Here is a 115,343-nt window from a genome sequence, read left to right as displayed (position 1 = left end):
AGTGTTAGCACGCCCGGTGGTATTCGAGTGTTCGAAGCCGTAGTTGGCGGAGCTTTGTCTACCGATCCTGAGTGTACCGATAAGCTTAGCGTTAGCGCTTGTAAAATCGGTGCCGAGTTGCAGTTTGGAGTGGACTTTGCCGCGCAAGCTATCAGTGATAACCAAATTGCGATCATCCCGCTTAAAGCCTACAAAGAAGGCAGCTCCTACGTAGTCGCAGTGACTACCGGCGTTCAAGATAGTGAAGGCCGCGGTATTGCGGGTTCTTCAACCTACGAGCTGCTTAAACTAGATATCGAAACCCAGCCTCTAGAAACTGACGATCAGTTGTTCTTGCAAGGTCTGGTCAACTCCTACGAGAAAGGCATTGCTGCCGCTCACGGTGTTGATACCAGTACTGTGGTGTATTCAGGCTTGTTCACCACTCAATCGGCGCACATCCAAATTGAGACCCTCAAAGGTCTGATGGCGATGCCGATCACCGATGAGAACAAGCAGTTTGCGGTGTATAAGCCGTCGTTGACTGCGCCAGTGCCAGTATTCGTAGGGCCAGACACGCAGCTTACTGCAGCAATGGTGCTAGGTCTGGATCCTGCTATGCAGATGGACCCAGCGCTTGCACCGATATATTTGGCCGCTGATGCCAGCCATGTATATTCTGCGACACTAACTGTTCCTTACTTCTTGCAACTACCATCGCCTGAAAACTGCGTGCCAGCCGAATGTACTGGCGCCAACTCGCGTTGGATGGCCGCAGGTCACAGCCCAATTGCCGTGCTAGGTGCTTTGCAAGCGGGTGTATTGTCGCAAGAGAGCTATGGTGCCCAAGCCGTGGCGCAAGGCATTGACCCAGCGGCGGCATTGGAAGACCCAAGTAAGCTAGTGGGTGCTAAGTTCTTCATTGACTACCCAGACAGCATGAACATTCCGGTTGATGCCCAAAGTCATGTCACCAAGTTCAACCCGGTACCAGCGCCGCAAGGCTTTAATGCCATGAACGGTGAGCTGCCTGCGTACCAGATGGACGTGTTCATCACTATGCCAAACACCACCAAGCTTGAGGCCTTTATGGAGCCTTTGGGACTTGAAGCCCCAGTAAAACCGGCCGAGGGTTGGCCGACCACTATGGTGCTTCACGGCATTACTGGCTTTAAAGAAGGTGCAGCGGCCTTGGCCGGTGCTTACTCTGTGGCAGGTCAGGCAGTTATCGCCATTGATATGCCATTGCACGGCTCTCGTTCAATCGACTTAAATGGCGATATTAACGAGGAGGGTGGTAAGTACGAGATTTCAGCTTCTGAAGCGCTCATCGGTGTAGACCCGCGCTTCGATAACGCTGACACCACGGTTTATATGAACCTAGCAAACCTACTAACCGGCCGTGACAACCTGCGTCAGAGCGTCGTAGACCACTTAGGTCTGCGCTTTGCGATTACTCAGTTGTCTGGCATGCAAGCCGCCCTTGGTCAAAGCCCTGACTTCAACGCAGGTGCGGTAGCACTGCAAGGTCTGTCACTAGGTGGCATTGTAGGCTCGGGTGTGAGCGCCTATGCCGCGACTGGTATTCCAGGTGCTGATTTCAACCCTTACGGTTTGACCGCCAGCTCACTGGTGGCGCCTGGTCAAGGTATTGGTTACTTCTTGGTTGAGTCGCCAAGCTTTGGTCCTCGTATTCAAGCCATTTTGCTGTCTGACCCAAGTGTGCAAGCCATCATCGAAGGGATTAATCCTGCCTGTGTTGGTCTAGCCCCTGGAGATGACCCTGTGTGTGACGTGGTACTTGGCCAAGTGTATGCGGGTATTACCCCAAGCTTTAGCCTCGCGGCGCAAACCGTGATCGACAGTGGTGACCCTGTGATGTACTCACCGCTACTGGCGGCAACCAAAGCGCCAGTACAGCTGATCGAAGTAGTTGGCGATGGTGCGAATAACCCAGGCGACTTGGTGATTCCAAACAGCATCATGGCATCACCTATGGGCGGTACTGAGCCAATGATTGCCGCGCTCGGTCTGCCAGCGGTAAGCGAAACGGTTATGGGAGATGGTGGTCCGGTAAGCGGCGCGATTCGCTTCTTGAAAGGCCATCACTCGAGCTTGCTAGATCCAAATCCGGTTGGTGAGCCTCCAGCAACTATTCCTGAGACGCCAGAGTTGGCTTCTCGTGTAACCGCTGAGATGCAAACTCAGGTTGCTACCTATGCCGCAAGCAAAGGTCAGGTACTGCAAGTTACTGACGCTGAGTTAGTTAAAGCTAACTAGTTCGAAGCTTTTTGATACAAGACCCGCCAGTTGGCGGGTCTTTTTTTGGGCTAAAGCTTGCTAGAATGGCGACTGGCCAAAAATAACACTAGACGGAGTCATTCAGTTGGAGTTTTTATACGAGTTGGGCTTATTTTCAGCCAAAGCCCTAGTTCTTGTCGTAGCGATTTTAGTGGTGGTGATTGGTGCAATCGCCGCAAGCCAGCGTCACAAGGGTGACAAAGGCGAGTTGAGCGTGGTGGATATGAGCCAAGGCTTGAAAGAGTTGAGTAACCACATCAACGAGCAAATCCTGCCGAAAAAGGCCTTTAAGGCGCTGCAGAAAAAGCAAAAAGCCGAAGCTAAAGCCAAAGACGATAGCGAAGAGGGCGAGTCGCGCTGCTTTGTGATTGATTTTAAAGCCGGCATCGATGCCGCTGAGGTGGCCAATTTACGCCAAGAAGTCACCGCGATTCTTGCGGTTGCCAAAGCTGGAGACCAAGTGTTGGTAAAAGTCGAGAGCGGCGGCGGCGTGGTGCACGGCTATGGTCTTGCCGCCAGCCAGCTGGCACGTATTCGCGATGCCGAGTTAGAGCTTACTGTGGCGATTGACAAGGTGGCCGCCAGTGGTGGTTACATGATGGCTTGTGTAGCCAATCGAATTATCGCAGCGCCGTTTGCGATTGTGGGTTCAATTGGGGTTGTAGCTCAGTTGCCTAACTTCAATCGTTTGCTGAAAAAGCACGACATTGATTTCGAGCAGCACACCGCCGGTGATTACAAGCGAACTCTGACCTTGTTTGGCGAGAATACCGACGAAGGGCGCGCCAAGTTCCAGCAAGAAATCGAGCAAACTCACGAGTTGTTCAAAGGTTTTGTGAATCAATACCGTCCTCAGCTTGTGCTAGACAAAGTGGCCACTGGCGAACATTGGTTTGGTCAGCAAGCACTTGAGCTTGAGTTGGTGGACGAGCTAACGACGTCAGACAATTGGCTGATGCAAAAGGCCAAAGAGCTGCCAGTATTTCGAGTTGAATACAAACAAAAGAAAAGTCTCAGCGAGCGCTTTGCGTTGGCGGCGAGCAAGGGTGTAACTCAGGTTTGGAGTGAAATTAGCACTCGCTGGCCTGGCAAGTCCTAGCCAATACTTACTAGCTGTTCGAAGCGAGCTAATAAAAAAGCCCCTCAGAGCAAATCTGAGGGGCTTTTTTGATGTTTAGCTGTTGTCAGCCGGCTCGAGTGAGGTCGTTGCCTCCAAGGCTCTCTAGCTTGGTTTCAGCTTTGGCGGCGTTAGGGTCGTTGAAGATGTCTTCGTTGAACTCGCCTTCGCTCTTGGCGACGATCACAGTAGCAACAGAGTCACCAGTCACGTTAACAGCGGTACGCACCATGTCTAGCAGACGGTCCACACCAATAATTAGCGCGATACCTTCAACCGGCAGGCCGACTTGGTTTAGAACCATGGCCAGCATGATAAGACCAACACCCGGTACACCAGCGGTACCCACAGAAGCAAGAGTGGCAGTCAGAATCACCATCAAGTAATCGGTAATGCTTAAGTCTATCGCGAATACTTGTGCGATAAATACAGTAGCCACACCTTGCATGATGGCGGTACCGTCCATGTTTACCGTGGCACCCAGTGGCAAAGTAAAGGAGGCAATTTTGTTATCGGCACCTAGGCGATGCTCGGCGGTCTGCATGGTCACTGGCAGGGTCGCGCTCGAGCTGGCGGTAGTGAATGCAAACAGCTGTACGTCGCGCAGTTTGCGCACGAACATCAGAGGGTTCAGACCGGTGAAGACTTTTAGCAAGATTGGGTAAGTGATCAAGCCGTGCAGCAGCAGTACGACAAGTACAACGAAGAAGTACATGGCCACACTGGCAAAGGTGTCAGTTCCCAAGGTCAGCGACAGCTTGGCCATTAGCGCGAATACGCCGATAGGAGCGATCATCATGATAAGGGTCACGACGCGCATGATGACTTCGTTTAAGTCGTTAAAGAAGGCAGCTACTTTGCGGCCGCGCTCGCCAATGTGCGAAATAGCCACACCGAAGATGATGGCAAATACGATGATCTGCAGCATATTTCCTTCGGTCAGAGATTGAATTGGGTTGCTTGGGAAGATGTTAATAATCACTTCCGCCAAGCTTGGCGCTTCCTTGACCGTGTAGGTCATGCCTTCAGCCGCTAAGCTGGCATTGCCTGGATGGAACACAAGTGCCGCAGTAATTGCGAAAGTGATGGCTACAGCCGTGGTGAACATGTAGAACAGCAAAGTCTTGCCGCCCAATCGTCCAAGTTTTGATGGCTCACTAAGGGATGCGGTACCGCACACCAAAGAGATGAAGACCAAAGGCACTACCAGCATCTTCAAAAGAGACAAGAAGATAGAGCCTAGAACGTTGAACAATCCTTCCGTTAGATACGTTTCAACAAACTCGCTTCCAGGGAATAGGGTGCGCAGCAGTAAACCTATGACCACGCCTAACAGCATGCCCACTAGAATTTGGGTGGTAAGACCCCACCTTTTGTTCGTTGTTTCAGTCATAAAATTATTCGTTTAGCTAAGTTGTAATTGTTGATTGCGTGCTCAAGCCTATCAGGAATGACAGTGCTGCGAAATGGTGAAATAGTTAAATTTTGACAGTGATTTTAAGGTTTTGGTGGTTGTTGTTAATGGCCTGAATCGGTACATTGGGGTGAGTTAAATAAAAAATAACACCAAAGCGCGAACAGCTTGTCGTATTTGTTACAGGGAGTGAATTATGAAATCAGTCGTTCGACTGTTTTCTGTTATGTGCCTGAGCCTTTTTTTGGCAGCATGTGGCGGTAGCGGAAACGAGCTCAACAAAAGTGGCGATGGCGATGGCAATGTGCCAGGTCCTTCCACTCCAGAAGCTAGCCTGACCTTGACTTTAGTCGATTCCGAAGGCAATTCCATCAATGAAGTATCATCGGCAGCACCAGGCACCCTGGAAGCGCGTTTAAGCGTGGACAGTGGCTCGGTCGCCAGCCAGTTGATTAGTTTCAGCACAGAAACCGTCGGCTCCTTGTTTCCAGGAGTTGGCACGGCACTAACCGACGAGCAAGGGGTGGCACGTATCACTCTTCGCGCCGGCACCGTTGCCGGTGCTGGCAAAGTCAGCGCCAGTTACTCCAGTGGTGAAATGAGCGCTAGCGCCGAAATGGCGTTTAACTCAGCTGGTGACGATGCTGGTGGTGGCGAAGTGCAAATTGCGTTGTCGCTTACCGATGGCGCGGGCAATCCGATTGAAGCCATTACCGCCAATTCGCCCGGTCGTCTGGTGGCGACGGTGACCGGTATCGCCAAGCCAACCATTGTGACGTTCAAAACTACCAAAGGTAATTTGCCAATCGATACCGCAGTTACCAATGACGAAGGGCTGGCGTGGGTAGATATTTACGCCGGTTCGGATCTGGGCGCTGGTGTCGTTACTGCGACCTTGGCGAGTGGAGAGTCTGGTGATTCTGTGGTGGTTATCGGTGCAACAGACGTGCAAATGGGCTCGGGCAATCCGTTTGCCTCGGGTCAAGCCGAGGTTAGCATCGCTCAGCTATCTGCCGGTGGTACAGCAACCGTTACGGTTAGCATTGTAGACGAAGCGGGTAATCCGTTTAGTCAGCCAGTGGACGTCAACTTTAGTTCGGGATGTTCCAGTGCTTCGAGTCCTAAAGCCAGCTTAAGCTCACCTGTAACTACGGTTGCCGGTGTTGCCACTTCGACCTATTTGGCTCAAGGCTGTGTTGGCGAAGACCCGATTAACGTTACCGCGAATGCTGGTGGTATCAACTTGTCTGCTAGTGCGGTCATCGAGGTGTTGGCCTCAGATGTTGGCAGTATCTCGTTTGTATCCGCGGAGCCTGAGAATATCAGCATTTTAGGTACTGGCGGTGTTGAAGCGTCAACCGTTAAGTTCAAGGTGCTGGACCAGAATGGCAATCCCGTTAGTAACCAATCGGTTTCGTTTAGTCTAAACACAGAAGTGGGTGGCATTGCGCTTCAACCTACTCAGGCCACCACCAACGATCAGGGTGTGGTGCAGACTGTGATTAACTCGGGCACAGTGGCGACTTCGGTTCGTGTCACCGCCTCGGTGGACGGCAGCACTCCGGAAATCTCCACTCAGTCCAACTTGTTGGTGGTTTCTACCGGTATTCCAGACCAAGACAGCTTTAGCTTGTCAGCCGAAGTGCTGAACGCCGAGGGTTGGGACTACGACGGCACGCAAGTGGTGATTACCGCACGTTTGGCCGATGCCTATAACAACCCAGTGAATGATGGCACCGCGGTGAGTTTCACCACTGAAGGCGGCTCGATTGAACCAAGCTGTCAGACAGTTAAGGGCACCTGTTCGGTGACCTGGACCAGCCAGAACCCTCGTCCTGATGGCAACTCACTGTTCGACAACGTCGCTCATGAGCCAAATATCTTGCCATTTATGGGTCAAAGCTATGGTGGTCGAGCGACCATTACCGCTACTGCGATTGGCGAAGAAGCCTTCCCAGACTTAAACGGTAACGGCCGATTTGATGCGTCTGAGATGACTGCCTTCTTGGGCAATGACGTCGGTGGCCAGCCCTACGACTTAGACGAAGCCTTTGTGGATCACAACGAAGACGGCGTGTTCAACCCACAAATGGCGGGTGGTGAGACTGGAGGCGAGAACGAAACCCTAATCGACTTCAATTCAAACGGCGTGTTTGATACCAAAGACGGCAAGTACAACGGGGTGTTGTGCTCGATTCCAGCACACGATGGGTGTTCAAGCACTCAAACTTCAACCAATGTGCGCGCCAGTATTGTCATGGTAATGTCTGGCTCTACCGCAATCGGCAGTGCGCCGCAGATATGGGATGATGGTGGTGCGGCTGACGAGATTGATATCATCAGTGAAGGCACAGCTACAGTTTCATTGGTTATCTCCGATTTGCACAATCAGCAATTGCCCGCAGGTACCAAGATTAGCTTTAGCGCAACTGCAGGCTCTGTGGTGTCAAAGAGCAGCTTTGACTGGCCAAGTACTAACTACAATGGTGGCCGTGAGTTTGCGGTATTGGTGAAAGGCGAGAAGGACCCGAATTCTGGGGTACTGATTGTCGAGGCTGAGACGCCAAAAGGTTTGGTGACTGTGGTTGCTAGTATTCCAATTAATATTGTTAATAACTAATCGTCAAAGTCGAAAAAGGAAGCCAACTGGCTTCCTTTTTTCATCGGCGCTTTTTGGCGGTTAGCGCTGGAACGGGTAAACGCTGCCCAAGTGCATGATTTGAGTGAGCTCATCTAAGGCAGTGCGGCTTTCAATCAATAGTTGTGGATCGGCCAGATCCGCTTCACTTAAGCGGTCGCGATAGTGTTTATCGACCCAGGCGTTAAGACGGGTAAACAGGTTGTCGTTCATTAACGTGTGCGGATTAACTGCATCGAGCTCGGCCTGGTTCATGGCGACTCGCAAACGCAAACAAGCAGGACCACCGCCGTTTTGCATGCTCTGTTTCACATCGAAGAAGTGTACCTTGTTAATCGGGGTCCCCATTTGTACCAGCTCGTTTAAGTAGCGCTCGACGGCCGGATTTTCCTGACAATCGGTTGGAGCGATGATGGCCATGCTGTCATCATCAAAGCTGACCAACTGAGTATTGAACAGGTAACTTGAAACGGCGTCTTTAATCGAAACCGCTGCAGTAGGTACTTTAATAAAGTGCAGTTCGCCATCGCCGTATTTATCGCGGATCTCGGCAAACTTTTGCTCTGTGTGTAGAAAGGCTTGCTCGTGGTAGAAAAGCACGTTGCGATTGCCGACACTGATGACGTCATTGTGGAATACACCTTGGTCGATGACATCAGGGTTTTGCTGCATGAATACTGTGTTGTCCGAGTCCAGCCCGTGCAAGCGAGCCACAGCTTGGCTGGCTTCCAAGGTCTGACGCGCAGGAAATTTTTGCGGACGCGGGCTGCCGATAAGCGAAGATTGGCCGTAGGCGAACAGCTCGACACCCGCGCTGCCGTACTGGCGGCACAGACGTGTGTGGTTGGCCGCGCCTTCATCACCTAATAAAGGATGATGAGGAAGCGCATCGTGGTGAGCAAAAAAGGCGTCATTCGCGAAGGTGGCTTTTAGAATACGGCCAGTCACTGGGGCCTCGATGGAGCGGTGCAGTTTGTCTACTAGGTTGGCCGGTGTGAAATGAATACGACCGTCGCTGGTATCCGCGCTTGGTGATACGGTAGCAGCGTTGGCGGTCCACATGCTGGATGCTGAAGCCACTGAGCGCAAAATCTGTGGTGCCTGTTTGGCCGCTTGAGATAAAACTTCGGCATCGGTGCCGCTAAAGCCTAGTTGACGCAAACAAGCCATGTCCGGGCGCTCTTGTGGTGCGAGCATGCCTTGAACGAGTCCCATGTCGGCGAGCGCTTTGGCTTTTGCCAGACCTTGTTTGGCGGCTTGTTTTGGGTTTGAAACAGCGTCGGCATTAGAAAAAGAGGCGACATTGCCAAAGGACAAACCTGCGTAGTTGTGAGTGGGGCCCACTAGGCCATCGAAGTTTGCTTCAAAGTGCTTCATTGCTTATCCAGGGAGTGTTTTCCATGCTGGCAGTATACGGGTTAACTTGCGCTTAACAAGGGCGTAAATGGTATAGCCAATTAACCAATTTTTGTTAAATTGCATAACTATCGCTTGCCACATCGGTCAAATTGCAATATTAATTCTTTTAGAAAGCAAAATTATTGAATTATTTTTTTTACGAAACTCACGTAAAGCTGGCCTAATTTGCTGCGATATGGCGCGCGTCTCTTGAAACCTGTGGCGCAAGCCTCTATATATAGTGCCACTTTTACAATGTCGTAATCTTACCGGCGAAATCGAATATATGGGTAAATCCTTAGTAATTGTGGAGTCACCAGCCAAGGCAAAAACGATCAACAAGTACCTTGGCAAGGAATTCGTGGTCAAATCTAGCGTAGGCCACATCCGCGACCTCCCAACATCTTCAACGGCCAAGCCAGCCGCGAAATCTAGCGTCAATACGCGCACTATGACGCCAGAAGAAAAGGCAAAATATAAGGCGGAAAAAGACCGCAAGGCCTTAGTTGCGCGTATGGGAATCGACCCCGACAACGACTGGGCAGCTAACTACCAAGTGCTGCCGGGCAAAGAAAAAGTCGTAAAAGAACTACAGACGCTGGCCGAAAAAGCTGACCACATCTATCTCGCAACCGATTTGGATAGAGAAGGGGAAGCCATTGCCTGGCACTTGCAACAGGTCATTGGTGGCGATGAATCTCGCTATCAGCGCGTGGTGTTTAATGAGATCACTAAATCGGCGATTCAAGACGCCTTTTCTGAGCCGGCAACTCTAGATACCAATAAAGTAGACGCGCAACAGGCGCGTCGTTTCTTAGACCGTGTGGTTGGCTTTATGGTGTCGCCACTGCTGTGGAAGAAAGTCGCTCGCGGCTTATCTGCAGGTCGAGTTCAATCCGTTGCTGTGCGTTTGGTCGTAGAGCGCGAACGCGAGATCAAAGCCTTTAACCCAGAAGAGTACTGGGACATTCACGCCGACACCCACAGTTTAGGCGGTGACGCGATTCGTCTGATGGTGGCCAAGCAAAACGGCAAAGCCTTCCGTCCTGGCTCTAAAGCTGAGACCGACGAGGCCCTGGCAGCGCTGCGAAACGCCGATTATCGCATTGCCAAGCGCGAAGACCGTCCAACTCAATCTAAGCCTCAAGCCCCATTTATTACCTCGACCCTGCAGCAAGCGGCGTCGACCCGCTTGGGCTTTGGTGTGAAAAAGACCATGATGCTGGCACAGCGCTTGTACGAAGCGGGCCACATCACCTATATGCGTACCGACTCGACTAACCTGTCGAAAGAAGCGGTAGAAACGGTTCGCGGACTGATTTCAGACAGCTATGGTCCTGAGTATTTGCCGGAGAAGGCAAATCTATACGGCAGCAAGCAAGGCGCACAAGAGGCTCACGAAGCGATTCGTCCTTCTGACGTCACTACCAAGGCGACAGACCTGTCGTCCATGGAGCGTGACGCTCAGCGCTTATATGAGCTGATTTGGCGCCAGTTTGTGGCGTGTCAGATGGTGCCTGCGCGTTTTGATGCGACTCAGATTAGCGTCGCCGCTGGTGAATTTGAATTGCGTGCCAAAGGTCGATTATTGCGTTTTGACGGTTGGACTCGCGTTCAGCCGGCAGCCAAGAAGAAATCTGAAGAAGATACCCAGCTGCCTGATGTGAAGCAGGGCGAGACGCTTGACCTGAAAGCCTTGGAGCCCAAGCAGCACTTCACGAAACCAACTCCGCGTTTCAGTGAAGCGTCATTGGTGAAAGAACTGGAGAAACGCGGTATTGGCCGTCCGTCTACCTACGCTTCTATTATTTCGACCATTCAAGATCGCGGCTATGTGCGTGTTGAAAACCGCCGTTTCTACGCGGAAAAGATGGGCGAAATTGTCAACGACCGTTTGGTGGAAAACTTCCAAGAGCTATTGAGCTATGAGTTTACTTCTGACATGGAAGGCACTCTCGATGAAATTGGCGACGGTAAACTCAAGTGGAAAGACGTTCTTAACGACTTCTTTAGCGACTTTAGCGACCAACTAGGCCAAGCGGATAAAGACCCTGAAGAGGGCGGTATGCGCCCGAATTCCATGGTGATGACCGACATCGACTGTCCGACTTGCTCGCGTAAGATGGGTATTCGTACCGCCACCACCGGCGTATTCTTGGGCTGTAGTGGCTATGCCTTACCGCCAAAAGAACGCTGTAAGACCACCATTAACCTGACCTCAGGTGATGAAGCGGTTGCCGATACCTCAGAAGACGCTGAGAACGACGCTCTGCGCGCCAAATGGCGTTGTAAAGTGTGTGACACCGCGATGGACAGCTATCTCATCGATGAGACCCGTAAGCTGCACGTGTGTGGTAACAACCCGCAGTGTGACGGTTACGCGATTGAGAAGGGCAGCTTTAAGATTAAGGGCTACGACGGTCCTATCATCGAATGTGACAAGTGCGGCAGCGACATGGAGCTTAAGAACGGTCGCTTCGGTAAGTATTTCGGCTGTACCTCAGAGACTTGTAAGAATACTCGCAAGCTGCTGAAAAACGGCGAGCCTGCGCCACCGAAGGAAGATCCAATCCAGTTGCCAGAACTGCCTTGTGCTAAGTCGGATGCGCACTTTGTTCTTCGCGACGGAGCGGCCGGTATCTTTTTGGCGGCAAGTACCTTCCCTAAATCTCGTGAAACTCGCGCGCCGCTGGTGGAAGAGCTGGTTCGCTTTAAAGACCGAGTCTGGCCTAAGTATCAATTCTTGACCGAGGCACCGGTGAAAGATGACGAAGGTAACAAGACGCTGGTGAAATTTAGCCGCAAGACCAAGAGCCAGTACGTGGCCTCTGAGGTTGATGGCAAGGCGACCGGTTGGACGGCCCATTACATCGATGGACGTTGGGTGGCTGAGAGTAAGAAATCTAAGGCGAAGGCCAAAGCTAAGGCTAAGAAGTAGCTTGAGCTGATAGGTTGTTGGGAAAGGCGCTACTGGAGTAGCGCCTTTTTTATTGGGCGTTTTTTGAGGATTGGACTAGGGTTAGCTTTATATATCAATAAGCTACACTGAAATGTAAATAGACGAGACTCTCTTGTACCGTCTTTTACCTTCCCAAGGTTAGAGGGTAATAACTGAGCATGAATGGAATCGCAGCAGTGAATGACATCATAAGAAGTCGAATGGTTTTAGGGCTCATTCTTCTGCTTGTTGTCGTTTCGACACACTTGTGGCACTGGTTTTATTTGGATCCCTACGATCTCAAAAGATGGTTGATGTTACTAACCGTATTCCCTGTTTTTGTTCTATCTCCATGGGTTGGTTCTCCCTCCAAGACAACAATTAATCTAGCAGTTCTAGGTATAGCGCTGTTCTTTTTTAGTTCGATTTTCACTTTGCTGCTCCATGAAAGGTGGCAAGATTACAACGTTTATGTGGTGAACCACCTAATTTTAGCTTTATATGTTTGGAGCTTTTCTAGAGTTGGGCTAGTGCTCTCAAAAAGAGAGTTGCAATCATGGTTGTTTGCTATTGCAGCTGTTTTTATCGTTTTAGCTTCACTGCGAGCAGGCATAAGACTGACTTATTTAGATGAAAACTGGTCAAATTTCTATTCATTGAGGGTCGGTTTCAATAATCCGAGGTTCCTTAATCAAGTCCAAGTCTGGCTCACTCCTTTTCTTTGTTTTTGGTTGCTCGATAGCGCGAGAAATATGGCCGACAAGTTTGTTTCCATACTGATATTGTCCCTGAGCTTTTCTTTGTTGCTATTAACTGAAGCGAGAGGGGCTATCGTTGCTTCTGTCTGCTCCTTTTTAACGCTAATGTTTTTCTTGAGGGGAAACAATCGTCGAGTGCTGGCGTTAGGATTGATAGCAAGTGTGCTGTGTGCGTTACTCATATTTTGGTTGGTAACCATGTTTTCAGGCATCCTAGAGGCGGACGAATTAGTAGTCGGAAGTATAGAAAGAGCTTCCAATGGAAGGTTACTAATGTGGTCGGAAACTTGGCCTAGAGTCTTTGACAACCCCCTATTTGGTCACGGTTTTGGTTATTGGTCGACCTATCCATTTATTACTCACACTAACGCTCACGTGCACAATTTCCCATTAGAATTGCTTTATGGTGTGGGCTTTGTCGGTACCCTGGGGCTAGCGATTGCTCTAGGTTGCGTAGCTCTTAGCTCAATCAAGCGGGCGCACCATGCTCAGAATATAGAAAATGTATTGAACCTAGCTCTTTTATCCAGTTTGGTTGGCGGATTGGTTTTATCGCTAGTCAGCGGTGTTTATATGACTCCGCTTAGTCAACTGTTTGGAACATTAACTGTCGGATTGCTCGTTTCTGAAACAGCGAAAAGCAAAAGAAATGTACCGATCGCAATACCTATTCCGTTCAAAGTAGTAATGTTCGCAGTGATAATACTACTTTCAAATCATATGAGTGGAAATCGAGTGAACCCAAATACTGGTAAGCAGTATATAGGACTGTGGGTAGGAACCGAGCCGAAGGAATATTGGCCCGGTAGATTGTTTTAAATGCTTACCATTTACGCTTGTTGAATAGTTGCTCGAGCTCTCCATCTCTTTCGTCAATCTCTATCTCAATGTCAGGCATGCTTTGTTCGAGTTGGGCTCTAAGTTGGTTATAGCGTTGGTCAATGTGTGCCGCGTATTCTTTGTCTTCGCCTGAATAGAGCACCGGTATTTGTACGCTAACGTTGTTTAACAAGTGACGTGCACTGCCCCATTGCTGGATTACCATAGAGCTAGCTGCACGAGTCAAACTAGACTCAATGTTAATTCTGCGTTGCTTCTGGTCAATGCTTTGAGCAATTAACCCGAAGACTTCCTGGCTCAAGTTGCTTTTATTGTGCTCAAAATTAACAACGGCTTTCAGTCGCTTAAGCGCTTGTACCATTTTCACAATCTGTTTGTCGTCATCAGACAAGCGCATTTGAGTTGGAAGGGTGACTTTGCGTTGCTCCAACTGAATCAAAGTCTCTTTGGCCTGAGCGAATTTGTTCGCTACGGATTTTTCGTCCTGATGTTTCTGAAGCAGTGATAGTGCATCGACGTATCGTTTGTTAAGAAGCACCATAGTGGGAAAGTCCAAAGCTAGTTCTGCTGCGCATTCTAAAATCCGCTCGCTCTCATCAACTATCGCTTTGGATTTCGCAATTGCTTGGCGTTTTTCTGCCAGCGCTTGTTTTTTCTTTTGCTGAACGACACTTAAGACTGCCAAAACGGCAACTAAGGCTACAACCAGCAACACGGCCCAACTCAAAAACATAGAAGTATAAATCGATATTATAGTTTTGTTTAATCCTACCCTAACTGAGCATCCCTCACTAGCGCTTACGCGGTCTTTTTGAGGCTTCAAGCACATGTGAAGAGCATTTGTTATATACAAGTTTATTTATATAACTAATTTGAATATGATGGGTTCTGTAATCTTCCTGTCGAATGTAGGGCATCATGAAGCTACAGCAGCTCAAATACATAGTCGAAGTACTAAATAACAATCTAAATGTTTCAGCCACAGCTGAGAGCCTATATACCTCTCAACCAGGCATTAGCAAACAGGTTCGAATGCTAGAAGATGAGCTTGGCATTCAAATTTTTGGCCGGTCGGGTAAACATCTTACTCATGTGACTCCAGCTGGACAGCAGGTTATAGATATTGCTGAGGATATCCTAGGAAAGGTCGAAAGCATTAAGCGCGTTGCAGAAGAATATACCAAACCTGATCAGGGGGTGCTTAACATTGCGACGACTCATACTCAGGCGAGGTATGCTCTGCCGACGGTCATCAAAGGGTTTATGGAGCGTTACCCAAATGTCAGCTTACATATGCACCAAGGGACACCCGCCCAAATTTGTGAAGCGGCTGTGCGTGGAGATGCTGACTTTGCGATTTCGACCGAGGGTATGCACTTGTATAGCGACCTGATCATGCTGCCTTGTTATCATTGGAATCGCTCAATTGTGGTTCGTAGAGACCATCCATTGGCCCAGCAAAGGCAAATCACACTCGAAGAGCTGGCATCGCATCCATTGATAACCTACGTCTTCGGATTTAATCGCTCGTCACAACTTGATAAAGCGTTTGGCAAAGCGGGTCTTGAGCCAAAAGTTGTTTTTAGCGCTACTAGTGCTGATGTCTTAAAAACTTACGTTCGATTAGGTCTTGGAGTTGGCGTGATTGCGACTATGGCAATATCCGAAGATACCGACTCTGATTTGGTTGCAATCGATGCGAGCCACATTATTGGTCACTCCACCACTAAAATTGGATTTAGAAAAGGTAGTTTCTTACGTACGTTCATGTACGATTTTATGGAAGGTTTCGCACCTCACTTGACTAGAAACCTAGTCGAACAGGCGGTAGCAATGCGTGAGCAAAGCCAAATAGACGAGATGTTCGAGAGTATTGCGCTACCGGTTCGCTAGATCTGCTTGCTCTAACTTTAGTTTTTCTAAGTTAGCGTGAGCTTTTGCAAAGTATTTTGGAGAAAGCTTTATCGCCATATTCAGCATTTCTTCGGCTTCTTCGAATTTTCCATCTAGCATAAGTATATATCCGAGGTCATTGTAAGCATCTGCTTCAGAGACAACTTGCTTAAGCGCTTGTATTGCCCTTGGATACTGACCTTTGCGAGCATAAATTAAGCCTAAGTTTGTCCAGGCTCTAGCGAAGTGATTGTCATACCTCAACGCTTGTCTAAAGTAACGCTCAGCGGGACCAAGCTTACCACTTAGATAAAACGAGTATCCCAGATTGGTAAGAAGGAGAGGATCATCTGGCTGCTGTTGCAAGCTGGCAAAAAAATACTCTCTAGCTACTAGGTGTTCACCTTTTGAGTCTTTCAAAATAGCGTATGCATTGTATGCCGCCACTGGTGACTCGGCGTCCAAAGGTTGGAGCATATTAGAGCGTGACTGAGCGTAACCCTTGATTCTAGCTTGGTCTAGGGCAATCGCTTTGTTCAAATGCTCTTTGGCTAAATTGATGTTTGGTTTTTGAGCATACAGCACTCCCAGCGCCGCGGTTATTTCAATGGAATCTGGTTTGAGTAAGAGGGCATCTTGATAAGCTTTGGTAGCAATGTCGAGATTGCCGAGTTCTCTGTGGATTTCGGCAATTCGGGTGAGAATAGCTGGGTTTTCTGGATCCAACTCTAAGGCTTTTACGTAAAAGTAAATCGCTTTATTGGCATCTCCTGCATGCCAACGGGTTTCCGCCATGCCAATAGCCTCTTCCACGCTACCCACTAGCTTTATTTGAGCAGGGGGAGTAATTGATGCTTCGTCGACGGGCTCTGAAGGCGAGCTCGTACATCCAAACATTGACGCACTCACAAAAGTCAGAAGTAAATACCGGATGTTAGTTGAACGCAAATTCCTCTCCTTTGAAAAAGTAGTCGTAAATCTTCAACCGAAGGCTAAACCCCATACCTTAAGTATTTTCAAAACCGCCGGGCCTACAGCCACGATGAAAAATGAAGGCCAAATAAACAACAGCATGGGAAATAGTAGCTTCACCCCAATTTTGGCTGCTTTCTCTTCTGCTTCCTGCAAGCGTTTGTCTTTATACTCCTCGCTGTAGACCCGAATCGTGTTAGCCACACCGGTACCTAGTTTGAGGCTTTGAACAATAACTGCGTTGAGCCCTTTGATATCTTCTAATCCGGTTCTCTCTCCGAACTCATTGAGTGCTTCTTGCATCGAAAAGCCAACTTTCACCTTCTGACACACAAGTTTTAGCTCGTGAGATAGCTCAGGGTGTGCGATTTCCAGCTCTTGGCTAACTCTTTGAAAAGCTTCTAGTAAGCCTAGACCAGATTCTGTACAAACGACGAGCAAGTCCAATGCATCTGGAAAAAACTTTCTCATCTCTCGCATTCGTTGCTTCGCGAAATGCTCCAGCACTAAGCTTGGAATGAGGTATCCAACACCCAATATCAGAGCGACGAAGTAAAAAGTCGCCAACTGACTCATATTAGGAAAGTATTTTATCAATAGTAGAGTTAACGATGCGGCAATCAGCAAACTCAGCAGTTTTAAGGATTTGAATACCAGAAGAGCGTTTTCATTATGAAATCCAGCATGTATTAGCAGTTTTTTTGTCTCTGAATCGCCGTCGCTCCCCCCTTTGAAAACAGATATTTTCTCGAGTTTTTCAAGTCGCTTATCAAAAGCTGAGCGGCCCTGCATCGAAGAAGGCGTGTCGACGTGTGCAAGTTCTTGAACTTTAACTTTCATGGGTGAATATATACCCGCAATCAGCGTTGCGGTGGCAAATGCGAGTAAGACTGCACCCGCGACCGCCACCAAGTAGACCAAGATGGTGACTTGTTGGGGATCTGAAATAAAGCTAGCGATAAGAGAGCGTAAATAGTCCATAGTTAGACGTCCAATCTTATGAGTTTGGCTATCCAAATGATTCCAAGTAGCATGCCGACGAGCCCGATTTGTACGAGCTGTATTCCTTCAGGTTTTACTAACTCCGAAATGTATGTCGGCGCCACAATATACAGAAGAGCGAATAATGCGAATGGCATCAATACCAATATCCAGCCTGACAACCGTCCTTCAGCCGACAAGGTACGGACTCGGCGTTTAAACTTAAATCGCTGCCTAATTACCCGACTTAGATTCTCTATATTCTCGGCAAGGTTGCCACCAGTTTCCTTTTGGATAGTTACTGCACTGGCGAAAGCCATGGCAGAAGTAGATGGCACACGTTTCACAAATCCGAGAAGAGCTGTTCTTAAATCACTGCCGTAGTTGATTCGTGCGAAAACTAATTGAAACTCGTCAGCTAAATGCCCCTCCATTTCCTGGTAGACGAGGCGTAGCGCATCTGAAAACGCGTATCCAGCTTGTAAACCGCGTTTTAATACATCAAGAGCTTCGGGGAATTGCTCCTCAATTTGTTCCATGCGCTTGTTGATATCCCTACTAATTTTTATGTGGCAGAGAAGCAAAGTGACTACGCAACCTAGGCCGACAAAGACTGCACTCTTTGTCCAAAACCACATTAGTAATCCCGCCAACATACTCAGTGCTGCTGCAATCAACACGTATTGATGCCCTAGTAGTTTAGAGCCGGCTAGTTCAAGTCGATAAGTAAGATTTTCGACAAATGGAAAACTCTCTATCCATCGCCCAAAAACTGACAGTTTCTCTACGCGCTTATTTACCAGCAGACTAGCTTCAATATCTGGGTTATCTCTCGCTAAGTTACGAAGATGTCGTTTTAGCGCTTTAGTATTGGCATTCTGAGGATTGAATACTGAGACAAAAAAGGCTTGGGACATCAAAACTACGGCCAAGAAAACCAAAATGAAAAACACGAATTTAGTGCCCATAATCATCGCTCCTAAAAAGCCGCCAGATTGTCATCTAGTCCGAATATAGTATGTGGAAGAGATATACCTTTGGCTTTTAAGTCGTTATTGAAGTTTGGCACTACACCCGTGGCTTTAAATTCGCCTACAATCTCACCGTCACTGTCTTTTCCGCGTCTTTGAAACTTAAAAATTTCAGACATAGTAATAACATCGCCTTCCATTCCGTTGATTTCTTGAATGCTCGTTATCCTTCTGCGGCCATCTTCTTGACGTTCGAGTTGTACAACTAAATCAATGGCTGAGGAAATTTGCTCTCTAATGTTTTTCACAGGCATATCGAAGCCGCCCATGCAAACCATATTTTCTAAACGAGCTAGTGCATCTCGTGGACTGTTAGCATGTAAAGTTGTCAGAGATCCTTCATGACCCGTATTCATTGCTGACAACATATCAATGGCTTCGGCACCACGGCATTCGCCAATGACGATTCGATCGGGGCGCATGCGCAAGCAGTTCTTAACGAGATCTCGTTGGCTTACTTCTCCAGTTCCCTCGATATTGGCCGGTCTAGTCTCTAGTCTGACGGTATGGGGCTGTTGCAGTTGTAGCTCAGCCGAGTCTTCGATAGTAATAATCCGCTCGTTGCTGGGAATGTATCCGCTGAGGATATTCAATAAGGTGGTTTTTCCGCTACCTGTACCTCCGGAAATTAACACATTGAGTTTTCCCTGTACTGACGCTTGAATGAGCTTGCCCATGTCGTCAGTCATGCTCTTGAACTCTACCAACTGATCAGCTGTTAGCTTATCCACATTAAATCGTCGAATTGATAGTGATGGGCCGTCCAGAGCCAAAGGGGGAATTATCGCATTGATACGAGATCCATCTTTGAGTCTGGCATCAACCATCGGAGAGGATTCGTCAATACGTCTAGAAACTCCAGATACTATTCGATCGATAATATTCATCAAATGTTGGTCATCAAAAAATTGAATTCCAACCTTTTCTAACTTGCCATGACGTTCGACATAAATGCTATCGTGTCGATTGACCAGTATGTCGGATATGCTCGGGTCATCGAGTAATATCTCAAGTGGTCCCAAACCGAGAACTTCATCGATAATCAATTTTATTATTAACTGGCGCGTGGCTAAGTTAATTGGCCGAGGAACAGCGTCCAACAGTTGGTCGCAAATTTCACTAATCTGGTGTTCTGCGACACGGCGTTCGAGCGTTTCCAATATCGATAGGTCGAGCATATTCAGGAGGTTTGAAAATACCTGCTGTTTGATTGCAATATCCTGGGGAGTAAGTTGCTCGAACGTGTGAATTGTGTATTTGTTCCTTGCTTCCATCAGGATCTCCTAAACAGCTTGGACAGTAGGCCGCTATGCTCTTGTTTTTTCAGTTCTAAGGGGAGAGATTGCTCTAGGTACCGATACAAATCGCTCTCTAGCAATTGGCTGCCGGAACCTTCGTTTAAAGGTTTTCCTAAGTCGGTACTTGAGGAGGCAAGCTGATAGTCGTTTTGAACTTTGAAGACTCCTCCTACTCCAGTACTTTCGCCAATTTCGCGCAAGGAAATATTGTTAACCTTATCGGAATAGCGGTTGACTATAATGTGAAGCTGTTCTTTAGGAATGCCGTAATTTTGTTCCAGCTGATTTATTAGCGCGCGAGTTTCTTTCAAGCTGACTATGTTTTGCTGACAGACCAAGCTCAATTGACTGCAATGCTGAAGCAGGCCTCCAACGTGTCCCTCCAGCCCTCTCGAAATATCGAGCATTACTAGGTCGAAGTGCAGTCGAAATTGAGTAGTAAGAGCCTGGAGGCTTTGAGCGCTATGAGTGTGTAACAACTCGTCCAAGCTGTAGGGCTTAGAAGCGAGAAGGTGAACGCCAAGTTTCTTGTACGTGATTGCTCCGATAGCGGTTTTGTCCAGAGCTGCTAGGTTGCTCAAAGCATCCGTAATGTAAAACTCGGGTGTTACATCCAAAAGATCCGACTGGGTTCCAAAATGCAGATCTAAATCGATTACTGCTACTCTAGCATCACTATGGGCCGCGGCTACTTGAGACAAAGTGCTGCAAAGAAAACTGGCGCCAGAACCTCCTTTTCCATTTACTATTCCGACCAATGGCGCCAGCGGGGTTGTGTTTGCAAGAGTTTCAGATAGTTTTAGAAGGCTTGGATACAACTCGTCTTCTAAGTTATCCACGCTTAATATGTCGTGAAGGTTTAACGTCATAGCTTCACGAATCAAACTCTGAGGGATATCTTTGCCAATGAGTAGTAGAGGCGACTCATTTCCTATTAGTTTGGCTAACGCTTTTTGAGCCTCCAGTAAGTCGCTATGTACTTCGATCACAGATACGGTATTGGGCGTTTGCTGAGAATCTTTTGCAGGCAGCAGGGTCATATTTCCGAAAGTAGCGCATGATTTTTCGAATAGAGCATGTGTGGAGCCTGATAAGTTGAGGCATCGCGCTTGAATTGGAAAAGCGAGATACTTCATAGGCCTTGAAGTTCCAGAGCTACTTTGATTTGGAACGACTTGCAGTGTTTGGTTAGAAGTTTGAGTCATTTCTACTTTTCCTTTGAGATTGGCTCAAGTGCAAGTGGTAAATGTAAATCGAGTGACGCCAAGGCTTTCTCTAGGCAAAGTAGTCGATAGGTTGTTGGAATTTATGCTAAAGCTAAGGCCCGGAATCAAAAACTGATGGGTGTAGTTGATTATTTCAGCCCGAACCAACCGAATTTGCTCGAAAGAAGTCGCGGGGGCACCCGTCAAAGTGAGATAGCTAATTTGCAAATTGGCATCTGAAAAGTTGGGAAGTAATCCAGCACTACTGAGCGAGGCGCTCGACACCATGCCGGTGAGTGGCTGTACATTAGCCTGATCAATGTGACAGACACTAGCTAACCTTGCGCCTCGACGAGAGATTTCTGTCAGTAAATTCCAAGTGTACAAAGCTCTGGCTATTTCGATACATGCAAATAGTATTAAAAAAAATACTGAGCCAACGATAGCGAACTCGACGGCATACAACCCCGATTGATGCTTCATCGTGCCCTCATGGTATAAGAGACTCTAAGAGGAAAACCAAGCCCTGAGTCTGAGCTAACTCCAAGTGCTACAACAGTACTCGCAAATAGAGGTCGCCAAGGATAGCTAATGGAAACTGTGACCAGCTGACCGCTAACGCTGTAATTAATAGTAGAGTTATCCAGATTGGGAAGAATTAGATCGTCGATGGAAGTATCGCCGTAGCGCAGCAGATTATTGCCTTCTATTTGCGTGTCACTATTCAAAGTCACTACGCTTCCTTGAGAGCCCAGTTTAGCTAAGCTACTAACGTGTCTGGCAGTATTGCGTACTGCTTTGTTCAAAGCGTTGTATTGATACAAGAGCCTGCCGAACTCGGCTACCACAAATATGATTAGCAGCAGAAATGGCAATATGATCGTCACCTCTATCGCAGCTAGACCTGTTTGTTTTTGTCGTGTTTTCATCATGAGTCTCCCGAGCCGGGAACGTGATACAGAACAATTCGATACGGTCCGTTACGGTCTTCCGCATCTCCCGAGGCTACGCCCTCGGCCGAGCAGTTCTCTACAAACTCTCCAACGATGAAACTGTTTTTTCCGCCCTTATCAATGCTTTGGGTCAGGAAAAAACAACCAACGCCTAAATAGGGTACGTCGTTCTGACCATTCAGCCTGTCAGTGCAATCTCCAACCACCACTTGCAGTATTCTTCGTTGACTGGAACCGTTGACTGGATCCAATGAACCCGAGAAGTTGGTTGGGCAAGCGTCAGGAACACTTTCATCATCGTCAGCCAACGCTCCGTAGTACGAGAGGTAATCTGAATGTCTGTAAGCCAGATCTATTGCTCCGTTATCAATCAAATCTCCTTTATTATCTAGCGCTATCGGAGTAGTGGACTCACAGGTGTTGTAGTCTGCAGGAAAATCTTCTTGGTTATCTTTCAGATTGCCTTCCCATTGACCCATTCTGGTGTTTAAACCCTGAAACGATGGCCCAACTGTATTACCAGGCTCTGTTGGAACGGTATCGCCATCAACACCGGAGGTGAGACAAATTTGTCCATCTTCGAATGGCTGACCTGCAAGCGTATCTCGTATATCGTCAGCACCTTTATTGTCTCCAAGCCGTATCAGCTGAAAGTTCCCGGGGCCTATTTCAGGCTCTGTATTTGAGGGGATTTTTAGTACTTGTAACGTGTTGGTATGAATACCATAGAAAATGGATTGATCGAATACCTCTTCGCCATCCACGGTGGAGGAAGGGTGCTCAGTAGTTGGGTCGTTTGCGCAAACCATAAGTGGTACTAGATTACTGTAGCAATCGACTAAGGCTGTAGAGGGCCCTGCCATTGCCGTTGCAGACACTTGTTTATTGAAATCGAATACACCGGCTAGAAAGTTATTCAGCGGTACATCTTCGATATAAACTAAAACGTACCTTGCTTCCGCTACATTCGTAGCTTCAAAAGGATCAGGTCTTAGTGAGAACTGTACTCTTAAGCTCGTAGTGACTTGTTCTATGGCACTGTTGAGGTTGGACATATCTACATTTGCATCTAGTTCAAAATTGTCTTGATGATCCAAATTCGCATTAATAATCGCCGCCGCGGCGGCTCTCGCTTGTTGATGAGTTCCGCCTTCGTCCAGTGTAATGGCCGCATTTAATGCAGCCGCATCAGCAATGTTTTGTAAACGACTTTTGTTTAATAGCAGGTGGCCGCCATCGAGGGCTAGCGCGGCCATTATCAATATGGCAGCTAAGCCTATGACGAACATGACTAAAACGTTGCCCTGCTGTCTTGGCTTCAGTACGTACTTACTTTGCGTAAAGTGTTTCAAGGTAAACATACTCTGTTACCCCCATACTCAGATAATCCTAGTTTGACCCGCTTCCAGATGAGCTTGAACTGGAAATGCTCCGCCCAGATTCTGGTGGCATGGAACTAGCTTGGTAATTGGTCATTACTTGCTTGCCATAATTCCCTTCAATCTCTCGAGTAATTCCGTCGTTGACTTCTGGGGCTTGTGGATCAAGGGTTTGAAGCGCTCTAACCGTGACTACAGAGTCTGTGAATTCATAGTCAGGAATCGAAGAGCAGCCCGACAAAATTGCAATAGATACCAAGATGAAACTAGATTTCATTTTCTGCTCCTAACGAGTCTGAATTTCGTGACCATAAACTGCCGTCATACCGCCATTGTCCGGGAGGCTAACTGATGCATTTGGTGAGGGATTTGGCGAATGTGTCGCGGGTTCACCGCTCTCTCGTCGAGATAATCGACCTAGTAAATAAAACTCAGCATCGCTTGGAGATATAAACCCATCGGTGGGGAGAGGGATGCCTTGTTTATTAAACGGGCGAACAAGTCTCGGGGTAACCATGATGACAAGCTCAGTTTGGCCTTTAATATATTCTTGGCTTCGGAAAAGTTGCCCCAGAACCGGAATATCTCCCAACCCTGGAATTCTGCTGACATTCTCTCTAAGGGTGTCGCTTAGTAGCCCACCAATAGCTATCGTTTGGCCATCACCAAGTTCGACTGTAGTTTCTGAAGTTCGCTTCACTACAGAGGGCACTACCAGTGCAGCCGTCGAGCCAGTCGGTTGAATTCCAACAGAGTTTGCGTTGCTTAATTCACTCACCAACACTTTCAAATTGAGGTTGATTTTTCCACTATCTAGGATTGTGGGTACGAAACTTACTCCAACACCGAAGTCTTTGAATTGGATACTAGTTCCATCTCGGTTTGGAATCGGAACGGGAAACTCGCCGCCGCTCAAGAACTCCGCGCTTTGGCCACTAAGCGCGGTAATGTTGGGCTCTGCTAGAATTTTGGCTAGGCCGTTGGTCTTTGCAACGTCCAAAGCAAAGTTGAACAACATATCTCCACGAGCATAACTACCGAAAAAGCCTCTTGTTACGTTATCTATACCTGTTTGAACGGATTCAAAAAGCAAATCGCCGTTTACAATGCCACCTGTGCCGTCGGTGCCATCAAATGCCAAAAGCAGGTTAGACTCCAATTGTCTTGCGATTTCCGTGCTAACTTCGGCTACGACAACTTCTAGCATCACTTGCTGGCCACCACCAATAGTCACCATATTGATAACTTTGGAAGTACCATTGAGCGCCGTAGCGGCCTCGGCATAGGCCGACGCTAACTCGATCGCGGTATTCATTTTTTCTAAACTAGAAGCCTGACCGGAAACAATTAATTGGCCTTGGGAACTGTGAACGCCGATATCTTGGTCAGGAAGGTAGCTGTGGAGGCGATATCTTAGACTCTCTAGATCATGAATAACTTCGAGATTTAGAATATCTACTAGATTGTCCTCTTCATCCCAGACCAAAACATTTGTCGTACCGAGTTTCTTACCTAGAATGTAAAGCTCTCGGCTTCTAAGGATTAGAATATCCGCAATCCCTGGATTACCTACTGAAACTCGATGAACATCTTGTTCCATATTTAGGTTTTTGGATTTGTGTATCGGAATGGTGACTACATCAGGTTCAGTTTGGCTTGGTCCTCCAGCCAGACTAGCGTTGGTGACAAACATCGAAACAGAAACCAACATGATCAGACTGATCAATCTGTATACCGTGTGATAGATTTTTTTCATCGTTGATTCCTTTTAACTACCCACTTGGACTGACTCTTGGGCTACACCTCTGATGATTTCTACCTTTTGGCGAGGCGAAATACTCTGAGGTTGGGCATTGCCTGGCTCTACTTCGCTGGCATCCTCAACAGTCGCTGTTGCGGTTTGTGCTTCGACCAATTCATAATCGGTAGCTATGCTAACCGGGTTGTCATCTGTAGGGTTTCTCAGGGCGAGTTGAAGACCACCTTTACTACGTGCATTTAGCAGTATTTCAGCTTGAGAAAGGTCAACTTCGACTGTTACGGCTCGAACCAGAACTGGCTTATTTTCATCACTTGATGAGCGCTGATCCACGGCGAGAATCTTTATATTAGATAGAACAACTTCAGTGTTAACCTTGCTGTGTTGTCTTTGAAAAGTATTCAAAATATCAACCCGATCACCGGGTAAAAGGAAGCCTGCGACTCCGACTATGTCGTTGACTCGAATGGTAATAGCTCGCATGTTTTCGCTAATCAAACTGGCTAGCGCTGAGCCCTCTCCCAAGGCCACTATTCGTTGTTGACGGACTATATCGCCAGCATACATTGGATGCTTAACAACTTTATTCAGCACCTCATCTATATTGGTGACAGCGCCCTCGGGTACGAGAGATTTAGGGACTGATTTTGTACTCAGGTGTTTGGCGTCCAGTAGTGTTCCTGTAGGTACATTTACTGTTACCGAGACAACTTGCTCCTCTTCGCCATTTTGTTGGATACCCGCATCATTGAGTAGCCAGTTATCTGCGATAAAGATTGCGCCAAGTCCAAAAACGACTGATAGCAAAAACACAAAAAATAAGAAATTCCTGCTCATAGTATTAACTCTCTAGTTGGAGTCCTGACTCACAAAGTTCATATTCCAAGCTTTCTGCAACAAGTTGGGAGTAACTTCTCGAGGTAGGTCGTGATAGCTAATTTGATCCACCACAATCCCGAGTAAGTCTCTCGGGTAACAGGGGAGCAAGGGGCGTTTTGATTGGTCGTGTAAAGTGCCGACTAAATAGTCGTAAGTAGTCGTTGCACAACTCAGTTGTAACGACTCGCAGTTCTTGTGCCAGATTTGTTGATACTCGGCATTTGACACCGGTTGAAACTCAATCTTGTAGCCTATTCGTCTCAAGAAGGCTTCGTCCACAAGATCAGAGGGCTGCAAGTTTGTCGAAAATAAAAGGGTTAGTTCAAATGGCACTTCAAAGTGCGCGCCGTTAGGCATGCTTAAGAAGTCTCTTCGTTCTTCTAAGGGAATAATCCAGCGGTTAAACAAAGCCTTTGGTTGTATTTTTTGACGACCCAGATCATCAATCAATAGAATTCCGTTGTTAGCTTTTAGTTGAATTGGTGCTCTGAATACGCGGCTTATAGGGTCGCTGCTAACTTCAAGCATTGATTCGGTTAGCTCGCCTCCAGTAACCATAAGCGGCCTTTTACAGCGAATCCAGCGGGGGTCATAACCGTGGCTTAGCTTAAGTAAGCTTTGACCTTCGGAAGAAGATTGCTCAGCGCTCTGGTGAATTTCGGGATCATAGACATGAATGATTTCGCCGTTAAACTCTATTGCGTTGGGGATAAGCACATCATCGTTATGAATTAAGTTAAGATGCCGGCAAAGATAGCTTTTTCCAATGCCGGGTAAACCGTACAGTAGGATAGGTTTATTGGAATTAAGCGCAGGCCCGATTTGTTCTAATAAGTCTTCGCTAAATATTTCTCCTTTAAATGCTTGATGGAGTAATTTAGATGTGACCTTAAGTTCCCGGCAAGACTGCTGCTTGCAAATCTCGGTGTACTGTTGAAGAGGTACTGGCGCGCGGCCTATGTAGCCATTTCTTCGTATCAGTTTTTCGGCTTGCTCAAACCCTTTTTGCGATAGCGCAAATCGAAACTTTCCATCCGATGCATTTGCTCGATTGATGACTAAAGTAGCGTGCTTTGCCGCATCGATTAGTTCGGTAACAATCCCACCAGCTAAGGCTAGCTGTTGAGCAAGCTCTCTTATCGTCATGACCGAATGAACGGTCAGCTGTTTCAAAAGTAGTTCTTGTAGCAGGGATTCGCTTAGCCCTGTATCCGATATCGACACAGGCCGTGGGGCAATCGCTTGAAAATTATATTCATCTTCACTAGTGCCGGAATCTATGAGGCTTACTGTGGTCATAATTTGTTCTCAACCTAGCGAAAATGTTAGTTGGGTATGTACAAATGCGGTTTGCCAAACCGCTATAACCGTTCCTAAGGCCAACGCTGGAGCGTAGGGAGCCTTAATTGAAGCCGCTTCATTGGCTTGGGCAGGAATTAGTTTTTTGGTCGCAAACTGCAATTGATAGCGATATAGAGTTGCTTTAAATCCAGGCCAACCCGTCCGATACCAAGCAAACAAAAGGCTTGAAAAGCCTCCAAAGATGACTCCCCAAACGAGACTGCTTAGCAAAAGCTCAACTCCGACTAGTGAGCCTACCGCCATCATTAGTTTGGCATCGCCAGCGCCCAATGCTTTGATAGCGACCACAGGTGCGAGTATTAGGAAAGCCAATCCTGTTGCGGATACGGAAAACCATAGTCCCTCGAAACCATTCGCTATACCGTGAACGAGAATACCTATCGCAATAAACGAGAATGTAAGCAGGTTGGGAATGGTATGCCTGCGCAAGTCATTGATAACTGCGATAGCTAATAATGTAATCAATAGCGGAAAAACTATATCCATTGAATAGGATTACCTAGTTAATGATGCGATACCTGCTTCAAAGTACTCAAAGTAGGTATCGCGAACGGTACGAGATCATTACTCGTTACGAATCACAGGCAGCGTCGCCGTCGCCTGAGTTACCATTAACAGCATCGCAAAGGTCGGCAATGCCTATGGTGGCACTATCCCCAAGACTGATAAATGCGCTGACCATACCGCCAACCACAAGGGAGCCTGCAATAGCGTACTCAACCGCCGACAAGCCACTTTCATCTTCGATGAACTGGGTTAAAAATTGCTGGATTTTTGTCATGTGTCTCTCTCCGAACAGACAGTTTTTTTACGGGTGAGGAGCGCCAATACCGCTAGCAAAACTCCTGAGGAATAAACCTAAAAACCTTATGCTTTAGAGGCTTATTACTTCAGTTTAGCCTTGAGGTTAATTTGCGCGTTTCACAAAACTGCTATCTGTTGCACCGATTTGCGGAGAGTCGAGATGATAGATGTCGTCGCGGATTTGGACTTGACCGAATTCGTCAATCCAGCCGGTTTGGTACGTTAAATGTATATTGATTGGGTCAGTTAGCTTTACGCTGGTTAGAGCATCTGAGCGCCAAAGTTGTCGCCAATCCCTCGAACGATCGAGTTTTCCGATACGTTCAATGGCGGCAACTAGTTCTTGAGTATCCTGAACTCGAACACAACCGTGGGATAGGGCTCTTTCATTCTTATTGAACAAGTGTTTTTGTGGTGTGTCGTGTAAATAAACCGAATGCGTATTGTGGAAGTTAAACCGAACTTTCCCGAGGGCATTCTGCTTACCAGGCAACTGCACTAAACGCATTCCTTGCTTGAGCTGAGCAAAGCTCGGATCAGATTTGTCGATGGCGATAGGGTTCGTACTAGTCGAAGAAAGTAATGCAAATCCTTGCTGGGTCAAAGCAGAACTATTTTTGCGATGACTGGGAACAAGCTCTTCCCAAATGATCCTATTTGTCGGTCGCCACATTGGGTTGATAGTTACGCTGCGCACTTGGCTGGAGAATATTGGAGTCTGACGATTTGGCGTCCCGACAATCGCTCGATTGCGCAAAATGGTTTTGCCGTTATGAACCAAACGCACGTCAAAATTGGCAATATTGACTTCCAAATAGGTACTCGAAGGCTGGTGAGGCAAACGCATCCAACGTCGTAAGTTTGCTTGCAGCGTGAGTCTTTCTTGTAAATTACTGCGGTTTAGCAACTTAATGGTCTTTGCACCAACAACGCCGTCGGCCTCGAGCCCGTGATGAGCCTGAAAAGCTTTAAGCGCGCGAATAAAAACAGGATCATAGCTATCCAACCGATTAGTTGGTCGATAGCGGCTGTCCATAAAACCAGTATCCAGTAAGCGCTGGCTGATCTTGGCGATGTTTGGGTGGCGGCCTCCCAATCTTGGTGTTTGAAAAGGTGAGATCCCTAATCCAGGTTTGTAGTTCGCTTTTAGTTGGCGTATGGCAATTCGCAACCGTGAGACCTGAGGAAAAGCTGGTGGTAGGTCAGCAATAAACTCGGCTCTCGTATTATCTGACTGCGGCTGTATCGTGTGCCATTGAGCCATTAGTGCAGAGCTTGATGGTGACTGTGAAACTAAGGCTTCAAAAGCACGCTGATAACTTGATTCGTTTGCTTCTAAAAAATCATACCCACCAAGGTCATCTAATAATTGGCGAAACTCCAGAGCGGCAGTGGTAGGGACGTTTTGTTCAAACCAAACGGGCACCTTGCCTGAGTTCGTTTGTTCAGCCTGCAAATGGGATGACGCAAATAGGAATACTAAAAAGGCCAAGTATTTTCGCATTAGCTTGAGCTAGCCCGCCTTTTCCGAAGAATTCGACAAGGTATCGTTTGCACTCCAGGGCAGTAGCTCCAGCCTTAATCGAGAATAACGTTGAAATGTTTCACTGGGGTTATCACTACGCTCGCCATTTAAAAAGGCCGTCGGTGTAATTCCAAAGTGACGCTTAAAACTGCGGCAAAAGTGAGAAACATTGGCAAACCCAAGTTGGTAAGCAACCTGTGTGACGTTTGTCAGGCCCTCATTAAGCAATTGTTCGCTCTGCTCAAGACGTCGGCACATGATGTACTGGCTAAAACCGATTCCGCAAAGGTCCTTGAACATATGGCTAAGACGGCTAGGGCTTAGATGAATTTTAGGCGCAAGTTGTTTTAGCGAGGTATTACATTGGTAGCTGTCTTCTATAAGACCAAGTAGTCGATTGAAAGGACCGTTGTTAATCTCATTAGCGGTAATTTCAGAAAACAAAGCTAGCTTGTCTTCTTCGACGCAATTCACCTTAGTTAGGCGCAATTGCTCGATTAAGTCTTGTTTCGTTGCCGCCGAAAATGGCCATACATAACACTCGCTTACTTTCTGACGAAGGCATTGATGCATCAATGGAATCGTAACCACTGCGCTAACCAAAAATATCGGTAGCTTAGGATTGAGCTCGCGAAGCTTAGCGAGATTGTAATTCAGTCTATGGTCCGCTTTGGTTTGAATCAGTAGTGAGGCAGCGGCTGAGGCGGGAAGGGCACGTGTTAACCCACGCTCAATTTCAATTGAGCTTACTTCGCAGAAATCTTCCAGCTCATGACACCCTTGCAATGCGAGCTGCTTGTGATTCGAAATGACAGCCAATGCCCTTGGCTCGTTTGACATATCCATACGCGATCCCTGTCAATCTTTTGATTGTTCTTGAGTCACACGGTCGGTGAACCACTAGAAAAATTAGTCAGGGAATGGCGATGTGTCAATTTGCTAGATGCCGAATTTGCAACAAAAAAGCGGCCAAAAGGCCGCCTTGTTGAACGAATGCGCCGCTAAGCTAGCACTCGACGATATTTACCGCTAGCCCGCCTTTGGCGGTTTCTTTGTACTTGGAGCGCATATCCACGCCAGTATCCCACATGGTTTTGATGACCTTGTCCAAGGATACTTTGTGTTGACCATCGCCGCGTAATGCTAATCTTGATGCATTAATGGCTTTCACCGCACCCATGGCGTTGCGCTCAATACAAGGCACCTGCACCAAGCCTCCGACCGGATCGCAGGTCAGGCCAAGGTTGTGTTCCATGCCAATTTCAGCGGCATTTTCTACATTCTCGGCAGTCCCGCCCATGATTTCGGTGAGCGCGCCAGCGGCCATCGAACAGGCCACTCCCACTTCGCCTTGGCAGCCCACTTCGGCGCCAGAAATCGAGGCGTTTTTCTTATACAAAATGCCAATCGCGCCGGCGGTTAACAGGTAGCGAACGCAAAGCTCTTCATCCACTGGATGAACGAACTTATCGTAGTAGCAAAGTACCGCAGGGATGATACCCGCAGCCCCATTGGTTGGGGCAGTAACCACACGACCGCCCGCGGCGTTTTCTTCGTTTACCGCAATCGCGAACAAGTCGACCCAATCCATGGCGGTCAGTGGGTCGCTATTGGTTTTGCCTTCGGCGGTAAGACGACGATAAAGGGCAGGGGCGCGACGGCGCAGTTTCAGACCACCAGGCAGGTTGCCTTCTTTGATGCAGCCACGTTCGACGCTGGCCTTCATGGTCTTCCAGATATGCCACAGACGCTCGCGAATTTCTGCTTCGCTGTGCAGCACTTTTTCGTTGGCCATCATCAACGCCGACACGCTCAAACCGTGCTCACAACACAGGCTTAAAAGCTGCGAGGCGGTGCTGAAGTGATAGGGCATGGTGATAGCGTTAGTATTTATCGGGGTTTGCGGGCTATCAATTTGGTCTTCGTCCAAAATGAAGCCACCGCCGACAGAGTAGTAGGTGCGCTGATAGAAGACGTCGCCGTTTTTCAGAGCATACAAGGTCATGGCATTGGCATGGGCCGGCAACGATTTACGTCTGTGGTAGGTAATGGAGTTCGCGCGAGTAAAGCGCACGCTTTTTAGACCCAGCATATTCAGGGTTTGCGATTGCGCCACATCCGCTAAATAGCCGTCGACTTTGTCGGTATCCACAGTGTCCGGTTCGTGACCCATTAGACCCAAGGTAACAGCAGTACCTGTACCGTGGCCTTTACCGGTTTGTCCTAAGGAACCGAATAATTCCGCGCGCAATTCGTCGACACCGTCGCAGTCTTTTTGCTGAACGGTCTCGGCAAATAGCTTGGCGGCGCGCATCGGGCCTACGGTGTGTGAGCTCGATGGGCCTAAACCGATGGAAAACATGTCAAAAACGCTAATCATGTGGCAGTCCTGAGGGCTGGTGTCTGGTTCTAATTGACGCTGATGTTACACTAAGCCCATTGGAATCCCAATTGGCCTCGCATCACAAAATCTAATGTGTTGATAAGTAAAAATAGGCCAGCCCAGTAGGAGTATAGCGTGAGTTATTTGATGATGGACTTGCGGTCCACAGAGGTCGCTGCCGATGAGGCCGAGTGGTTGCGGGCGAGTTGCGTTGGCGGACTGATTTTGTTTAGCCGTAATTATGAAGACAAAGCTCAATTAGCTCGACTCATCCGAGCAGTGCGTGAACTGCGCCCAGACATTCTTATTGCAGTGGATCACGAAGGCGGACGGGTACAACGTTTTCGCGATGAGTTCGCCCAAATACCTTCGATGCGCAGTCTGTTGCAAAAAGCCGGTGGTGATATTGAACAAGCCAAAGCCTGGGCCACCGAGCTTGGCTGGTTAATGGCGGCTGAATTGTTATCGCTTGGCATTGATCTCAGCTTTGCGCCTGTGCTGGATAAAGACGCTGGCTCTGATGTTATCGGCTCCCGCGCTTTCAGCGATAAAGTGGAAGATATTATTCCGCTGGCTCAGGCATGGATTGAGGGAATGAACCAGGCTGGTATGAAGGCGGTGGGTAAGCACTTCCCAGGCCATGGTTCGGTGAAAGCGGATAGCCATGTGGCGATCCCCGTAGACGAGCGTGATTTCGATACTTTGTGGAATGACGACGCTCGCCCCTTTGAACGCTTAGCTAAATCAGGTCATTTAGCAGGACTGATGCCGGCCCATGTCATTTATCCCAAGGTAGACCAACATCCTGCAGGCTTTAGCAAGGTTTGGCTGCAAAACATTGTTCGTCAAAAGATGAGCTTTCAAGGCACCTTATTTTCTGACGACTTAAGCATGCAAGGAGCATCGGTGGCTGGTGGCTACGCCGAGCGACTGTCTAGCGCGATTAATGCTGGCTGCGATGTGCTGCTTTTGTGCAACTGTGCGGAGGCGTTGGCCGAGGTTATCCCTAACTACCCATGGCCAAAGCATCCGCCCACCGCGCCTGCAAGTTTGCTGAAAGGCGAGAATTTATGGCAAGACTTTGCGCAAACTCACAGTGCTCGCTGGCAAGCAGCACGGGATTTGTGCCACACTTTTGAAGCACACGCATAGTCTAGGAAGCACCATGATCCTCTACCTTCACGGATTCGATGCCACCAGTGCTGGCAATCACCAAAAAATACTGCAACTTCAGTTCATCGACGACGATGTGCGTTACCTGAATTACTCTACTTTGCATCCAAAGCACGACTTCCAGTTTTTGCTCAAAGAAGTGGACCGAGAGTTGAAGCGTTGTGATGACCCAAATCCAATTATTCTGGGTGTGGGTTTAGGCGGTTTTTGGGCTGAGCGGGTAGGCTTTCTCAACGGCATTCGCTCGGTGATGATAAACCCTAACTTAAAGCCTCAGGGTAATATGGAAGGCAAGATTGACCGCCCGGAAGAGTACGCCGACATTGCTGCAAAATGCGTTGATAGATTTCGAGAGAAGAATCAGGAGCAAGCCTTGGTAATTCTCTCCAGACATGACGAAGACTTGGATAATAAAGCGACGGAACAAGAGCTTAAGTCCTACTACCAAATCATTTGGGATGAGCGCGAAACTCATAAATTCGCTAATCTTGCCGAGCATCTTCCGACTATACTGGCATTTAAACAACACAGTTAACGGCCTTAGCAAATGCAGCGATGCTTCGTTCGAGTCTCAGGAAAGGTACAAGGCGTCTGGTATCGAGCCAGCGCCAAAGCCCGCGCTCAAGAGTTGGGCCTCACCGGCTATGTGAAAAATCTAGAAGATGGCCAGGTGGCGCTAGTGTTACAGGGCGCTGAGCCTGCGGTAGCGCAGATGCTAGACTGGTGTGCTCAGGGACCTGAGCAAGCAAAAGTAGATCGAGTATTTGTCGATGATGATTGGGGAGATGAGATATTTCTCGACTTTAGCGTCGAAGACTAATCCTCTCCCGTTCATCTTTTGTCGGCTAGACGTTAGCCGCTAGCCCTCTGGAGACTCCTCACCCGGCTGCTGCATTCGGCGGATCTGCAGAATTACACCCATTTTCGGGTGGTCAAAGTAGTGCATTTCACGACTTTTCACGCGCTTATTTTGTACAAAGGGGATATGGTACAAAAAGCTCTGTTCTTCTTGAACCTCAGACACTTCGACGTTACTTGCAGTGACCTGCTCGCTATCCTCTAGTGTCTTTTCCGCTTTGATTTTGCGAAGCCCTGGCTCGCGCAGCACAAAGTCGGTTTCTACAAAAAGATAGTGGTCCAAATAGATCTTCAAGCTACCTTCGAGCTGCCATAAAGGCTGCGTCTCTGTGGTTTGACTTTGTAGGAAAGAAAACTGCGGGATTAGCGAGTCCAGCTCGCTGGTTTGTACCGGCAGACCCTGCCGGTCAAATTGCTCGCTTAGGTCCTCACCACCGAACAAATGAAAAGCTTTGGCCTTAAATCTAGGCTGAACCCCTTGGCGCCATCCCATATGCAGCATGGGTTTGAGCCTTAATTGACGCTGCAGATTGGCAATCATCTCCCCAAATTGCAGCTCGTCATCGCGCAGCAAGAGTGGTGCCTGATTCGGATCGGTTGGCATGTTTTCCGTTTGCTCTTGAGCTTCGGCCAGTTCAACCGCTTCCGTGCCAATGGTCTGTGTTTCTGCGTCTATCTCTACGGATGAAGGTTGCTCGGCTTGGCTAGTTTCTTCTAACTCTAACGGCTCACGGGCGCCGATTTGCCATGGAATGGTGCTGGGTAGGCTAGGAGCCTGAGTGGGCTGTTGCCAGCGCTGATTACAGCCTTCGGGATCGGTAGCCCACTCGGCGGCGCTGCAGCTCTGCAAGGCTTGGCTGAGATCTGACACGTCGCTCAATAGCGCCGGACTAATTAAGTCCATAAGCTTATCGGCTTGGTAATGGCGCTGCGCTTCGCTCCATTGTTCGTTGGTTTGACTGTCTCGCTCAAAAACGAAGACTTCCACTTCAAACCAAGTGGGTTGGGCCTGCGCCTGAGCGGATAAAAGCGTAACTAGCAGCGCTGCGTGGGCAAAAAGTCGGCTCACGAATTAAGATCCCCGGTTAGGTGTTTAGCGAATTCCGTTAGCATGGTGTCTAGCAATTGCAGACGTTGCTCGGCGGTTTCTGTGGCAATGGTAAATTTCAGTTTACTTGGCCCGTCCATGCGATAAATCTGAGGTTGGCTTTGCAGCAACCCAATAATGAAGCTTGGATCTAGGCGGTTGTTATCGCCGAATTCAATACTACCGCCATTTGCGTGCATATCCAATTTCACGATACCAATTGCGGCGGCGCGTGCCTTGTCTCGGGTCAAGCTGATGAGGTTTTTGGTTTGTTGCGGCAACAGGCCAAAGCGGTCAATCATCTCCACCTGTAACTCGTCTAACTGTTTAGCGTTGGTGCAGTTGGCGATGCGTTTGTACAGATTCAAACGGGTGTTGACGTCCATGATGTAATCGTCAGGAATTAATACTGGGATTCGCAATTCCATCTCACATTGCTGTTTTAACAGTTGGTCTAAGTCCATGGCGTCGGTTTTGCCGTCTTTAATGGCTTCAACCGCGGCTTCCAGCATTTCCATGTACAAACCAAAGCCGATTTTGGCGATGTGCCCGCTTTGCTCATCGCCCAACAGCTCGCCCGCGCCACGGATTTCTAAGTCCTGGGTGGCCAACATAAAGCCCGCGCCTAAGTCTTCTAGGCTACCAATAGCGTCCAAGCGTTTCAGCGCGTCTTTGGTCAGCCGCTTAGGGTTAGGCGTCAACAAGTAAGCGTAGGCTTGGTGGTGACTGCGGCCCACGCGTCCGCGCAGCTGGTGCAATTGGGCCAAACCGAACTTGTCGGCTCGGTCCATGATAATGGTATTAGCACTGGGGACATCGATGCCGGTTTCAATAATGGTGGTGCACACCAGTAGGTTAAATCGTTGATGATAAAAGTCCGACATCACCTGCTCGAGTTGGCGCTCGCGCATCTGACCGTGGGCCACCACCACTCGAGCCTCGGGTACTAACGCCTGTAACTCGTCGGCGGTTTTTTCAATGGTTTCCACGTTGTTGTGCAGGAAGTAGGCCTGACCACCGCGCAAAATCTCACGCAAAATGGCTTCTTTAATCACCGCATCATCGCGCTCACGCACAAAGGTCTTTACCGCCAAGCGACGGGCGGGTGGGGTGGCAATGATCGACAAGTCGCGAATGCCAGACATGGCCATATTCAGGGTACGCGGGATTGGCGTAGCAGTCAGCGTCAGTATGTCCACATTGGCGCGCAAGCGTTTGATTCTGTCTTTCTGGCGCACGCCAAATCTGTGTTCTTCGTCGATGATCAACAAGCCCAAATCGTCGAACTTAATGTCGCCCTGCAGCAGCTTGTGAGTACCCACTATGATGTCCAGCTTGCCCTGGGCCAGTTTTTCCAGCGCTTCGTTTTGCTGCTTGGCAGTTTTAAAGCGCGACATTACCTCAATTTGCACCGGCCAGTCGGCAAAGCGGTCGAGGAAGTTTTGATAGTGCTGCTGAGCGAGTAGGGTGGTGGGTACCAAAATCGCCACCTGACGGCCTGCCATCACTGCAACAAAGGCTGCGCGCATTGCCACTTCGGTTTTGCCAAAGCCCACATCGCCGCAAACCAGTCGGTCCATCGGACGCGGGCTGGCCAAGTCGCTCATCACCTGATTGATGGCTTTTTCTTGATCCACGGTCTCTTCAAATGGGAAAGAGGCTGCGAATTTTCGATAGTCTTCGGTAGGTGCGGTAATTGACTGCCCTGGCTTGAGCTCGCGTTTGGCGTATATATCGAGCAGCTCTGCTGCCACATCGCGAACTTTTTCAGCGGCCTTGCGCTTGGCGCTATCCCAAGCTTTGCCGCCTAACTTGGTCAGGGCTACTTGCTCGTCTTGACTGCCAGAATAGCGGCCAATCAGATGCAGCGAGGTTACTGGCACGTACAACAGTGCACCGGCGGCATACTCTAACTTCAAGTACTCAGCGGCGTTGCCCCCGGTATCCAAGGTTTCAAGCCCTAAGTAGCGACCCACACCGTGCTCTAAGTGAACTACCGCCTGTCCGGTTTTAAGCTCGGCTAGGTTGCGCACCAGCGCATCAGCAGAGACTTGGTGCTGACGCTCACGACGACGTTGCCTAGCGACATGGCGACCAAACAGTTCGGTCTCACACACTAAGGCCATTTTCGGCGAAGTAATCTCGACGCCGTGACTCAGTGGAGAGACGATGAGTCCTAACTTGGCTTTGCTATCGACAAACGACTGCCAATGGTCAAAGGGCTCTGGGCGAATACCCGCAGGAGACAGCAAGGACAACAAGGCTTCTTTGCGCCCCTCAGACTCCACGCTAAAACAGACTCGCGGTGCATTTTCTAAATAGTCACAGAGTGACGTCAGCGGCGCTTTGAGTTTGTGGTTGACTTCTATGTTGGGCAGAGACGCCACTTTGGCAGCGCGGCCACGGCCTTCGCTATCCGCCGCGAGGTGCAATCGTGGCAGAGGCTTAATCGCCGCAAATAGCTCTTCAAATCTCAGGTAAATCTCGTCAGGGCGCAGCAGTGGACGCTGTGAGTCTACGTTGTAGTTCTCAAAGCGGCTTTGTATCTCATCCAAGTAATGGCGACATTGGTCTTCAATATCGCCAACTGTGATTAGCTTGGTGTCGGCACTTAGGTAGTCAAACAGACTAATGGTTTCATCGAAGAACAGCGGAAGGTAGCTCTCGATACCTGCGGGCATCACCCCACGGCTGACTTGCTGATACACAGATTCAGGCGCATTGGGGGCGTTAGCAAACCGCTCGCGATAGCGCTTGCGAAAGCCCTCAATGGACTCGCTGTCGGTGGCAAACTCTCGCGCTGGCAGCATGGCCACTTCGTCAATGACGTCTTGGGAGCGCTGAGTTTCCGGGTCGAAACTGCGAATCGTCTCCACTTCATCGTCAAACAGCTCAATTCGAAAGGGTTCACGAGAGCCCATGGGGAACAGGTCGATAATCGAGCCGCGCACGGCAAATTCACCGTGGGCGTAAACTTGCTCTACTTGCCAGTAGCCAGATTGGACCAAGCGATGGCGCATGGCCTCAAGCGGGTAGGGTGCGCCAGGCTTTAGGTCGAACAGGTGCCCGCTTAAAAAGCTCAAAGGCGGTAGGCGCACCAAAGCGGTGCTGATCGGTAAAATGACCACCTGTTGTTTTGAAAGCCCTAACTGCGACAGGGTTTTTAAGCGCTGAGAGACAATATCCTGATGGGGTGAAAAGGTGTCATAGGGCAGAGTTTCTCGGTCGGGAAACAAGCTAACACTATAGGCTGAAGCTGACGCCAGGTATTCGAGTTCTTGATGTAAAGCGATGGCTGACGGCGCATCTTGAGTGAGCACCAAAGTGGTTCCGCTGTGCTCTTTGGCTTCTTGCAAGACAGATAGGGCTTGCGCAACCCCAATGACTCCGTTGAGTTGGCGTTTCATTTAGTTTCCGCTGGTACTTTGTGCTGGATAGGTTACTGGCTGCGCGCTTGTTGGCGTAATTTTAGCAGCTTTTGTTGCTCTAACAGACTGGCGCGCACCAGCATCTCTTGCTCGGCCTCACCGATGGCCAGTATATCCAATTGATATTGTTCGCTGGCTGATTCGATAGCCCCCGGCTCGACGATTCTAGGTTCGACTAGGCAAAACACTGCCAGTTGGGCAGCTTTGATGTACAGCCGTGCCTGATAAACCTGGTCAGTTTGTAGTTGGGTGGGACTGTTAATCAGCAGGTGACTGCCACCAAACTGCAAACCTTGGCACTCGCTCCCTTGTTGTGGCTGTTGTGCCATGACAAACTGAAGCAGGATATCGACTTTTTTGGCCTGTAATTGCAGGTATTGAGAAATCACATCGCCTTGTGGCAGTTGCTTAATCAGGCCAAGACTTTGTTGCTCGCTGGCGGCGATTTCACTGAGCATACGAAAGCTCTCTGGCATGGCATCAACTAGCCCTTGCTGGCTGGCTTCACCCTGGTGAGGCTGAAGAAAGACAGGATAATTGTGAGATACGCTGAAAAATCCGTCGTCTGTGCGGCTCAAAGTCTTTGTCCCTTGTATGATCCACAAGTAAGCTCGTATTATCCCGTAACTCAAGTAATTAGCAAATGGCATTTGGAAAAACCTAACCCATGAATTTGGCTTTAACCGCACGCATTGGATGGCGCTATTGGCGAAGTCGAAAGGCCAACGCATTTGCTTCCTTTATTACCTTCTTTTCGGTGCTTGGCATTGTGCTAGGCGTCGCCAGTTTGATCATCGTCTCATCGGTGATGAATGGCCTGGAAAACCAACTCAAAACTCGAATTTTGGGTAGCGTGCCGCAAGTGATAGTCACGCCGAGCGAGCCTACCACAGACTGGGATGCGTTCATGCAGCAGTTTAAGGGCATCGAAGGGGTCAACGCCATCAGCCCGCTGGTACAAACTCAAGCCATGTTGCAGTCGCGCAATCAATTGGCCGGTGCTCAGGTCTACGGCATTCAGCCTCAATCCAGTCAAGAATTTCACCTGCTGCAAGACAAGTTGTTGCAAGGGGATGTCAGCCTTTTGCAAGCGGGTGAGTATGGGGTCATGTTAGGACTCGAACTTGCGCGTACTTTGCAGGTGGGTGTTGGCGATAAGGTGCGCTTGTTTTCCGGCAGCGGTGTGGTCTACTCGCCCATGGGGCCTGTGCCGAGTCAGCGCAATTTTCGCGTGATAGGCGTGTTTAAAATGGGCTCTGTGGTGGATAAGGCGCTGGCCTTTGTGCATTACGCCGATGGCGCAAGGTTAATGCGCAAGCCGCCGTCACAGTTGCACAGTGTACGCTTGTTCTTAGACGACCCTTTTGCCGCCGAGCAAGTCACTCAGACCATTGCTAACAGTGCGCCCGAGTTGGTGGTGCAAGATTGGCAACAAAATTATGGCCATCTGTTCGCTGCGGTGAAAATGGAAAAGCGCATGATGTCGCTGATGCTGAGTCTGATTGTGGCGGTTGCCGCGTTTAATATTGTCTCAGCGCTGGTGATGATGGTAATGGACAAGTCGGCGGATATCGCCATTTTGAAAACTCAGGGCATGACCACAACTCAGGTGATGCAAATATTCCTGGTGCAGGGCATGTTAAATGCACTGATTGGACTGGTGTTAGGCGGTGCGATTGGCATGCTTATCGCGCCTAATTTGAATCAAATTTTAACAGGCCTTGGGGTTAGCTTGCTCGGACCTGGCGTTACTCTGCCGGTACTGATTTCGCAAACTCAAATCGGCGGTATCGTCGCTGGTACCTTAATCATCAGTTTACTCGCCACTCTTTACCCGGCCATCAAAGCGGCCAGCATACGCCCCGCGGAGACCTTAAGATATGAATAAGCCGTTATTGTCGGTAGCCAACATCAGCAAAGCCTACCGAGATGGCCAAGCCAGCACTCAAGTACTCAGTGGTGTCTCATTTGAGTTGGAAGCCGGGCAAAGTCTGGCCATTGTCGGTGCCTCGGGCTCGGGCAAGAGTACGCTAATGCATATTCTCGGGACTTTAGACGCGCCAGATGAGGGGCAGGTAAGGTTGCAAGACCAAGCCTTGTTTGACTTGAGCAACGCCGCGCAAGCGCAAGTGCGTAATCAAAGCATGGGTTTCATCTATCAATTCCATCATCTACTGCCGGAGTTCAGCGCGCTGGAGAACATTGCTATGCCGCAAATGATTGGCGGTCGTTCGCGCAAGTCAGCGCTTGAGGAAGCCGGCGTTTGGCTAGAGCGTGTAGGGCTTGGCCACAGAGCCTCCCATTTGCCGTCCGAACTCAGTGGTGGTGAGCGTCAACGGGTAGCGATTGCTCGCGCGCTAATCAATCAACCTAAGCTTGTTCTGGCGGATGAGCCTACCGGTAACTTGGACGATGACAGCGGTGAAACCGTGTATCAGTTGATGCGCGACCTGGCTCAACAATCGGGCACGGCGTTTGTGGTAGTGACCCATGACACGCAACTGGCACAGCGATTGGATCGCATGTTGGTAATGCAACACGGTCAACTGATGGAGCCAGAGCTCAATGCTTAATCCACTTGCGTGGCGGATCGGCTGGCGCTTTTTTAGAGCGCGCCAGCAAAACCGCTTTATCGGTTTTATCTCCATGTCCTCAACCGTTGGCATCGCGCTGGGTTGCTTGGTGCTGTTGGTATTGCTTTCCGCCATGAACGGCTTTGAGAAGGAACTCAAACAAAGATATTTAGGCGTGGTTTCTCACGCCGAGCTCAGAGGTGCCGATGCGCCAATTTCTGGTTGGCGCGATATTATCGAAACCGCCGAGTCCATGTCTGGGGTGGTGGCGGCGGCACCTGTGATTCATCTGCAAGGTCTGACTCAAAGACCTGATGGCTTTGTGGGTGTGCAAATTCAGGGGATAAGCCCGACTTTTGAGCGCCGGGCTTCCAATATCGCCAACTACATGGACGCAGACGCTTGGCAAAGCCTGTCAAAGCGCGATGACAGCATAGTGCTGGGTGCAGGCTTGGCCGAGCAGCTAGGGGTTAATCTCGGTCAACAGCTGGTGGTCTATCTGCCAAACCCAGGCGGCAGTCAAAGCGGTCCACTGTCAGCGCGCTTTACCGTGGCTGGGGTTTATCAGGTGGGTGGTGAGATGGATTACCACGGTGCATATATCAACCGCCTACATGCCGCTGAGCTTTTGGGGCTGGGCAATGAAACCACTTCGATTAAGCTCAGAGTCGAGAACCTGTTTGATGCTCATGGTTTGATACGGGATTTGGGTTACAGTCTTGACCAATACCTTTACATGTCAGACTGGACTCGCACCCAAGGTCATTTGTATGGCGACATTCAATTAGTGCGCTTAATCATGTACATCGCACTGTTTTTGGTGATCGCTGTGGCCTGTTTCAACATAGTCTCGACCTTGGTGATGGCGGTGCGCGACAAGCAAGCAGAAATTGCGATTCTGGCCACCATGGGGTTGCGTCGTCGCGCGGTACTGCAAATCTTTATGGTGCAGGGACTAACTAACGGCTTGGTGGGCACTGTGTTTGGTGTTGGTGCGGGCGCTTATTTGGCGTGGAACCTGCCGAATATTGGTCGCTGGTTGGACACCACTTTCGGCATTAACGTCTTCTCAGGTAGCGTTTATTTTATCGATTTTCTACCGAGTCAGTTGCAACTATCGGATGTGCTGTTGGTGAGTGTGTTATCGCTGCTATTGAGCTTTGTAGCGACCCTGTATCCCGCTTGGCAAGCGACCAAAGTACAACCGGCTCAAGCTCTGTCCAACGCGGCATAGCCTGATCCAAGGGCTGTAATTAATTTCTCAATAGCAGTTTAGCGTCTAAACGCCGCCAATAGCCTAAGGCTGTTTGCGGCGTTTTTCTAAGGTTTTCTTGCGGTTGAATAACACCGAATAACGCCAAAGCAAGCGGCCCAGCCCAAAGCCTAGCGCAGCGCTTAGGACACCCAATACTAAACAGCCCAAAAAGAAGGCTGGTCCCATCTGGCTAAATGACTCGATTAAGCCGCTAAAGCTCAGTTCAAAATGGTAAGAGTCAACTTCTTCCCCAAGCAAAATCGACCCCAGTTTGTACGCCAAATAGAACATGACCGGCATAGTGACTGGGTTCGTAATCCACACTAAAACCACGCTCAAGGGTAAGTTGACCTGAAAGAATATCGCAAAACCTGCGGCAAACACCATTTGAAACGGAATGGGCATCCAAGCCATAAACAAGCCAACCGCCAGCGCACCAGCAGCTGAGCGGCGATTGATGTGCCACAGGTTAGGTTCGTTCAACCATTTCCCAAAAATCCGCAGATGCTTGTTGTTTTGTAGCGTTTCGGGTGAGGGCGAGATTTTTTTTATCAGATTCTTTGGCATTTGCGCGATGGCTTAGTCTAGTAAATGGCTCTATGGATCGAATTCTTTTGGGTTTTACGGCTGCGGTGCTGTCGGGCACTCTGTGGCCAAGTCTGGGCGGTTTTCAGCTGACAATTGTACTGCTTTTCGCCTTTATCATTACATTATGGTTCAAACTCTGGCCTTTAGCCGCCACCATCTTTGGCGTGCTTTGGTTTCACTGGCACGCGAGCGAGTTGTGGTGGTATCCGCATAAATGGCTTCAAAACTCTACTGAAATTCAAGCCAAAATCCTAGCCCTAAACGACGGTTCTCACGGGCAAGTGCGTTTGGATATTGGTTTTAGCGATCAGCGCATCGGTCTTTTTCAATCGCCGCAAGCCCGAGTTTACTGGCTTGAGCCACCCCCTGAGCTGCAAGTTGGCCAGCATTGGCGGCTGCTAATAAGTGCTAAGCCCAACGTGAGTCCGTTAAATCAGGGAGCCGATTCGGCCCAGCGATTGGCTTACAGTCGTTATCAAGTCGCTCGCGGACGAGTGATCGGTGGCGAGCTCATTAGCCCCGACACCGGTTGGCGGCAAAAGGCGGTGCAAACCCTCGAAACTCAATTCTCTGCGCTGGGTAGAGGTGACTTGCTACTGGCGCTCAGCAGCGGCGAGCGACGTTTACTGAGTCCCGAGCGCTGGCAGAGCCTGCGCAACAGCGGCACCACTCACCTGATTGCCATCTCAGGGCTGCATCTTGGGGTGGCCATGGGTGCCTGCTGGTTGTTGTTTCGTTGGCTAATGCCGATGTCCTGGCTGAACAAAGGCGCGTTTGCCTACCAGTCGACTGTGGCGCTCGCTTGGGTTTGCGCCAGTGCCTACGCCTGGCTTTCCGGGTTTGCAATTGCCACTCAAAGGGCCTGGTTGATGTTGAGCTTGGTGTTTTTGCTGGGTTTGTTGATGCGCCACCTGACCCGCTGGGACCGTCTGCTAATCGCGCTGGCTGGCGTCTTGTTGTTAGACCCAATGGCAGGTCTTGGGGCTAGCCTGTGGTTATCCTTTGGCGCTTTGGCCACCATCTTTTGCTGGATGGAACGAGTGCCAGAGCAATACCGAAGCGGTTGGCGAGGGCTGGTCACGCTGCAATTGTCGGTGGGTCTTATCACATCAGTGATTGCCTTGTTGTGCTTTGACGGGCTCGCGCCCCATGGCTTTTGGGTTAACTTGATATTGGTGCCGCTGTTTAGCTTGCTAATAATCCCTGTTTGTCTTTTGTGTCTGCCTTGGTTGTTGTGGGGTGGGCCTGGCACTGAGCAAATGGCTAGCGGGCTAGATGCAATGCTGATTCCCATTGAAGCTCTAATAAATTATTCGGCGAGCCTTCCCGCCGGTTGGCTCTCAGGTACCGAGCAACAAACCCATTTGGCTATCATAGTTTTGGCCAGCGCTTTGGTGCTCGTGTTTCGTCGAGATAGGGTGGCGCTAGTGCTGGTGGGTATTTGCTGGTGCAGTTTGTTGCCTGGCTTGTCGCGCATCCCAACTTGGCGCTTTCACATGCTAGACGTGGGGCAGGGCTTGAGCGTGGTCATTCAACAGCAAAACCGCGCCTTGGTGTATGACACAGGCGCAAGTTTTCCATTTGGCTACAGCTATCAAGCAGCGGTGCTCCAGCCCTTTTTACGTCATCGTGGCATTAGCCACTTGGATTATCTGGTGGTCAGTCATGGCGATAATGACCACGCCGGAGGAGCGGCTGCTTTGCTAAGGCACTACCCCGAGGCTTTGCTCATCAGCGATTTGGCCGTAAGCCCTGCCGAGCATGAACACCAGCGTCACTGCCGTCCGGGCACTATCCAATGGCAAGCGCTCACCATAGAGATTTTGGCCCCCAAAGTGCCCGATAGCAGTAACGATGGCTCATGTGTCATTCGTATCAATGACGGCCATTATCGGTTATTGCTGCCGGGGGACATTGAAACCGATGGCGAAGTGCGTTTACTGCGACAAGACTTAAGTGCTCAGTTTCTACTGGCACCGCATCATGGCAGCCGAACCTCTAGCCGACTAAGCTTTCTGCAGAAAGTCGATGCGCTGCATGTATTTATCAGTAACGGCTACCGCCACCGCTTTGGCATGCCGCACGCTGAAGCTTTGCAGCGCTATCGAGAGCTGGGCCTTGCGGTGTGGCGAAGCGACTTACAAGGTCAAGTGAGCGTGTCAATCTATCCGAATGATTATCAAATACACAGCTTGCGCGATGACTTACAAGCATATTGGTACAATGGGATCCCGCCGTTTGGAGACCGACCCAAATCAGAGTAGAATAGCCCTTTTTGTGGCACACAGAGTAGTGAATGGCTGAAGTAAATCCAATCAGCGAAAAGAATAAAGTCTGGCCAGTATTCAAACGCTTATTAAAATACATTGCCCCGCTAAAGGGCATTTTGTTTATCGCAGTACTGGGGTTAATTACCTACGGTATTGTCGATGCATTGTTTATCGCTTTCTTAAAACCGTTTATTGACGAAGGTTTTGATACGGGCAAACCCAGCGTTACCGACGAGTTGATGCAAAACGCCGGTATGGCGGATGCTGGTATCGACGTGCTCGGCATCGCGCCCTTCGTGGTCATCGGCATGTTCATCGTTCGCGGCGTGGCCAACTTCGTGTCTAACTACAGTTTGGCTTACGTGTCGAATCAGATCATTCTGAAGATGCGCCAAGAGGTGTTCGAGCACTACCTCAAGCTGCCGGTAAGCTATGTTGACCAGCAAAACGCCGGTACCCTGATTTCCCGTGTCACCTACGATACCGAACAGATTGCTCGTGCCTCTGGTAATGCTCTGATTGTTATCGTGCGCGATAGCGTGTCTATCTTGGCTTACCTTGGCTGGATGTTCTATCTGTCATGGCAACTGACTCTGAGTATTTTGGTGGTTGCTCCGCTAATCGGCATTGTGATTACTGTGGTCAGTCGACGTTTTCGCAAGGTTTCGGTACAGATTCAATCGGCCATGGGTGATGTGACCGTGGCCACTGAGCAGATGGTCAAGGGGCACAAAAACGTTCTAATTTTTGGCGGTCAAAAAGAAGAGGCGGAGCGATTTGCCGAGGTTAACGATCGCAACCGCTCGCGCAATATGAAGTTGGCGTTAACTCACTCCATCAGCCAACCGGTTATCATGATTATTGGCTCTTTGGCCTTGGCTTTGGTGTTGGCGGCGGCCAATATTGATTCGTTCAAAGCTGACTTAACCGCCGGTGCTTTTGCTTCCATGATTGCCGCTATGTTGGCCATGCTGCAGCCTATTAAGAACCTGTCGAACGTCAACGCTGAGTTCCAGCGCGGCATCGCCGCCTGTGCCACAGTCTTTGCATTGTTGGATACCAAAACCGAAGAAGACAAGGGCCAGTACCAAGTGGCTCGAGTCAAGGGCGATATTGTCTTTGATAAGGTGGATTTTCGCTACCCTAACGCACCCGATTTGGCGCTGAAGCAGTTTGATGTTGAGATTAAGGCTGGTACTACTTTGGCCTTAGTGGGGCGTTCGGGCTCGGGTAAGTCGACGGTGACTAACTTGATCACTCGCTTCTACGACCAGCTCGAGTCTGGTGAAATCCGCATTGACGGTGTTAACGTCAATGACTTCAAACTCAAAAACCTTCGCTCCCAAATTGCTTTGGTATCGCAACAGGTCAGTTTGTTCAACGACACCATTGCCAACAACATCGCTTATGCTTGCGATGGCAATGTCACTCGCGAGCAAATTGAAGCGGCGGCAGAAGCGGCTCACGCGATGGAATTCATTAAAGACTTGCCCAATGGACTGGACACTGAAGTGGGCGAGAACGGGGTGTTGCTCTCTGGCGGTCAACGTCAACGCATCGCTATTGCTCGCGCCATTTTGCGCGATGCACCGATTCTGATTTTGGACGAGGCCACCTCAGCGCTGGATACCGAATCTGAACGGGCGATTCAAGACGCGCTAGAGACACTGCAAACCAACCGCACCTCGATTATGGTTGCGCACCGCTTAAGCACCATTGAGAAAGCGGACCGTATTTTGGTGGTCGACAAAGGACGAGTGATTGAAAGCGGTGATCACCAAAGCTTGTTGGCGCAAAAAGGCAACTACTATCAATTGCACCAGCTGCAATTTGGCAACGAATGAGACTGATCGAACGGACTTGGTATCAGGGTGGGGCGCTACAGTGGCTGTTATGGCCGCTGTCTATACTATTTAGCGGCATTGCGCTCCTGCGCAGAATCAGCTTTGGCCTTGGGCTGCTTAAGTCCACTCGAGTGTCTGTACCTGTGGTAGTGGTCGGCAATATCGGCGTCGGTGGCGCGGGTAAAACTCCGACTGTACTGGCGCTGATTAAGCATTGTAAGGGGTTGGGGCTACGTCCAGGTGTCATTAGCCGTGGCTACGGTGGTAGCTACGATTCCAAAGTGCATTGGGTGCAAGACAATGACAGCGCTGAGTTGGTTGGCGATGAGCCAAAGCTGATTCAGCGGCGTAGCGGTGTACCAGTGGTACTTGCCAAGGCGCGCGCCGATGCAGCGCAAGCACTGGCTGACGGTGGTCAAGTGGATGTGATCCTGACCGATGATGGTCTGCAGCACTACGCGCTGGCTCGAGACATTGAGTTGGTGGTGGTCGACGGTGTGCGTCGTTTTGGTAATGGCCTTAGGTTACCGGCAGGCCCCTTGCGTGAAGGCTTGGCTCGGCTTAAGGAAGTGGATGCGATAATCTGCAACGGTGGAACCGCGCAACCCAACGAGTTTCAAATGCGCTTGGTACCAAGTCCTTTGCAACCTATGCTCGACTCACTACCGGATAAGCCAACCGCGCCCATTGCTGCTTTTGCAGCGATTGCCAACCCACAACGATTTTTTGATACCCTTGAAGCGCAAGGCTTTAGCTTGTCTGAGAGTCAAGGCTTGAAGGACCACCAATCGCTAGATTTGGATGTGTTTCAAAGTGCGCTGGATCGCGGATTGGCGATTGTGATGACTGAGAAAGACGCGGTAAAATGCGACCAAATCGATTGGCCACAAGGGGCACAGGTCTACTTCTTGCCCGTAGATGCCGAGTTACCACAGCAATTTTTTCAACGATTTGAACAAAAATTAAGGAAGCACATAGATGGCTTTTGATAAAAAACTTCTGGATATCGTCGCTTGCCCAATGTGCAAAGGAAAGCTTGAGTACGATGCCGACGAGCAACGCTTGGTGTGCCGATTCGACCAGGTAGCCTATCCCATTGACGATGGTATTCCAGTATTGCTGGAAAACCGTGCGCAGCCGCTATCTCCCAAAGCGGACGACTGATCACACATATCGAAAACGACTGTGCACGCCGAAACCCTTTGGCGTCACAGCCGGTCTTGTTTAAAAAATGCACAATTGAGTCATCTGAGGTTCAGCTTGCTGCGTATAAGATAGCAAGCCAAGTAGTAGAGAAGCGCAATGAGCAGACAAAAGTATTGGTTTTACACAGCAGCAATCGCATTAGTCGCCATGTTCGCCGGCGTGATGGACGGCGGTCAGCTATTGCCAAGTACTTTTGTAACTTTGGGTTTTGCCCAGTTCAGTTTCTTGCTGCTCAGCTATGCGCGTGCCAAAGATGCAGGACAGCGCGCACCTATCGCATGGGCGGTAGGCCAATGCATTCCATTCATTGGCCCAGTGGTCTTAGTGTATTTAGGCGTTAAACGCAGCGCCGACTAGTTCGACTGATACAGGGTTCGAACCCACTTCTCTTCAGTAATAAAGCCCCAAGCCCAGTCTTTGTACTTGGCCTGCACTCCTTGTTTTACCGCATCATCTTCACTAACGCCGTTGGCCTTTGCGGCCGCCACGTAGGCCTGAGTTTCTTTTATCATGGTGGCAAATTCCATCAACTCGGTTCGGTTTGATAGCGGACCGTGCCCTGGGATCACCTGAGTCTTATCGTCGATTCGTGCAATCACTTTTTCAACCGTGGCCAGATAGCCACTGACGTTACCGCCATTGCCTAAATCCACAAAAGGAAAACGACCCTGAAAGTACTGGTCACCCATGTGTACCACATTGGCTTTTTCCCAGAACACTAGACTGTCGCCGTCGGTGTGGCCAATGCCCATGTGCTCAATTTTGATAGTGTCTTGATTAAAGTGAAGCACGATCCCTTCGTCATAGGTCAAAACCGGTAAGGCTTTTTTCGGCTGATTGTCGGCGTGTAAATGACGGCGCACATTGTGGTGAGCCATGATAGTGCCCGTTTTGCCAAAATGAGCATTACCGCCAGTGTGGTCACCGTGATGGTGAGTGTTAATCACAAATCGCGGTGCGCCAGCCTGAATTTGCTCTAGAGCTTTGCTAATTTTTTCACTTAGGGGTGCGTATTGGTCGTCAATGATCAACAAACCATCCTCGCCGGCACTAACGCCAATGTTGCCACCAGAACCCGTAAGCATGTAGATGCCATTGCCCAAAGACTGAGTCTCTATTTGAACGTTAGCGAAGCGGTCTGCCTGTACAGGAAGTGCCACTGCTAGCCCTAAAATCAGAGCCGCGCGAATGTATTGAAGGGGTTTCATCGAATCATCCTTAGTTAACTTGTTGATTTTATGTTAACAGCTATTACGCATACGCCAAGGTTTTGGATGAAACTGAGATAAAAAAAGCCGGTCGATTCGACCGGCAAGGTTGGAATTAGTTGGGAATCCAGGGCAACCAGCGCTGACTGATTTTGTGGCTGCGGCCCAATTGCACCGCTGAGCGGAAGCGAACTCGAATCAGTCCCTGATAGCAAAGGGGAACTAGGTACAAGCTAGTCACGGTTGAGAACAGCAAACCACCGATAATGGCAATCGCCATAGGGCCATAAGGAGGGCCACCTCCGCCAATTTGCGTATCGCCCATGGCCAGAGGTAGCAGTCCAAGTACAGTGGTCGCGACTGTCATCAGCACTGGGCGAATTCGAGTCAAACAGACTTTGGTTACTACATCGGACAGTTCTTCTTGGGTGGGGGACATTTGATTGATTTGATCCACCAATACAATGCCGTTGTTCACCACAATCCCGAGTAAAACCAGAATCCCAATCATGGCCATTACCGACATGGATGTGCCGGTAAACAACAAGGCCCAGAACACACCAGTAATTGAGAACAGAATCGAGGTAATGATGGCGGTGGGTAATAATAAGGACTCAAACAGAGCGGCCATCACGATGTAAATCATGGCAATCGCCAGGATCATATTAATGATCATCACTTGCTGCTCTTCGTCCTGGCGCTGGAAGCCACCGCCCATCTTGTAGCCGTAGCCGTCGTCGTATTCCAAATTGTCCATTAGCTGACGCAGGGTCTTGCCAGCCGCTTCAATGGTGACGCCATCTTCAAGGTTGGCACCAATGGTAAGCGCGGTTTGACGGTCGATGTGACGCACATTCTCTAGGCGAGGGCGCTCAACCAGTTCGGCCACCGAATCCAGTGGCAGTATGCGCCCATCCACTCGCGCTACCGGCAGGGTCTTAAGCAGCTCAAGACTGTTGCGCCATTGATGCTGATAGCTAAGCTCGAAGCGCAGTTCGCCACTGGCGTCATGGCGGTAACTGCGAAGCGGCGTGCCCCGCAGCGCGGTTTGTACCGTACGAGCTATGTCTTCGCTATTTAGGCCCAGTCGGTTGATGTGGTCGCGCTTAAAGCGGATCACCAGTTCGTTTTGCTCGCCGTTGGCTTCAGAGCGGACGTCAGTAAAGCCCTCTAAGCTTTCAATCATAGGTACGATTTGCTCGGCCATTTCCATCAAACGGGTGGTGGAGCGGCCGGTGAGAGTGACTCGAATGCCTGAATTTTCATTGCCACGCCAGCCAAACTGAGGGTTGGCAATGGCGAACTTAGGAAAACCTTCACGGATTTTCTTTTTAATCACATCCATGTCCAAGTCGTGGCTTTCTGGGTAGATAAGGGTCGACTCGGCGCGCCAAGGGGCGTAGAAACTGTACACAGACTCAAAGCCAAACTCTTGTTTGTTGGCAAACAAGTAAGCTTCCATTTCGTTGACTAAGGCTTCGGTCACCGCCATCGAGTGGCGACCTTCCACGTTGTAGTTGATGAACAAACGCACCTTCTCATTGTTGTCCGACTGGTCTTGCTGAACCATAGACAGCGGCAGGGCAGTTGAGGCTAGGATCACTACAGCGATGACAGTCGACCAACGAGGATGGGTCAAACACCAGTTCAACGAACGGCGATAACCTCGGTACAAACGACCGTCTTGGGTTTTGGGTTTGGAAGTAATGTGGAACTTCTTCAGCATCAGCGGCAGCAAGGTGCGAGCCACCAGTAACGAAGCGCCTAGCGAAATACAAATGGAAATCGCTACGTGCTCTAAGAACACGGTCAGTTCGTTCTTGGTACCAAAGATGTTGGGCAGAAACACAATCGCTGTAGTTAGGGTACCGGCAAGAACCGCCAAACTGACATTGTTCACGCCCTTTTGAATCGCATCGCTTTCGCCTTTTTGTTGTTCCTGAAGAATACTCTCGGTGATAACCACAGCGTTATCGATCAGCATACCAATGGCGAGCAACAATCCCATCATCGACAAAATGTTTAGGGTGTAGCCCAATAGGTACATAGCGCCTAGCGTAATCGCTATCGACACAGGTACACAGGTGACCACAACTAGCGTCATGCGGAAGTTGCGCAAGAATAAATAAAGTACGAAGAAAGACAAGAAGGCACCGAGTAACCCCGCTAAAGTTAGGTCCCGAATCGAAGCTTTCACGCTTTTCGCCTGATCTTCCATCACGTACATTTTGATGCCGTTAAACTGAGGATTCGCTTTTACCTCGTCCACCACTTTTAGGACTCGGTCAGCCACTTCGACGAGATTGGCGCCAGACTCTTTAAAGATGTTCAGTCCAACCGCGTAGTTGCCATCCAAGTGGCGACGTTCGCGGTTTTCGGGCAGTTGAAAACCGATATCGGCGATATCACCCAAGGTTAGCCCCGGCGCAATCACGTAGGCTTGAATCTCCTCAATGCTGCGAAACTCCCCTTGCGGGTTTAGGTTTAGCACCTGTCCTGGGCGACGAATTAGGCCGCCGGCTAGAACAAAGTTCTCACGAGCCAGTTGTTGCTGGAGCTGGGTTAAAGACAGGCCAGAAGCAGACAGGCGATCGGCGTTTACTCGAATCTCAACTTGCTTCTTGTTAACCCCGTAGAGCTCAACCTTGGAGACCCCCTGAACCCGCTCAAGGGGACGCTTTAGTTGTTTGTCCAACAAATCGTAAGCGTTGGACAGCTCGCGCTCTGAAGAGATCCGCAGGGTTAGAATTGACATGTCTTCGGTAGAGAACTGACGCACGAATACTCGTTCCAGATCTCTGGGTAACAAATGACGCACTTCGTCGATTTTTTCGCGAGCCTCCAGGCTTTTGTTGGCAATCGACTCGCCCCATTTAAGGTTTAAATCGATAAAGGCACCGTCTTCGTTCGACCATGAGCGCATCTCTTGAACACCGCTCATTTGGGCCAGCGCTTCCTCCAGTATCTTGGTGACCTGGCGCTCGGTCTCAGCAGGGGTTGAGCCTTGATAGGGTGCCTGCACGAAAACCTTAGGGATCTCAATGCCCGGAAACATCTCCAGCGGCAGTAATTTGGCCGATACTAGTCCTAACAACAGCAGTGATAGGAAGGCCATCATGGTAGTCACTGGGCGTTTTAGTGCCAGCGAGGTCATGTCCAATTTGGTTTGACTCATGTCGGCCTCCTATCCGGCTTTGGCAAAGCGTTTGCGGTCAAAGCTGGCGTACAAGGCGGGGATCACCACCAAGGTCAGCAAAGTGGCAAACACCAATCCAAAGATAACTGTAATGGCCATCGGCGCGCGTACTTCACCGCCATCGCCGAGACCCAGCGCCATCGGCATCAAGCCCAAGGTGGTGGTCAAAGTGGTCATCATAATTGGGCGTAGGCGGCTTTCGGCGGCTTCGCGAATCGCCTCCAACCGCTGTTTGCCGCTAGCGCGCAGCTGATTGATTCGGTCCACCAGAACAATCGCGTTGTTCACCACAATACCGGCGAGCATGATAAGTCCGATAAACACCACCACGGACAGGTGGGTGCCCGTAATAAATAGCCCCAAGATACTGCCTGCGGCCGCCATCGGAATTGCAACCAAAATCAGTAGTGGGTGCAACAAGGATTCAAACTGGCTAGCCATCACTACGTAGACCAAGAATACCGCTAACAGCAGGGCAATCTGCAGCGAGCGGAACGAGCTTTCCATCTCTTCGTTCTGGCCGGCCACTTGCGCTTGAATGCTGTTAGGCAGGTCGACTTGCTCTAGTACCCATTGAGCTTCTTCAACCGCTTGCGATAGGTCGCCGAAGTTCAGGTTAGCGCTGACAATCGCGACGCGCTGTTGTGCGACACGATTGATTGCCGACGGGCCTTTGGCCAACTCCAAATCGGCGACGGCGCTCAGTGGCACCGGATAGGCGGCGTCTGGATTAATCAGCAACTGTTCCACGTCTTCCACCGAGTCGCGCTCGCTGAGTTGGCTGCGCACCAGGATATCAATCTTGCGATCGCGCACCGTGTATTGGCTGGCCACCTGACCACCGACGCGATTGGCGATTGCCGCGGCGACCGTTGGTGCATCCATACCCAAAGCGGCGAGACGAGCGTGGTCAAAGCGCACGGTCAATTCGGGCTGGCCATCGCGTAAGCTTGATTGCACGTCTGCGTAGCGAGGGCGTGCGGCTAGGGCGTCCACCAACTTCAACGAGGCGGCTTTTAATTGCTCTAGGTTGTAGCCGTTTAACTCGATTTCCAATGGGGTCTTGAAGGTAAACAGTTCGGGCTGTTTTACCTTGGACTCAAGTTCCGGCACTCGAGTGGCAGCCATGCGTACTTTTTGAGCCACCGCCGCATACTGCTCGGCGTCATTCAGTACCACGTGTAAGCGGCCCCAATGCTCACCAGCGCGATTGGAATCTGAGGTTAGCAGGCCACCTGAACCCGCCTGACTGTAGATGGTTTTAACACTGGCTTCGCCTTGAATACTGCTGGCTAGCTGACGTAGCACGTTATCGGTCTGGCTCACATCCGTACCAGGCGGTAGCTGAATTTCTACGTAAAATTCACCCTGATTCATGCGTGGAATTAACTCAACACCCAACTTAGGTAGCAGAGAGCCAATGCTCAGAGTGAAAATTAGCGCAATGGCTAGCGTCGCCCAATGAAAGCGCAACGCCGCGCCAATCATGGGTTTGTACAGCGACTCAAGCAGCCCATAAAGCCACTGAAAAGCAGCGGCGATCGGACGCATGATCAAACCGGTTAGCCAGGCGAAAAAGCGAGACAGCAAAAGCACCAGGGTCAGGATTTGCGCTGGGATCCAGTTAAACACTAGCCAAAATGGAAAGCTAAATACCGTGGCACTGGTTTGCTTGATGCGTCCCAAGCGAGTGGTTGGCTTAGCCTTTTCCGGCTTCTCCGGAGGCTCAGGCAGGGATTGGAAACCCGAACGCGAGGCCAGCATAGGAATCGCGGTTAACGCTACTAGCAAAGAGGCAATCAGCGCAAAGGCAACGGTGAGCGCTTGGTCGGAGAACAAGGCACCAGCCACGCCTTCGACAAAAATCAGCGGGACAAATACCGCCAGAGAGGTGAGGGTAGAGGCCACAATCGCGCCGCTCACTTCTGAGGTGCCTTTAACCGCCGCCGCCAAGCGAGACAGACCTTGTTGCTTGTAGCGGTCAATGTTCTCCAGCACCACAATGGCGTTATCCACGAGCAGACCCACGGCTAACGCTATGCCACCCAAGGACATGATATTCAGGCTGATGTTGGCGAAATACATCATGTTGAAGGTGGCGATCACCGAGAAGGGTATCGACAGAGAGATGATTAAGGTGGCGCGTACATCTCTTAGGAACAAATAGATGATGAGCATGGCCAACACACTGCCCATCAGAGCAGCACTAGTGACCTGACCCACGGCACTTTCAATGAACTCGGATTGGTCGTAGATCATGCCGACTTTTACTGGCAATTTACCTTGGTTTATCTGGCTCATTTTATCGCGCAGGCGTTGAGCGACCGCTACCGTGTTGGCATCGCCTTCCTTATAGATAGATAGCTCAACCGCTTCTTTACCGTTCAAACGCACCATGTCCGAGCGTTCTTTGTGTTCATCCAACACTTGGGCAATATCCCCAAGGCGAACCAGCTTAGTGTTGTCTTGATACACCACCACTTGGCGCAATTGCTCAAGATCGTCGAACTGATTGAGGGTTCGTACCAACAGCTCCTTGTCACCCTGAATCACCTTACCCGCGGAGACGTTCATGTTCTCTCGAGCGATACGGTTTTGAATGGCTTCGGCGCTGAGATTGAGCTGAGACAACTGCTGCTGATTGAGCACAATTTGAATTTCGCGCTCCAAACCACCTGAGAGGCGAACGGTGGCCACACCACCCACGGCTTCGAACTGACGTTTTAGCTCTTCGTCGGCAAGGGTGCGCAGAGTTTTGAGGTTTAAGCTCGAGCCTTCATCTGGCGTCAGAGCAAAGCGCACAATCGGGTCGAGGTTTGGGTTAAAGCGCAAAATCAGTGGCTTTTTGATGTCCAGCGGTAACTGCACCGTGTCCAGTTTCTCGCGAGTATCCAATATCGCCATGTCCATATTGGTGCCCCATTCGAACTCCAAGATGACATCGGACATACCGGCGCGAGAGACCGAGGAGATTTTGCGTAGGCCTTTAACCACACCCACGGATTCTTCGATGGGCTTAGCGACGAGTTGTTCGACTTCAACCGGCGCCGCGCCTGGGTATTGGCTGCGAATGGTGATGGTTGGGTAGCTCAAATCCGGTAGTAGCTTGACCGCTAGGCGGGAGAAACCCACCATGCCGAACAGGATAATGGCGACCATAAACATCCATACGGTGACCGGACGGTTCACCGAGGTTTTAATTAAGCTCATGATGTCACCCTGTTATTTTTGTGCGGTAGCTATGTCTAGCGGAGCAATAACTTCAACTTTGGCAGCGTCTTTGAGGTTGTGCTGGCCACGCACAATAATTTGGTCGTCCAGACTTAAGCCGTCGACAATCTCAATGCGGTTGTTTTCGCGATAACCGGTTTGCACCTGACGTCGCTCTACTTGCTTACCGTCCTCTCCCAATACAAAGATGGCTTTACCATTGTCTTGGTTAACCAGTGAGTTCACGGGCACTGTGATGACTTGCTCATGGGTGTCATATTTCAGCTGTACTCGAGCGAACATACCGGCTTTTAGTTCGTGCGACTGATTCGGTACTGCTAGGGTGACTTTAAAGGTACCACTGTTGGCATCTACTACAGGACTTATGCGCAACACGGTAGAATCAAAGCTTTTATCTTTACTGGCGGTGGGCTCGATTTTGGCGTGCTGACCCAAGCGTAAGTAATTGAGCTGTTGCTCGGGTAAGTAAACAATGCCGTGCAACTCAGACTCATTAACCACGTGGAATAATTGCTGATACTCGGTCGCCATGTTGCCCAGTTTCACCATACGCTTGGCCACCACGCCATCGATTGGCGAGCGAATTTGCGACTCTTCTACCTTCAAAGCGGCCAAGTCGCGATTGGCGATAGCGGCTTGCAGGTTGTACTCAAGCTTGGCCATGCTATCTCGGCTCAAAAACTGTTGGTTTTTAATTTTGCGCAGGCGGTTGAGCTCCTGCTCGATGATTTCCACTTCTGCCTGGGCGCGGTCTAGGTCGAACTTCTGGCGTTTGGCATCGACCGTGGCCAGCAATTGGCCCGCTTGAACTCGGTCACCTTCTTCTACGTGCAGACTCTCAACAATACCGGCCAAACGACTAACCACCATGGATTCTTGCGGGGCTTCTAAAGTGGCTGTGGTGCTGTAGTAAGAGGAAATATCGCCAAGGCTGACCTCGCTAATTTCTACTGGGATAAGAAATTCGTCTTCCTTCTTCTCTTCTGCGGTCTGCTGCTCTGCGTTGCAGCCAACCAATAAGGCACAGGCTAAGGCGAGTGAAGAAAGCGTCGCTAATGATTTCATGGCGTTTTCCTTAAGCGGCTTGTTTGCTACAAGCTGGGTATTGGTAATTATGGGGGAGCGCAACGACTTGCTCCGGGTTGGCCATTACATTGCAGACCCTGTGCCAGATAATATAACTGTATGGTTTTATTATGTTTTCAGCCTGCATTGAGAATTCTGCTTATCCAAAGTTCGCTACTTATTGGCGGAAATGTTCAATAGTTGGCGACTTTTATTAACCTTGTATTAGCATTTTATTAACGACCTTAGTTTAAACAGTTTGAGCACCACAAAAGGTTTAAAAACGTAAACAATTGTGAAGTCCTGTATCGCAGACGTAAAAAAAGCGCCCCTGAATAGGAGCGCTTTGTTTTGGTTTTCTGGAACTTAGCCTTTAGGGCGGTCCGACAGCGACAGGAAGTCGCGTTGGTCATAGCCAGTGTATAGCTGACGAGGACGGCCGATTTTATGTCCAGGCTGCTCTAGCATTTCTTTCCAGTGGGCAATCCAGCCAACTGTGCGAGACAGGGCAAAGATTACGGTGAACATGCTGGTCGGAATACCAATCGCCTTCATGATGATGCCCGAGTAGAAGTCCACGTTTGGATACAGCTTCTTCTCGATGAAGTAAGGGTCGTTCAGAGCGATTTGCTCAAGTTCCATGGCTACGTCGAGCAAAGGATCCTTGATGTTTAGCTCTTTCAATACTTCGTGGCACGACTCGCGCATTACTGTTGCGCGTGGGTCGAAGTTCTTATAAACGCGGTGACCGAAGCCCATGAGACGGAACGGGTCGTTCTTGTCTTTGGCGCGCTTGATGAACTCAGGAATACGATCCACTGAACCAATTTCTTCTAGCATCTCCAAGCAGGCTTCGTTAGCGCCACCGTGGGCAGGGCCCCAAAGTGAAGCGATACCCGCAGCGATACAGGCGAATGGGTTAGCACCGGATGAACCCGCTAGTCGCACGGTCGAGGTTGAAGCGTTTTGCTCGTGGTCTGCGTGCAGGATAAAGATGCGGTCCATGGCGCGCTCAACCACTGGGTTCACTTCGTAGTCTTCACAAGGAACAGAGAACATCATGTTCAGGAAGTTACCGGCGTAGCTCAGGCTGTTTTTCGGATATACGAAAGGTTGACCGATGGAGTACTTGTACGACATCGCCGCCAGCGTAGGCATCTTAGAAATCAAGCGGAACGCTGCGATAGAGCGGTGCGAGTCGATGTTGACGTCTAGTGAGTCGTGGTAGAAGGCCGATAGGGCACCCACTACACCACACATGATGGCCATCGGGTGAGCGTCGCGACGGAAGCCGCGGAAGAAGCTAACCAATTGCTCGTTTACCATGGTGTGCTCGCGCACCAGGCGCGCAAATTCTTGGTATTCGCTTTGATTTGGCAGTTCGCCGTGTAGCAGCAAGTAGCAAACGTCTAGATAGCTTGAGTTCTTGGCCAATTGATCAATGGGATAGCCGCGGTGCAGTAAAATGCCTTTGGCACCGTCGATGTAGGTGATCTTGGATTCACAAGATGCAGTGGCTAGGAAGCCTGGATCAAAAGTGAAGTGGCCCGTACCGCCAAGTTTGCTGATATCAACCACAGCGTGGCCAGCGGTTCCGTGTTTTACCGGTAGCTCGATGGATTGGTCGTTGGGCAGTTGCAGATTGGCCTTAAGTTCAGCCATATCTCTCTCCTTACTTCAATTGTACAGTGAGATATTTCTTATTTTTAAAGTAAAAATGGCTCGTCACACCTGGCGCTTATAACACTCTATTAACCCTATCTCGTTTGGGGTAACTGTGGTTGCGCTCTTGTTGGTGCGCTTACTTTACCGTTAATCAAGATCACATTTCAATTCATATGCGTGTTTAAATCGTTTGGATCAATCTAACAAAACTGTGATTTTCTAGCTGTAGAGCCTGTTACAGCTCCAACATTAAAAAAAATAATTTTAAAAACTGTGATGTTTGTATTTGACTTTGTGCGATTGTATACTTGCTGCGTGTTGCTTTCCGAGCGGTTTTAACGGTTAAAAATCACACTGTTATTACGGAGTTGTTGAACGCATTTTAGCTTGTTTTAACCACTTGTATTGCCTCACTTTTTTTTACTTAGCTTTGCCAAATATAAGCAAAATATGGTGAAAGCTGCTCTAACAATAACAAAATGCTCAAAGGAGCTGAGTGAGCAACTTGTGAAAAAGCAAAGACCCGTTCATCTGAACCTGCAGACCATTCGCTTTCCCGCGACGGCCATTGCATCCATCCTGCACCGCGTATCCGGTGTCATCATGTTCTTCGCCATTGGCGTGCTGTTGTGGCTATTGAATCTGAGCCTAGATTCCGCAGATAGCTTCGCTGAATTGCAACAATGCCTGACTTCTCCCTTCGCTAAGTTCGTGCTGTGGGGAATAGTCACCGCCTTGATCTATCACCTACTTGCCGGTATTCGCCATTTGATCATGGACGCTGGCTACTGGGAAGAAATGTCATCAGGCCTGTTGTCCGCTAAGGTCACCTTCGCTGTGGCCGCCGTCCTATCTGCATCCATGGGAGTTTGGTTATGGTAACTAATGCCGCCAGTTTTGGACGCTCGGGCGTTCATGATTTCATCCTTATTCGCGCTAGCGCCGTGGTGCTGGCCTGTTATTCCATCTTCATGTTGGTGTTTGTGGTAAGCACGCCGCAACTGACCTTCGATATTTGGCAAGGTCTGTTTGCCACACTGCCAATGAAGGTGTTCACCCTGGTTACCCTGATTGCGCTACTGATCCACGCCTGGATCGGTATCTGGCAGGTATTGACCGACTACGTCAAAGCGCATGTGCTGCGCGGCGTACTGCAATTCTTGTTTGTAGTAGCGGCCTTTAGTTACTTGGTTGCTGGCTTTGTGATTGTGTGGGGTGTGTAAGTGAAAATCCAAGTTAGAGAATACGACGCCATCGTAATTGGCGCAGGCGGTGCGGGCATGCGCGCTGCTCTACAAATTTCAAAAGAAGGCAAAAGCTGTGCGCTGCTTTCTAAAGTCTTTCCTACCCGTTCTCACACAGTATCTGCCCAAGGCGGTATTACTGTCGCGCTGGGCAATGCTCACGAAGACAACTGGGAGTGGCATATGTACGACACGGTTAAAGGCTCCGATTACATCGGTGACCAAGACGCCATCGAGTACATGTGTAAAACCGGTCCAGAAGCGATTTTCGAACTAGAGAACATGGGTCTGCCTTTCTCGCGTTTTGAAGATGGTCGCGTTTACCAGCGTCCTTTCGGCGGTCAATCTAAGGCCTTTGGTGGCGAGCAAGCGGCTCGTACCGCAGCGGCTGCTGACCGTACTGGCCACGCGCTGCTGCATTGTCTGTACCAACAGAACGTTAAGAACCAAACCGAAGTCTTCTCCGAGTGGTATGCACTGGATTTGGTGAAGAATGACGACGGCGCGGTTGTTGGTGCGACGGCTATCGATATCGAAACCGGTGAAGTGGTTTACTTTAAAGCCAAAGCGACTGTGCTCGCCACAGGTGGTGCAGGGCGTATCTTTGCTTCGACCACAAACGCACACATCAACACTGGTGATGGTGTTGGCATGGCGGCTCGTGCTGGCATTCAACTGCAAGACATGGAAATGTGGCAGTTCCACCCAACCGGTATTGCCGGTGCCGGTGTGTTGGTAACCGAAGGTTGTCGTGGTGAAGGTGGTTACCTTCTCAACAAAGACGGCGAACGCTTCATGGAGCGTTACGCGCCAAACGCCAAAGACTTGGCCGGTCGCGACGTGGTTGCTCGCTCTATGATGACCGAAATCCGCGAAGGTCGCGGCTGCGACGGTCCATGGGGCCCACACATCAAGCTGAAACTAGACCACTTGGGTAAAGAAGTACTAGAAAGCCGTTTGCCAGGCATCTGCGAACTATCGCGTACCTTTGCGCACGTAGACCCAGTGGAAGAGCCAATTCCAGTTATCCCAACCTGTCACTACCAAATGGGCGGTATTCCGACCAAGTGGACCGGTCAGGTGGTGAACATGGATGAGAACGGCAATGACTACGACATCCACGGTCTTTTGGCTGTCGGTGAAATTGCTTGTGTATCGGTGCACGGTGCTAACCGCCTTGGCGGTAACAGCCTGTTGGATTTGGTGGTATTTGGTCGCGCGGCGGGTAAGCACCTCGGCGAAACTCTAGATAGCATTCCAGAGCCGAAAGAAGCCACCCAAGCCAACTTGGATGCCGCACTTGAGCGCTACAACCGTTGGGAAAACAACAAAGACGGTGAAGATCCAACCCAAATCCGCAAAGACCTACAAATGTGTATGCAGCTGAACTTCTCGGTATTCCGTACCGGTGAAGCCATGGCCGAAGGTCTGGAAGAACTCAAGAAAATTCGCGAGCGTTTGGCCAATGCCAAGCTGTCGGATAACTCAGCCGAGTTCAACACTCAGCGCATCGAGTGTCTGGAGCTAGACAACCTAATGTCGACTGCGATTGCTACCGCTTATGCGGCTAACTACCGCACCGAAAGCCGTGGTGCTCACAGTCGTGAAGACTTCCTAGAGCGCGACGATGAGAACTGGTTGTGTCACAGCATCTTCGACCCAGTCTCTGAGAGCATGCAAAAGCGCGAGGTCAACATGACCCCAGTCACTCGTGAAGCCTTCCCACCGAAGAAGCGTACTTATTAAGGAGTTGTCGATAATGAATGTTAATGTTGCGATTTATCGCTACAACCCGGACGTAGATACTAAGCCACGGATGCAAGACTACCAGCTGGATATTCCAGAGGGTTCTGATTTGATGGTGCTAGACGTACTGATGCTGCTAAAAGAGCAGGATTCGACGCTGGTTTTCCGTCGCTCATGTCGCGAAGGGGTTTGCGGCTCGGATGGTTTGAACATGAACGGCACCAATGGCCTAGCGTGTATCACTCCGCTATCCACTTTCAAAGGCAAGAAGCTAGAGATTCGTCCACTGCCTGGGATGCCGGTTGTGCGCGATTTAGTGGTCGATTTGACTCAGTTCTACAAGCAGTACGAAAAGATTAAGCCGTACTTGATCAACGATGGCCGCCAGCCTGCGCGCGAGCATTTGCAATCGCCTGAGCAGCGCGAGCATCTTGACGGTTTGTACGAGTGCATCATGTGTGCTTGTTGTTCAAGCGCGTGTCCGTCGTTCTGGTGGAATCCAGACAAGTTTGTCGGTCCTAGCGGCCTGTTGCACGCCTATCGTTTCCTTATCGATAGTCGCGATACCGCCACCGATGAGCGCTTGGCTGAACTGGACGACGCCTTTAGCGTTTTCCGCTGCCACAGCATCATGAATTGCGTTAATGTTTGCCCGAAAGGACTCAACCCAACTAAGGCAATTGGTCACATTAAATCCATGCTTTTACAGCGTGCGGTTTAACGATTTGCAAAATAGCAAAAAATAGCGGATCTCCCTCTAGGAAAACTAGGGGGAGTTCTGTAAAGTCGGTCACACAAATGCCGACAATAAGAAGTAGCTCAAGGGAGACTAAATGCAGCAAGGCAGCATGAAGGCTTGGCTAGATTCTTCCCACCTGGGAGGCAACAGCGCCTCTTATGTTGAAGAAATGTACGAAGCCTACTTAGAAGACCCACAGTCGGTGTCATCCGACTGGTTGGCTGTTTTCGAATCCTTACCTCAGTTTCAAGATCTTCAAGACACTCCCCATTCCAAAGTCCGCGATTACTTTAAAAGTTTAGCTAGTGACAGCCAGCACCAGCGCGCCGTGCGCGTTAGCGACCCTGAAACCGATGCTAAGCAGGTTAAAGTGCTGCAGTTGATTAATGCCCATCGTTTCCGTGGCCATCAGCACGCTAACCTGGACCCATTGGAATTGTGGAAGCGCGATACGGTTTCTGAATTAGACCCAGCTTTTCACGGTCTGACCGACGCCGATATGGAACGCGAATTCAATACTGGTTCTTTTGCTTACGGTGGCGACACCATGAAGCTAAAAGAGCTGGTTTCTGCGCTCAAGCAAACCTACTGTGGTTCGATTGGTGCAGAGTACATGCACATCACCGACACCGAAGAGAAACGTTGGATCCAAAACCGCTTGGAGCCAGCCTTAGGCCGCGCTCAATTCGACGCGGATAAACAGCGCCAAATTCTCGAAGGTTTGAACGCCGCTGAGGGCATGGAGAAGTACTTAGGTGCCAAGTTCCCGGGTGCCAAGCGTTTCTCCCTCGAGGGTGGCGACTCGCTTATTCCTATGATGCGCGAGCTGATATATCGCGCCGGTGAGTCGGGTACTAAAGAAGTGGTTGTGGGCATGGCGCACCGCGGCCGCCTCAACGTACTTATCAATATTCTGGGTAAGAAACCGGGCGACTTGTTTGACGAGTTTGCCGGTAAGCAAGACGAGTCACTAGGCTCGGGCGACGTGAAATACCACCAAGGCTTCTCTTCGGACTTTGCCACCCCAGGCGGTAATGTTCACTTAGCCTTGGCGTTTAACCCGTCTCACTTGGAAATCGTCAATCCTGTGGTCATGGGTTCGGTACGCGCCCGCCAAGACCGTCGCGGCTGTGACAATGGCCAGCAAGTGATGCCCATCACGATTCACGGTGACTCGGCGATTGCCGGGCAGGGCGTGGTGCAAGAGACCTTTAACATGTCGCAAGCGCGCGGCTTTAAGGTTGGCGGTAGCATTCGCATCGTGGTTAACAACCAAGTGGGCTTCACCACTTCGAATCCGATGGATACCCGCTCGACTCCTTACTGTACTGATATTGCCAAGATGGTTCAGGCACCGATTTTCCACGTGAATTCGGATGACCCAGAAGCCGTGGCTTACGTAGCGCAACTGGCGGTGGATTATCGCAACCAGTTTAAGCGCGACGTAGTGATTGACTTGGTCTGTTACCGTCGTCACGGTCACAACGAAGCGGACGAGCCAAATGCGACTCAGCCGTTGATGTACCAGAAGATTAAAAAGCACCCAACCACTCGCAAGTTGTACGCCGACCGTTTGATTGCCAAAGGTGGTATCGAAGCGGCCTCTGTAACCGAGATGATCAACCACTACCGAGATGCGCTAGATAAAGGCGAGTGCGTGGTGGAAGAGTGGCGTCCAATGACCGAGCATTCGGTGGACTGGACGCCGTACTTAGATCATCAGTGGGATGACGAGTATCCGGCGCAGATCGACCGCGATAAGCTGAATTCGCTTACCGAAAAGATGTGCGACATTCCCGAGGGCTACAAGGTCCAAAGTCGTGTAGCGAAAATCTACAAAGACCGTCAATCCATGGCCGCTGGCGACAAAAAAGTCGACTGGGGTTTTGCCGAGACTCTGGCATACGCCACCTTGCTGGACTCGGGTCATCGCGTGCGTTTGACTGGGCAGGACTCAGGGCGTGGTACTTTCTTCCACCGCCATGCGGTACTGCACAACCAGCAAGACGCCACTGCTTACATGCCATTGCGCAACTTGTCCGAAGAGCAAGGCCCAATCGACATTACCGACTCTGTGCTGTCAGAAGCTGCAGTAATGGCATTCGAATACGGCTATGCCACTGCCGAGCCTAAGGGCTTAACCATTTGGGAAGCGCAATTTGGTGACTTTGCCAACTGTGCTCAGGTGGTTGTGGATCAGTTCTTGTCATCGGGTGAAGCTAAGTGGGGCCGTTTGTGCGGTTTGACTTTGCTACTGCCACACGGCTACGAAGGCCAAGGACCAGAGCACTCCAGTGCGCGTCTAGAGCGTTATCTACAGCTGTGTGCGGATCACAATATGCAAGTGTGTATTCCATCAACCCCAGCGCAGGTTTACCACATGCTGCGCCGTCAGGTGGTGCGCCCGATGCGCCGTCCGCTAGTAGTCATGTCGCCTAAGTCATTACTGCGCCACCCAATGGCGGTATCTAGCTTAGAAGAGTTGGCCGACGGCCAGTTCCACAACGCCATTGGCGAAGTGGACGAGCTAGACCCGAAAGCGGTTAAGCGCGTGGTGTTCTGTAGCGGTAAGGTGTACTACGACCTGCTAGACGCTCGTCGCAAAGCCGAAAAGAACGACGTGGCGATTGTGCGTATCGAACAGTTGTATCCATTCCCGCACGAGGAAGTGGCAGCCATTCTAAAAGACTACGCCCACGTTGAAGATTTCGTTTGGTGTCAGGAAGAACCGCAAAACCAAGGCGCTTGGTACTGCTCGCAGCACCACTTCCACATTGCGATTCCAAAAGGCGCCAGCCTAAGTTATGCCGGCCGTTCTGCGTCGGCCAGCCCAGCGGTTGGTTACCCATCGCTGCACATGCAACAACAACAAGACCTGGTCAGTAGCGCCTTGGGCTTGGACAAAGAATAAGATAGAGAAGGATAGGGATAAATGACCATCGAAATTAAGGTTCCCGTATTACCAGAGTCCGTGGCTGACGCCACCATTGCGACTTGGCATGTGCAACCTGGCCAAGCGGTTTCTCGTGACGACATTCTGGTTGATATCGAAACTGACAAGGTAGTACTGGAAGTACCTGCGCCAGAAGACGGCCAAATGGGCGAAATTTTGTTCCCAGAAGGCGAAACCGTATTGGGCGAGCAAGTGATTGCCAACATGACCGCTGGCGCGGTTGCTGGCGCTGAGGTGAGCAAAGCCGAAGCGGAAGCGGCGCCTGCTGCTGCCGCTGAAGAATCAAGCGATGAGCTAAGCCCGGCGGTTCGCCGTTTAGTGGCCGAGCACAACATTGATGTGGCTCAGCTTAAAGGTTCAGGTGTTGGCGGTCGTATTACCCGCGAAGACATCGAGAAGCACCTAAAAGATGCCGAAAGCAAGCCTGCGCCAACTCCTGCTGCTGCAGCCGCTGCGGCCCCTGCGGTCGAAGCGCTGGGCGAGCGCTCTGAAAAACGCGTGCCTATGACCCGTTTGCGCAAGCGCATCGCCGAGCGTCTGTTGGATGCCAAGAACTCTACCGCCATGTTGACTACCTTCAACGAAGTTAACATGAAGCCGATTATGGACTTGCGCAAGCAGTACAAAGACGTGTTTGAAGAGAAGCACGGCATTCGTTTGGGCTTTATGTCTTTCTACATCAAAGCGGTAACCGAAGCGCTAAAACGCTTTCCTGCCGTTAACGCTTCTATCGACGGTGATGACATTGTTTATCACAACTATTTCGACGTAAGCATCGCGGTTTCTACCCCTCGTGGTTTGGTAACCCCTGTGCTGCGCAATACCGACAGCATGAGCCTGGCGGATATCGAGAAAGCCGTTCGCGAACTGGCGATTAAAGGTCGCGATGGCAAACTAACCGTAGACGATATGATGGGCGGCAACTTCACCATCACCAATGGTGGTGTGTTTGGTTCGCTGATGTCTACGCCGATCATCAACCCGCCACAAAGCGCGATTTTGGGCATGCACGCCATTAAAGAGCGTCCGATGGCAGTTGACGGTCAAGTTGAAATCCTACCTATGATGTACCTGGCGTTGTCTTACGATCACCGCATCATTGATGGAAAGGAATCGGTCAGCTACTTGGTGACCATTAAGGAAATCCTGGAAGATCCAACGCGTCTGCTGTTGGACATCTAACCCCAAGCTTTCGAGCGATACGCCGACTCAGCCTTGAGTCGGCACCCACACAATAAGAAGTAACGGACACACGATTATGAATTTGCACGAGTATCAGGCAAAACTCTTGTTTGCCAAGTACGGTTTGCCCGTATCCGAAGGGTTTGCTTGCGCAACCCCACAAGAAGCGGCCGAAGCGGCTGACAAGATCGGTGGTAATCAATGGGTAGTAAAATGTCAGGTACACGCGGGCGGCCGCGGTAAAGCTGGCGGCGTGAAGTTGGTGGACAACAAAGAAGCCATCAAAGAATTCGCCCAAAACTGGCTAGGTAAAAACCTAGTGACCTACCAAACGGACGAAAACGGTCAGCCGGTCAGCAAGATTTTGGTAGAAAGCTGCACTGACATCGCTCAAGAATTGTACCTAGGTGCGGTAGTTGACCGTGCTAGCCAACGCGTAGTCTTCATGGCTTCAACCGAAGGCGGCGTTGAGATTGAAAAAGTCGCTGAGGAAACCCCTGAGCTGATTCACAAAGCAGCGATTGACCCGCTGGTTGGCCCTCAGGCCTATCAAGCCCGTGACTTGGCCTTCAAGCTGGGTCTAAAAGGCGAGCAAATCAAGCAGTTCACCAAGATCTTCATGGGTCTGGCGCAAATGTTCATCGAGAAAGACTTTGCTCTGCTTGAAATTAACCCGCTGGTTATCACTGAACAAGGCAACCTGCACTGCTTGGACGGCAAAATAAACATCGATTCCAACGCTCTGTACCGCCAGCCTGGTATCCGTGAAATGCACGACCCAAGTCAGGAAGACGAGCGCGAAGCACACGCGGCCCAGTGGGACCTTAACTATGTCGCACTCGACGGTAACGTAGGTTGTATGGTAAACGGCGCAGGCCTAGCCATGGGTACCATGGACATTGTTAACTTGCACGGCGGTCGCCCTGCAAACTTCCTAGACGTAGGTGGCGGCGCTACCAAAGAGCGTGTAGCTGAAGCCTTTAAGATCATTTTGTCTGACGACAATGTAAAAGCCGTATTGGTAAACATCTTCGGCGGTATCGTTCGCTGTGACATGATTGCCGAAGGAATCATTGGCGCGGTTAAAGAAGTTGGCGTTACCGTACCGGTAGTCGTCCGCTTAGAGGGCACCAACGCTGAGTTGGGTTCTAAAGTATTGGCCGAGTCTGGCCTAGACATCATTGCCGCCAACAGCCTAACCGAAGCGGCGCAGAAAGTAGTAGCAGCGGCGGAGGGCGTGTAATGTCAGTTTTATTGGATAAAAACACCAAGGTAATCTGCCAAGGTTTCACCGGCGGTCAAGGGACTTTCCACTCTGAGCAAGCTATCGAGTACGGTACGCAAATGGTTGGTGGTGTAAGCCCAGGTAAGGGCGGTCAGACTCACCTAGGTTTGCCAGTATTTAACACAGTAGCCGAAGCGGTAGAGCAAACTGGTGCCACTGCCTCTGTTATCTATGTTCCAGCGCCTTTCTGTAAAGACGCTATCTTGGAAGCCATTAACGCAGGCATCGAGCTTATCGTTTGTATTACCGAAGGTATTCCTACCTTGGATATGATCGAAGTTAAGATCAAGCTAGACCAAGCCGGCGTACGCATGATTGGTCCAAACTGCCCAGGTATTATCACCCCGGGCGAGTCTAAGATCGGTATTATGCCTGGTCACATTCACCGTCCAGGTAAAGTGGGTATTGTATCTCGCTCTGGTACTTTGACTTACGAAGCGGTTAAGCAAACCACTGACGAAGGCTTTGGCCAGTCGACATGTGTTGGTATTGGTGGCGACCCAATCCCTGGCACGAACTTCATCGACGTGTTGGAAATGTTTGAGAAAGACCCTCAAACCGAAGCCATCGTAATGATCGGTGAAATTGGTGGTACTGCAGAAGAAGAAGCCGCGGCTTACATCAAAGCTAACGTAACCAAGCCTGTGGTTTCTTACATCGCGGGTGTTACCGCGCCTCCAGGTAAGCGCATGGGCCACGCCGGTGCAATTATCGCTGGTGGTAAAGGTACTGCTGATGAGAAGTTTGCCGCCCTTGAAGATGCGGGTGTAACTACCGTTCGCAGCCTAGCCGATATCGGTAAAGCACTACGCGAGAAAACTGGCTGGTAATCGCTGGTTTCACTCGCTAAAAAGCGCCTTAGGGCGCTTTTTTTGTGACTTAAAAAGCAGAGCTAATCGAGGTAAGCTAAACAGATAAGGGTAAGAAGGCTCAGATTAAGGAAACCCCATGACCCAGTTTCAAACCATACTGCTTGAGTGTGAAGGCTCGCTGGCAAAACTGCACCTAAATCGCCCGGATGCCGCCAATGGCATGAGTGGTCAAATGCTGCAGGAGTTGGCAGATGCGACGACATGGCTGCGTCAACAAGAGCAAATTAAGCTGGTGGTAATAAGCGCCAGTGGGCGTTTTTTCTGCGCAGGGGGCGACATCAATTATCTGTTGAGCATTGACGGGGATATTGCTCCAGCGGTAGAAGCTCAGGTGGCTTTGCTCAATCTCACTATGGTCAACTTGGCGGAAATGGATGCCTTGGTATTGTGCGCGGTCAATGGCGTTGCCTCCGGCGCTGGGTTTAGTCTGGCAGTGGCGGCCGACATGGTGATTGCCACTCGCGCCGCCAAGTTCACTATGGCTTATTCTAATATTGGTTTCTCACCGGACGGTGGTGCCAGCTATTACCTGCCGCGATTGGTTGGCATGCGCAAAGCGCAGGAGCTTATCTATACCAGCCGTTTACTGAGTGCTGATGAGGCTCACGACTGGGGTCTGATCAATCAAGTGGTGGACGACCAAGATTTTGAAGGCGAGGTCACCTTACTCACCCACAAACTACTGTCTTACAGCAAAACCGGGCAAGCACGCGCGAAAGGCTTGCTGCGTGCAACCGACAACAATAGTCTTCAACAACAGTTGGCCATCGAAGCCCGTGATATCGGTCTTAGCGTGGCATCTCAAGATGGCCAAGAAGGCATGAACGCCTTCATGCAAAAGCGCCAACCTCAGTTTAAATAGCGCTAACAACTGGTTGGATTGCTCCGAGCACACACACTGAGTTAAGGTGAATTGTATTGACTCTAGTGTTCGGAGTAGGATTTTGATAACCAGAATAATAATTCCTTTTTTCGTTTTCTTTTTTAGTGTTGCAAGCCAGGCGGTCGAAGTAAGCCTCGGTAAATTAGACACTTATGCGGATTTTCCTTCCAAGTTCATTGACCAGCGTACGGTTCGGGTTTGGTTACCCGAGGGCTATCCTGCGGACAAAGACTATCAAGTGTTATACATGTTTGATGGTCAAGCCTTGTTTGATAAGAACACCACTTGGAACAAACAGGCATGGGAAGTGGACGATACGGCAGGACGATTGCAACAACAGGGGGCGCTCAAGCCGTTTATCGTGGTAGCTATCGACAACCACAGTCAACGCCGTCGTGGTGAGTACTTTCCTCAAGGCGCTGCCGATTACTTAACCGCAGAGCAACGCCAACAAATGCTTGCACACCAAGGCTTCGAACAAGGCCTACACGCCGATCGGTTACTTAAGTTCTTGGTTCAAGAGTTAAAGCCCTTCATCGATGCCAATTACAGGGTAAAAACTGGTCCTGCCAATACCGCATTAATGGGCTCGAGCATGGGCGGGCTTATCAGTTTGTATGCTCTTAGTCGCTACCCCGACACTTTTGGCTCGGCGGCTTGTTTGTCGACCCATTGGCCAGGCCAAATTCCGCCAAAGCCCGACGGAGAGGTACCTACCGCCTTACGGGCATTTTTTAAAGACAACCTACCAGCGCCGGGTCAGCACAAAATTTACTTTGATTTAGGTACTGCCACCTTGGATAAATACTACCCGCCGCTGCAAGCGAAAATGGACTTAGTCATGGCGGATAAAGGCTATCGACAAGGCGTTGACTGGCAAACCCAAACCTTTGGTGGCGCTGAGCACACGGAAGATGCCTGGAGTGCTCGACTGGAAATACCGTTAACTTTCCTGTTTGGCAAATAATTAACAAGTCGAGTTTTCGATTGGGTGGACCATGTTACCAAGGAGCATTGTTCACCCGGTAAATTGCAGCGCTCATCCTTTCTTTAGGTTCAAAATATCCCCCGCTTACAAGGCTGGCTTAGCGCTAGTTTCTATTTAAAACAAGAAGTCTATTTTTCAAAATTAAATGCTGTATAACCAGGGGTAATCAGCCTATTTCACCTCAAATGACGATAACCTCTTCAAAAAAACTGTAAGACAAGTTCCCCCTTTAGGTTCTTATATAAGGTCACCTAACAGAGGACAGAGCGATGAAAACCAATAATGCGATTCTAGCCACCACTATGGCCGGCTTAATTAGTGCCGGTGTGAGCCTGTCGGCCAACGCCGTGCCCGACCAACCCACCCACTGGGAAAAATGTGCCGGTATTGCCAAAAAGGGCATGAACGATTGTGGTGCCCTTGATGGCAGTCACGGCTGTGCAGGACAAGCAAAAGAAGACAATATGGCCACCGAATGGGTCTATGTCCCCAAAGGCACTTGCGAAAAGATAGCCGGCGGTGAAGTGAAAAAAGTGAAACCGGCCAAGAAAGCCAAAGATGCCTAACTTTCTTGAGGGCGCAGGTATTGGGCTGCGCGCCCCTCATCTAAAGGAATTGCTTACCAACAACCAACTCGCTGAACAGGTGGGTTGGTTGGAGGTGCTTGCCGATAATTGGTTGGCCAAAGGAGGGTACAACCGAGACGGCCTATTAGCACTGTGCGAACGTTTTCCCAGCGTGATCCATAGCGTGGGTTTGTCTCTCGGTGGCCAAGCGCCAATAAATATCGACTATCTAAATCAAATCCGTGATTTACAACGAGACACGGGCAGCCTGATGTACTCGGAGCACTTAAGCTTTTCCGACGCCGATGGGCGATTTGTACCGGATTTGTTACCACTGCCATACACAGACGAGAGCTTGGCGTACGTATGCCAGCGAGTCCAGCAGGTACAAGAGGTCATCAAGCAGCCATTAGTTATCGAAAACGTCTCAGCTTATATTCGCTGCCCGGATAACCAGATGAGTGAAGCCGAGTTCTTAGGCCAACTTTGCCAGCGCAGCGGATGCAAATTGCTACTAGACCTCAACAACGCCTATGTCAACAGTGTTAATTTTGGCGAAGACTTAGCAAAGTACATTAGTGGCTACCCCATTGAGCAGGTGGCATACCTGCACTTAGCAGGGTTTGAAGACAAGGGCGATTACTTGCTGGATGCCCACAACCATCCTATTTGTGCGGCGGTTTGGCGTTTGTTTGAGCAAGTACAGCAAGGAGCAGGCCCAATTCCGACTCTGATCGAGTGGGATCACCAGTTGCCTGAGCTGTCTCAACTGCTCGAGGAGCGCAACAAAGCGCAAGCCATCATAGACACACTGGCGAGGAGGGCTGAACCGTGCCTTCAAGCGGTCTAAAAGACTGGCAATCCAAACTGGTAGCCGTCTCAACGGCCCCAAAAGCACTGCAAACCGAGCATAAGAGAGCCGCTATTTATCGCAATAATACGCGGCTGGGATTGCGCGGAGCATTGCGCAATTGCTACCCGCATTTGATGCAGCGTCTTGGTCATTCCGGCTTTAGCGCCTTGGCCGATGACTACCAGCGCCAGCACCCACTGACTCAGGCGAGTCTGGATGATTACGCTCACGGACTCATCCCTTGGCTGGACAATGAGCATCAAATCTACGCAGGACTGGCTTGCGAATACCTTGCCCAATTAGCTCGACTCGAGTGGGGCTATCAAGCGTGTCACAGTGCGCCTGTCGATAAGCCGAACGCCATCACCGACCTCTCGGGCTTGTCGCCCCAACAGAGCATGGACTTGTGTTTTCAGCGTCAAGCCAATGTGCAAATTGGCGAGCTGAGTCAAATAGCCACCGCATGGGCAGACTGGTTACCTAAGTCGCTCAACTCGAGCGCGTATTACGCTTGGGTTCGCAACGACTATCAACCTCAGCTGCACGCCATTGAGGCTTCAGACTACGCCTTGTTAAGTCGCCTAGAAGATGCGAGTAGCCTTGGGAGTTTAATCGAAGCCGAAGTCGACATCAGACCTTTGAGCGACTGCTGGCAAAGAGGCTGGTTATTTACCGTCGCCGATCCACGTTGAACAATAATTGTGCAAAATCGAGAGCTTATCGGCCTTGTTTCGGACTAAACTAATAAACAAGTCTCAACAAGACGCGTGACACAGGAGGTGTACGCATGAAGACAACACTCATTGTCCTACTTTCCCTATGCATACTGTCAGCATGTCAAACCGCCGATGTGATAGATACCGCCGGCCACGTGCTGACACCCACAGAAATTCGTCATGATGGCGCACCCAATGAAGTGGTGCGGTTTGGCGTCAACGCCTGTGGCCACCTCAAAGCTCAATGCCGAGTAGAGCACTATCAAGAGTGGCCGGCACTTTTTCGAGACGTGGGTTGTCGATGTGACCGGAGCCACTAATGCGAATTAATCCGCTGTCCCTAAGCCGTCTTGCTTTGCTCGCTGCTGCGCTGGCACTGACCCTAGTGGCTTGGCTTGCGTTCTCAGGTAATAACAACTGGTTATTTCGCTGGGTGTCTAGCGTGCCTTATGGCGACAAGTTAGGTCATTTTTGCGTCTATGCTGGCTTGACCATGCTGGCGATTTTGGCCAGCAACTACGCTACCGTTCGACGAGCTTGGCCTTGGCTGTATTGGGCGAGTCTGGGGTGCATTGCGCTGGCCAGTATTGATGAGCTAAGCCAAGGCTTGTCGGTTAATCGCACTTTGGATGTGAACGACTTTCTGGCCAACCTAGCAGGCATTGCTAGTGCGACAATACTCTGTTTTGTATGGCAACTAACCCGATTAAGGAGAATCTCATGCGAACCTTAAAAGCTCTGACCTTTATTATTCTGGCGGTGGTGTTTTATGCCCTTGGTATGAATGGCGCGGGGCACTTAGCGCTAGCGCTGGGGCTGTTGTTTGAACTGAGTTTCTGGTACCAATGCTGTAAGACAGAGAGACCTAAGGATTAACTCGCTTGTCAGCACAGCTTCAAATTATTCCCATTGAGCGCGATTACGACCCGTTAATGGCCGCTATTATTCGCCAAGTCGGGCACGAGTTTGGCGCCGTTGGTGAGGGTTTTGGCCCAGGTGATGCCGAAGTCGATGCCCTTAGTCAGCACTATCACCCCGAGCAAAAAAGCCAATATTGGGTCGCTTTAGTAGACGGTGAGCTCGTCGGTGGCGGTGGCATTGGTGCCTTGGCTGAGCGTCCACAGGTTGCCGAGCTGCGCAAAGTGTTTTTGCTACCTGAAAGTCGCGGCCAGGGAATAGGGCGTAAGCTCACCGAATGCGCGTTAGATTTTGCCAAAGCGCAGGGCTATCAGGGCTGTTATCTGGATACGCTCAATAACATGACCGCAGCTATCGCTTTGTATCACCGGTTGGGATTTGAGCGACTGAAAGGCCCGATGGCTAGCCTTCACAATCGCTGTGATGTTTGGATGTACAAGGATTTTTCGCGGGATTAAACCGCTTTGAGGTTGGCTTTCGGCGGCGCTGAAATGTAGTAGGCACTACCACCGCTTTGTTTGGCGCGATACATGGCAGCATCTGCTTGCGCCAAAATGTCTCTTTCCGGCATATGAGTATGAGGGAAGTAGCAGGCACCAATACTCGCGCCAATTTGCACCACAAGATTCTTCTTAACTTCAATTGGCTGGGTAAGTGCCTCAACCAATTTTTGACACACCACCTCTAAGCCGTCCTCATTAGTGATGTGAGGCAACATCACAATGAACTCATCGCCACCGATACGGCAGACAGTATCACTGCGGCGCAACTCTTTGACCAATCGCTCTGCAACGGTTTGCAGCACCACATCACCTACCGTGTGTCCATGTCGGTCGTTGATGGGTTTGAACTTGTCTAAGTCGATAACCATCAGAGCACCGCGCACACTGTAGCGTCGACAGTAATCAAGTGACTCAGCCAGTTTCTCATCAAACCTCAAACGATTGGGGAGGCCGGTGAGCGGGTCTTGCCGGGCCATCGCCTTCGCAGCTTGATAGTGATGGGCGGCCACAAAACTGATACTCGCCATGGACAAAGTGATCAGTAAATTGACCGCAATGAACATCCAATGCAGTTGGGTTGCAGCGGCCCAGCCGGCGACTGGAACACCTGCCAGTTGCCAGTTGCCATTGGGTAGAGTGACCAGCAAGGTTTGCGGGTTTTGCTCAAACAGGCTGGGATCGCCATAGAAGGTTTTGCCGTCGGGCCCTTTGCCGTCGACGCCTCGAATCGACAACTGCAAATGTTGTTCGGCTTGGGATAAACGGGCGCGTCGATACAAGGATTCAGTATCGATCACAATAGAGACAATACCCCAGTAGCGCCGGCGTTCGTTGGCCTCATAGAACACCGGCTTTTGGGCGATGACACCTTCTCCGCCTTGAATCAACTTAATCGGGCCTGCCACCATGATTTGATTACTGGCGATGGCGGACAACACTGCATCGCGCTGGCTGTCGCGGCGCATGTAGTCTAATCCTAGCGCCGCCTCGTTACCCTCGAGCGGGTAGATGTATTCAATCACATTGTTAGGCGCAAGTCCGATGTTGCGAATTTCGGGTTCGCTGTCCATGATAGCCTTGGCAAGCACGTTAAACTCGCGCAAGTCGAGTTCGTGATGACTGGCAATGTGGGCATCCAAGCCTTGAGTTAAAAAGATAGAAGCGTTGAGACCTTGTTCGAGGCGCGCGCGCACATTTGCTAGGCGATAGCGAACTTCTTGCTCCACCATTTCTTGCTTGCGCTGCGCCGCCAGTTCGGTCAGCGCGCTATTGATGGCAAATACAATGAGCGCAACCCCTGCCGCAATTTTCAGCGGCATGGCTTGCCGTTTGATCAGGGAGATTAGCGCCATTTGTAACAACTTGTTAACCAGTTTCATTCGAGTGTAAAACACAAGGCCAGCCTAAGTCGACTGAAATCTGTTAGTCAGTGATCGCGCTTAGGAATGGCAAAGAGCCGAGCTAACCGATTGAGAAGGAAAGATGTTTCAACTAATTCAGAAAAACATACGCCTGCAGCCACGACCATTGGGATTTCACTTGGTCACCGATGAAATACTGGCGCAGTTACCGGAACTCGCACAAATGCGCGCGGGCAGCTGTCATTTGTTCATTCAGCACACCAGCGCCAGTTTGAGCATTAATGAAAACGCCGATCCCAGTGTGCGCGTGGACCTGCAAAGCCACTTTAGCCGCTTAGCACCGCGAAACGCCGACTATTACACTCATACCTATGAGGGGCCGGACGATATGCCCGCCCATATTCAAGCGGCGTTACTTGGCGCCAGCGTGCTGCTGCCGGTGACTAATGGCCGGCTTAATCTGGGGACTTGGCAAGGAGTGATATTAGGTGAGCACAGAGACAGTGGTGGTGCGCGTCGAATTGTCGCGACCCTACAAGGGGAGTTTGACCAATAAAAAAGGAGCGCATTGCGCTCCTTGTGTTTTGCGACTGCCAAGCCTTAGCCAGCGTCGTGGTATTGCTCGCAAGCGAAGAGCGTGTTTTGCATCAAGCTGGCAATGGTCATTGGACCCACACCACCGGGCACTGGGGTAATCCAGCTGGCTCGCTCGCGGGCATTGTCAAAGTCTACATCACCCACCAAAGAGCCGTCTTCCAAGCGATTAATGCCCACATCGATGACAATAGCGCCAGGCTTGATCCAATCGCCTGGAATAAAGTGCGCTTTACCCACAGCCACCACCACAAGATCGGCTTGGCCAATCTTTTCTTTTAAGTCTTTAGTAAAGCGGTGACAAGTCACTGTGGTACAGCCGGCCAATAGCAGTTCTAGGCTCATAGGGCGACCAACGATATTCGAGGCGCCGACGATCACTGCATCCAATCCGTGGGTTTTTACACCTGTGGATTCGATAAGCGTCATGATCCCCATTGGGGTGCACGGACGTAGAACAGGTATGCGTTGTGCCAAGCGGCCAATGTTGTACGGGTGAAAGCCGTCGACGTCTTTGTCTGGGCGAATGCGCTCAATAACTTTGGACTCATCAATGTGCTCAGGTAAAGGCAGCTGCACTAGAATACCGTCGATGGCGGCATCGTGATTGAGTTGGTCAATAAGCTCGAGTAACTGGCTTTCTGTGGTGGTCGGCTCCAAATCGTAAGAGCGGCTTTCAAAGCCAATCTCTTCGCAGGCGCGACGCTTACTACCAACATAGACTTGAGAGGCGGGATCCTCACCGACTAAGATGACAGCCAAGCCTGGAATGCGTTTGCCGGCGGCCAGGCGCATCGAGACTTTTTGTTTTAGTTCTGAGCGCAAGGTTTTGGCGATTGCCTTGCCATCAATGAGTTGTGCAGCCATCTTTGGTGAGTTCCTTCACAGTTTGTGTCATAAATGCGGCGTCATTTTAACAGTAGCCACACTTGCTGTCATGAGCTATACAAAGGGTTAAAGGCGCATTTTTGCTCAGTTGAAACAACAATCCAAAAAAGGGGTTGACGAGTCCGAGGGGAGTCAGTAATATCCGCATCCGTTCCCGAGACGCAATTGGGAACAGCAACAAACGTCGGTGATTAGCGCAGCCTGGTAGCGCATCTGGTTTGGGACCAGAGGGTCAGAGGTTCGAATCCTCTATCACCGACCACTTTTCTAAGGAAGGCTTGGCAAGCTGTAGATTCTGCGCCCGTAGCTCAGCTGGATAGAGCATCCGCCTTCTAAGCGGATGGTCGCAGGTTCAAGTCCTGCCGGGCGTGCCATCAAGTTCTATGGTGGGCGTAGCTCAGTTGGTAGAGCCCCGGATTGTGATTCCGGTTGTCGTGGGTTCAAATCCCATCGTTCACCCCATATTAAGAAAGCCGCTTCAATCGAAGCGGCTTTTTTAATGCCTGATTTTCGATAATGCGAGCTAAAACCTTAGCCATCGGTGCACACCGCTGGTATCCAACCATTTAGCTGGCTATAATGTCGCGTCCGAAATTTTCGTGACTCTGTCGCACATCACAGCGACTACAAGATTAAAGGCAATTGGGCAGGAGCGAACTCCGTTTGATTGCCCCACTCACAATTGAGGTATAACAATGCAAGTTTCTGTTGAAACCACTCAAGGCCTAGAGCGCAAAGTATCTATCAGCGTACCAGCCGACCAAATCGAAACCCTAGTCACTCAGCGCGTACGCCAAGAAGCCAAGCGCGCTCGTATCGACGGTTTCCGTCCTGGTAAAGTGCCTGTAAGCGTTATTCACAAGCGTTACGGCGCCGCTATCCGTCAAGACGTGCTTGGCGAAATCATGCAGCGCAACTTCTTCGAAGCCATCATGGCCGAGAAGCTAAACCCAGCCGGCGCGCCAACTTTCACTCCAGGTGAAACCAAAGACGACCAGTTCAGCTTTGAAGCGACTTTCGAAGTTTACCCTGAAGTTGAGTTGAATGACTTGGCGGCTATCGAAGTTGAAAAGCCAACTTGCGAAGTAAAAGACGAAGACGTTGATGCCATGATCGAGACTTTGCAAAAGCAGCACGCGACTTATAAGTCAGTGAAGCGCAAAGCGAAGAAAGGCGACAAAGTTAAGCTGAACTTTGTTGGCAGCATCGACGGTGAAGAGTTCGAAGGCGGCAAAGCTGACGATTTCGAACTAGAGCTAGGCTCTGGCCGCATGATCCCTGGTTTCGAGAAAGGCATCATTGGTAACAACGCAGGTAACGACTTCGAGATTGAAGTGACTTTCCCTGAAGATTACCACGCTGAAAACTTGAAAGGTAAAGAAGCCAAGTTCGCTATCAGCCTGACTGAAGTGAATCAGCAAGTTCTGCCTGAAGTAAACGAAGAGTTTGCTGGCCTGTTCGGCATCACCGAAGGTGGCGTTGAAGCCCTGCGCGCTGAGATCACCAAGAACATGGAGCGCGAGCTAGACCAAGCGCTGAAAGCTAACATCAAAGAGCAAGTGTTGAACGCGCTAGTTGAAAGCAACGAAATCGCTGTTCCTTCTGCACTGGTTGACAACGAAGTTAACACTTTGCGTCAGCAAGCCATGCAGCGCTTTGGTGGTCAACAAGCCAACATGCCTGAGCTACCAGCTGACTTGTTCACCGAGCAAGCTAAGCGTCGCGTAACTGTTGGTCTGCTACTTGGCGAAGTGATCAAGTCGAACGAACTAGAAGCGGACGATGCCAAAGTAAACGCATTGATCGAATCTATGGCTTCTGCGTATGAAGATCCATCGGAAGTAGTTAGCTACTACAACAACAACCAAGAGTTGATGCAGCAAATGCGCAACGTTGCTCTTGAAGAGCAAGCGGTTGAAGCTATCCTAGAAAAAGCCAAAGTAAGCGATAAAGAAGTTCAGTTCCAAGAGTTCATGAACAAAGCTAACGCTCAACAAGGCTAATTGAGCATTGACTTAGACGTTTAAAAGTCACTTATAATGGCTCGTATGAGATGGCTCATGCGAGCCTTTTGTTTGTTAGGGAAGAATCAATATGCAAAATGACCCACAGGCGATGATGAATGCGCTAGTACCTATGGTGGTTGAACAGACGTCTAAAGGTGAACGTTCATACGACATTTACTCTCGTCTTTTAAAGGAGCGGGTAATTTTCTTAGTCGGTCAGGTAGAAGAGCATATGTCCAATCTAATTGTGGCACAGATGCTGTTTTTGGAGTCTGAGAACCCAGATAAAGACATCTACTTGTACATCAACTCGCCAGGCGGCTCAGTGACTGCCGGTATGGCGATTTACGACACCATGCAATTTATCAAGCCAAACGTGTCGACCGTGTGTATGGGCCAAGCTTGTAGCATGGGCGCCTTCTTGCTTGCCGGTGGTGCCAAAGGCAAGCGTCATTGCTTACCTAACTCACGGGTGATGATTCACCAACCATTGGGTGGCTTTCAAGGCCAAGCGTCTGACATCGCTATCCACGCCCAAGAAATTCTTGGCATAAAGAACAAGTTAAACCAGATTTTGGCGGACCACACAGGTCAACCATTAGAAATTATTGAGCGCGATACGGATCGCGATAACTTCATGAGCGCCGAGCAGGCCGTGGAGTATGGATTAGTCGACTCGGTCCTAACTAAGCGCTAAGGCGAAATCTTCTCAGTTGTCGCGACTGGGAAAATGAACTTAGCTGGATTAGACTAATCAAAATAGCAGTGAAGACTGCGGTAAAGAGGTAGTTGAATGAGCGATATAAAAGGCGATGGCGATAACAGCAAACTGCTGTATTGCTCCTTCTGCGGCAAAAGCCAGCACGAAGTGCGCAAATTAATTGCAGGCCCATCGGTTTATATCTGTGACGAATGCGTTGATTTGTGCAACGACATCATTCGTGAAGAGATTAAAGACATTTCGCCTAAGCGCGAGTCGGACAAACTGCCGACTCCGAAGGAAATCCGTTCTCACCTAGATGACTATGTGATTGGCCAAGCGCGTGCCAAGAAAGTGCTGTCGGTAGCGGTGTACAACCACTACAAGCGCTTGCACAACGGTGATGTCAAAGACGGTGTTGAACTGGGCAAAAGTAATATTCTGCTAATTGGTCCTACTGGTTGCGGTAAGACTTTGCTGGCGGAAACCATGGCGCGTTTGTTGGATGTGCCATTTACCATGGCCGATGCCACCACGCTAACCGAAGCCGGTTACGTGGGTGAGGACGTGGAAAACATCATCCAAAAGCTACTGCAAAAATGCGATTACGACGTAGAAAAAGCCCAGCGCGGCATCGTCTACATCGATGAGATCGACAAGATTTCACGTAAGTCTGATAACCCATCCATCACTCGTGATGTATCGGGCGAGGGCGTACAGCAAGCGCTGCTCAAGTTGATTGAGGGCACAGTTGCTGCAGTGCCACCTCAGGGTGGTCGCAAGCACCCACAACAAGAGTTCTTGCAAGTGGACACCTCAAAGATCCTGTTCATCTGTGGCGGCGCGTTTGCCGGCCTTGATAAGGTGATTGAGCAGCGTGCCCACGTGGGAACTGGTATCGGTTTTGGCGCTGAAGTGAAGTCTAAGGACGAGCAAGCCAGCTTGACCCAAATGTTCGCTCAGGTAGAGCCTGAAGATTTGGTCAAGTACGGTCTCATTCCTGAGTTCATCGGTCGTCTGCCGGTCGTGGCTACTCTAGAAGAGTTGGACTTAGACGCTTTGGTTGAAATTCTCAACGAGCCGAAGAATGCCTTGACCAAGCAGTACGCAGCACTGTTCGCGATGGAAGACGTCGACTTGGAATTCCGCGAAGATGCGCTAACCGCGATCGGTCGCAAAGCCATGGAGCGCAAAACCGGTGCTCGTGGTCTGCGTTCCATTGTCGAGGGCGTGTTGCTGGATACCATGTACGAACTGCCATCCCTTGAAAACGTTAGTAAAGTTGTGATTGATGAAACCGTAATTACCGGCGAGTCTGAGCCTTTGCTAATTTATGAGAACGTCGACAAAGCGGCGGCAGCTGAGTAGAAAATATCCACTTAGTTTGAAAATTTTGAACAAAGGAGCCGAAATCGGCTCCTTTTTTTGTTAGAAGGATTGAAACCCGATCAAACGTCCCAATATACTCAATTAAGCGCGTTGACAAAGCCGCGGGCATTGGCTCGCATGGTCTTCGATTTCCTTCCTTAGAAACCATAACAAGTGGAACCGAGCAATGACCCAAGAAAGCGACATTAGATTAGAGTTACCCGTACTACCCTTGCGGGACGTGGTGGTCTATCCCCACATGGTTATTCCCCTATTCGTCGGCCGAGAAAAATCCATCAGCTGTTTAGACGCTGCCATGGAAAACGACAAGCAAATTGTGCTTGTGGCGCAAAAAGACCCGGACGTAGACGACCCACAAATCGAAGACATCTACGAGGTCGGCACCCTAGCCACCATTCTCCAGCTATTAAAACTGCCCGATGGTACGGTAAAAGTGCTAGTCGAAGGCGGTCGTCGCGTAAAAATTAATCGCTACCTCGACGGGCAAGAGTTCTTTGTTGGCGATGTGACTTCGCTGGATTCCACCCCGATGGACGAGCGCGAAGAAGAAGTGCTGGTTCGCAGCGCGGTTAGCCAGTTCGAAGGCTACATCAAGCTCAATAAGAAGATTCCACCCGAGGTACTGACTTCGCTATCTGGCATCGATGAGGCACCACGCCTAGCCGATACCATGGCCGCTCACATGCCGCTCAAGCTTGAGGACAAGCAAACCGTACTTGAGATGGTCGACATCGCCGAGCGGTTGGAATATCTGATGGCCATGATGGAGTCGGAAATCGATTTGCTGCAGGTCGAGAAGCGCATTCGCTCTCGTGTCAAAAAGCAAATGGAGAAAAGCCAGCGCGAGTACTATTTGAATGAGCAAATGAAAGCCATTCAAAAAGAGTTGGGTGACTTGGACGAAGGTCACGACGAATTTGAGCAGCTTGAGAAGAAAATTGATCAGGCCGGCATGCCCAAAGAGGCCAAAGAAAAGGCCAGCGCTGAGCTGAACAAACTCAAGATGATGTCTGCGATGTCGGCAGAAGCCACAGTGGTGCGCAGCTACATCGACTGGATGACCAATGTGCCGTGGAAAAAGCGCTCTAAAGTGAAGCGCGATATTGCCAAGGCGCAAGACATTCTCGATACCGATCACTATGGTCTTGAGAAAGTGAAAGAGCGCATTTTGGAATACTTGGCGGTACAAAGCCGAGTGAAACAATTGCGTGGACCTATTCTGTGTTTGGTGGGACCACCGGGTGTGGGTAAAACCTCGCTAGGTCAGTCGATTGCCAAAGCCACTGGTCGCCAGTACGTACGTATGGCACTGGGTGGGGTGCGTGATGAAGCGGAGATTCGCGGTCACCGTCGTACCTATATTGGTTCTATGCCGGGCAAAATCATTCAAAAGATGGCCAAGGTAGGGGTGCGAAATCCGCTGTTCTTGCTCGATGAAATCGACAAGATGAGCTCGGACATGCGCGGCGACCCATCGTCGGCGCTACTTGAAGTGCTAGACCCTGAGCAAAACACCGCCTTTAACGACCACTACTTAGAAGTGGACTACGACCTGTCGGACGTAATGTTTGTGGCGACGTCTAACTCGATGCACATTCCTGGTCCATTGCTAGACCGTATGGAAGTGATTCGCCTATCCGGCTACACCGAAGACGAAAAGCTGAACATCGCTAAGCGTCACTTGGTCGAAAAGCAGATGTCGCGCAACGGCCTCAAGAAGGGAGAAGTGATCATCGAAGACGCTGCTATTGTTGGCATCATTCGATACTACACTCGTGAAGCTGGAGTGCGTTCGCTTGAGCGCGAGATCTCGAAAATCTGTCGCAAGGCGGTGAAAAATGTACTGCTGAATCCTAAGTTGAAGAAGGTGACTGTTGATGCGGATAACCTCAACGAGTACTTGGGCGTGCAGCGCTTTGACTATGGTAAAGCCGAGTCCAACAACCAGATTGGCCAGGTAACCGGTCTGGCTTGGACCGAAGTGGGTGGCGATTTGTTGACCATTGAAACCACTTCGGTACCAGGTAAGGGCAAGCTAACCTATACCGGCTCGCTGGGTGACGTGATGCAAGAGTCGATTCAAGCGGCTCTGACCGTAGTGCGCAAGCGCGCTGAGCACCTGCGAATCAATAACGATTTCCATGAGAAGCGCGATATTCACGTGCACGTACCTGAAGGTGCCACGCCAAAAGACGGTCCATCAGCAGGTATCGCCATGTGTACCGCTTTGGTTTCTAGCTTGACCGGTAATCCGGTACGTGCGGATGTGGCCATGACAGGTGAGATTACTCTGCGCGGCGAAGTGCTTCCAATTGGTGGATTGAAAGAGAAGCTTCTGGCCGCTCACCGCGGTGGAATTAAGCGCGTATTGATCCCGAAAGACAACGAGCGCGACTTGCAGGAAATCCCTGAAAACGCCAAAGCTGACTTGGAAATTCACGCGGTGAAGTGGATTGATGAAGTGCTGGAATTGGCGCTAGAGCAGTCACCAAAAGGTTTTAGCGTCGAAAAAAGTGGCGAATAGCTCAATATTTTCATGAATTTTCGAAAAAAAATGGAAAAAGGGGCTTCCCAAAGGCTTTTGATGTGGTAGATTGATTCTGTGGAGCGGCCAGTTTGCCTTGAAACCCTTGTGTAGACTGGCTTTGAGAAGTATCCAAGTAGAAGAATCGACCTCATTGAATGACGGTTCGACAACATTTTTAAGCTAGTAGTTAGACACTCCGCCAACCGCACTAAATTGGAGTTGGTTGCGGCATAAAAATATAAATCTTAAGGGGATGATATGAACAAATCTCAACTGATCGAGAAAATCGCTTCTGGTGCTGACATTTCTAAGGCCGCTGCTGGCCGTGCACTGGATTCTTTCATTGACGCAGTAACTGAAGGTCTGAAAGACGGCGAGAAAATCTCTCTAGTTGGTTTCGGTACTTTTGAAGTACGTAAGCGCGCTGAGCGTACCGGTCGTAACCCACAAACCGGTAAAGAAATCAAAATTGCAGCGGCTACTATCCCTGCATTCAAAGCCGGTAAAGCTCTAAAAGACGCAGTAAACTAAGTCTTTTAGAAAGCGCTAGCTTTCTTTGAATAAGGCACCTTTTAGGTGCCTTTTTCCATTTAAAAGGGTAGAATTCCAAGCGCATTGCGATGGGCGCGCTTCGCGCACATTCGCCAAACAAATCATAACCAAAACGCATACGCGAGCGAGAGTTTTAATGTTAGAAAGAATCCGCGAAGGGGCACAAGGGCCCGCAGCGAAGATCATTCTGATTTTGGTCATCTTGTCATTTGCAGTCGCTGGTGTCGGGAATTACCTGGCAGGCGGTAACGAAGTGGTGGTGGCCGAGGTTAACGAAGTCCAAATAACTGCCAATCAATTAGAGCAGGCTTACCAAAATGAGCGTGCACGCTTAGAACAGCAAATGGGCGACATGTTCGACTCTCTTGCGGCCGATCCTAATTACTTAGATAGCGTTAAACAGGGTGTGCTAGAGCGCCTTGTGACCAAGACCCTGCTTGAGCAAGCGGCTCAAGATTTGGGCTTGCGCGTATCAGATGAGTTGGTGCGCGACACTATTGGCAACATGGAAGAGTTTAAGATTGCCGGTGCGTTTAACAACGAGCGCTACTTAGCGCTGATCCGCCAAATCGGTATGACGCCGAAGGGCTTTGCTGAAATGATTCGCATGGACATGATCCGCACTCAGTTGCTCAACGCGATCACCAACAGCGAATTCGTGCTTGAAGGCGAGTCACAAGCCTTGACCGACTTGACCGCGCAGACCCGTGATTTTGAATACACCATCATCGAAGCGGAGCCGCTGAAAGCCGGTATCACTGTTAGCCCAGATGAGATCAACACTTACTACCAGGAGAACGCGTTCCAGTTTAACGCGCCTGAGTTGATTGCACTTGAGTACATTGAGTTGAGCGCCGCTGATCTCGCTGCTGACGTAAGCGTTAGCGATGAAGAAATCGATGCCTACTACCAAGACAACATGTCTCAGTATCGCTCACCAGAGAAGCGCTTGGCCGCGCACATTTTGGTAAGCAAAGACCAAGACGACGCTGAAGCGAAAGCCCAAGCGATTTACGCTGAGCTGCAAGGCGGTGCCGACTTCGCTGAGCTGGCGCAAACCCGTTCAGACGACACCTTCAGTGGTGAGAATGGCGGTACTTTGGACTGGTTCGAAATGGGCGTTATGGACCCAGGCTTCGACCAAGCCTTGTTCAATACCGAAAAAGGCCAGTACTCTGAAGTGTTTGAGTCTGACTTTGGCTACCAGATTGTTAAGGTGATGGACGTTCAAGAGAGCTCACAAGCCTCGTTGGAAAGCGTTCGTGAAGACGTTGCTGATGAGCTTAAAGAGCAACAAGCTCGCAATCGTTTCTTCGAACTACAGCAAACCTTGGCAGATGTGAGTTACGAAGTGCCAGACACTTTGCAAGAAGCTGCAGAAGCCATTGGTGCTGAGATTAAATCGACTGAATTGTTTAATCGCATGTCAGCACCTGCGCCGTTTAACAGCGCAGACGTACTGCGTCAGGCCTTCTCTGGCGAAGTACTCGACGAGCGTTTGAACTCTGAAGTGGTTACCGTTGACCAAGACCATGTATTGGTGTTCCGCGTTAAGCAATACCAAGAAGCGGGTACTCGTCCGCTAGAAGAGGTCTCAGAGGCCATCGAACAGCAACTGGTTCACCAGAAAGCCGTTGATAAAGCTCAGGAAACTGCCACTTCTGTTGCCGAACAAGTGCGTCAAGGCATTCCAACCATGGAACAGTTTACTAGCGAAACTGCAGTGGCGCGTTTCGGTACTCAAGTTGACCCAAGTGTGGTTGCCCAAGCCTTTAAGATGGCTTACGTCCAAGGTGAGACCGCGGTGGAAACCGTTGAAGTGGGTACCGGTGTTGCAGTCATCAAGCTAAACGGCGTTACTACCCCAACTAGCGATGATCAACAACTGCTGCAAAACATTGCTCAGCGTTTGGAAAGCCAGTACATCGAAGGCGAGTACCAAGGCATCATTGGTCTACTTAAGAGCCAAGCGGACATTCGTTACAATCAAGTAGCAAGTGAGTAAACGGCTTGCTTGAGACGTTAATTAAAAGGCGCGCTTTCGCGCCTTTTTTGTGCCTACCAATCCCGATTTACGACTACCTTGGTTTTCAATAGGTAAGCCTAGGTCACACTATTGTTCAGAAGCTGCTAAATCGCACGGCAGACCGCTTGGATAGTGATCTGCTTCTGAGTTTACACCCGTCACAATGACTATTATTGAGCTAGATCCTAGCTTACCCAGAAGGCCAGATTTTGAGTCGAATTCACATCTTTTACTCCAGTACCCATGGCCAAGCCATGAAGATCTGCAAAGCCATTGCAGATGAGCTGAGCCAAGCAGGGCATCAAGCCCAACTGCAGGCGTTAGACGAGTTTGACGGTGACTTTAGCCAAATCGATAAGTTGTTAATTGGTGCCAGTATTTATCACGGTCGTCACAATCCAGCAGTGTTTGCTTTTGTCGATAAGTATCGTCAACAGCTAGAGTCGATTCCCAACGCCTTTTTCTCGGTGAACCTTGTGGCTCGTAAGCCCGAAAAAAATACCGCCGAGACCAACCCTTACATGCAGCAGTTCTTGTCGAAGAGCGGCTGGCAGCCATCGCTGTGCTCGGTGTTTGGCGGCAAAATTAACTATCCAAGTTACAACTTTTTCGACCGCAATATTATTCGATTTATCATGTGGATGACCAAGGGGCCAACCAACAAAGACGCGGTGATTGAGTACACGGATTGGAGCAAGGTGCGTGACTTTGCTCATCAGTTAGCTCGCTTGGCTTAGGGCTCGTCTGATGTTCAGCGCACACAAAATACCGGATCTTATCAAGCGTTTGCACCTACTGCTGGTGTTGGTGGTGATTTGGCTATTCGTCAGTGCTGGCGGTGTCAAAATGGCCAAGTTAGCCATGAGCCCTGGCTTGTGGGAATGGAACCATCTATGGTTTGGCGGTTTAGTGACTTTGTTGTCTGTTGGCTTTTGGCTAACCAATTTGGCGCATGGCAAATGGCGCAGCCATTACTCTTGGCTGGTGGCGGATTTCGCTCAAGTGGTTCGCGACCTTAAGGGGCTGACTAAAGGACGGCTGCCTAGCGCCATTGACGGTGGCCTACTGGCCTGGATTGAAGGTATCGCTATGCTATTGCTAATTGGCGCCGGCGTCAGCGGCCTAATGGGCTATTTGAGCTCGGGCGCGCAAGCGCTTAGCTGGTACGACTGGCACACCAGTTTGGCTTGGAGCCTATTGTGGGCACTGGCGGTTCACGCGGTTGCAGCGCTGGGCCACTACATTGAAACCTTCCGCTAAACACACGACCAATACCCATAAGAAATACCCACAAAAAATCCCGCGGCTTAGTCAAGGCGCGGGATTTTTTTATGGCTCGCTAACACAGATTACTCAGTTAGATATCCGCCACGTCAAAGTGAACTTCAGGGTTAACCTCAGCGTCGTAATCAACGCCTTCATAACCAAAGCCGAATAGGCTTAAGAACTCTTCTTTGTACTCGCGGTAGTCGGTCAACTCAGCTAGGTTCTCGGTAGTTACCTGAGGCCACAGGTCGCGACAGTGCTGCTGAATGCTCTCGCGAAGCTCCCAGTCGTCCAGACGCAGACGGTTGTCTTCATCGGTTGGGGTCGCACCGCCATCGGCCAAGTACAAACGCTCGCGGAACATGCGCTGAATTTGCTCGATACAGCCTTCGTGCAGGCCTTCTTCGCGCATTTTCTTAAACACCATGGCGATGTACAAAGGCATTACCGGAATGGCAGAAGAGGCTTGAGTCACCACCGACTTAAGTACCGCTACGTGCGCAGCACCACCGGTGGCGCTTAGCTTGTCGTGCAGGCCTTTAGCGGCGCGATCTAAGTCTTGCTTGGCTTGACCAAGCGCACCGTGCCAGTAGATTGGCCAGGTGATTTCGGTGCCGATGTAGCTGTAAGCCACGGTTTTGCAACCGTCAGCCAGAACGCCAGCTTGCGCTAGCGCTTCCATCCAAAGCTCCCAGTCTTGTCCGCCCATCACGGTAACCGTATCGGCAATTTCTTGCTCGGTAGCGGCTTCAACGCTGGCTTCAATAATGGTGTCTTTGTTGGTGTCTACGGCGGTCGCTGTGTAAGTTTCACCGATAGGCTTAAGGCTTGAGCGAATCACTTCACCTGTGTCAGGCATTTTACGCACAGGCGATGCTAGCGAGTAAACCACCATATCGACTTGGCCTAGGTCGGCTTTGATCAGGTCGATGGCCTTTTGCTTGGCTTCGTTGGAGAAAGCATCGCCATTTAAGCTTTTAGAGTACAAGCCCGCTTCTTTGGCGTACTTGTCAAACGCTGCTGAGTTGTACCAACCTGCGGTCCCTGGCTTGCGCTCGGTGCCAGGCTTCTCGAAAAACACGCCAATGGTTGATGCGTTACCACCAAAGGCGGCAGTAATGCGCGAGGCCAAACCGTAGCCGCTTGAAGAGCCGATAACCAAAACGCGTTTTGGGGCGTTGGCGATAGGACCTTGGGCTTTGGTGTATTCAATTTGTTGTTTTACGTTTTGCTCGCATCCAGTGGGATGGGTCGTGGTGCAGATAAAACCACGAATTTTCGGTTTAATAATCATCTTTGGGTTCCTTGCAAAATCTGCCATAGGATAAAAGGTTATCGCCCAATTGGCACGGATTTTCCTTGCAAAATGGTGCTTTGGGGCAGTGGTTGGAGGACTACTGGCGTGCTTTTCCGCCAAATGCCGAGCTTTGTGGTGTTTGGCTGAGCAGACGTTGGGTGTATTCGTGCTGTGGGTCGTCTAATAGCTGCTGGCTCTTGCCATGCTCTACTACCTCACCGTCGGCCATGATCATCAGCTCATCGCTCATATGGCGAATAATGTTCAGATCTTGAGTCACTATGATAAAGCTAATGCCAAGTTTCTGTTGCAGCGACAGCAGCAAGTTGACGATTTGGGAGCGAATAGAAAGGTCCAAATCCGCCAGCGCTTCGTCGGCGATAATAATCTCAGGCTCCAGCATCAAAGCGCGAGCAACCGCCACTCGTTGTTTTTGTCCGACGGACAACATGTGCGGGTAAAATTCGGCATGGTCTGGCAGCAGACCCACTTGGCGCAAGTTGTTGTTGATGATGGTCTGGCTACTGGCATCGTCCAAATCTGCACTGAATTTCAGTGGCTCTGATAGCAATTCACCAATGGTCAGTTTGGGATTTAAGCTGGTGCTTGGGTCTTGGAATATCATTCGAATACAACGACAGCGCTGTTTGTGGTCTTGCTCTGCCAAGGGCTCGCCGCGAAACAGTATTTCGCCTTGGGTAGGGGACTCGGCGCCTGCCAAAATACGCGCCAAGGTGGTTTTGCCCGAGCCGGTTTGTCCCAATATCGCGAGAGTCTGGCCCTGCTGCAACTCAAAACTGGTGGGCTTAAGGGCGTCCTTGTAGCGGCGCTTAAAGCGGCGGTAGCCGCTGAAGTAGCGCTTGGATATGCCGTTAACTTCAAGCAGTGCCGTCATGCTTGCTGTCCTTTTTCTTCTTGGTCTTGTTCAAAGGAAAGTGGCAGGCGTAGCTACGACCTTTTGCCACCTTTAACCTAGGCGTCTTAACACAGGTCTTTTGAGCTTGTGGGCAACGGGGGCCTAAGCGACAGCCAATCGGTAGATGCTGCAGTGCTGGTACCGCCCCTGCTAAGGTGGGCAGCATTTCTTTGTGACCTATCTCGGTAGAGAATTGGGGGAAGTTGCTAATCAAGGCGTGCGTATAGGGGTGGTGGGGCCGCTCAAGCAGCTTTTCCATGGGCCCGGCTTCCATGGTCTGGCCACAGTACAAAATGGTCAACTTGTCGCAGTGGTTGGCCATTGACTCAAGGTCGTTGCTAATTAGCAATATCGACACGTTGTGCAACTGGTTGAGTTTTACCAGCAGGCGCTGAATCTGTGCTGTGGTATTCGCTTCCATCGAGTTGGTGGGCTCATCGGCAATCAACAGACGCGGCTGATTGGACAGGGCCATCGCTATCATCACTTTTTGGCACTCGCCCTCGGTGAGCTCCCAGGGATAACTCTCCATTATCGACTCATGGTCTTTGATGCCGACCTTGTGTAGCCAGTTGACTATGTGCTTGCGTTGGGCGCGGCGTTTTTGCCAAAACCACAAGCCCTTTAGTTCCTCTGGTGCGAGCTGCATGCCCTCGCTGAGTTGCTTACCTATGGGTTGGGCTGGGTCTAGGCAACTGGTGGGCTCTTGGAAAATCATGGCGATGTCGCGTCCCATAATGGCGCGGCGTTCCCGTGAACTCATGCCAAGCAGGCTTTGACCGTCCCAGCTCAAGCGGTCAGCCGTGATGTGGCAACGATTGTCCGATATACCCATTACGGCCTGAGCTAATAGGCTTTTACCACTGCCAGATTCACCGACTAATCCGTGGATTTCACCACTGCTGATGGTTAGTGATACTTGCTCTAGCGCGGGCACTCGCCCGTGAGGGGTATCGAGTTCTATGGTGAGGTTGCGTACGTCGAGTAGCGGCATAATTAAGCCTTTTGTAGCGCGTTGAGCGCGGAGCGAAGACCATCGCCCACAAGATTAATCGCCAGCACGCTAAACAAGATGGCAAAGCCGGGGATGGTGATAGTCCATGGAGCCAATAGCAAGTTGTCCATGCTTTGGGCTACCATGGCGCCCCATTCAGGCGTTGGCGACTGGGCGCCAAGACCTAAAAAGCCCAAGGCAGCGATGTCTAAGATGGCCACCGAAACCGACAGGGTAGTGGTTACAATCAAGGTGTCCCACACATTTGGCATGACCACAAACCAAAAGATCTGGCGTCGATTGGCGCCATCTAGGCGCGCAGCGGTGACATAGGCTTTTTGCATTTCGTCGTGAATGGCGTGATGGACTGTGTGCACAAACTGAGGTAGTAGCGCCAGGCCGACGGCCCACAGCACGTTAGACAGCCCTGGCCCCAAAACGGCGGCGAACAAAATTGCCAGCAGCAAAGAGGGTATCGACAGCAGAGCGTCTAGCAAGTGACCCAAAATACTGGATTTCAGACCGGTTAGAGTGCCAGATACCGCGCCAATGGCAAAACCGACCGTCAGGGTCAAACCAACCACCAAAATTGCAGAGCCAAAGGTGAGGTGAGCGCCGTGTAACAAACGAGACCAGATGTCTCGGCCAAGATCATCGGTACCGAGAAAGTGACGCACCACACCATCATCCGCCCAAGACGGCGGCAGTAATAGGGCTTGCTGATTTTGCATTTCGGCTGGAAAAGGCGCTAACCAAGGCCCTAGTAGCATGATGAGCATCAGCATCGATAGCCCCCAAAGCCCGAGCAGCGAAAACGGGTTGCGGCGGAACTGTCGCCACAACTGGCGACTCGGTGAGCGTATCGGCTCGTCTAAATAGCGATCAGTGAATGCCATAAAGTTCCTTACGACTGCTTGGGTTAACCTTATGGTGAATCACTTCCACAGTAATGGTGGAGAAGATAATGAACATGCTGGTGACCAGCACGCCGCCTTGAATGGCGGGGTAATCTCGCTGAAAGATGGCCGAAACCAACCAAGCACCAATGCCCGGCCAAGAGAAAATCACTTCGGTAATAATCGCGTACGTGCCTATGGTGCCCAACATTAACCCAAAGGTGCGCAGCACTGGCAGCATGGCGTTTGGCAAACTGTGGCGCAGAGTTATCTGCAAAGCCGACAAACCGCGAGCCTCCGCCGCCTTAATGTAATTCTGCTCCATCACTGTCACCATAGCAGCGCGAGTGATGCGCACCACCATAGTAAATGGCAACAGGGCCAACGTTAGAGTGGGTAACACCAAATGCGCCAGTGCATCGTAAAATGCGGCGATGCGATATGGGGCATCGCTGAGCAGTGTGTCTATTAATAAAAAGCCGGTTACCGGTTCCACCGGATAAAGCAGATTAAAGCGGCCGTTAACTGGCACTAAATTAAGTTCCAGACCAAACCACAGGGAGAGGGTGATACCCAACCAGAATACCGGAATTGAGTAGCCCCCGAGAGTCAGTGCCAGTATCGTATTTTGCAGCAGTTTGTTTCGAGTTTGGGCGGCAATCACTCCTAAAGGTAGCCCCAACGCCAGTGCTACTATGATGGCCATCATGCCCAGCTCAAGCGACGCCGGAATCAAACTCATCATCTCGTCAAACACGGGTTGTTGCGAGGTCACCGATAAGCCAAAATCGCCACTTAAGCGGGCTTTTGTGTAAGCCAAAAACTGAACTGGTGCAGAGGAGTCCAAGGCGTAGGTTTGTTCGATATCGACCATTTGCTCAGGACTGGGTTGGCTGATGCCGGTAAGGATATAACTGCGTTCGCCAGGAAATTGATAACTGACCCAGAACACCACAATAAACAACAGCATGGTGGTGGCCAAGAAGAGGTTGAGGCGTCGCAGCAGATAAATACTCATGGCTGTGCCTCCTGCTCATCATCGTCGTCATCACTGGTTTTGACCGCGCCTGCAAGGGCTAAACCGCCAAAGGGCGCTAGCTTTAGGCCTTCTAAGCGCTCGTGACGAATGATTTGGCGAGTGGTGTGAGCTAGCGAAATCAGTGGCGCTTCGATGGCAATTAACCGCTCCGCTTGGCGATAAAGCGCTTTTCGCTCTGCCAGATCTGTGGTCTGGCGCGCGTGCTGAACCAACCAATCGAAGGTTTCGTTGCACCAGCGAGCGCGATTGTTGCCGGAATTGACCGAATTACAACTCAACAGAGGCGTGAAGAAATTGTCTGGATCTGTGTTGTCAGCATTCCAACCAATCACCACCGAGTCGTATTCGTTGCTGGCCATTTTTTGGTTAAACACACTCCAGTCGTAGGTAATGATGTTGGCGGTGATCCCGACTCGTGCCAGATCTGCCTGAATCAACTCGGCGGTTTTGAGTGAGTTGGGGTTGTAGGCTCGAGCCACCGGCACGGTCCAGATGTCCATTTCTAACTCTTCCACTCCCGCTGCGCGCAGCAGTTTAATGGCTTGGTTAGGGTCGTACTCGTAACCGTAACGGCTTGGTGAGTAAGCCCAAGAAAAGGGCGGTAGCAAACTGCGCGATTGAATTGCGGTGTTGTTATACACCACCTTCAAAATGGCTTCTTTATTGATGGCGTGCGCCAGCGCTTGGCGGACCTCTGAAAGGTGAAACGGCGGTTTTTGAGTATTGAGTGCCCAAAACGCCACGTTCAATCCTGGCTGGTTCTCAATACGCACTTGCGGGTATTTGCCCAATACTGACAATTCATTGCTGTTGGGCAGCGCCGAAATATCACACTCATTGGTAATCAGTTTGGTTAAGCGTGTGGTGGAGTTGGGACTAATATCGAATACCAGCTGAGGGTTTTCTACCGGCCCGCGCCAATGTTTGTCGTGACGTTGATAGCGAATGTACTGGTTCTTGGCGTACTGGTGCAGCTTAAACGGCCCAGTGCCCACAGGTAGCTGGTCTAGCGCTTCTAAGTTGCCTTGCTGTTGCAGCGTGTCGCCGTATTCACCTGACAGAATGACCGCGAAATCCGTGGCGAGATTGGCCATAAAGGTCACATCTGGCTGGGCGAGCTTAAACTCCACTTCGTAGGGCCCTAGCGCCTTGATGTACTCAATCTGTTGGGCAAATTGTACCGATTCAAAGAAGGGGAATTGACCCGTGCCTTCGAGATAAAACGGATGCGAAGGCTGGCGAATTCGGTCGAAACTAAAAAGTACATCGTCAGCGTTAAAGCGACGAGTAGGGGTGAAATAATCGGTTTGATGAAAGTCGACGTTTTGGCGAAGTTGGAATCGGTAGACCAATCCGTCTTCTGAAATGTCCCACTTCACAGCTAGACCTGGAACATAATCACCGACGCTCATATCGAAATTAATCAAGCGGTCGTAAATCTGATGTGAAGTGGCATCAATGGTGGTGCCGGACGTTACACGCTGAGGGTTAAAACTCTCAGGGTTACCCTCGGAGCAATAAACCAGCCCAGCGGTAGCGGGCGAGTCCGAAGGGCTGCAACCACTCAAGCTGAGTAGTAACAGTGGCAAGCAACGCCGTAATGAGGCAAAGCTCAATGACATGAAGCTATCGCATTTCAATATGAGTCAGTGACTTAAGTCTACCAAGTAGAGCGCATTTGTGACAATGGCGACTAGCTCTTATCCAGCAATTGATACTTTTTCAGTATGCCACGCAGCTGGTGATAGCTCAGACCCAGCGCTTCGGCAGTTTTTTTCTGGCTAAATTGGTTTTGAGATAAGGCTGATTGCAGCAGGTCTACCTCGTAATCTTGCATGTGCTGTTTAAAGTCCAGCGGGAACTGAACTGTTTGATTTGGGCTAGCGCTAGCGGTTTCGCTAGCTTGGGCTGAAGCAGCGTCTGTAGCTGGGCTCTGTGGCGCTTGAGCTGGAGCATTTGAAGCGCTTTGGCGCATAGGCGATGGCTGGGGCCGATAGGGGGACTCAAAGGGGTCGATGACAATATTAGACACTGGAATGTGGGCATTGTTATGGCGGTATACCGAGCGCTCGACCACGTTTTTTAGCTCTCGAACATTGCCCGGCCATGGGTATTCCAGTAACGCTTGTTGAGCTTTAGTCGTGAAACCGGCGAACATTTCCAGCCCCATTTGACGAGCCATATTGACCGCGAAGTGCTGTGCCAACAGAGCAATGTCCTCTAGACGGGCGCGCAACGGCGGCAAGGTAATGACGTCAAACGCCAAACGATCCAGCAAGTCGGCGCGAAACTCTCCGTTTTCGGCGAGCGCTGGCAAATCTTCGTTGGTCGCGCATATCAAACGCACGTCGGTTTGCAGCGCTCGAGAACCACCGACGCGTTCAAACTCACCGTATTCGATCACTCGCAGTAACTTCTCTTGCACCAGCGCAGAAGTATTGGCTAATTCATCCAAGAACAAAGTGCCGCCGTCGGCTCGCTCAAAGCGTCCTTGGTGACGTTTGCTGGCACCGGTAAAGGCACCGGTTTCGTGCCCAAACAGCTCGCTTTCCAATAAATTTTCAGACAGCGCCGCGCAGTTGAGCTTGAGATAGTTCTGATCCCAACGGCTCGACAGATAGTGCAGACGCTCGGCAATCAACTCTTTACCTGTGCCGCGTTCACCAATGATAAGTACTGGCTTGTTCAGTGGTGCCACTTGAGATACGTGTTCGAGTACTTGGTGAAAGGCTTGGGATTCACCGATGAGGTTGTCTGGTTGAAAGCGAGAGGCCATACGAAAAATTGGTGATTTTTATTAATTATTGGTGTGATTCATAATAGTGAAGTTCACCGTTAGAAGTAAAGTTATCTTTTTAATTGCTTTTATAACAGTAGGTTACGTATATTTTTGGGAGTTGGCACGGAACCTGTATTACTTCTGTCGGAAAGGTGAGAACCAATTGGGTAGACACCTTACGAATATTTTATAGAGGAAGTCATTATGGGTATTTTTTCACGTTTTGCCGACATCATTAATTCTAACATCTCATCACTGTTGGATAAGGCTGAAGATCCAGAAAAAATGGTGCGCCTGATTATCCAGGAAATGGAAGACACCCTGGTAGAAGTTCGTTCAACCTCGGCTCGAGTGTTGGCAGACAAAAAAGAGCTGCAACGCAAAATCGAGCGCATGCAAGGCCTAGGTGACGACTGGCACGCCAAAGCAGAACTGGCTCTAGAGAAAGGTCGTGAAGACCTTGCGAAAGCCGCTTTGATTGAAAAGCAAAAGGTTAGCGATACCGTTGCTACAATGGAGCAGGACTTAGTGGTGGTTGACGAGCAGATTGTTAAGCTCAAAGAAGAAATTGGTCAGCTTCAAGAGAAGCTAGAAGATGCTAAGGCTCGTCAGAAGACCATTTTGATGCGCAAGAAAACCGTATCTTCGCGCTTGGACGTTAAGCGCCAACTGGATTCTTCTAAGTTCGACAAAGCCATGAACCGCTTTGACCAATACGAGTCGCGTATTGACGGCATTGAAGCCGAGGTGGATTCTTACGACTTGGCCGGCAAGTCGCTACAAGACGAGTTTGCCGCGCTAGAAGCCGAAGACTCTATTAACTCTGAGTTGGAAGCGCTTAAGAAAAAGATGCAAAAGCCTGCGAAAGCGAAGAAATCTTCAAAAGCTTAATCGATTAACAACAGAGCAATAGGGGGAGCGACAAATGGAACTAGAGATCTTAATGGTACCCTTGATTCTGTTCATGTTAATCGTGGCGCCTATCTGGCTAATTCTTCACTATCGAAGCAAACGCCAGGTAAGCCAAGGGCTAACGGAAGAAGAGTATCAACAGTTGCACGAATTGGCCGTAAAAGCCGACAAGATGGCACAGCGAATCGAGAGTTTGGAAGCCATTTTGGACGCGGAAACACCGGATTGGAGAAACAAACATGACTAGTCGAAAAGGCAAGCGCGAGCTTTACCGCGACCCAGCCAATGGCAAGATCGCCGGTGTCTGCGCCGGCATCGCCGAGTACTTCAACGTCGAAGTATGGCTGGTCCGCGTCGTAACTCTGTCGGCCTTTTTGCTGGGTTGGTTCTCCGGGTTACCTTTGATTTTATACATCGCAGCATGGGCAGTATTGGACAAGAAGCCCGCCCAAGCTCAACGCGAAGAGATGGCCAACATGGAAGTGAAGAAGAAACTTTGGCAGGCCGGCGAGCCACCAAAGCAGGCGCTTAGAGACATCAACCGCAATTTTCGCGCACTAGAGCTTAAGCTGCGCCGCATGGAACAGCACGTCACTACTGACAGCTTCCACCTCAAACGGGAGATTGACAATCTGTGAAGGCAGGTGACATCCTCACTCGAATCGCCAGCAAGTCCCAACAGCTGGCGGTTCGTTCGTTAGACAAGCAAGTCAAACTCGCGGTCACTGGTTTATCAGGGGCCGGTAAAACCACCTTTATCACCGGACTGGTGAATCAACTCCTAAACGCATCACCTGAATCTTTGCCCCTATGGGACTTGGCCCGTGAAGGGCGTTTAGTGTCTGTGACTCGAGTCCCTCAGCCGGACTTAAACATTGCCAGTTTTGATTACCAAAGCGCATTGTCTCAATTAAGTGCACAGCCGCCGGCTTGGCCGCATTCCACTCGTAAACTGACCCAAATTCGCTTGGCCATTCGCTACCGCAGCGAGCACCCTTTGTGGTCTACCTTGAGTGATACCCAAACCCTGTACTTGGACATTGTCGATTACCCCGGCGAGTGGCTATTGGATTTGCCTATGCTGGCGATGGATTATCGCCAGTGGAGCCAGACCATGGCACAAGTGCTGGAGTTGTGCCCACAGGCCGAGCTCGATAAGTTTCGACAGGCGTGCCAGGCCTTGGGCGAATCGGTTGGCGATGAAACCTTGGCGCGAGTGAGTGAGCAATACCGAGACTTGTTGCTGTACCTCAAGCACGAGCGAGGCTTGTCTTATTTGCAGCCTGGTCGTCTGATTTTACCCGGCGACCTAGAAGGCACGCCGCTTATCAGCTTCTTTCCTTGGCTTGAAGCGGTGGAGGACTGGGACGACCTACCTGAATCTTCGGTGGTCGCGCAGCTGCAACAGCGTTATAGCCAATATCAATCTCAGGTTGTAAAGCGTTTTTACCGCGATCATTTTCGTTATTTCGACCGCCAGTTGGTGCTGGTGGATTGCCTCAGTCCCTTGTCTCGTGGCGAGGCTGAAATGCGCGATACCGCCAAAGCGCTGGGCGAGATTTTGCAGCACTTTCACTACGGTGAGCGCCATTGGTTAACTCAAATCTTTTCGCCAAAAATTGATAAGCTAGTGTTCGCCGCCAGTAAAGCGGACCATGTCAGCTACCAGCAAAGACCTCAGCTACTCAATTTGCTAGAAAATATGCTGGCGCAAAGTCGACAAGAGTTGCAGCTACAAGGTACCCAGATTCACACCCAGACTCTGGCATCGATTCGAGCCACTAGTGATCATCAGGTGGACCATCAAGGGCAAACGCTACCGGTTATCAGTGGCACTCCGCAGGGGGAGCAAGCGGGCCACTTCTACCCAGGCGACCTACCGCCCCAGTGGCCGGACAGTGACTATTGGACTAAGCGACCTTTCCAGCACATGCGTTTCTTGCCACAGCCATTGCACAAAGGTCAGGCGCGACATTTAGGGCTGGACGCGCTGTTACAGCAGTTGCTGGGAGACAAACTCAAATGAGCCAACCGCAAAAACCACTGCGCTTTGACATAGAGCCGCAAGCCAAGGTGGAAACCCAAACCGCTAGCCGATTTGACGATGCGGTGGTTGGGCAACTAGAACCCGAGCACCCAATTACGCCATTGCAAATCGACGACCCATTGGAAACCCAGGCGCCGCCTAAGCGTCGCCGCGGGCTTAAGCTGTTACTTTTGCTGATAGCCTGTGTGTTAGGTGTGGAGCTGGTGGACACATTGATGCAAGCCTGGCAAACCAGCCCTTGGCGCTTTGGCTTGTACGCCAGTGCTGTAGGACTGGCTTTGGGCTTGGCTGGCCGTGCCGCTTGGCGAGAGTGGCGCTTGCTCAGACAACTCAAGCAAGTGGAGCAAAACCAAGGCGCTGCGCAACGCATGCAAACCAGCGTGCAGCACGGCGAGGTTAGCGATTGGCTGGCGAAACAGCCGTTGAGCAAGGTCTATCCAAAAGCCTACCAGCGATTTGGCGAGTTGGTTCAACCCCATCACAACGACGCAGAACAGTTGGCCTTGTTTGAAAAAGTGGTGCTGCATGAAGCCGATGAAAGAGCACAAAAACAAGTGGCGCGTTTTGCCGGCGAGGCGGCGCTATTACTGGCCGCCAGTCCTTTAGCGGCTTTGGATATGGCACTAATTCTTTGGCGCAACCAACGCATGATTGACCAAGTGGCTCAAAGCTATGGGGTCAAACTGGGCTATGCCAGCCGCTTGCGTCTGGTTCGAGGGATAGTGCGTAACATCATTTATGCTGGTGCCAGCGAGATAGCCACAGATGTCGGCAGTCAATTTGTATCCGCCGAACTGTCGGGCAAGCTATCGGCTCGAGTAGCACAGGGCTTAGGCGGAGGCTTGCTTACCGCGCGCTTAGGCCACAAAGCCATGGCTCTGTGTCGACCGGTGGAGTTTTCTAGCGAATCTCGCCCCAAGATGACTCAGGTTCAAGCTAAGCTGTTGACGCAACTAGGAGAACTGGCAGGGCAAGGCTTTAAGGCCGAGCGCGCCAGTAAACAGAAAGTCAAAGCGAATAAGGTAGATAGCTAAAAGTGTAAACAAAACGTTACAGTTAATCTCAAATGGTTTTGCGAATAGGGCTTAAAAATTCACCTTTTGCGAATAAGATAAAATTATTCGAAGGTGCTAAATAAGACAGAGGTGCTATGAGTAAGGCCAGCCAGTATCAGGCTAGACAACCCGATGAAAACGGTCACATTGAGTATTCAGATGCCGAGCATTTGGTGTGGCACAAGCTGTATGCTCGTCAGATTGATAACCTTCCCGGCAAGGCTTGTACTCAATACTTAGATGGGCTGCAACAGCTCAATATGACAGCGGATCGCATTCCTCAGTTGGCTGAAATTGATGCTGTCCTCAAAGTCACCACGGGCTGGCGCACCGAGCCTGTGCCTGCACTGATTTCCTTTGAGCGCTTTTTTGACTTGTTGGCCAACAAAGCCTTTCCGGTTGCGACCTTTATTCGCACCGAGCAAGACTTTGACTACCTGCAAGAGCCGGACATTTTTCACGAGATTTTCGGTCACTGTCCTTTGTTGACCAATCCCGCATTTGCCTACTTTACTGAAACCTATGGCAAGTTAGGCGTAAACGCCTCTCCGCAAGAGCGGGTGTATCTGGCTCGATTGTATTGGTTCACGGTGGAATTTGGCTTACTGAAAGCGCCTGACCATGGCCTGAGTATCTATGGCGGTGGCATTTTGAGTTCGCCAGGAGAAACTAACTACGCCTTGAGCGACCAACCTCAAGTGAAAGACTTCGACTTGGTGGACGTTTTGCGCACGCCTTATCGAATTGACATCATGCAGCCGCTGTACTTCTCGCTTGAGAACTTTGAGCAGCTGTTTGAGATAGCCAATATGGACATTATGGCGGCGGTGCGCGAGGCCATGCGGCTTGGATTGCACCAACCCTTGTTCGACACTAACCAAGACAAAGCAAGCTAAGGAACCCCATGAGCGATATTGCCGAATTGAAATGTGAAGCCTGCCAAGCAGGTGCACCAACCGTGACCGATGCCGAACTGGCCGAACTCGTAAAACAAATTCCAGATTGGTCGGTGGAAGTGCGGGAAGGCGTGATGCAGCTAGAGCGTGTGTACAAGTTTAAGAACTTTAAACTGGCCTTGGCGTTTTCTAACAAAGTTGCTGAATTGGCAGAAGAAGAGTTTCATCACCCATCGATTTTGACCGAATGGGGCAAGACCACAATTACTTGGTGGACTCACGCCATCGGCGGTCTGCACAAAAACGATTTTATTATGGCGGCGAAGACGGATCGTCTACTGTAAAGAAAACTTGCCAGAAGTTAACAAACCCACTAACGTATAGGCCTCCCAACGATAGATAAGCCAATGGGATGGCCTAATGCGTTTAGAAGTCACCTGCCAGGATAGGGTAGGCCTGGCCAAAGACATTCTTGAAGTGCTCGAGCAGCACAAAATCAATCTCAAAGGGATCGACGCCAGTTCACTAGGCTATCTGTACATGCAGTTTGCCGATCTCAACTTTGATACTCTTAGCGAACTACTGCCAAGGATCCGCAAAATCCAAGGCGTTCTCGACGTTCGCACCACGCCTTTTATGCCTTCAGAGCGCGAGCACTACGCGCTAAAAACTCTGTTAAAAACCTTGCCAGATGGGGTGTTCGCCATCGACGCCAAAGGTCGTATTTCAATCGTTAACGACAGCGCCTTAAAAATCTTAGACATGCAAGAAGAGGAAGTGCTTGATGAGTCTTTGAATCACTGGGTTCAAGGCTTCTCCTTTGGTCGCTGGTTGAGTCTCGAAGAGGTCACCGCCCAAGCCACTCGAGTCTCAGTTGGCAATAAAGAGTATCTGGTGGAAGCTTTGCCGGTCTACCTGCCCAACGAAGAGGGTGATTCGATTTTGGCGGGGGCGGTAGTTGCCATGAAAACCCCACAACGGGTGGGCGAGCAATTTAGCGCGCTGCAAAATCAAGTGGCCGGTTTTGAGAAAATAAAAGCCAACAGCAAGGCGATGAAAGCTGTGGTCAAACAGGTGCGAAAACTGGCTCAGCTTGACGCACCTTTGCTACTGAGTGGCGAAATTGGCAGCGGCAAAGAAATCATCGCGCAAGCTCTTCACGAAGTCAGTTTGCGCAAAGAAAAAGCGTTTATCACTTTGAGTTGCGCCAGCTTGAGCGGAAGCAGTGAGGTTAAGGCGTTATTTGGCGAAGTCGATGCCAAGGGACTGTGGCATGCTGGGGCTTTGCAACAAGCCAATGGTGGCACTCTATTGCTCAGCGAAATTGATGAATTGAGCCTGGATAGCCAAGGGCGTCTGCTGCATTTTTTGCAAACCACAGAAGCGCTGCCGCATGGGAGCGAAAAGGGCAAGAGTGCCAATGTACGGCTGGTGGTTGCCACCAATCAGGAGCTTGAGCGTCTGTGTCAAAGCGGACAGTTTCGCGAAGACTTATATCATCGTCTCAATCAACTCAATTGCCAGTTGCCGCCGCTTAGGTTGCGTCGTGAAGACATACTGCCGCTGGCCGAGTACTTTGTTGACCGCTATTGCCAACAGCTAAACAAGCCCGTTGCTCACCTCACAGAGGCTTGTGAGGAGTTACTGCTGCAATACGCATGGCCGGGCAATGTGCGCCAGTTAAAAAACGCGATTTTCCGCGCCGTATCCGTGTTAGATGACCATCGAGATATCACACCCGAGTTGCTGAAACTGCCCCATTATCATCAAGATTTTGGCTACTTAGATGACGAGTTTGACGGCACTCTAGAGCAAGCGGTGAAGCAGTTTGAAGCCAATATCATTCGTCGGCTCTACCCGAGCTATACCTCAACTCGTAAGTTGGCGAAAAAGCTGGGAATGTCCCATACCGCAATTGCCAACAAACTCAAGGAATACGGCATCAGTAAGCCACCCATCACGTATACTGACAGCTAGGCAAAAGGAGGCACTATGAACAAGCTTTATGGGTATTGGCGCTCTAGCGCCGCATATCGAGTGCGCATTGCGCTGAACTACAAGGGATTGGATGCAGAGCATGTACCTGTGCATTTGGTGCGCGATGGCGGCGAGCAACACACGGCTGAGTATCAAGCGCTTAATGCCTCGGAGTTAGTACCCACCTACACCGAAAGCGACGGCTTGGTCTTAACTCAGTCAATTGCGATACTAGAGTACCTACAGGACACTCATCCTACCCCAACCATATTGCCTTACCATCCAAAAGAGCGCGCTGTAGTACGCTCGATGGTGCAAACCATTGCCAGCGATTTGCACCCGCTAAACAATCTGCGAGTATTGCAGATGCTTGCGAAAATGGGCTTTGATGACCAGCAGAAGAAGGACTGGTATCGCCATTGGATGCTCACCGGCTTTAGAGCCTTTGAAGCCTTGCTAGAGCATAACGCCGGTGATTACTGTTTTGGTGATGAGGTGTCGATGGCGGACATTTGCCTGGTGCCTCAAGTGTACAACGCCCGCCGCTTTGATATTGATTTATCCGAGTTCAAGCACATACAGCGAATCGACGGCCACTGTTGTGAATTGTCGGCGTTTGCTATGGCGCAACCGGAGCAGCAGCCAGACGCCGGCTCCTAAGCACAAATAGGCCCGCAGCGAGCAGCGCCATGGCACTGGCGCTAGCAATCGCTAACTCAACGCCAATCAGGGTGGCGGCAGTACCTATGGCCGCGGCCACTATGTTGCCCAAACAAAAGGTGGTGGTCATCAATCCCATCAAGGCGCCTTGGCCTTTGTCCGGGTAGGTTTGTGCCATGTACAAGGGCAGGTGAGTGTTGTAAATGGCGATGCTCGCGCCAATTAACGCAAACCAAAGCCAATAGGTGTCTGCGGGCGCTATGTAGTTGGCCAATAGCGCCAGTCCAAGCCCCACCATACCCAACAAACTACTTTGGGCGGAGGAATACCAGCGCGGCAAGCGTGGGGATAGCCACAAAGCGCAGGCAATCATGACCAGGGTCAGCCAGACCGTTGCCCAGCTGATATCCACTGAGGTGTAATCGAGTTTGACCACAAGCCACAAGGGATAGAATTCGTAGTAAATGCAAACCCCAGTGGTTAGGGCGAGATACAACACAAAAAATGAAGCAATAGGCCCTTCTTTCAATAAAGTGAGGCTAGAGCGAGAGTGTTTTATCAACGCGGGTTTGTCTTTAGGCAGCAACAAATAGCACAGCAGTGCGCACAGCCAACAGGCGATTGCGGCGAGAACAAACACCACTTCAATCCCATAAAGGACTAAGTAACCGCCTAGCAAAGGGCCAATCAGATAACCCGCGTAGTTGGTCGCACTTAGATAACTGAAGCTTTTGGCTCTGTCTACGTGTGGGTGTAAGTCAGAGGCGATGGCTCTGGCAATCGACAAATTGCCCTCGCAAACCCCGGTAAACAGGCGCGCTGAGCAGAACAGCAGAAAGTCCCCTTGCAAGCAGGCCCAGGCGCTAACCCCATAGCCCATACCACTGCCCAGCAAAGTGATGCCTAACAGACGTCGACGGCCACATGTATCAGATAAGGCGCCGATAAAACTGCCACCAATCAAAATTCCCAGCGGGTAAATCCCTAGCGCTATGCCAAACAGGAGTTCGCTGGGGAGTCCGCCAAATTGAGTTAACGGCGATTCTCCTTGGTGAAATAAGGGCGCCAAAATCGGGTAAGGCAGGGCGATACCAGAAACGCTAATCAAGGTGATTAGTAGGGTAACGGCGAGTTGAGTACTTGGTTTGGATTGCATTGTAGTAAGGCGCTGAATTCGGTGTCCCAGTATAGAGGGGATCCACATCAAATAAACAGCCGTGCAACTTGGTTTTTACTTGAGGTTCAATTTTTCAGGCTCTATAGTGCCAGTGTTTTCGGGTCGGTAACATGGAATTTTGAGTGCACCGAATAAGCGTTACGAAGGATTTTATCTGGCTGATTTTGTTGTCTTGGCTGGGCTTACTAGGATTCAGTGTACAAGCACAGCAGCCACCTGCTAAATCCTTGGCAACCAGCTTGTCGGCGCGCCCGACACAAGCGGAAGCTAACGCTTTTCGCCAAAGTCTCACCCCGGCCGAGCGTCAGTTATTGGCGCAATTACCTCGCTTAACCCTCGCGCCAGATCCAGATTACCCTCCGTTTGAATACTTGGACGCTAACGGTCGTTATCAAGGCCTAGTGGCAGACTATATGCGCCTGTTTTCCGCCCTGTTAGAAGTGCCTTTTGAGGTGCTTGAGGTGAAACATTTTGACCAGGCAGTCAGTTTGGTCGAGCAGGGGGTGGCTGACTTGGGCACGACTCACGTAGAGTCGGACCTACTAAAGCAAACGTTCGATTTTGGCCAGCAAACCTATTACCCGCAAACCCTTGTTTTGCTGGGACGCAAAACGCAAGCGGTGGACGTTGCGAAACTTGAGCGAGAAGGTGGCACCTTAGTGTCGGTGGACGGCTGGGAGACCGACAGAAATATTGTCTTGGGCAAATACCCCAAAGTGGATTTTTTTGGTGTAAAAGACACTTTGAGTGGGCTGATTCACTTATCCAGTGGCGTTGCCGATATCATGGTTACCAGCTTGCCGGTAGCCTCCTATTACGCTGAATATCGCGGCATCAATAATCTAACCTTGGTGGAGAGCTTACAAGACTCGCAATTGACCGGGGACACCTATTACAGCAAAGCCGGCAACCAGTTGCTGTTAGGAATTCTCGACAAAGCCATGCTGGCGCTCTCCCAAAACACCAAACAGCGCTTACGCCGCCACTGGATGCCGCCCATCTCCAATCTGGGCAATGCTCAGGCCAACACACAATGGTACGACAAAGATACCCAAGACTACATCAAGCAACTGGGTTCCATCCGTGTGGTAGCACCGGCCGAACTGCCCCCAGTGAGCTTTGTCGCTCAGGACGACTATCTGGCCGGAATGGCGATTGATTGGGTTGATTACTTGGGCTCGCAGATGGGGCTCCACATTCATTGGCTAGAAGACAGTGGGTTGCAAAGTGCTAGCGAGTTTATAGCGGCCGGGCACGCCGAACTGGTGCTCGCTGATACCGCCGCTGTGACTGATTTGGCGGTCAAAAACGAATTGTTCAACTCGCCCTACAAACTCTATGGGCAGGGATTACATCGCTACATTTATGACCTCTCCGAGTTGAAGCACGAGTCGGTAGCCGTGGTGGCACCGTTGCAAGTGTTTAACCAGTTAGTAGAGAGTTACCCTTTGGTTCGATTTAGCCATTCGAACTCGTTGCAGCATGCTTTCTCAAGATTGCTCGGCGGTCACGTCAGCGGTGTTGTCGCCAGCTTATTACCCGCCAGCGACTACCTACAAAACAATGGTTTAACCAGCGTCCAAGTGATGGGAGACACTTCCCATGTGCAAGTCTTTGCCTTGATGAGTGATCCTCATTGGCAACCTTTGATTGAAGCCCTGGGGCAGGCTGAAAAACAACTCAAACTGTCAGAGAAGCAAAAGATTCAGCGAGAGTGGTTAGTTCCGTCGAACACCGGTGAACTCGACTTTGGGGTGATGCTAAAAGTCGCATTAATATCCGCAGTACTACTGGCTATATTAGGGTACCGCAATCGCCGTATGTCCAGGCTATTAAAGCAAAAGCGACACTTGGCAGAAGCGTTAGAGAAGCATCAGGGCCAACTCGAACAAATGGTAAGCGAGCGTACCGAAGAGCTGCAGCAATCGGAGGCGCGTTTTAGACGTTTCTTTGAAAGTAATGCCATGGTTATGTTGGTGATTGACCCTAATTCTCGTCAAATCGTGAGTGCCAATGAGGCGGCTTCTGCGTATTACGGTTACCCGTTAAAAACCCTAATCGGCATGTCGGTATTTGATATCAATAAAAGCGATCCCAAACAGGTCGCCCTAGCGGAATCGAATAGCAAGCGTGGCTTTCAAAAAATTTCGGATTACAAGCATCAACTGGCCGACGGGCGTTTGCGTGATGTGGATATTTACTCAACTCCGATCGAAGTGGATGGCAAGATTTTGTCGTTTGCAGTGGTGTTAGATATCACAGAGCAGCGCCAAGCCCAGCAGAGAATTGCGTTTCAGGCGATGTTCGATGCCTTGACCGGCCTGCCTAATCGCTTTCAGGTGTTGGAGTTGATGGCTAAACGACGTCAACAGCAACCCTTTGAGCAATTCAGTGTCATCTTTGTGGATATTGACCACTTTAAACGCATCAACGATTTTCTGGGCCACGATGTCGGTGACCAAGTGTTAGTCGAGGTGGGCGGGCGAATTCGTCAAGTGGTAGGGGAGTTTGGAAGCATTGGCCGTTTGGGGGGAGATGAGTTCTTGATTCTTTCCAATCTTACTCCGAACAAAAGTCGCAAAGCATTTGAAGCCTTAATGGAGGACTTGCTCAGCGAGATCGCAGCACCCATTCGCTCAGGTGACCGTCAGCTTAATATTACCGTGTCAATCGGAGTGGCAGTGGCCAATTCTGCAGGCTGTGGCGAAGCCGAGTTGATGCGCGACGCCGATGTGGCCATGTATCAAGCTAAAGCCAATGGCAGAAATAATTATCGCTTGTTCTCCCACGAAATGCGTGCCTCTTTGCAACGCCAAGTGGAGTTGGAAGAACAGCTAAGATACGCGCTTGAGCACGACGAGTTGTCGGTATTCTATCAACCTAAGTATTGCCTCAACTCAGATCAGGTGGTGGGTTTTGAGGCTTTGTTGCGCTGGCAGCAGAGCGACGGCAACTGGGTTTCGCCAGCAGAATTTATACCAATCGCTGAGCAATGCGGCGAGATTGATGCCATTGGCCGTTTTGTCATTGAGCAGGGTGTTGCTCAAATCGCCAAATGGTACGACCAAACCGGTATTTGGTTAAAGTTGGCCGTGAACTTGTCTCCCAGCCAGTTTAGAGATCTTGGTTTGGTCGACTTTATCGGCCGAACCTTAAAACAACATCAGGTCTCCAGCGAATTGCTAGAACTCGAAATCACCGAAGGGGTATTCCTATCTGGGCACGCTGATGTCGAAGAGGGGATTCGCGGTTTGAATCAACTCGGTGTGAGTTTGGCAATGGACGACTTTGGTACGGGGTACTCATCACTGAGCTATTTGCGTAGATTCCCCTTTGATGTGGTCAAGATTGACCGAACATTCATCGTCGATCTGCAACCAAATACTAAAGACTATCAGTTGGTTACCGCAGCAATTGCGATGGCCAACAGCTTGGGGTTGGCCGTGGTCGCCGAGGGGGTTGAGACAGAGCAGCAATTGGATTTGCTGGCGCGTATTGGCTGCCACCTGGTGCAAGGCTACTACATCGCCAAGCCACTGCCACCAGAGCAGGCGATTGAAGTTTTGTGTGTCGAGTCGCGGCAATTAGCGAACGCGACCTAGTATTTGTTGTAAGACTTCTGAGCTAGGCTCCAGCTCAAGGTGGCCGTGTTCATCGAAATACCAGCCCTCGATGTAGCCCTTGCTGCGCATGTCGACTAGGTTGTTCCAAACTTCTTTAGCTTGACTCTGTGCTTCGACTTCAGTGAGGCCATGGGCCAATTTCAAGTACTTAGTGATGCTTTTAAGAGAGGCCGATTGACTAATGTGTGGCATAGCAAATCCTTCAATACCAATCGATGGTCATTTGAATTTAGCTAAGCTAGAGAAAATTGCCAGAAAGGCGAAAGGATGGTGGGCGATACCGGGCTCGAACCAGTGACCCCCTCCTTGTAAGGGAGGTGCTCTCCCAACTGAGCTAATCGCCCATCCTTTAGGGGAGAAAACAGCAGCAGCGTGGTGGGCGATACCGGGCTCGAACCAGTGACCCCCTCCTTGTAAGGGAGGTGCTCTCCCAACTGAGCTAATCGCCCACTTGGTGCTTAGTCTGCAATAACAAAACGAGTGGTGGGCGATACCGGGCTCGAACCAGTGACCCCCTCCTTGTAAGGGAGGTGCTCTCCCAACTGAGCTAATCGCCCACTTGGTGCTTAGTCTGCAATAACAAAACGAGTGGTGGGCGATACCGGGCTCGAACCAGTGACCCCCTCCTTGTAAGGGAGGTGCTCTCCCAACTGAGCTAATCGCCCTCGTTGTCGTCATTGCGGGGCGTATTATAGGTGGGTCAGAAAAAGAGTCAAACCCTTTTTCGGCCTGCATGAATCGATTGCCGAGTTTTTGCGCGCTGACTAAATTTGCGACAGAGTCGGCGCAATGGCGTTCTGCTGCTGTATTTTGGCTTGAGCACTGCTAAACTAAGCCGCTGAAATTGGCAAGCAAATTGCCTAGCTAATACTGATCCATTCATAGGTAGACCAAATCAAATGACCATCAAAACACGGTTCGCCCCAAGCCCAACCGGCTTTCTTCACGTTGGCGGTGCTCGCACTGCGTTGTATTCCTGGCTGTATGCCCAAGCCAACCAGGGTGAGTTTGTACTGCGAATCGAAGACACGGATTTGGAACGCTCCACTCAAGAAGCGATTGATGCCATTTTAGAGGGCATGCAGTGGCTAGGCCTGAATTGGAGCGAAGGTCCTTATTACCAAACCGAGCGTTTTGACCGCTATAAAGCCCTTATTCAAGATCTTATCGATCAAGACAAGGCATACCGCTGCTATTGTTCTCGCGAGCGCCTAGACGAGCTGCGCGAAACCCAAATGGCCAATGGCGAGAAGCCGCGATACGACGGTAAGTGTCGTGACCGACTTGACCAGCCTGACGACCAACCTTATGTCATTCGCTTTCGCAATCCGCAAACCGGTTCGGTGATTTTTGACGATCACGTTCGCGGTCGTATCGAAGTGGCCAACAGCGAACTAGACGACTTAATCATCTTGCGTTCCGATGGTTCGCCTACTTACAACTTCTGTGTAGTAGTCGATGACTGGGATATGGGTATTACTCATGTAGTTCGTGGTGAAGACCACATTAATAACACCCCTCGCCAAATCAATATTCTGAAAGCGCTGGGCGCGCCTGTGCCTGAATACGCCCACGTTTCTATGATTCTGGGTGACGATGGTGCCAAGCTGTCTAAGCGTCACGGTGCGGTGAGTGTGATGCAGTATCGCGACGACGGCTATTTACCAGAAGCACTGTTGAACTATCTGGTGCGTTTGGGATGGTCTCACGGCGACCAAGAAATCTTCTCGGTAGAGGAGATGACCAACTTATTTAGCCTAGATGCCATTAATAAAGCGGCGTCGGCATTTAATACCGAGAAGCTGGTTTGGTTGAACCAACACTATATTAAGAGTTTGGATCCTGAGTATGTTGCCAAGCACCTTGAGTGGCACATGAGCGATCAGAACATTGATACCAGCAATGGACCAGCTTTGCCGGAAATCGTCACCGCATTGTCTGAGCGCGCTAAAACTCTCAAAGAGTTGGCCGAGTCGAGCCGCTACTTCTATGAAGATTTTAGTGAGTTCGATGCGACCGCCGCTAAGAAGCATTTGCGCCCAGTGGCCAAGGCGCCTTTAGAGCTAGTGTTGCAGAAATTAGAGCAGCTTGAAGACTGGAATCCTGAAGCGATTCACCAGTGTATTCAAGACACAGCTGCTGAGCTGGAAGTGGGTATGGGCAAAGTGGGTATGCCACTGCGTGTAGCCGTGACCGGGGCAGGGCAGTCGCCATCCTTGGACATCACCATAAATCTAGTTGGAAAGGCCCGTTCTGTTGAAAGAATCGGCAAGGCGGTTGAATTTATAGCAGCCAGAGAAAATTCGTAAAAAATGGGTTGACTCGTTTTCACTGGCTGCTTAGAATGCGCCTCGCACTCAAGGGGAACACAGCAACTAAGTCGCTAGTGGGAACTGCGAGTCACTCTGCTAAAGTTTGGGCTGTAGCTCAGCTGGGCGAGGTGCGACAATAGGTAGCACCGAGCGCGAGACACGATGTCGAGCTGGAATATGGCTTCATGGACGAATTGTCCAAAGGTAGATAAAATCGACCAGTTATTGTGGGGCTATAGCTCAGCTGGGAGAGCGCTTGCATGGCATGCAAGAGGTCCGCGGTTCGATCCCGCGTAGCTCCACCAACTTTAGTTTGAAAAGTCCAGGTTAAAGAGAGTTTTTCAATAAGGCCATTCGCCTTAACCAGTAAATGCTCATCTTTACGCAAAATTAGCAAAGCAGTGCTTTGCTGGACAAAATTTTGCGTCCCCTTCGTCTAGAGGCCTAGGACACCGCCCTTTCACGGCGGTAACAGGGGTTCGAATCCCCTAGGGGACGCCACTTATTCACTCGCATCATCCGAGTTTAAACGATGATAAGTCCGGGTCCCCTTCGTCTAGAGGCCTAGGACACCGCCCTTTCACGGCGGTAACAGGGGTTCGAATCCCCTAGGGGACGCCACTTATTCACTCGTATCATCCGAGTTTAAACGATGATAAATCTGGGTCCCCTTCGTCTAGAGGCCTAGGACACCGCCCTTTCACGGCGGTAACAGGGGTTCGAATCCCCTAGGGGACGCCATTCTTTTTTTTGGAACGAAAGTTCCAAAGATAGAAAAATCGACCAGTTTAAGTGGGGCTATAGCTCAGCTGGGAGAGCGCTTGCATGGCATGCAAGAGGTCCGCGGTTCGATCCCGCGTAGCTCCACCACTTAATCAGAAACGCCGCAACATAAGTTGCGGCGTTTTTGTTTGTGCTCATTCGTAAATTGTTTCAAATTGATTCGAACCAAGGTCTTAAAAACTCTGCAATTTTCGGTTGTGCATCGGGGTTGGGGTGAATTCCATCGGGCAGCATTAAATTCGGGTCTATGGCGATATCTCGCATGAAGAAAGGGACCAAGGTAATCGAATAGTCTTCCGCAAGCTCTTGATATACATTGGTAAATTGCGATGTATATCTAGGGCCGTAGTTACCCGGGATCATGACTTCGCTGAGCATGACTTGTGCGCCACTTTGCTGACTGAGCTGGATCATTTGTTCCAGATTCGCCTTCAACTTTTTGATCGGGAAGCCGCGCAACCCGTCATTGCCCCCCAATTCGATAAACACCACATCTGGGTTATGATGATCGAGAATGTTGGGTAAACGTCTCAATCCGCCGCCACTGGTCTCGCCGCTGGCGGAGGCATTGATCCACTCGTGCTGAGGCAACGTTTGGCTAAGTATATGCACCCAACCTTGGTCTTCGGTCATGCCATAGGCGGCACTCAAACTGTCGCCCAACACCAATACTGTGGCACTTTGAGCCATTGACGTGGGTAACAACAAACACAAGCAAAAAAGGAAGCGGCGAAGCGATATGAATAGTGTCATTAAGGTATCTCAGCTAACCAAACAAGTTGAAACCCAAGAGGGGCCTTTAAAAATACTCAAGGGCATCGACTTGGATGTCAAGCCGGGTGAGTCGCTGGCTATCGTCGGGCCTTCTGGCTCGGGTAAGTCGACATTGCTTGGGATCATCGCTGCGTTGGACACGCCAAGTGAAGGCGAGGTCAGCATTGACGGCGTTAATTTGGCCCAGCTTGATGAAGAGCAAAAGGCCGCTTTGCGCAAGCGCAGCACCAGCTTTGTGTTCCAGTCATTCATGCTGGTGGATACCCTTACCGCGCTTGAGAACGTGATGCTGCCAGCAGAACTAGCAGGCGTGCAAGGCGTCAAGCAGCGCGCCGAGCAATGGCTCGAGCGAGTGGGGTTGTCGCACCGATTGCACCACCTTCCGAATCAGCTATCAGGTGGCGAACAGCAGCGAGTGGCTTTGGCCCGTGCCTTCATTAGCCAGCCTAAAGTGTTATTTGCGGATGAGCCTACCGGCAACCTAGACCCGGCGAATGGCGACAAGGTCGCCGACCTCTTGTTCGAGCTCAATCAAGACCAACAAACCACCTTGATACTGGTCACCCATGACCAAAAGCTCGCGGCCCGCTGTGAGCGCCAAGTACGCATGGTCGAAGGGCAGCTGCACGAAGTAAGCTCCGCGCCAATTAATCTGGTAGTAGGGGAAACTGGCTAAATGGATTTTCAAATTGCTTGGCGTTTGTTCAAACGCGAGCTGGTTCAAGGCCAGCTGATACTGATTTTGCTCGCCATCACATTAGCCGTGATGTCGGTTAGTGGCTTATCTAGAGTGTCTGAGCGACTGCAAGCGGCCATTGGCGAGCAAGCCTCACAGTTTATCGCCGCTGACCGCATATTCTCAGCATCGAAACCCATCCCTGATGACTGGCTGGTCAAAGCGCGAGAGCTGGGCTTGAACTACACCCAGAGCATTCGTTTTAATTCCGTGGTGTTTGCCGGCGATGAGATGCTGTTAGTGTCTGTGCGCGCCGTCGAACCTGGTTACCCGCTAAAAGGCAGCATTCAGTTGGACAAAGCCAGTGAGCAGAGTCTGCCTGATGTGGACCAGGTTTGGGTCGAGGGCCGAGTCAGTGCGATTTTAGGGCGACCGCAGGCGCTAGAGCTGGGGCTGAGCCAATTCACCATCGACAATCAAATTGTGCAATTGCCGGACGGTGGCTTTAGTCTGTTTAACGCATCACCCGTGGTGTTAATGCGCAAGGAAGCGGTAGACAAGACGGGCATATTGCAGCCTGGTAGTCGAGTTAACTACCGTACCCAATTCACCGGCAGTGACGATGCGCTCAGCGCGTTTGACGATTTTATCAAGCCTTTGCTTAGCGACGTGCAACGTTGGCAGGACGTTCGCAGTGGAGAATCGCCAATCGCCTCATCGATCCGCCGCGCCGAGCGATTTTTACTGCTAGCCAGTCTGTTGGGGATTGCACTGGCTTGTGCGGCGATTGGGATCGCTGCTAATCGCTATTGCCAACGTCACTTTGACGTGGTCGCAATGCTTAAAACTTTCGGCGCTTCCAAAGGGCAGATTCAAACCATATTTGTGTCTCATTTGGGATTAGTAACGGCGCTTGGCGTGGTGCTGGGTCTAGCCTTGGGCATGGCGTTGGATATGATGGTGGCCAGGTGGCTGCCACCTGAGCTGGCTTCTAGCGCTCCAGCACTGACGCGACCAATACTCTTAGGTGTCGTCACCGGCTTCTTTAGCGCCTTCATGTTCTCCGCCTACCCGATACTACGCTTATTGGCCATCCCGCCACTGCGAGTGATACAACGACAGTTGCAGGGGGTTAGCTGGAGTGCTTGGCTAAACGGCTTGCTGAGCTTATTGGCGATGGCCACTTTGGGTTACTTGTACAGCCAAGATCTTAAGCTCACTCTGATTGTGGTGGCTTGCGCTTTGCTGTTAGGAGCCTTGCTGCTTATCGTTGGTCTCGGTTTCATTCGCTTAGGGCACAGCATTGGGCTGAGCCTAGCCAATCCACTGCAACTGGCAATGGCGTCTTTGCGTCGTCGAGGCCGCCAAAACTCAGTACACCTAGTTGGATTCAGTACCGCCTTGGTGCTTCTGCTGACCATTTTAGCACTTCGCCAAGACCTGCTGTCGGACTGGCAGGCGCAACTGCCCGAGGGTACGCCGAACTATTTCTTAGTCAACGTCGCGCCAGATGAGGTGGAGCCCATTGGCAATTTACTCGATAGCCAAAACATTGAGCGTACCCATTTGTACCCGGTGATCCGTGGCCGTCTCAGTCAAATCAATACTGATGAGCTGGTGGCGCGTTCTCGCGATGAGGAGCAACCTCGCGAAGGACGGCGCGGAGTCGGACGGGAGCTAAATCTGACTTACTTAGCCGACTTGCCCGAGAACAACGAAATCGTGGCGGGCGAGTGGCAACCTACGCCAGATTCCGTATCCCTTGAACAAGACTTTGCTCAGCGTATGGGCATTGAACTAGGAGACGTTCTGACCTTTCAAATGGATGGACGCCCGGTTCAGGTGACGGTGACCAGCCTGCGCACTTTGCAATGGGAGAGCTTGCAGCCCAACTTCTTTGTAATTTTTGCGCCGCAAGCGCTGGAGTCCTTCTCCGCTACGTTCATCGGTTCGTTTCACCTAACCCCAGAGCAAGAGCCGCTGCTGCTGCAATTGATCCGCGATTACCCCACAGTGTCCATCATTGATGTTGGCGCTATGGTTGCGCAAATGCGCCAGATTGTGGATCAAGTGGCATTGAGTTTGAGCCTCGTACTGGCAATGGTTGTGGCCGCATCGACCTTAGTTATGCTGGCGCAGACCGAAGCGGGTATGGCGCAGAGGACGCGTGAGCTGGCGGTGTTGCGCACCTTAGGCGCCAGTGGCAGTTTACTGCGTTGGGCAACGGCACTGGAGTTTGGCCTATTAGGGGCGTTGGCGGGCTTGCTGGCGGTGATTGTCGCGGAAGCGGCGCTTTGGTTGTTAAAAACTCAGGTGTTTGAATTGGCTGTGCAAATGCATTGGGATTGGTGGCTGATAGCGCCAGTACTCGGCGCGGTGGTGGTGGCCAGTCTGGGGTGGTGGCGCACCCGTCACTTACTGTCTCAACAGTGTGCAGGGCTACTTCGAGCCAGTTAAGTCAGTCATCGAGTTCGGATTTGGGCGCCGGCAGCAATAGCTGCTCTAAGGCGCCCTTTAACTCTGGGTAGCGAAATGCAAATCCCAAGTTCAGTGCAGCCGTAGGCAATACGAACTGACCGTCAAGTAGCAGGGTAGCACGCTTGCCAAACACCAGCTTGAGCAACCAGCTTGGCAAACCGAAAATACTCGGTCGCTTGAGCACGCCCGCCAAAGTCCGGCTAAAGCTTTGATTGGATTCAGGGTTTGGCGCTACCGCGTTAAATACGCCTTGGGCTTGGGGTTCGTTTAGTAAAAACAACAGCAAGTCCACGTAGTCGTCTAGGTGAATCCAACTCATGCCTTGGTTACCCGAGCCCAAACGGCCGCCCACGCCAAGTTTGAATGGCATCAGCATGCGCGCAAGTAACCCGCCATCGCTGCCAAGCACCAAACCGGTACGCACGATACACACTCTTGTCGCATCACTGGCGGCTGCATTGGCGCGAGTCTCCCAACCAATACACACCTGATGGCCAAAGTCGCTTCCGCCTGGGCTGGTTTCGGTAAGGCGTTCTTCGTCGCTTGGCCCGTAAAAGCCAATGGCACTGCCAGAGATGAAGCACTCCGGTGGGTTGTTGCTCTTGTTGATAAGCTCGGCGAGCTTTTCTGTTATGTGCCAGCGACTGTGGCAAATTTTTTGTTGCTGGGCTGAGGTCCAAGGCTTGTCGATGATGGGCTCGCCGGCAAGGTTGATTACCGCGTGGTAGTCGTCGAGATTTTGCAATTGGGTCACGTCTTGAAGGTAGACGGGGCCTTTGCCCAATACGGCTTCGGCTTTGTTGAGGTCGCGGCTGAGCACGGTAACCTTGTGCCCGAGATT

General features: G+C 50.4%; 98 protein-coding genes and 12 tRNA genes (2 of these 110 running past the window's edge). 64 read left to right on the top strand and 46 right to left on the bottom strand.

What is annotated here, in order from left to right; genetic code table 11:
* Both CLC93_RS12365 and sohB read left to right on the top strand, forming a co-directional pair.
* A protein-coding gene (locus CLC93_RS12365) for a VolA/Pla-1 family phospholipase (RefSeq protein WP_095506279.1) crosses the window boundary here: on the top strand, positions 1–2,259 show its 3' portion. The gene continues 360 nt to the left of window position 1, outside the view; the window shows 2,259 of its 2,619 coding nt (coding positions 361–2,619); its start codon lies off the left edge, out of view; its stop codon occupies positions 2,257–2,259.
* Positions 2,260–2,365: 106 nt separating this feature from the next.
* Positions 2,366–3,379, top strand: a complete 1,014-nt coding sequence (gene sohB, locus CLC93_RS12360; protein ID WP_095506278.1) for a protease SohB — start codon at positions 2,366–2,368, stop codon at positions 3,377–3,379.
* Between the two features lie 85 nt (positions 3,380–3,464).
* On the opposite strand, the gene CLC93_RS12355 is transcribed toward sohB, so the two are convergent.
* On the bottom strand, positions 3,465–4,790 hold the full coding sequence (locus CLC93_RS12355) for a dicarboxylate/amino acid:cation symporter (RefSeq protein WP_095506277.1): 1,326 nt from the start codon (positions 4,788–4,790) through the stop codon (positions 3,465–3,467).
* A 217-nt stretch (positions 4,791–5,007) separates the two neighbouring features.
* Here CLC93_RS12355 and CLC93_RS12350 point away from each other — a divergent pair, with 217 nt between their 5' ends.
* On the top strand, positions 5,008–7,431 hold the full coding sequence (locus tag CLC93_RS12350) for an Ig-like domain-containing protein (RefSeq protein ID WP_095506276.1): 2,424 nt from the start codon (positions 5,008–5,010) through the stop codon (positions 7,429–7,431).
* Positions 7,432–7,491: 60 nt separating this feature from the next.
* Here CLC93_RS12350 and astB read toward each other — a convergent pair whose 3' ends face one another.
* Positions 7,492–8,826, bottom strand: coding sequence for an N-succinylarginine dihydrolase (gene astB / locus CLC93_RS12345; RefSeq protein WP_095506275.1), 1,335 nt, complete (start codon positions 8,824–8,826; stop codon positions 7,492–7,494).
* Between the two features lie 307 nt (positions 8,827–9,133).
* Here astB and topA point away from each other — a divergent pair, with 307 nt between their 5' ends.
* On the top strand, positions 9,134–11,785 hold the full coding sequence (gene topA / locus CLC93_RS12340) for a type I DNA topoisomerase (RefSeq protein ID WP_095506274.1): 2,652 nt from the start codon (positions 9,134–9,136) through the stop codon (positions 11,783–11,785).
* 179 nt (positions 11,786–11,964) lie between these two features.
* A complete protein-coding gene (locus CLC93_RS12335) occupies positions 11,965–13,362 on the top strand; it encodes an O-antigen ligase family protein (protein ID WP_095506273.1) in 1,398 nt (465 codons plus the stop codon).
* 4 nt (positions 13,363–13,366) lie between these two features.
* On the opposite strand, the gene CLC93_RS12330 is transcribed toward CLC93_RS12335, so the two are convergent.
* Positions 13,367–14,068, bottom strand: coding sequence for a hypothetical protein (locus tag CLC93_RS12330; protein ID WP_141237394.1), 702 nt, complete (start codon positions 14,066–14,068; stop codon positions 13,367–13,369).
* 233 nt (positions 14,069–14,301) lie between these two features.
* Between CLC93_RS12330 and cysB the strand changes: the two genes are divergently transcribed.
* The gene (gene cysB, locus CLC93_RS12325) at positions 14,302–15,276 is read left to right on the top strand and encodes an HTH-type transcriptional regulator CysB (RefSeq protein WP_095506271.1); all 975 of its coding nucleotides are present in this window, start codon (positions 14,302–14,304) and stop codon (positions 15,274–15,276) included.
* Here cysB and CLC93_RS12320 read toward each other — a convergent pair.
* The 17 genes from CLC93_RS12320 to CLC93_RS12240 all read right to left on the bottom strand — a co-directional run bounded on the left by CLC93_RS12320 (position 15,262) and on the right by CLC93_RS12240 (position 31,804).
* Positions 15,262–16,071: a tetratricopeptide repeat protein gene (locus CLC93_RS12320; RefSeq protein WP_169903003.1), complete on the bottom strand. Its 810-nt coding sequence runs from the start codon at positions 16,069–16,071 to the stop codon at positions 15,262–15,264. The two genes, cysB and CLC93_RS12320, sit on opposite strands and share 15 nt — an antisense overlap.
* 186 nt (positions 16,072–16,257) lie before the next feature.
* Entirely contained in the window at positions 16,258–17,229 is a 972-nt protein-coding gene (locus CLC93_RS12315; RefSeq protein ID WP_095506269.1) for a type II secretion system F family protein, read from the bottom strand.
* Positions 17,230–17,231: 2 nt separating this feature from the next.
* Positions 17,232–18,197 carry a type II secretion system F family protein gene (locus CLC93_RS12310; protein ID WP_211286866.1) on the bottom strand — a complete coding sequence of 322 codons (966 nt, stop codon included), beginning with the start codon at positions 18,195–18,197 and terminating at the stop codon, positions 17,232–17,234.
* Between the two features lie 11 nt (positions 18,198–18,208).
* Positions 18,209–19,534 (bottom strand): TadA family conjugal transfer-associated ATPase, encoded by a 1,326-nt coding sequence (locus CLC93_RS12305; RefSeq protein ID WP_095506268.1) that lies wholly within the window; start codon positions 19,532–19,534, stop codon positions 18,209–18,211.
* Positions 19,534–20,763 (bottom strand): CpaE/TadZ family protein, encoded by a 1,230-nt coding sequence (locus CLC93_RS12300; protein WP_095506267.1) that lies wholly within the window; start codon positions 20,761–20,763, stop codon positions 19,534–19,536. The genes CLC93_RS12305 and CLC93_RS12300 overlap by 1 nt, the downstream gene beginning before the upstream one ends.
* Before the next feature lie 24 nt (positions 20,764–20,787).
* A complete protein-coding gene (locus CLC93_RS12295; RefSeq protein WP_095506266.1) occupies positions 20,788–21,246 on the bottom strand; it encodes a TadE/TadG family type IV pilus assembly protein in 459 nt (152 codons plus the stop codon).
* Positions 21,243–21,695 (bottom strand): TadE/TadG family type IV pilus assembly protein, encoded by a 453-nt coding sequence (locus tag CLC93_RS12290; protein ID WP_095506265.1) that lies wholly within the window; start codon positions 21,693–21,695, stop codon positions 21,243–21,245. Before CLC93_RS12290 ends, CLC93_RS12295 begins: the two co-directional genes overlap by 4 nt.
* A complete protein-coding gene (locus tag CLC93_RS12285) occupies positions 21,692–23,077 on the bottom strand; it encodes a pilus assembly protein TadG-related protein (protein ID WP_095506264.1) in 1,386 nt (461 codons plus the stop codon). Before CLC93_RS12285 ends, CLC93_RS12290 begins: the two co-directional genes overlap by 4 nt.
* Before the next feature lie 28 nt (positions 23,078–23,105).
* Positions 23,106–23,372, bottom strand: coding sequence for a hypothetical protein (locus CLC93_RS12280; RefSeq protein ID WP_095506263.1), 267 nt, complete (start codon positions 23,370–23,372; stop codon positions 23,106–23,108).
* A 9-nt stretch (positions 23,373–23,381) separates the two neighbouring features.
* Positions 23,382–24,851, bottom strand: coding sequence for a type II and III secretion system protein family protein (locus CLC93_RS12275; protein ID WP_095506262.1), 1,470 nt, complete (start codon positions 24,849–24,851; stop codon positions 23,382–23,384).
* A 12-nt stretch (positions 24,852–24,863) separates the two neighbouring features.
* A complete protein-coding gene (gene cpaB, locus CLC93_RS12270; protein WP_095506261.1) occupies positions 24,864–25,691 on the bottom strand; it encodes a Flp pilus assembly protein CpaB in 828 nt (275 codons plus the stop codon).
* Positions 25,692–25,703: 12 nt separating this feature from the next.
* A complete protein-coding gene (locus CLC93_RS12265; protein ID WP_095506260.1) occupies positions 25,704–27,032 on the bottom strand; it encodes an AAA family ATPase in 1,329 nt (442 codons plus the stop codon).
* Positions 27,033–27,041: 9 nt separating this feature from the next.
* A complete protein-coding gene (locus tag CLC93_RS12260) occupies positions 27,042–27,581 on the bottom strand; it encodes an A24 family peptidase (protein ID WP_095506259.1) in 540 nt (179 codons plus the stop codon).
* A gap of 85 nt (positions 27,582–27,666) precedes the next feature.
* On the bottom strand, positions 27,667–27,876 hold the full coding sequence (locus CLC93_RS12255; protein ID WP_095506258.1) for a Flp family type IVb pilin: 210 nt from the start codon (positions 27,874–27,876) through the stop codon (positions 27,667–27,669).
* 126 nt (positions 27,877–28,002) lie between these two features.
* The gene (locus CLC93_RS12250; RefSeq protein WP_169903000.1) at positions 28,003–29,391 is read right to left on the bottom strand and encodes a L,D-transpeptidase family protein; all 1,389 of its coding nucleotides are present in this window, start codon (positions 29,389–29,391) and stop codon (positions 28,003–28,005) included.
* Positions 29,392–29,412: 21 nt separating this feature from the next.
* The gene (locus tag CLC93_RS12245; RefSeq protein WP_095506256.1) at positions 29,413–30,270 is read right to left on the bottom strand and encodes an AraC family transcriptional regulator; all 858 of its coding nucleotides are present in this window, start codon (positions 30,268–30,270) and stop codon (positions 29,413–29,415) included.
* 160 nt (positions 30,271–30,430) lie between these two features.
* Positions 30,431–31,804, bottom strand: a complete 1,374-nt coding sequence (locus CLC93_RS12240) for an L-serine ammonia-lyase (RefSeq protein ID WP_095506255.1) — start codon at positions 31,802–31,804, stop codon at positions 30,431–30,433.
* Between the two features lie 138 nt (positions 31,805–31,942).
* Between CLC93_RS12240 and nagZ the strand changes: the two genes are divergently transcribed.
* Genes nagZ through CLC93_RS12225 form a run of 3 tightly spaced genes read left to right on the top strand, consistent with a single transcriptional unit; the run spans position 31,943 to position 33,800 of the window.
* Positions 31,943–32,959, top strand: a complete 1,017-nt coding sequence (gene nagZ, locus CLC93_RS12235) for a beta-N-acetylhexosaminidase (RefSeq protein WP_095506254.1) — start codon at positions 31,943–31,945, stop codon at positions 32,957–32,959.
* Positions 32,960–32,972: 13 nt separating this feature from the next.
* Entirely contained in the window at positions 32,973–33,515 is a 543-nt protein-coding gene (gene ycfP / locus CLC93_RS12230) for an alpha/beta hydrolase YcfP (protein ID WP_095506253.1), read from the top strand.
* Between the two features lie 12 nt (positions 33,516–33,527).
* Positions 33,528–33,800, top strand: a complete 273-nt coding sequence (locus CLC93_RS12225; RefSeq protein WP_095506252.1) for an acylphosphatase — start codon at positions 33,528–33,530, stop codon at positions 33,798–33,800.
* Positions 33,801–33,839: 39 nt separating this feature from the next.
* Here CLC93_RS12225 and CLC93_RS12220 read toward each other — a convergent pair whose 3' ends face one another.
* The 3 genes from CLC93_RS12220 to CLC93_RS12210 are packed head-to-tail and all read right to left on the bottom strand — an operon-like array spanning position 33,840 to position 38,931.
* A complete protein-coding gene (locus CLC93_RS12220; protein WP_095506251.1) occupies positions 33,840–34,907 on the bottom strand; it encodes a CsiV family protein in 1,068 nt (355 codons plus the stop codon).
* On the bottom strand, positions 34,904–38,332 hold the full coding sequence (gene mfd, locus CLC93_RS12215; RefSeq protein WP_095506250.1) for a transcription-repair coupling factor: 3,429 nt from the start codon (positions 38,330–38,332) through the stop codon (positions 34,904–34,906). Before mfd ends, CLC93_RS12220 begins: the two co-directional genes overlap by 4 nt.
* Positions 38,333–38,364: 32 nt before the next feature.
* The gene (locus tag CLC93_RS12210) at positions 38,365–38,931 is read right to left on the bottom strand and encodes a hypothetical protein (RefSeq protein ID WP_095506249.1); all 567 of its coding nucleotides are present in this window, start codon (positions 38,929–38,931) and stop codon (positions 38,365–38,367) included.
* Between the two features lie 89 nt (positions 38,932–39,020).
* On the opposite strand from CLC93_RS12210, the gene CLC93_RS12205 reads away from it, so the two are divergent.
* From CLC93_RS12205 to CLC93_RS12195, 3 genes are read left to right on the top strand one after another with little or no spacing between them, the layout of a single operon-like run.
* The gene (locus tag CLC93_RS12205) at positions 39,021–40,241 is read left to right on the top strand and encodes a lipoprotein-releasing ABC transporter permease subunit (RefSeq protein WP_095506248.1); all 1,221 of its coding nucleotides are present in this window, start codon (positions 39,021–39,023) and stop codon (positions 40,239–40,241) included.
* Positions 40,234–40,926: a lipoprotein-releasing ABC transporter ATP-binding protein LolD gene (gene lolD / locus CLC93_RS12200; protein WP_095506247.1), complete on the top strand. Its 693-nt coding sequence runs from the start codon at positions 40,234–40,236 to the stop codon at positions 40,924–40,926. The genes CLC93_RS12205 and lolD overlap by 8 nt, the downstream gene beginning before the upstream one ends.
* The gene (locus tag CLC93_RS12195) at positions 40,919–42,160 is read left to right on the top strand and encodes a lipoprotein-releasing ABC transporter permease subunit (protein WP_095506246.1); all 1,242 of its coding nucleotides are present in this window, start codon (positions 40,919–40,921) and stop codon (positions 42,158–42,160) included. The genes lolD and CLC93_RS12195 overlap by 8 nt, the downstream gene beginning before the upstream one ends.
* Before the next feature lie 63 nt (positions 42,161–42,223).
* On the opposite strand, the gene CLC93_RS12190 is transcribed toward CLC93_RS12195, so the two are convergent.
* Positions 42,224–42,748 carry a DUF2062 domain-containing protein gene (locus CLC93_RS12190; protein WP_095506245.1) on the bottom strand — a complete coding sequence of 175 codons (525 nt, stop codon included), beginning with the start codon at positions 42,746–42,748 and terminating at the stop codon, positions 42,224–42,226.
* A 32-nt stretch (positions 42,749–42,780) separates the two neighbouring features.
* Here CLC93_RS12190 and CLC93_RS12185 point away from each other — a divergent pair, with 32 nt between their 5' ends.
* From CLC93_RS12185 to CLC93_RS12165, 5 genes are all read left to right on the top strand, one after another.
* The gene (locus CLC93_RS12185; protein ID WP_095506244.1) at positions 42,781–45,033 is read left to right on the top strand and encodes a DNA internalization-related competence protein ComEC/Rec2; all 2,253 of its coding nucleotides are present in this window, start codon (positions 42,781–42,783) and stop codon (positions 45,031–45,033) included.
* A gap of 32 nt (positions 45,034–45,065) precedes the next feature.
* Entirely contained in the window at positions 45,066–46,883 is a 1,818-nt protein-coding gene (msbA, locus tag CLC93_RS12180) for a lipid A export permease/ATP-binding protein MsbA (RefSeq protein WP_095506243.1), read from the top strand.
* Entirely contained in the window at positions 46,880–47,872 is a 993-nt protein-coding gene (gene lpxK, locus CLC93_RS12175; protein ID WP_095506242.1) for a tetraacyldisaccharide 4'-kinase, read from the top strand. Before msbA ends, lpxK begins: the two co-directional genes overlap by 4 nt.
* Positions 47,862–48,047 (top strand): Trm112 family protein, encoded by a 186-nt coding sequence (locus tag CLC93_RS12170; protein ID WP_095506241.1) that lies wholly within the window; start codon positions 47,862–47,864, stop codon positions 48,045–48,047. Before lpxK ends, CLC93_RS12170 begins: the two co-directional genes overlap by 11 nt.
* Positions 48,048–48,185: 138 nt before the next feature.
* Entirely contained in the window at positions 48,186–48,446 is a 261-nt protein-coding gene (locus CLC93_RS12165; protein WP_095506240.1) for a DUF805 domain-containing protein, read from the top strand.
* Here the strand turns inward: CLC93_RS12165 and CLC93_RS12160 are convergent.
* The 5 genes from CLC93_RS12160 to CLC93_RS12140 form a co-directional block, all read right to left on the bottom strand.
* Complete coding sequence (locus CLC93_RS12160; protein WP_095506239.1) at positions 48,443–49,297, bottom strand: MBL fold metallo-hydrolase; 855 nt, start codon at positions 49,295–49,297, stop codon at positions 48,443–48,445. The genes CLC93_RS12165 and CLC93_RS12160 overlap by 4 nt on opposite strands.
* Before the next feature lie 115 nt (positions 49,298–49,412).
* Positions 49,413–52,457: an efflux RND transporter permease subunit gene (locus tag CLC93_RS12155; RefSeq protein ID WP_095506316.1), complete on the bottom strand. Its 3,045-nt coding sequence runs from the start codon at positions 52,455–52,457 to the stop codon at positions 49,413–49,415.
* A 24-nt stretch (positions 52,458–52,481) separates the two neighbouring features.
* Positions 52,482–55,703, bottom strand: coding sequence for an efflux RND transporter permease subunit (locus tag CLC93_RS12150; protein ID WP_095506238.1), 3,222 nt, complete (start codon positions 55,701–55,703; stop codon positions 52,482–52,484).
* A 12-nt stretch (positions 55,704–55,715) separates the two neighbouring features.
* Entirely contained in the window at positions 55,716–56,789 is a 1,074-nt protein-coding gene (locus CLC93_RS12145) for an efflux RND transporter periplasmic adaptor subunit (RefSeq protein ID WP_095506237.1), read from the bottom strand.
* Positions 56,790–57,155: 366 nt separating this feature from the next.
* Complete coding sequence (locus CLC93_RS12140; RefSeq protein ID WP_095506236.1) at positions 57,156–58,451, bottom strand: citrate synthase; 1,296 nt, start codon at positions 58,449–58,451, stop codon at positions 57,156–57,158.
* Positions 58,452–58,904: 453 nt separating this feature from the next.
* Between CLC93_RS12140 and sdhC the strand changes: the two genes are divergently transcribed.
* The 17 genes from sdhC (at position 58,905) to CLC93_RS12065 (ending at position 73,857) form a co-directional block, all read left to right on the top strand.
* Positions 58,905–59,336: a succinate dehydrogenase, cytochrome b556 subunit gene (sdhC, locus tag CLC93_RS12135; RefSeq protein WP_095506235.1), complete on the top strand. Its 432-nt coding sequence runs from the start codon at positions 58,905–58,907 to the stop codon at positions 59,334–59,336.
* Positions 59,330–59,677 carry a succinate dehydrogenase, hydrophobic membrane anchor protein gene (sdhD, locus tag CLC93_RS12130; RefSeq protein ID WP_095506234.1) on the top strand — a complete coding sequence of 116 codons (348 nt, stop codon included), beginning with the start codon at positions 59,330–59,332 and terminating at the stop codon, positions 59,675–59,677. Before sdhC ends, sdhD begins: the two co-directional genes overlap by 7 nt.
* Positions 59,678–61,444 (top strand): succinate dehydrogenase flavoprotein subunit, encoded by a 1,767-nt coding sequence (sdhA, locus tag CLC93_RS12125; RefSeq protein WP_095506233.1) that lies wholly within the window; start codon positions 59,678–59,680, stop codon positions 61,442–61,444.
* A gap of 13 nt (positions 61,445–61,457) precedes the next feature.
* Complete coding sequence (locus CLC93_RS12120) at positions 61,458–62,165, top strand: succinate dehydrogenase iron-sulfur subunit (RefSeq protein WP_095506232.1); 708 nt, start codon at positions 61,458–61,460, stop codon at positions 62,163–62,165.
* Between the two features lie 112 nt (positions 62,166–62,277).
* Entirely contained in the window at positions 62,278–65,094 is a 2,817-nt protein-coding gene (gene sucA, locus CLC93_RS12115) for a 2-oxoglutarate dehydrogenase E1 component (protein ID WP_095506231.1), read from the top strand.
* Between the two features lie 21 nt (positions 65,095–65,115).
* The gene (gene odhB / locus CLC93_RS12110) at positions 65,116–66,318 is read left to right on the top strand and encodes a 2-oxoglutarate dehydrogenase complex dihydrolipoyllysine-residue succinyltransferase (protein WP_095506230.1); all 1,203 of its coding nucleotides are present in this window, start codon (positions 65,116–65,118) and stop codon (positions 66,316–66,318) included.
* 76 nt (positions 66,319–66,394) lie between these two features.
* Positions 66,395–67,561, top strand: coding sequence for an ADP-forming succinate--CoA ligase subunit beta (gene sucC, locus CLC93_RS12105; RefSeq protein ID WP_095506229.1), 1,167 nt, complete (start codon positions 66,395–66,397; stop codon positions 67,559–67,561).
* The gene (sucD, locus tag CLC93_RS12100; protein WP_095506228.1) at positions 67,561–68,433 is read left to right on the top strand and encodes a succinate--CoA ligase subunit alpha; all 873 of its coding nucleotides are present in this window, start codon (positions 67,561–67,563) and stop codon (positions 68,431–68,433) included. The genes sucC and sucD overlap by 1 nt, the downstream gene beginning before the upstream one ends.
* A 118-nt stretch (positions 68,434–68,551) precedes the next feature.
* Positions 68,552–69,337: an enoyl-CoA hydratase/isomerase family protein gene (locus tag CLC93_RS12095; protein ID WP_095506227.1), complete on the top strand. Its 786-nt coding sequence runs from the start codon at positions 68,552–68,554 to the stop codon at positions 69,335–69,337.
* A gap of 82 nt (positions 69,338–69,419) precedes the next feature.
* The gene (locus CLC93_RS12090; RefSeq protein ID WP_245837156.1) at positions 69,420–70,325 is read left to right on the top strand and encodes an alpha/beta hydrolase; all 906 of its coding nucleotides are present in this window, start codon (positions 69,420–69,422) and stop codon (positions 70,323–70,325) included.
* Positions 70,326–70,615: 290 nt separating this feature from the next.
* Positions 70,616–70,912 (top strand): BufA1 family periplasmic bufferin-type metallophore, encoded by a 297-nt coding sequence (locus tag CLC93_RS12085; protein ID WP_095506226.1) that lies wholly within the window; start codon positions 70,616–70,618, stop codon positions 70,910–70,912.
* Positions 70,905–71,762 (top strand): MbnB/TglH/ChrH family RiPP precursor modification enzyme, encoded by an 858-nt coding sequence (locus CLC93_RS12080; RefSeq protein WP_095506225.1) that lies wholly within the window; start codon positions 70,905–70,907, stop codon positions 71,760–71,762. Before CLC93_RS12085 ends, CLC93_RS12080 begins: the two co-directional genes overlap by 8 nt.
* On the top strand, positions 71,744–72,457 hold the full coding sequence (locus CLC93_RS12075; RefSeq protein ID WP_095506224.1) for an HvfC/BufC N-terminal domain-containing protein: 714 nt from the start codon (positions 71,744–71,746) through the stop codon (positions 72,455–72,457). The genes CLC93_RS12080 and CLC93_RS12075 overlap by 19 nt, the downstream gene beginning before the upstream one ends.
* 95 nt (positions 72,458–72,552) lie before the next feature.
* Positions 72,553–72,801 carry a hypothetical protein gene (locus tag CLC93_RS17635; RefSeq protein ID WP_141237392.1) on the top strand — a complete coding sequence of 83 codons (249 nt, stop codon included), beginning with the start codon at positions 72,553–72,555 and terminating at the stop codon, positions 72,799–72,801.
* Complete coding sequence (locus tag CLC93_RS12070; RefSeq protein ID WP_095506223.1) at positions 72,801–73,214, top strand: VanZ family protein; 414 nt, start codon at positions 72,801–72,803, stop codon at positions 73,212–73,214. Before CLC93_RS17635 ends, CLC93_RS12070 begins: the two co-directional genes overlap by 1 nt.
* Positions 73,202–73,357 carry a hypothetical protein gene (locus CLC93_RS17740; RefSeq protein WP_169902998.1) on the top strand — a complete coding sequence of 52 codons (156 nt, stop codon included), beginning with the start codon at positions 73,202–73,204 and terminating at the stop codon, positions 73,355–73,357. Before CLC93_RS12070 ends, CLC93_RS17740 begins: the two co-directional genes overlap by 13 nt.
* Before the next feature lie 5 nt (positions 73,358–73,362).
* The gene (locus CLC93_RS12065; RefSeq protein ID WP_245837155.1) at positions 73,363–73,857 is read left to right on the top strand and encodes a GNAT family N-acetyltransferase; all 495 of its coding nucleotides are present in this window, start codon (positions 73,363–73,365) and stop codon (positions 73,855–73,857) included.
* Here CLC93_RS12065 and CLC93_RS12060 read toward each other — a convergent pair.
* The gene (locus CLC93_RS12060; protein ID WP_169902996.1) at positions 73,854–75,254 is read right to left on the bottom strand and encodes a diguanylate cyclase domain-containing protein; all 1,401 of its coding nucleotides are present in this window, start codon (positions 75,252–75,254) and stop codon (positions 73,854–73,856) included. The genes CLC93_RS12065 and CLC93_RS12060 overlap by 4 nt on opposite strands.
* 130 nt (positions 75,255–75,384) lie before the next feature.
* Here CLC93_RS12060 and CLC93_RS12055 point away from each other — a divergent pair, with 130 nt between their 5' ends.
* Complete coding sequence (locus CLC93_RS12055) at positions 75,385–75,819, top strand: secondary thiamine-phosphate synthase enzyme YjbQ (RefSeq protein ID WP_095506221.1); 435 nt, start codon at positions 75,385–75,387, stop codon at positions 75,817–75,819.
* A 44-nt stretch (positions 75,820–75,863) separates the two neighbouring features.
* Here CLC93_RS12055 and folD read toward each other — a convergent pair whose 3' ends face one another.
* Entirely contained in the window at positions 75,864–76,724 is an 861-nt protein-coding gene (gene folD, locus CLC93_RS12050) for a bifunctional methylenetetrahydrofolate dehydrogenase/methenyltetrahydrofolate cyclohydrolase FolD (protein WP_095506220.1), read from the bottom strand.
* Positions 76,725–76,930: 206 nt separating this feature from the next.
* Between folD and CLC93_RS12045 the strand changes: the two genes are divergently transcribed.
* From CLC93_RS12045 to CLC93_RS11995, 11 genes are all read left to right on the top strand, one after another.
* A tRNA-Pro gene (locus tag CLC93_RS12045) sits at positions 76,931–77,007 on the top strand.
* Between the two features lie 35 nt (positions 77,008–77,042).
* Positions 77,043–77,119 (top strand) — tRNA-Arg (locus tag CLC93_RS12040).
* A gap of 12 nt (positions 77,120–77,131) precedes the next feature.
* Positions 77,132–77,207: transfer RNA gene (locus CLC93_RS12035), tRNA-His, on the top strand.
* A 233-nt stretch (positions 77,208–77,440) separates the two neighbouring features.
* Entirely contained in the window at positions 77,441–78,748 is a 1,308-nt protein-coding gene (gene tig, locus CLC93_RS12030) for a trigger factor (protein WP_095506219.1), read from the top strand.
* A 91-nt stretch (positions 78,749–78,839) separates the two neighbouring features.
* Entirely contained in the window at positions 78,840–79,448 is a 609-nt protein-coding gene (gene clpP / locus CLC93_RS12025) for an ATP-dependent Clp endopeptidase proteolytic subunit ClpP (RefSeq protein ID WP_095506218.1), read from the top strand.
* Positions 79,449–79,544: 96 nt separating this feature from the next.
* Positions 79,545–80,819: an ATP-dependent protease ATP-binding subunit ClpX gene (clpX, locus tag CLC93_RS12020; RefSeq protein WP_095506217.1), complete on the top strand. Its 1,275-nt coding sequence runs from the start codon at positions 79,545–79,547 to the stop codon at positions 80,817–80,819.
* Between the two features lie 187 nt (positions 80,820–81,006).
* On the top strand, positions 81,007–83,364 hold the full coding sequence (lon, locus tag CLC93_RS12015; protein ID WP_095506216.1) for an endopeptidase La: 2,358 nt from the start codon (positions 81,007–81,009) through the stop codon (positions 83,362–83,364).
* A 261-nt stretch (positions 83,365–83,625) separates the two neighbouring features.
* Positions 83,626–83,898 (top strand): nucleoid-associated protein HU-beta, encoded by a 273-nt coding sequence (gene hupB / locus CLC93_RS12010; protein WP_095506215.1) that lies wholly within the window; start codon positions 83,626–83,628, stop codon positions 83,896–83,898.
* Positions 83,899–84,055: 157 nt separating this feature from the next.
* Positions 84,056–85,924: a SurA N-terminal domain-containing protein gene (locus CLC93_RS12005; RefSeq protein ID WP_095506214.1), complete on the top strand. Its 1,869-nt coding sequence runs from the start codon at positions 84,056–84,058 to the stop codon at positions 85,922–85,924.
* A 230-nt stretch (positions 85,925–86,154) separates the two neighbouring features.
* Entirely contained in the window at positions 86,155–86,682 is a 528-nt protein-coding gene (gene hemG, locus CLC93_RS12000) for a menaquinone-dependent protoporphyrinogen IX dehydrogenase (RefSeq protein ID WP_095506213.1), read from the top strand.
* A gap of 10 nt (positions 86,683–86,692) precedes the next feature.
* Positions 86,693–87,205 (top strand): cytochrome b/b6 domain-containing protein, encoded by a 513-nt coding sequence (locus CLC93_RS11995; RefSeq protein ID WP_095506212.1) that lies wholly within the window; start codon positions 86,693–86,695, stop codon positions 87,203–87,205.
* A gap of 97 nt (positions 87,206–87,302) precedes the next feature.
* On the opposite strand, the gene fabV is transcribed toward CLC93_RS11995, so the two are convergent.
* From fabV to pspF, 7 genes are all read right to left on the bottom strand, one after another.
* Positions 87,303–88,505 carry an enoyl-ACP reductase FabV gene (fabV, locus tag CLC93_RS11990; RefSeq protein ID WP_095506211.1) on the bottom strand — a complete coding sequence of 401 codons (1,203 nt, stop codon included), beginning with the start codon at positions 88,503–88,505 and terminating at the stop codon, positions 87,303–87,305.
* 100 nt (positions 88,506–88,605) lie between these two features.
* A complete protein-coding gene (locus CLC93_RS11985) occupies positions 88,606–89,403 on the bottom strand; it encodes an ATP-binding cassette domain-containing protein (protein ID WP_095506210.1) in 798 nt (265 codons plus the stop codon).
* Positions 89,387–90,418 carry a peptide ABC transporter ATP-binding protein gene (locus CLC93_RS11980; RefSeq protein WP_095506209.1) on the bottom strand — a complete coding sequence of 344 codons (1,032 nt, stop codon included), beginning with the start codon at positions 90,416–90,418 and terminating at the stop codon, positions 89,387–89,389. The genes CLC93_RS11985 and CLC93_RS11980 overlap by 17 nt, the downstream gene beginning before the upstream one ends.
* A gap of 2 nt (positions 90,419–90,420) precedes the next feature.
* A complete protein-coding gene (locus CLC93_RS11975) occupies positions 90,421–91,314 on the bottom strand; it encodes an ABC transporter permease subunit (RefSeq protein WP_095506208.1) in 894 nt (297 codons plus the stop codon).
* The gene (locus CLC93_RS11970) at positions 91,301–92,332 is read right to left on the bottom strand and encodes an ABC transporter permease subunit (RefSeq protein WP_095506207.1); all 1,032 of its coding nucleotides are present in this window, start codon (positions 92,330–92,332) and stop codon (positions 91,301–91,303) included. The genes CLC93_RS11975 and CLC93_RS11970 overlap by 14 nt, the downstream gene beginning before the upstream one ends.
* On the bottom strand, positions 92,329–93,975 hold the full coding sequence (locus CLC93_RS11965) for an ABC transporter substrate-binding protein (protein WP_095506206.1): 1,647 nt from the start codon (positions 93,973–93,975) through the stop codon (positions 92,329–92,331). The genes CLC93_RS11970 and CLC93_RS11965 overlap by 4 nt, the downstream gene beginning before the upstream one ends.
* Positions 93,976–94,046: 71 nt before the next feature.
* Complete coding sequence (gene pspF / locus CLC93_RS11960; protein ID WP_095506205.1) at positions 94,047–95,129, bottom strand: phage shock protein operon transcriptional activator; 1,083 nt, start codon at positions 95,127–95,129, stop codon at positions 94,047–94,049.
* Positions 95,130–95,336: 207 nt separating this feature from the next.
* Between pspF and pspA the strand changes: the two genes are divergently transcribed.
* The 9 genes from pspA to maiA all read left to right on the top strand — a co-directional run bounded on the left by pspA (position 95,337) and on the right by maiA (position 102,679).
* Positions 95,337–96,023 carry a phage shock protein PspA gene (pspA, locus tag CLC93_RS11955; RefSeq protein ID WP_095506204.1) on the top strand — a complete coding sequence of 229 codons (687 nt, stop codon included), beginning with the start codon at positions 95,337–95,339 and terminating at the stop codon, positions 96,021–96,023.
* Positions 96,024–96,057: 34 nt separating this feature from the next.
* Entirely contained in the window at positions 96,058–96,291 is a 234-nt protein-coding gene (gene pspB / locus CLC93_RS11950; RefSeq protein ID WP_095506203.1) for an envelope stress response membrane protein PspB, read from the top strand.
* Positions 96,284–96,682 (top strand): envelope stress response membrane protein PspC, encoded by a 399-nt coding sequence (pspC, locus tag CLC93_RS11945; RefSeq protein WP_095506202.1) that lies wholly within the window; start codon positions 96,284–96,286, stop codon positions 96,680–96,682. The genes pspB and pspC overlap by 8 nt, the downstream gene beginning before the upstream one ends.
* A complete protein-coding gene (locus CLC93_RS11940; RefSeq protein ID WP_095506201.1) occupies positions 96,679–98,070 on the top strand; it encodes a YcjX family GTP-binding protein in 1,392 nt (463 codons plus the stop codon). Before pspC ends, CLC93_RS11940 begins: the two co-directional genes overlap by 4 nt.
* The gene (locus CLC93_RS11935; RefSeq protein WP_095506200.1) at positions 98,067–99,125 is read left to right on the top strand and encodes a TIGR01620 family protein; all 1,059 of its coding nucleotides are present in this window, start codon (positions 98,067–98,069) and stop codon (positions 99,123–99,125) included. The genes CLC93_RS11940 and CLC93_RS11935 overlap by 4 nt, the downstream gene beginning before the upstream one ends.
* Positions 99,126–99,241: 116 nt before the next feature.
* Complete coding sequence (phhA, locus tag CLC93_RS11930) at positions 99,242–100,042, top strand: phenylalanine 4-monooxygenase (protein ID WP_095506199.1); 801 nt, start codon at positions 99,242–99,244, stop codon at positions 100,040–100,042.
* Between the two features lie 8 nt (positions 100,043–100,050).
* The gene (locus CLC93_RS11925; RefSeq protein ID WP_095506198.1) at positions 100,051–100,386 is read left to right on the top strand and encodes a 4a-hydroxytetrahydrobiopterin dehydratase; all 336 of its coding nucleotides are present in this window, start codon (positions 100,051–100,053) and stop codon (positions 100,384–100,386) included.
* 76 nt (positions 100,387–100,462) lie between these two features.
* A complete protein-coding gene (locus CLC93_RS11920; RefSeq protein WP_095506197.1) occupies positions 100,463–102,019 on the top strand; it encodes a sigma 54-interacting transcriptional regulator in 1,557 nt (518 codons plus the stop codon).
* Between the two features lie 15 nt (positions 102,020–102,034).
* A complete protein-coding gene (gene maiA / locus CLC93_RS11915) occupies positions 102,035–102,679 on the top strand; it encodes a maleylacetoacetate isomerase (protein ID WP_095506196.1) in 645 nt (214 codons plus the stop codon).
* Here maiA and CLC93_RS11910 read toward each other — a convergent pair.
* Positions 102,639–103,835: an MFS transporter gene (locus CLC93_RS11910; RefSeq protein ID WP_169902994.1), complete on the bottom strand. Its 1,197-nt coding sequence runs from the start codon at positions 103,833–103,835 to the stop codon at positions 102,639–102,641. The two genes, maiA and CLC93_RS11910, sit on opposite strands and share 41 nt — an antisense overlap.
* 143 nt (positions 103,836–103,978) lie before the next feature.
* Here CLC93_RS11910 and CLC93_RS11905 point away from each other — a divergent pair, with 143 nt between their 5' ends.
* Positions 103,979–107,458, top strand: coding sequence for an EAL domain-containing protein (locus tag CLC93_RS11905; RefSeq protein WP_095506194.1), 3,480 nt, complete (start codon positions 103,979–103,981; stop codon positions 107,456–107,458).
* Here CLC93_RS11905 and CLC93_RS11900 read toward each other — a convergent pair.
* From CLC93_RS11900 to CLC93_RS11880, 5 genes are all read right to left on the bottom strand, one after another.
* On the bottom strand, positions 107,441–107,671 hold the full coding sequence (locus tag CLC93_RS11900; protein ID WP_095506193.1) for a hypothetical protein: 231 nt from the start codon (positions 107,669–107,671) through the stop codon (positions 107,441–107,443). The genes CLC93_RS11905 and CLC93_RS11900 overlap by 18 nt on opposite strands.
* Positions 107,672–107,747: 76 nt before the next feature.
* Positions 107,748–107,823 (bottom strand) — tRNA-Val (locus CLC93_RS11895).
* Positions 107,824–107,852: 29 nt separating this feature from the next.
* Positions 107,853–107,928 (bottom strand) — tRNA-Val (locus CLC93_RS11890).
* Positions 107,929–107,960: 32 nt separating this feature from the next.
* Positions 107,961–108,036: transfer RNA gene (locus tag CLC93_RS11885), tRNA-Val, on the bottom strand.
* A 32-nt stretch (positions 108,037–108,068) separates the two neighbouring features.
* Positions 108,069–108,144 (bottom strand) — tRNA-Val (locus CLC93_RS11880).
* Between the two features lie 234 nt (positions 108,145–108,378).
* Here CLC93_RS11880 and gltX point away from each other — a divergent pair.
* The 6 genes from gltX to CLC93_RS11850 all read left to right on the top strand — a co-directional run bounded on the left by gltX (position 108,379) and on the right by CLC93_RS11850 (position 110,661).
* Positions 108,379–109,788, top strand: coding sequence for a glutamate--tRNA ligase (gene gltX / locus CLC93_RS11875; protein ID WP_095506192.1), 1,410 nt, complete (start codon positions 108,379–108,381; stop codon positions 109,786–109,788).
* A gap of 232 nt (positions 109,789–110,020) precedes the next feature.
* Positions 110,021–110,096 (top strand) — tRNA-Ala (locus tag CLC93_RS11870).
* Between the two features lie 120 nt (positions 110,097–110,216).
* A tRNA-Glu gene (locus tag CLC93_RS11865) sits at positions 110,217–110,292 on the top strand.
* 44 nt (positions 110,293–110,336) lie between these two features.
* A tRNA-Glu gene (locus CLC93_RS11860) sits at positions 110,337–110,412 on the top strand.
* 44 nt (positions 110,413–110,456) lie between these two features.
* Positions 110,457–110,532: transfer RNA gene (locus CLC93_RS11855), tRNA-Glu, on the top strand.
* Between the two features lie 53 nt (positions 110,533–110,585).
* A tRNA-Ala gene (locus CLC93_RS11850) sits at positions 110,586–110,661 on the top strand.
* A gap of 63 nt (positions 110,662–110,724) precedes the next feature.
* On the opposite strand, the gene CLC93_RS11845 is transcribed toward CLC93_RS11850, so the two are convergent.
* Positions 110,725–111,327: an arylesterase gene (locus CLC93_RS11845; RefSeq protein ID WP_095506191.1), complete on the bottom strand. Its 603-nt coding sequence runs from the start codon at positions 111,325–111,327 to the stop codon at positions 110,725–110,727.
* On the opposite strand from CLC93_RS11845, the gene CLC93_RS11840 reads away from it, so the two are divergent.
* The gene (locus CLC93_RS11840) at positions 111,314–112,024 is read left to right on the top strand and encodes an ABC transporter ATP-binding protein (protein ID WP_095506190.1); all 711 of its coding nucleotides are present in this window, start codon (positions 111,314–111,316) and stop codon (positions 112,022–112,024) included. The two genes, CLC93_RS11845 and CLC93_RS11840, sit on opposite strands and share 14 nt — an antisense overlap.
* Positions 112,025–114,481, top strand: coding sequence for an ABC transporter permease (locus CLC93_RS11835; protein ID WP_095506189.1), 2,457 nt, complete (start codon positions 112,025–112,027; stop codon positions 114,479–114,481). It abuts the gene before it with no gap.
* Between the two features lies 1 nt (position 114,482).
* Here CLC93_RS11835 and CLC93_RS11830 read toward each other — a convergent pair whose 3' ends face one another.
* Positions 114,483–115,343 carry the 3' portion of a TIGR01777 family oxidoreductase gene (locus CLC93_RS11830; RefSeq protein WP_095506188.1) on the bottom strand. It continues 63 nt past the right edge of the window, so 861 of the gene's 924 nt are visible here — the last part of the coding sequence; the start codon falls outside the window, past its right edge; its stop codon occupies positions 114,483–114,485.

This window comes from Paraferrimonas sedimenticola (assembly GCF_002282855.1).
GTDB lineage: Bacteria > Pseudomonadota > Gammaproteobacteria > Enterobacterales > Shewanellaceae > Paraferrimonas > Paraferrimonas sedimenticola.
The sequence above is the reverse complement of the archived record's forward strand: the minus strand, read 5'-3'. Positions and strand labels throughout refer to the sequence as shown.

Coding starts and splice junctions, on each gene's coding strand:
- CLC93_RS17740 (WP_169902998.1), top strand. CDS start 73,202: ATGCGAACCTTAAAAGCTCTGACCTTTATTATTCTGGCGGTGGTGTTT.
- CLC93_RS12290 (WP_095506265.1), bottom strand. CDS start 21,695: ATGATGAAAACACGACAAAAACAAACAGGTCTAGCTGCGATAGAGGTG.
- CLC93_RS11965 (WP_095506206.1), bottom strand. CDS start 93,975: ATGTCATTGAGCTTTGCCTCATTACGGCGTTGCTTGCCACTGTTACTA.
- CLC93_RS12255 (WP_095506258.1), bottom strand. CDS start 27,876: ATGACAAAAATCCAGCAATTTTTAACCCAGTTCATCGAAGATGAAAGT.
- lon (WP_095506216.1), top strand. CDS start 81,007: ATGACCCAAGAAAGCGACATTAGATTAGAGTTACCCGTACTACCCTTG.
- CLC93_RS12320 (WP_169903003.1), bottom strand. CDS start 16,071: ATGGCGGAAACCCGTTGGCATGCAGGAGATGCCAATAAAGCGATTTAC.
- CLC93_RS12310 (WP_211286866.1), bottom strand. CDS start 18,197: ATGGGCACTAAATTCGTGTTTTTCATTTTGGTTTTCTTGGCCGTAGTT.
- CLC93_RS12080 (WP_095506225.1), top strand. CDS start 70,905: ATGCCTAACTTTCTTGAGGGCGCAGGTATTGGGCTGCGCGCCCCTCAT.
- CLC93_RS12240 (WP_095506255.1), bottom strand. CDS start 31,804: ATGATTAGCGTTTTTGACATGTTTTCCATCGGTTTAGGCCCATCGAGC.
- fabV (WP_095506211.1), bottom strand. CDS start 88,505: ATGATTATTAAACCGAAAATTCGTGGTTTTATCTGCACCACGACCCAT.
- msbA (WP_095506243.1), top strand. CDS start 45,066: ATGGCTGAAGTAAATCCAATCAGCGAAAAGAATAAAGTCTGGCCAGTA.
- folD (WP_095506220.1), bottom strand. CDS start 76,724: ATGGCTGCACAACTCATTGATGGCAAGGCAATCGCCAAAACCTTGCGC.
- CLC93_RS12120 (WP_095506232.1), top strand. CDS start 61,458: ATGAATGTTAATGTTGCGATTTATCGCTACAACCCGGACGTAGATACT.
- CLC93_RS12185 (WP_095506244.1), top strand. CDS start 42,781: ATGGATCGAATTCTTTTGGGTTTTACGGCTGCGGTGCTGTCGGGCACT.
- CLC93_RS12205 (WP_095506248.1), top strand. CDS start 39,021: ATGAATTTGGCTTTAACCGCACGCATTGGATGGCGCTATTGGCGAAGT.
- CLC93_RS12145 (WP_095506237.1), bottom strand. CDS start 56,789: ATGAAATCATTAGCGACGCTTTCTTCACTCGCCTTAGCCTGTGCCTTA.
- pspF (WP_095506205.1), bottom strand. CDS start 95,129: ATGGCCTCTCGCTTTCAACCAGACAACCTCATCGGTGAATCCCAAGCC.
- CLC93_RS11995 (WP_095506212.1), top strand. CDS start 86,693: ATGTTCAGCGCACACAAAATACCGGATCTTATCAAGCGTTTGCACCTA.
- tig (WP_095506219.1), top strand. CDS start 77,441: ATGCAAGTTTCTGTTGAAACCACTCAAGGCCTAGAGCGCAAAGTATCT.
- phhA (WP_095506199.1), top strand. CDS start 99,242: ATGAGTAAGGCCAGCCAGTATCAGGCTAGACAACCCGATGAAAACGGT.
- CLC93_RS11845 (WP_095506191.1), bottom strand. CDS start 111,327: ATGACACTATTCATATCGCTTCGCCGCTTCCTTTTTTGCTTGTGTTTG.
- clpX (WP_095506217.1), top strand. CDS start 79,545: ATGAGCGATATAAAAGGCGATGGCGATAACAGCAAACTGCTGTATTGC.
- CLC93_RS12335 (WP_095506273.1), top strand. CDS start 11,965: ATGAATGGAATCGCAGCAGTGAATGACATCATAAGAAGTCGAATGGTT.
- CLC93_RS12355 (WP_095506277.1), bottom strand. CDS start 4,790: ATGACTGAAACAACGAACAAAAGGTGGGGTCTTACCACCCAAATTCTA.
- lolD (WP_095506247.1), top strand. CDS start 40,234: ATGAATAAGCCGTTATTGTCGGTAGCCAACATCAGCAAAGCCTACCGA.
- hupB (WP_095506215.1), top strand. CDS start 83,626: ATGAACAAATCTCAACTGATCGAGAAAATCGCTTCTGGTGCTGACATT.
- astB (WP_095506275.1), bottom strand. CDS start 8,826: ATGAAGCACTTTGAAGCAAACTTCGATGGCCTAGTGGGCCCCACTCAC.
- CLC93_RS11925 (WP_095506198.1), top strand. CDS start 100,051: ATGAGCGATATTGCCGAATTGAAATGTGAAGCCTGCCAAGCAGGTGCA.
- CLC93_RS12070 (WP_095506223.1), top strand. CDS start 72,801: ATGCGAATTAATCCGCTGTCCCTAAGCCGTCTTGCTTTGCTCGCTGCT.
- cpaB (WP_095506261.1), bottom strand. CDS start 25,691: ATGAGCAGGAATTTCTTATTTTTTGTGTTTTTGCTATCAGTCGTTTTT.
- CLC93_RS12060 (WP_169902996.1), bottom strand. CDS start 75,254: ATGGCGCTAATCTCCCTGATCAAACGGCAAGCCATGCCGCTGAAAATT.
- CLC93_RS12140 (WP_095506236.1), bottom strand. CDS start 58,451: ATGGCTGAACTTAAGGCCAATCTGCAACTGCCCAACGACCAATCCATC.
- CLC93_RS11935 (WP_095506200.1), top strand. CDS start 98,067: ATGAGCCAACCGCAAAAACCACTGCGCTTTGACATAGAGCCGCAAGCC.
- lpxK (WP_095506242.1), top strand. CDS start 46,880: ATGAGACTGATCGAACGGACTTGGTATCAGGGTGGGGCGCTACAGTGG.
- CLC93_RS11970 (WP_095506207.1), bottom strand. CDS start 92,332: ATGAGTATTTATCTGCTGCGACGCCTCAACCTCTTCTTGGCCACCACC.
- CLC93_RS12085 (WP_095506226.1), top strand. CDS start 70,616: ATGAAAACCAATAATGCGATTCTAGCCACCACTATGGCCGGCTTAATT.
- CLC93_RS11835 (WP_095506189.1), top strand. CDS start 112,025: ATGGATTTTCAAATTGCTTGGCGTTTGTTCAAACGCGAGCTGGTTCAA.
- sdhD (WP_095506234.1), top strand. CDS start 59,330: ATGGTAACTAATGCCGCCAGTTTTGGACGCTCGGGCGTTCATGATTTC.
- CLC93_RS12225 (WP_095506252.1), top strand. CDS start 33,528: ATGCAGCGATGCTTCGTTCGAGTCTCAGGAAAGGTACAAGGCGTCTGG.
- CLC93_RS11910 (WP_169902994.1), bottom strand. CDS start 103,835: ATGCAATCCAAACCAAGTACTCAACTCGCCGTTACCCTACTAATCACC.
- cysB (WP_095506271.1), top strand. CDS start 14,302: ATGAAGCTACAGCAGCTCAAATACATAGTCGAAGTACTAAATAACAAT.
- CLC93_RS17635 (WP_141237392.1), top strand. CDS start 72,553: ATGAAGACAACACTCATTGTCCTACTTTCCCTATGCATACTGTCAGCA.
- CLC93_RS12195 (WP_095506246.1), top strand. CDS start 40,919: ATGCTTAATCCACTTGCGTGGCGGATCGGCTGGCGCTTTTTTAGAGCG.
- CLC93_RS12095 (WP_095506227.1), top strand. CDS start 68,552: ATGACCCAGTTTCAAACCATACTGCTTGAGTGTGAAGGCTCGCTGGCA.
- sdhC (WP_095506235.1), top strand. CDS start 58,905: ATGGTGAAAGCTGCTCTAACAATAACAAAATGCTCAAAGGAGCTGAGT.
- gltX (WP_095506192.1), top strand. CDS start 108,379: ATGACCATCAAAACACGGTTCGCCCCAAGCCCAACCGGCTTTCTTCAC.
- CLC93_RS12150 (WP_095506238.1), bottom strand. CDS start 55,703: ATGAGCTTAATTAAAACCTCGGTGAACCGTCCGGTCACCGTATGGATG.
- CLC93_RS12295 (WP_095506266.1), bottom strand. CDS start 21,246: ATGAAGCATCAATCGGGGTTGTATGCCGTCGAGTTCGCTATCGTTGGC.
- CLC93_RS12275 (WP_095506262.1), bottom strand. CDS start 24,851: ATGAAAAAAATCTATCACACGGTATACAGATTGATCAGTCTGATCATG.
- CLC93_RS11900 (WP_095506193.1), bottom strand. CDS start 107,671: ATGCCACACATTAGTCAATCGGCCTCTCTTAAAAGCATCACTAAGTAC.
- CLC93_RS12055 (WP_095506221.1), top strand. CDS start 75,385: ATGTTTCAACTAATTCAGAAAAACATACGCCTGCAGCCACGACCATTG.
- CLC93_RS12260 (WP_095506259.1), bottom strand. CDS start 27,581: ATGGATATAGTTTTTCCGCTATTGATTACATTATTAGCTATCGCAGTT.
- CLC93_RS11840 (WP_095506190.1), top strand. CDS start 111,314: ATGAATAGTGTCATTAAGGTATCTCAGCTAACCAAACAAGTTGAAACC.
- sucD (WP_095506228.1), top strand. CDS start 67,561: ATGTCAGTTTTATTGGATAAAAACACCAAGGTAATCTGCCAAGGTTTC.
- CLC93_RS11985 (WP_095506210.1), bottom strand. CDS start 89,403: ATGACGGCACTGCTTGAAGTTAACGGCATATCCAAGCGCTACTTCAGC.
- CLC93_RS12165 (WP_095506240.1), top strand. CDS start 48,186: ATGAGCAGACAAAAGTATTGGTTTTACACAGCAGCAATCGCATTAGTC.
- pspB (WP_095506203.1), top strand. CDS start 96,058: ATGGAACTAGAGATCTTAATGGTACCCTTGATTCTGTTCATGTTAATC.
- pspC (WP_095506202.1), top strand. CDS start 96,284: ATGACTAGTCGAAAAGGCAAGCGCGAGCTTTACCGCGACCCAGCCAAT.
- CLC93_RS12160 (WP_095506239.1), bottom strand. CDS start 49,297: ATGAAACCCCTTCAATACATTCGCGCGGCTCTGATTTTAGGGCTAGCA.
- sucA (WP_095506231.1), top strand. CDS start 62,278: ATGCAGCAAGGCAGCATGAAGGCTTGGCTAGATTCTTCCCACCTGGGA.
- CLC93_RS12300 (WP_095506267.1), bottom strand. CDS start 20,763: ATGACTCAAACTTCTAACCAAACACTGCAAGTCGTTCCAAATCAAAGT.
- CLC93_RS11920 (WP_095506197.1), top strand. CDS start 100,463: ATGCGTTTAGAAGTCACCTGCCAGGATAGGGTAGGCCTGGCCAAAGAC.
- maiA (WP_095506196.1), top strand. CDS start 102,035: ATGAACAAGCTTTATGGGTATTGGCGCTCTAGCGCCGCATATCGAGTG.
- CLC93_RS11980 (WP_095506209.1), bottom strand. CDS start 90,418: ATGCCGCTACTCGACGTACGCAACCTCACCATAGAACTCGATACCCCT.
- odhB (WP_095506230.1), top strand. CDS start 65,116: ATGACCATCGAAATTAAGGTTCCCGTATTACCAGAGTCCGTGGCTGAC.
- CLC93_RS11975 (WP_095506208.1), bottom strand. CDS start 91,314: ATGGCATTCACTGATCGCTATTTAGACGAGCCGATACGCTCACCGAGT.
- CLC93_RS12305 (WP_095506268.1), bottom strand. CDS start 19,534: ATGGAAGCAAGGAACAAATACACAATTCACACGTTCGAGCAACTTACT.
- CLC93_RS12285 (WP_095506264.1), bottom strand. CDS start 23,077: ATGTTTACCTTGAAACACTTTACGCAAAGTAAGTACGTACTGAAGCCA.
- topA (WP_095506274.1), top strand. CDS start 9,134: ATGGGTAAATCCTTAGTAATTGTGGAGTCACCAGCCAAGGCAAAAACG.
- sucC (WP_095506229.1), top strand. CDS start 66,395: ATGAATTTGCACGAGTATCAGGCAAAACTCTTGTTTGCCAAGTACGGT.
- CLC93_RS12005 (WP_095506214.1), top strand. CDS start 84,056: ATGTTAGAAAGAATCCGCGAAGGGGCACAAGGGCCCGCAGCGAAGATC.
- CLC93_RS12280 (WP_095506263.1), bottom strand. CDS start 23,372: ATGAAATCTAGTTTCATCTTGGTATCTATTGCAATTTTGTCGGGCTGC.
- mfd (WP_095506250.1), bottom strand. CDS start 38,332: ATGAAACGCCAACTCAACGGAGTCATTGGGGTTGCGCAAGCCCTATCT.
- pspA (WP_095506204.1), top strand. CDS start 95,337: ATGGGTATTTTTTCACGTTTTGCCGACATCATTAATTCTAACATCTCA.
- CLC93_RS12315 (WP_095506269.1), bottom strand. CDS start 17,229: ATGGACTATTTACGCTCTCTTATCGCTAGCTTTATTTCAGATCCCCAA.
- CLC93_RS12245 (WP_095506256.1), bottom strand. CDS start 30,270: ATGGATATGTCAAACGAGCCAAGGGCATTGGCTGTCATTTCGAATCAC.
- CLC93_RS12350 (WP_095506276.1), top strand. CDS start 5,008: ATGAAATCAGTCGTTCGACTGTTTTCTGTTATGTGCCTGAGCCTTTTT.
- CLC93_RS12170 (WP_095506241.1), top strand. CDS start 47,862: ATGGCTTTTGATAAAAAACTTCTGGATATCGTCGCTTGCCCAATGTGC.
- CLC93_RS12265 (WP_095506260.1), bottom strand. CDS start 27,032: ATGACCACAGTAAGCCTCATAGATTCCGGCACTAGTGAAGATGAATAT.
- ycfP (WP_095506253.1), top strand. CDS start 32,973: ATGATCCTCTACCTTCACGGATTCGATGCCACCAGTGCTGGCAATCAC.
- CLC93_RS12190 (WP_095506245.1), bottom strand. CDS start 42,748: ATGCCAAAGAATCTGATAAAAAAAATCTCGCCCTCACCCGAAACGCTA.
- clpP (WP_095506218.1), top strand. CDS start 78,840: ATGCAAAATGACCCACAGGCGATGATGAATGCGCTAGTACCTATGGTG.